The organism is Mycolicibacterium rutilum (assembly GCF_900108565.1).
In the GTDB taxonomy this organism is placed as follows: domain Bacteria; phylum Actinomycetota; class Actinomycetes; order Mycobacteriales; family Mycobacteriaceae; genus Mycobacterium; species Mycobacterium rutilum.
Genome location: NZ_LT629971.1, coordinates 2,662,855 through 2,776,261 on the forward strand (window position 1 = coordinate 2,662,855; position 113,407 = coordinate 2,776,261).

Annotated in this window: 111 protein-coding genes, 1 tRNA gene and 3 pseudogenes (1 of these 115 cut by a window edge); 63 read left to right on the forward strand and 52 right to left on the reverse strand. The window is 64.8% G+C overall.

The genetic code is table 11. The features are described 5' to 3' along the window. Positions 1-57 precede the first annotated feature (57 nt). From BLW81_RS29355 to BLW81_RS29360, 6 genes are all read left to right on the forward strand, one after another. Positions 58-333 carry a hypothetical protein gene (locus BLW81_RS29355; protein WP_157897686.1) on the forward strand — a complete coding sequence of 92 codons (276 nt, stop codon included), beginning with the start codon at positions 58-60 and terminating at the stop codon, positions 331-333. A gap of 95 nt (positions 334-428) precedes the next feature. Next, positions 429-2,321 (forward strand): RNase A-like domain-containing protein, encoded by a 1,893-nt coding sequence (locus BLW81_RS13015; RefSeq protein ID WP_235632252.1) that lies wholly within the window; start codon positions 429-431, stop codon positions 2,319-2,321. Then, a complete protein-coding gene (locus BLW81_RS13020) occupies positions 2,321-2,662 on the forward strand; it encodes a contact-dependent growth inhibition system immunity protein (protein WP_083407541.1) in 342 nt (113 codons plus the stop codon). The genes BLW81_RS13015 and BLW81_RS13020 overlap by 1 nt, the downstream gene beginning before the upstream one ends. A 28-nt stretch (positions 2,663-2,690) precedes the next feature. Beyond that, complete coding sequence (locus tag BLW81_RS13025; RefSeq protein ID WP_083407542.1) at positions 2,691-3,047, forward strand: contact-dependent growth inhibition system immunity protein; 357 nt, start codon at positions 2,691-2,693, stop codon at positions 3,045-3,047. Between the two features lie 33 nt (positions 3,048-3,080). Beyond that, positions 3,081-3,218 (forward strand): contact-dependent growth inhibition system immunity protein, encoded by a 138-nt coding sequence (locus BLW81_RS29955; protein WP_235632253.1) that lies wholly within the window; start codon positions 3,081-3,083, stop codon positions 3,216-3,218. 18 nt (positions 3,219-3,236) lie between these two features. Beyond that, a complete protein-coding gene (locus BLW81_RS29360) occupies positions 3,237-3,647 on the forward strand; it encodes a hypothetical protein (RefSeq protein WP_235632254.1) in 411 nt (136 codons plus the stop codon). A 334-nt stretch (positions 3,648-3,981) separates the two neighbouring features. Here BLW81_RS29360 and BLW81_RS13035 read toward each other — a convergent pair whose 3' ends face one another. The 6 genes from BLW81_RS13035 to BLW81_RS13060 all read right to left on the reverse strand — a co-directional run bounded on the left by BLW81_RS13035 (position 3,982) and on the right by BLW81_RS13060 (position 17,292). After that, a complete protein-coding gene (locus BLW81_RS13035) occupies positions 3,982-5,961 on the reverse strand; it encodes an ATP-binding protein (protein ID WP_083407543.1) in 1,980 nt (659 codons plus the stop codon). Between the two features lie 114 nt (positions 5,962-6,075). Continuing rightward, the gene (locus BLW81_RS13040; RefSeq protein ID WP_083407544.1) at positions 6,076-8,826 is read right to left on the reverse strand and encodes a class I SAM-dependent DNA methyltransferase; all 2,751 of its coding nucleotides are present in this window, start codon (positions 8,824-8,826) and stop codon (positions 6,076-6,078) included. Continuing rightward, on the reverse strand, positions 8,823-12,083 hold the full coding sequence (locus BLW81_RS13045; protein ID WP_197680368.1) for a DEAD/DEAH box helicase family protein: 3,261 nt from the start codon (positions 12,081-12,083) through the stop codon (positions 8,823-8,825). Before BLW81_RS13045 ends, BLW81_RS13040 begins: the two co-directional genes overlap by 4 nt. Positions 12,084-12,286: 203 nt before the next feature. Continuing rightward, positions 12,287-12,901 carry a hypothetical protein gene (locus BLW81_RS13050; RefSeq protein WP_083407545.1) on the reverse strand — a complete coding sequence of 205 codons (615 nt, stop codon included), beginning with the start codon at positions 12,899-12,901 and terminating at the stop codon, positions 12,287-12,289. Between the two features lie 302 nt (positions 12,902-13,203). Then, positions 13,204-16,326, reverse strand: coding sequence for an MMPL/RND family transporter (locus BLW81_RS13055; protein WP_011856887.1), 3,123 nt, complete (start codon positions 16,324-16,326; stop codon positions 13,204-13,206). 330 nt (positions 16,327-16,656) lie between these two features. Further along, entirely contained in the window at positions 16,657-17,292 is a 636-nt protein-coding gene (locus BLW81_RS13060) for a TetR/AcrR family transcriptional regulator (protein WP_011856886.1), read from the reverse strand. 104 nt (positions 17,293-17,396) lie between these two features. Here BLW81_RS13060 and BLW81_RS13065 point away from each other — a divergent pair, with 104 nt between their 5' ends. Further along, positions 17,397-18,266, forward strand: coding sequence for a metal-dependent hydrolase (locus BLW81_RS13065; protein ID WP_011856885.1), 870 nt, complete (start codon positions 17,397-17,399; stop codon positions 18,264-18,266). 133 nt (positions 18,267-18,399) lie between these two features. Here the strand turns inward: BLW81_RS13065 and BLW81_RS13070 are convergent, their stop codons facing one another. From BLW81_RS13070 to BLW81_RS13080, 4 genes are read right to left on the reverse strand one after another with little or no spacing between them, the layout of a single operon-like run. Further along, on the reverse strand, positions 18,400-19,290 hold the full coding sequence (locus tag BLW81_RS13070; RefSeq protein ID WP_011856884.1) for an alpha/beta fold hydrolase: 891 nt from the start codon (positions 19,288-19,290) through the stop codon (positions 18,400-18,402). Between the two features lie 58 nt (positions 19,291-19,348). Further along, entirely contained in the window at positions 19,349-19,801 is a 453-nt protein-coding gene (locus BLW81_RS13075; protein WP_011856883.1) for a PaaI family thioesterase, read from the reverse strand. After that, entirely contained in the window at positions 19,786-19,947 is a 162-nt protein-coding gene (locus BLW81_RS29365; protein ID WP_156442342.1) for a hypothetical protein, read from the reverse strand. The genes BLW81_RS13075 and BLW81_RS29365 overlap by 16 nt, the downstream gene beginning before the upstream one ends. A gap of 28 nt (positions 19,948-19,975) precedes the next feature. Continuing rightward, positions 19,976-21,172: a cytochrome P450 gene (locus BLW81_RS13080; RefSeq protein ID WP_011856882.1), complete on the reverse strand. Its 1,197-nt coding sequence runs from the start codon at positions 21,170-21,172 to the stop codon at positions 19,976-19,978. 73 nt (positions 21,173-21,245) lie between these two features. On the opposite strand from BLW81_RS13080, the gene BLW81_RS13085 reads away from it, so the two are divergent. Further along, positions 21,246-21,842: a TetR/AcrR family transcriptional regulator gene (locus tag BLW81_RS13085; protein WP_011856881.1), complete on the forward strand. Its 597-nt coding sequence runs from the start codon at positions 21,246-21,248 to the stop codon at positions 21,840-21,842. Next, positions 21,839-22,888 (forward strand): LLM class flavin-dependent oxidoreductase, encoded by a 1,050-nt coding sequence (locus BLW81_RS13090; protein ID WP_011856880.1) that lies wholly within the window; start codon positions 21,839-21,841, stop codon positions 22,886-22,888. The genes BLW81_RS13085 and BLW81_RS13090 overlap by 4 nt, the downstream gene beginning before the upstream one ends. A gap of 48 nt (positions 22,889-22,936) precedes the next feature. On the opposite strand, the gene BLW81_RS13095 is transcribed toward BLW81_RS13090, so the two are convergent. From BLW81_RS13095 to BLW81_RS13105, 3 genes are all read right to left on the reverse strand, one after another. After that, positions 22,937-23,401: a DUF6188 family protein gene (locus BLW81_RS13095; protein WP_173839616.1), complete on the reverse strand. Its 465-nt coding sequence runs from the start codon at positions 23,399-23,401 to the stop codon at positions 22,937-22,939. Positions 23,402-23,479: 78 nt separating this feature from the next. Next, positions 23,480-24,151: a TetR family transcriptional regulator gene (locus BLW81_RS13100; RefSeq protein WP_011856878.1), complete on the reverse strand. Its 672-nt coding sequence runs from the start codon at positions 24,149-24,151 to the stop codon at positions 23,480-23,482. After that, positions 24,148-24,660, reverse strand: a complete 513-nt coding sequence (locus tag BLW81_RS13105) for a PaaI family thioesterase (RefSeq protein WP_011856877.1) — start codon at positions 24,658-24,660, stop codon at positions 24,148-24,150. Before BLW81_RS13105 ends, BLW81_RS13100 begins: the two co-directional genes overlap by 4 nt. 102 nt (positions 24,661-24,762) lie before the next feature. Here BLW81_RS13105 and BLW81_RS13110 point away from each other — a divergent pair, with 102 nt between their 5' ends. Next, complete coding sequence (locus BLW81_RS13110) at positions 24,763-25,455, forward strand: TetR/AcrR family transcriptional regulator (RefSeq protein ID WP_011856876.1); 693 nt, start codon at positions 24,763-24,765, stop codon at positions 25,453-25,455. 349 nt (positions 25,456-25,804) lie between these two features. On the opposite strand, the gene BLW81_RS13115 is transcribed toward BLW81_RS13110, so the two are convergent. The 3 genes from BLW81_RS13115 to BLW81_RS13125 all read right to left on the reverse strand — a co-directional run bounded on the left by BLW81_RS13115 (position 25,805) and on the right by BLW81_RS13125 (position 28,717). After that, positions 25,805-27,139: a hypothetical protein gene (locus tag BLW81_RS13115; protein WP_011856875.1), complete on the reverse strand. Its 1,335-nt coding sequence runs from the start codon at positions 27,137-27,139 to the stop codon at positions 25,805-25,807. A gap of 128 nt (positions 27,140-27,267) precedes the next feature. Next, positions 27,268-27,600, reverse strand: coding sequence for a helix-turn-helix domain-containing protein (locus BLW81_RS13120; protein WP_024449211.1), 333 nt, complete (start codon positions 27,598-27,600; stop codon positions 27,268-27,270). Continuing rightward, on the reverse strand, positions 27,590-28,717 hold the full coding sequence (locus BLW81_RS13125) for a tyrosine-type recombinase/integrase (RefSeq protein WP_046363131.1): 1,128 nt from the start codon (positions 28,715-28,717) through the stop codon (positions 27,590-27,592). Before BLW81_RS13125 ends, BLW81_RS13120 begins: the two co-directional genes overlap by 11 nt. Before the next feature lie 397 nt (positions 28,718-29,114). Between BLW81_RS13125 and BLW81_RS13130 the strand changes: the two genes are divergently transcribed. The 3 genes from BLW81_RS13130 to ripC all read left to right on the forward strand — a co-directional run bounded on the left by BLW81_RS13130 (position 29,115) and on the right by ripC (position 32,154). Beyond that, positions 29,115-29,585 (forward strand): hypothetical protein, encoded by a 471-nt coding sequence (locus BLW81_RS13130; protein ID WP_073683298.1) that lies wholly within the window; start codon positions 29,115-29,117, stop codon positions 29,583-29,585. 324 nt (positions 29,586-29,909) lie between these two features. Then, positions 29,910-30,395 (forward strand): hypothetical protein, encoded by a 486-nt coding sequence (locus BLW81_RS13135; protein WP_235632255.1) that lies wholly within the window; start codon positions 29,910-29,912, stop codon positions 30,393-30,395. A gap of 667 nt (positions 30,396-31,062) precedes the next feature. Then, positions 31,063-32,154, forward strand: coding sequence for a peptidoglycan hydrolase RipC (gene ripC, locus BLW81_RS13140; protein WP_157897687.1), 1,092 nt, complete (start codon positions 31,063-31,065; stop codon positions 32,152-32,154). Positions 32,155-32,174: 20 nt separating this feature from the next. Here ripC and BLW81_RS13145 read toward each other — a convergent pair whose 3' ends face one another. Continuing rightward, positions 32,175-32,972, reverse strand: a complete 798-nt coding sequence (locus BLW81_RS13145; RefSeq protein WP_083407547.1) for an alpha/beta fold hydrolase — start codon at positions 32,970-32,972, stop codon at positions 32,175-32,177. A 54-nt stretch (positions 32,973-33,026) separates the two neighbouring features. Next, positions 33,027-33,872 carry a F510_1955 family glycosylhydrolase gene (locus tag BLW81_RS13150; RefSeq protein ID WP_083407548.1) on the reverse strand — a complete coding sequence of 282 codons (846 nt, stop codon included), beginning with the start codon at positions 33,870-33,872 and terminating at the stop codon, positions 33,027-33,029. A gap of 247 nt (positions 33,873-34,119) precedes the next feature. Here BLW81_RS13150 and BLW81_RS13155 point away from each other — a divergent pair, with 247 nt between their 5' ends. Beyond that, positions 34,120-34,815 carry a DUF305 domain-containing protein gene (locus BLW81_RS13155; protein WP_083410509.1) on the forward strand — a complete coding sequence of 232 codons (696 nt, stop codon included), beginning with the start codon at positions 34,120-34,122 and terminating at the stop codon, positions 34,813-34,815. 13 nt (positions 34,816-34,828) lie between these two features. Here BLW81_RS13155 and BLW81_RS13160 read toward each other — a convergent pair whose 3' ends face one another. Both BLW81_RS13160 and BLW81_RS13165 read right to left on the reverse strand, forming a co-directional pair. Further along, on the reverse strand, positions 34,829-36,016 hold the full coding sequence (locus BLW81_RS13160; RefSeq protein ID WP_083407549.1) for a sensor histidine kinase: 1,188 nt from the start codon (positions 36,014-36,016) through the stop codon (positions 34,829-34,831). After that, positions 36,013-36,759, reverse strand: coding sequence for a response regulator (locus BLW81_RS13165; RefSeq protein ID WP_083407550.1), 747 nt, complete (start codon positions 36,757-36,759; stop codon positions 36,013-36,015). Before BLW81_RS13165 ends, BLW81_RS13160 begins: the two co-directional genes overlap by 4 nt. Before the next feature lie 137 nt (positions 36,760-36,896). Here BLW81_RS13165 and BLW81_RS13170 point away from each other — a divergent pair, with 137 nt between their 5' ends. Next, the gene (locus tag BLW81_RS13170) at positions 36,897-37,151 is read left to right on the forward strand and encodes a hypothetical protein (RefSeq protein ID WP_235632256.1); all 255 of its coding nucleotides are present in this window, start codon (positions 36,897-36,899) and stop codon (positions 37,149-37,151) included. On the opposite strand, the gene ripA is transcribed toward BLW81_RS13170, so the two are convergent. After that, positions 37,129-38,544 carry an NlpC/P60 family peptidoglycan endopeptidase RipA gene (gene ripA / locus BLW81_RS13175; RefSeq protein WP_173839720.1) on the reverse strand — a complete coding sequence of 472 codons (1,416 nt, stop codon included), beginning with the start codon at positions 38,542-38,544 and terminating at the stop codon, positions 37,129-37,131. The two genes, BLW81_RS13170 and ripA, sit on opposite strands and share 23 nt — an antisense overlap. A gap of 325 nt (positions 38,545-38,869) precedes the next feature. Here ripA and BLW81_RS13180 point away from each other — a divergent pair, with 325 nt between their 5' ends. From BLW81_RS13180 to BLW81_RS13205, 6 genes are all read left to right on the forward strand, one after another. After that, on the forward strand, positions 38,870-39,232 hold the full coding sequence (locus BLW81_RS13180) for a BlaI/MecI/CopY family transcriptional regulator (RefSeq protein ID WP_083407553.1): 363 nt from the start codon (positions 38,870-38,872) through the stop codon (positions 39,230-39,232). Continuing rightward, positions 39,232-40,152 (forward strand): M56 family metallopeptidase, encoded by a 921-nt coding sequence (locus BLW81_RS13185; RefSeq protein ID WP_011856857.1) that lies wholly within the window; start codon positions 39,232-39,234, stop codon positions 40,150-40,152. Before BLW81_RS13180 ends, BLW81_RS13185 begins: the two co-directional genes overlap by 1 nt. Positions 40,153-40,485: 333 nt before the next feature. Then, positions 40,486-40,902, forward strand: coding sequence for a putative copper homeostasis (lipo)protein LpqS (lpqS, locus tag BLW81_RS13190; protein WP_083407554.1), 417 nt, complete (start codon positions 40,486-40,488; stop codon positions 40,900-40,902). Between the two features lie 102 nt (positions 40,903-41,004). Further along, a complete protein-coding gene (locus BLW81_RS13195; protein ID WP_083407555.1) occupies positions 41,005-42,123 on the forward strand; it encodes a PLP-dependent cysteine synthase family protein in 1,119 nt (372 codons plus the stop codon). Next, entirely contained in the window at positions 42,120-43,385 is a 1,266-nt protein-coding gene (locus BLW81_RS13200; RefSeq protein WP_011856854.1) for an MDR family MFS transporter, read from the forward strand. Before BLW81_RS13195 ends, BLW81_RS13200 begins: the two co-directional genes overlap by 4 nt. A gap of 242 nt (positions 43,386-43,627) precedes the next feature. Continuing rightward, positions 43,628-44,242, forward strand: coding sequence for a winged helix-turn-helix transcriptional regulator (locus BLW81_RS13205; protein ID WP_083410510.1), 615 nt, complete (start codon positions 43,628-43,630; stop codon positions 44,240-44,242). Positions 44,243-44,304: 62 nt separating this feature from the next. Here BLW81_RS13205 and ripB read toward each other — a convergent pair whose 3' ends face one another. Together ripB and BLW81_RS13215 are read right to left on the reverse strand one after the other, a co-directional pair. Continuing rightward, positions 44,305-45,051 carry an NlpC/P60 family peptidoglycan endopeptidase RipB gene (gene ripB / locus BLW81_RS13210; RefSeq protein ID WP_046361656.1) on the reverse strand — a complete coding sequence of 249 codons (747 nt, stop codon included), beginning with the start codon at positions 45,049-45,051 and terminating at the stop codon, positions 44,305-44,307. Positions 45,052-45,537: 486 nt separating this feature from the next. Then, a complete protein-coding gene (locus tag BLW81_RS13215) occupies positions 45,538-46,761 on the reverse strand; it encodes a L,D-transpeptidase (RefSeq protein ID WP_083407556.1) in 1,224 nt (407 codons plus the stop codon). Between the two features lie 530 nt (positions 46,762-47,291). Here BLW81_RS13215 and BLW81_RS13220 point away from each other — a divergent pair. Further along, entirely contained in the window at positions 47,292-48,065 is a 774-nt protein-coding gene (locus tag BLW81_RS13220) for a helix-turn-helix domain-containing protein (RefSeq protein ID WP_235632257.1), read from the forward strand. 48 nt (positions 48,066-48,113) lie between these two features. Further along, positions 48,114-49,076, forward strand: coding sequence for a sterol desaturase family protein (locus BLW81_RS13225; RefSeq protein WP_083410511.1), 963 nt, complete (start codon positions 48,114-48,116; stop codon positions 49,074-49,076). 14 nt (positions 49,077-49,090) lie between these two features. Here the strand turns inward: BLW81_RS13225 and BLW81_RS13230 are convergent, their stop codons facing one another. Together BLW81_RS13230 and BLW81_RS13235 are read right to left on the reverse strand one after the other, a co-directional pair. Beyond that, positions 49,091-49,360 carry a metal-sensitive transcriptional regulator gene (locus BLW81_RS13230; protein WP_083407558.1) on the reverse strand — a complete coding sequence of 90 codons (270 nt, stop codon included), beginning with the start codon at positions 49,358-49,360 and terminating at the stop codon, positions 49,091-49,093. A 75-nt stretch (positions 49,361-49,435) separates the two neighbouring features. Further along, positions 49,436-50,308 (reverse strand): sulfite exporter TauE/SafE family protein, encoded by an 873-nt coding sequence (locus BLW81_RS13235; protein WP_083410512.1) that lies wholly within the window; start codon positions 50,306-50,308, stop codon positions 49,436-49,438. A 244-nt stretch (positions 50,309-50,552) separates the two neighbouring features. Between BLW81_RS13235 and BLW81_RS13240 the strand changes: the two genes are divergently transcribed. Further along, complete coding sequence (locus tag BLW81_RS13240) at positions 50,553-51,932, forward strand: MBL fold metallo-hydrolase (protein ID WP_083407559.1); 1,380 nt, start codon at positions 50,553-50,555, stop codon at positions 51,930-51,932. Between the two features lie 102 nt (positions 51,933-52,034). On the opposite strand, the gene BLW81_RS13245 is transcribed toward BLW81_RS13240, so the two are convergent. The 3 genes from BLW81_RS13245 to BLW81_RS13255 all read right to left on the reverse strand — a co-directional run bounded on the left by BLW81_RS13245 (position 52,035) and on the right by BLW81_RS13255 (position 54,045). Next, a complete protein-coding gene (locus BLW81_RS13245; protein WP_235632258.1) occupies positions 52,035-52,682 on the reverse strand; it encodes a YHS domain-containing protein in 648 nt (215 codons plus the stop codon). A 115-nt stretch (positions 52,683-52,797) separates the two neighbouring features. Continuing rightward, the gene (locus BLW81_RS13250; protein WP_083407560.1) at positions 52,798-53,418 is read right to left on the reverse strand and encodes a methyltransferase family protein; all 621 of its coding nucleotides are present in this window, start codon (positions 53,416-53,418) and stop codon (positions 52,798-52,800) included. A gap of 6 nt (positions 53,419-53,424) precedes the next feature. Then, positions 53,425-54,045 (reverse strand): class I SAM-dependent methyltransferase, encoded by a 621-nt coding sequence (locus tag BLW81_RS13255; protein WP_083407561.1) that lies wholly within the window; start codon positions 54,043-54,045, stop codon positions 53,425-53,427. Positions 54,046-54,234: 189 nt separating this feature from the next. On the opposite strand from BLW81_RS13255, the gene BLW81_RS13260 reads away from it, so the two are divergent. The 4 genes from BLW81_RS13260 (at position 54,235) to BLW81_RS13275 (ending at position 57,919) form a co-directional block, all read left to right on the forward strand. Beyond that, positions 54,235-54,630 carry an ArsR/SmtB family transcription factor gene (locus tag BLW81_RS13260; RefSeq protein ID WP_083407562.1) on the forward strand — a complete coding sequence of 132 codons (396 nt, stop codon included), beginning with the start codon at positions 54,235-54,237 and terminating at the stop codon, positions 54,628-54,630. Beyond that, positions 54,627-56,594 (forward strand): heavy metal translocating P-type ATPase, encoded by a 1,968-nt coding sequence (locus tag BLW81_RS13265; protein WP_083407563.1) that lies wholly within the window; start codon positions 54,627-54,629, stop codon positions 56,592-56,594. Before BLW81_RS13260 ends, BLW81_RS13265 begins: the two co-directional genes overlap by 4 nt. A gap of 70 nt (positions 56,595-56,664) precedes the next feature. Continuing rightward, positions 56,665-57,264, forward strand: coding sequence for a cadmium resistance transporter (locus BLW81_RS13270; RefSeq protein ID WP_083407564.1), 600 nt, complete (start codon positions 56,665-56,667; stop codon positions 57,262-57,264). Between the two features lie 88 nt (positions 57,265-57,352). Then, the gene (locus BLW81_RS13275) at positions 57,353-57,919 is read left to right on the forward strand and encodes a TlpA family protein disulfide reductase (RefSeq protein WP_173839618.1); all 567 of its coding nucleotides are present in this window, start codon (positions 57,353-57,355) and stop codon (positions 57,917-57,919) included. A 670-nt stretch (positions 57,920-58,589) separates the two neighbouring features. Here BLW81_RS13275 and BLW81_RS13285 read toward each other — a convergent pair. Beyond that, complete coding sequence (locus BLW81_RS13285) at positions 58,590-59,369, reverse strand: alpha/beta fold hydrolase (protein ID WP_235632259.1); 780 nt, start codon at positions 59,367-59,369, stop codon at positions 58,590-58,592. Between the two features lie 201 nt (positions 59,370-59,570). Here BLW81_RS13285 and BLW81_RS13290 point away from each other — a divergent pair, with 201 nt between their 5' ends. From BLW81_RS13290 to BLW81_RS13320, 7 genes are all read left to right on the forward strand, one after another. Next, complete coding sequence (locus BLW81_RS13290; protein WP_083407568.1) at positions 59,571-59,783, forward strand: heavy-metal-associated domain-containing protein; 213 nt, start codon at positions 59,571-59,573, stop codon at positions 59,781-59,783. After that, positions 59,780-60,751, forward strand: coding sequence for a DUF8832 domain-containing protein (locus BLW81_RS13295; protein ID WP_083407569.1), 972 nt, complete (start codon positions 59,780-59,782; stop codon positions 60,749-60,751). The genes BLW81_RS13290 and BLW81_RS13295 overlap by 4 nt, the downstream gene beginning before the upstream one ends. 40 nt (positions 60,752-60,791) lie before the next feature. Beyond that, a complete protein-coding gene (locus BLW81_RS13300) occupies positions 60,792-63,077 on the forward strand; it encodes a heavy metal translocating P-type ATPase (RefSeq protein ID WP_083407570.1) in 2,286 nt (761 codons plus the stop codon). Positions 63,078-63,103: 26 nt separating this feature from the next. Further along, positions 63,104-63,382, forward strand: a complete 279-nt coding sequence (locus BLW81_RS13305) for a YHS domain-containing protein (RefSeq protein WP_083407571.1) — start codon at positions 63,104-63,106, stop codon at positions 63,380-63,382. 70 nt (positions 63,383-63,452) lie between these two features. Next, complete coding sequence (locus BLW81_RS13310) at positions 63,453-63,782, forward strand: metal-sensitive transcriptional regulator (protein WP_011856766.1); 330 nt, start codon at positions 63,453-63,455, stop codon at positions 63,780-63,782. A gap of 55 nt (positions 63,783-63,837) precedes the next feature. Further along, on the forward strand, positions 63,838-65,970 hold the full coding sequence (locus tag BLW81_RS13315) for a heavy metal translocating P-type ATPase (protein WP_083407572.1): 2,133 nt from the start codon (positions 63,838-63,840) through the stop codon (positions 65,968-65,970). 271 nt (positions 65,971-66,241) lie between these two features. Beyond that, positions 66,242-66,694 (forward strand): pyridoxamine 5'-phosphate oxidase family protein, encoded by a 453-nt coding sequence (locus tag BLW81_RS13320; protein ID WP_235632318.1) that lies wholly within the window; start codon positions 66,242-66,244, stop codon positions 66,692-66,694. A gap of 34 nt (positions 66,695-66,728) precedes the next feature. On the opposite strand, the gene BLW81_RS29960 is transcribed toward BLW81_RS13320, so the two are convergent. The 3 genes from BLW81_RS29960 to BLW81_RS13335 all read right to left on the reverse strand — a co-directional run bounded on the left by BLW81_RS29960 (position 66,729) and on the right by BLW81_RS13335 (position 71,354). Then, positions 66,729-67,613, reverse strand: coding sequence for a hypothetical protein (locus tag BLW81_RS29960; RefSeq protein ID WP_083407573.1), 885 nt, complete (start codon positions 67,611-67,613; stop codon positions 66,729-66,731). A gap of 205 nt (positions 67,614-67,818) precedes the next feature. Beyond that, a complete protein-coding gene (locus BLW81_RS13330) occupies positions 67,819-70,218 on the reverse strand; it encodes a S8 family peptidase (protein ID WP_235632260.1) in 2,400 nt (799 codons plus the stop codon). 173 nt (positions 70,219-70,391) lie between these two features. Then, entirely contained in the window at positions 70,392-71,354 is a 963-nt protein-coding gene (locus BLW81_RS13335) for an AAA family ATPase (RefSeq protein ID WP_083410513.1), read from the reverse strand. A 403-nt stretch (positions 71,355-71,757) separates the two neighbouring features. Here BLW81_RS13335 and BLW81_RS13340 point away from each other — a divergent pair, with 403 nt between their 5' ends. From BLW81_RS13340 to BLW81_RS13355, 3 genes are all read left to right on the forward strand, one after another. After that, on the forward strand, positions 71,758-72,675 hold the full coding sequence (locus BLW81_RS13340) for a class I SAM-dependent methyltransferase (protein ID WP_235632261.1): 918 nt from the start codon (positions 71,758-71,760) through the stop codon (positions 72,673-72,675). Between the two features lie 1,227 nt (positions 72,676-73,902). Then, entirely contained in the window at positions 73,903-74,298 is a 396-nt protein-coding gene (locus BLW81_RS13350) for a hypothetical protein (protein ID WP_235632262.1), read from the forward strand. Positions 74,299-74,300: 2 nt separating this feature from the next. Next, a complete protein-coding gene (locus BLW81_RS13355; protein WP_235632263.1) occupies positions 74,301-74,819 on the forward strand; it encodes a hypothetical protein in 519 nt (172 codons plus the stop codon). A 185-nt stretch (positions 74,820-75,004) separates the two neighbouring features. On the opposite strand, the gene BLW81_RS29965 is transcribed toward BLW81_RS13355, so the two are convergent. Then, positions 75,005-75,181: a hypothetical protein gene (locus BLW81_RS29965; RefSeq protein WP_185292653.1), complete on the reverse strand. Its 177-nt coding sequence runs from the start codon at positions 75,179-75,181 to the stop codon at positions 75,005-75,007. A gap of 1,053 nt (positions 75,182-76,234) precedes the next feature. On the opposite strand from BLW81_RS29965, the gene BLW81_RS29970 reads away from it, so the two are divergent. Both BLW81_RS29970 and BLW81_RS29370 read left to right on the forward strand, forming a co-directional pair. After that, a complete protein-coding gene (locus BLW81_RS29970; RefSeq protein WP_235632264.1) occupies positions 76,235-77,167 on the forward strand; it encodes an EspK C-terminal domain-containing protein in 933 nt (310 codons plus the stop codon). A gap of 898 nt (positions 77,168-78,065) precedes the next feature. Next, entirely contained in the window at positions 78,066-78,206 is a 141-nt protein-coding gene (locus tag BLW81_RS29370; protein WP_156448508.1) for a hypothetical protein, read from the forward strand. A 130-nt stretch (positions 78,207-78,336) separates the two neighbouring features. On the opposite strand, the gene BLW81_RS13370 is transcribed toward BLW81_RS29370, so the two are convergent. Both BLW81_RS13370 and BLW81_RS13375 read right to left on the reverse strand, forming a co-directional pair. Next, complete coding sequence (locus BLW81_RS13370) at positions 78,337-79,860, reverse strand: AICE element replication initiation protein (RefSeq protein WP_234880200.1); 1,524 nt, start codon at positions 79,858-79,860, stop codon at positions 78,337-78,339. A 187-nt stretch (positions 79,861-80,047) separates the two neighbouring features. After that, positions 80,048-80,245 (reverse strand): helix-turn-helix transcriptional regulator, encoded by a 198-nt coding sequence (locus BLW81_RS13375; RefSeq protein WP_011856752.1) that lies wholly within the window; start codon positions 80,243-80,245, stop codon positions 80,048-80,050. 202 nt (positions 80,246-80,447) lie between these two features. Here BLW81_RS13375 and BLW81_RS13380 point away from each other — a divergent pair, with 202 nt between their 5' ends. Both BLW81_RS13380 and BLW81_RS13385 read left to right on the forward strand, forming a co-directional pair. Further along, positions 80,448-81,659: a tyrosine-type recombinase/integrase gene (locus BLW81_RS13380; RefSeq protein WP_173839619.1), complete on the forward strand. Its 1,212-nt coding sequence runs from the start codon at positions 80,448-80,450 to the stop codon at positions 81,657-81,659. A gap of 20 nt (positions 81,660-81,679) precedes the next feature. After that, positions 81,680-81,753, forward strand: a tRNA-Leu gene (locus tag BLW81_RS13385). Between the two features lie 55 nt (positions 81,754-81,808). Here BLW81_RS13385 and BLW81_RS13390 read toward each other — a convergent pair. Further along, complete coding sequence (locus BLW81_RS13390; RefSeq protein ID WP_235632017.1) at positions 81,809-82,282, reverse strand: IS5 family transposase; 474 nt, start codon at positions 82,280-82,282, stop codon at positions 81,809-81,811. A 28-nt stretch (positions 82,283-82,310) separates the two neighbouring features. After that, positions 82,311-82,592, reverse strand: coding sequence for a transposase (locus BLW81_RS29705; RefSeq protein ID WP_197680370.1), 282 nt, complete (start codon positions 82,590-82,592; stop codon positions 82,311-82,313). A 149-nt stretch (positions 82,593-82,741) separates the two neighbouring features. Between BLW81_RS29705 and istA the strand changes: the two are divergent. Together istA and istB are read left to right on the forward strand one after the other, a co-directional pair. Then, a pseudogene (gene istA, locus BLW81_RS13395) lies at positions 82,742-84,353 on the forward strand (IS21 family transposase). 1 nt (position 84,354) lies between these two features. Next, positions 84,355-85,152, forward strand: coding sequence for an IS21-like element helper ATPase IstB (gene istB, locus BLW81_RS13400; protein WP_044482876.1), 798 nt, complete (start codon positions 84,355-84,357; stop codon positions 85,150-85,152). On the opposite strand, the gene BLW81_RS13405 is transcribed toward istB, so the two are convergent. Further along, the gene (locus tag BLW81_RS13405) at positions 85,146-85,346 is read right to left on the reverse strand and encodes a transposase (RefSeq protein ID WP_083407581.1); all 201 of its coding nucleotides are present in this window, start codon (positions 85,344-85,346) and stop codon (positions 85,146-85,148) included. The genes istB and BLW81_RS13405 overlap by 7 nt on opposite strands. 424 nt (positions 85,347-85,770) lie before the next feature. Here BLW81_RS13405 and BLW81_RS30225 point away from each other — a divergent pair, with 424 nt between their 5' ends. The 4 genes and pseudogenes from BLW81_RS30225 (at position 85,771) to fmdA (ending at position 87,842) form a co-directional block, all read left to right on the forward strand. Continuing rightward, the gene (locus BLW81_RS30225; protein WP_322788826.1) at positions 85,771-85,932 is read left to right on the forward strand and encodes a PNPOx family protein; all 162 of its coding nucleotides are present in this window, start codon (positions 85,771-85,773) and stop codon (positions 85,930-85,932) included. After that, a pseudogene (locus tag BLW81_RS30230) lies at positions 85,932-86,123 on the forward strand (nitroreductase family deazaflavin-dependent oxidoreductase); the annotation flags it as partial. The gene BLW81_RS30225 and the pseudogene BLW81_RS30230, both read left to right, overlap by 1 nt. Beyond that, complete coding sequence (locus BLW81_RS30235; RefSeq protein ID WP_322788833.1) at positions 86,029-86,241, forward strand: hypothetical protein; 213 nt, start codon at positions 86,029-86,031, stop codon at positions 86,239-86,241. The pseudogene BLW81_RS30230 and the gene BLW81_RS30235, both read left to right, overlap by 95 nt. Positions 86,242-86,588: 347 nt before the next feature. Further along, on the forward strand, positions 86,589-87,842 hold the full coding sequence (fmdA, locus tag BLW81_RS13420) for a formamidase (protein WP_083410515.1): 1,254 nt from the start codon (positions 86,589-86,591) through the stop codon (positions 87,840-87,842). A 7-nt stretch (positions 87,843-87,849) separates the two neighbouring features. Here fmdA and BLW81_RS13425 read toward each other — a convergent pair whose 3' ends face one another. Both BLW81_RS13425 and BLW81_RS13430 read right to left on the reverse strand, forming a co-directional pair. Continuing rightward, complete coding sequence (locus tag BLW81_RS13425; protein WP_083407583.1) at positions 87,850-88,452, reverse strand: TetR/AcrR family transcriptional regulator; 603 nt, start codon at positions 88,450-88,452, stop codon at positions 87,850-87,852. A 449-nt stretch (positions 88,453-88,901) separates the two neighbouring features. Then, positions 88,902-90,071 (reverse strand): SGNH/GDSL hydrolase family protein, encoded by a 1,170-nt coding sequence (locus BLW81_RS13430; RefSeq protein ID WP_235632265.1) that lies wholly within the window; start codon positions 90,069-90,071, stop codon positions 88,902-88,904. A gap of 112 nt (positions 90,072-90,183) precedes the next feature. Here BLW81_RS13430 and BLW81_RS13435 point away from each other — a divergent pair, with 112 nt between their 5' ends. After that, positions 90,184-90,855 (forward strand): hypothetical protein, encoded by a 672-nt coding sequence (locus BLW81_RS13435; RefSeq protein ID WP_083407585.1) that lies wholly within the window; start codon positions 90,184-90,186, stop codon positions 90,853-90,855. 1 nt (position 90,856) lies between these two features. Here BLW81_RS13435 and BLW81_RS13440 read toward each other — a convergent pair whose 3' ends face one another. Then, complete coding sequence (locus BLW81_RS13440) at positions 90,857-92,218, reverse strand: NAD(P)/FAD-dependent oxidoreductase (RefSeq protein WP_083410516.1); 1,362 nt, start codon at positions 92,216-92,218, stop codon at positions 90,857-90,859. A gap of 140 nt (positions 92,219-92,358) precedes the next feature. Between BLW81_RS13440 and BLW81_RS13445 the strand changes: the two genes are divergently transcribed. Continuing rightward, the gene (locus tag BLW81_RS13445) at positions 92,359-93,213 is read left to right on the forward strand and encodes a formate/nitrite transporter family protein (RefSeq protein WP_083407586.1); all 855 of its coding nucleotides are present in this window, start codon (positions 92,359-92,361) and stop codon (positions 93,211-93,213) included. Continuing rightward, a complete protein-coding gene (gene cynS / locus BLW81_RS13450; protein ID WP_083407587.1) occupies positions 93,210-93,659 on the forward strand; it encodes a cyanase in 450 nt (149 codons plus the stop codon). Before BLW81_RS13445 ends, cynS begins: the two co-directional genes overlap by 4 nt. Before the next feature lie 6 nt (positions 93,660-93,665). Here the strand turns inward: cynS and BLW81_RS13455 are convergent, their stop codons facing one another. Further along, positions 93,666-94,094 (reverse strand): PPOX class F420-dependent oxidoreductase, encoded by a 429-nt coding sequence (locus BLW81_RS13455; protein WP_083407588.1) that lies wholly within the window; start codon positions 94,092-94,094, stop codon positions 93,666-93,668. Positions 94,095-94,186: 92 nt separating this feature from the next. Between BLW81_RS13455 and BLW81_RS13460 the strand changes: the two are divergent. Next, a pseudogene (locus BLW81_RS13460) lies at positions 94,187-95,541 on the forward strand (acetamidase/formamidase family protein). 2 nt (positions 95,542-95,543) lie between these two features. Here BLW81_RS13460 and ehuA read toward each other — a convergent pair. From ehuA to ehuB, 4 genes are read right to left on the reverse strand one after another with little or no spacing between them, the layout of a single operon-like run. Further along, positions 95,544-96,308 (reverse strand): ectoine/hydroxyectoine ABC transporter ATP-binding protein EhuA, encoded by a 765-nt coding sequence (gene ehuA, locus BLW81_RS13465; protein WP_083407589.1) that lies wholly within the window; start codon positions 96,306-96,308, stop codon positions 95,544-95,546. 1 nt (position 96,309) lies between these two features. Further along, on the reverse strand, positions 96,310-96,975 hold the full coding sequence (ehuD, locus tag BLW81_RS13470; RefSeq protein WP_083410517.1) for an ectoine/hydroxyectoine ABC transporter permease subunit EhuD: 666 nt from the start codon (positions 96,973-96,975) through the stop codon (positions 96,310-96,312). After that, a complete protein-coding gene (gene ehuC, locus BLW81_RS13475) occupies positions 96,972-97,667 on the reverse strand; it encodes an ectoine/hydroxyectoine ABC transporter permease subunit EhuC (RefSeq protein WP_083407590.1) in 696 nt (231 codons plus the stop codon). The genes ehuD and ehuC overlap by 4 nt, the downstream gene beginning before the upstream one ends. A gap of 10 nt (positions 97,668-97,677) precedes the next feature. Then, entirely contained in the window at positions 97,678-98,577 is a 900-nt protein-coding gene (gene ehuB / locus BLW81_RS13480) for an ectoine/hydroxyectoine ABC transporter substrate-binding protein EhuB (protein ID WP_083407591.1), read from the reverse strand. 185 nt (positions 98,578-98,762) lie between these two features. Here ehuB and BLW81_RS13485 point away from each other — a divergent pair, with 185 nt between their 5' ends. Next, a complete protein-coding gene (locus tag BLW81_RS13485; protein ID WP_083407592.1) occupies positions 98,763-100,076 on the forward strand; it encodes a H(+)/Cl(-) exchange transporter ClcA in 1,314 nt (437 codons plus the stop codon). 2 nt (positions 100,077-100,078) lie between these two features. Here BLW81_RS13485 and BLW81_RS13490 read toward each other — a convergent pair whose 3' ends face one another. Genes BLW81_RS13490 through BLW81_RS13500 form a run of 3 tightly spaced genes read right to left on the reverse strand, consistent with a single transcriptional unit; the run spans position 100,079 to position 101,616 of the window. Continuing rightward, on the reverse strand, positions 100,079-100,609 hold the full coding sequence (locus BLW81_RS13490; RefSeq protein WP_235632266.1) for an SRPBCC family protein: 531 nt from the start codon (positions 100,607-100,609) through the stop codon (positions 100,079-100,081). After that, on the reverse strand, positions 100,602-100,913 hold the full coding sequence (locus tag BLW81_RS13495; RefSeq protein WP_083407593.1) for an ArsR/SmtB family transcription factor: 312 nt from the start codon (positions 100,911-100,913) through the stop codon (positions 100,602-100,604). The genes BLW81_RS13490 and BLW81_RS13495 overlap by 8 nt, the downstream gene beginning before the upstream one ends. Before the next feature lie 52 nt (positions 100,914-100,965). Next, positions 100,966-101,616, reverse strand: a complete 651-nt coding sequence (locus tag BLW81_RS13500) for a hypothetical protein (RefSeq protein WP_235632267.1) — start codon at positions 101,614-101,616, stop codon at positions 100,966-100,968. Between the two features lie 140 nt (positions 101,617-101,756). On the opposite strand from BLW81_RS13500, the gene BLW81_RS13505 reads away from it, so the two are divergent. Beyond that, positions 101,757-102,515, forward strand: coding sequence for a superoxide dismutase family protein (locus BLW81_RS13505; protein ID WP_173839620.1), 759 nt, complete (start codon positions 101,757-101,759; stop codon positions 102,513-102,515). Between the two features lie 2 nt (positions 102,516-102,517). Here BLW81_RS13505 and BLW81_RS13510 read toward each other — a convergent pair whose 3' ends face one another. Beyond that, positions 102,518-103,249: a M15 family metallopeptidase gene (locus BLW81_RS13510; RefSeq protein ID WP_235632268.1), complete on the reverse strand. Its 732-nt coding sequence runs from the start codon at positions 103,247-103,249 to the stop codon at positions 102,518-102,520. 947 nt (positions 103,250-104,196) lie between these two features. Between BLW81_RS13510 and BLW81_RS13515 the strand changes: the two genes are divergently transcribed. The 9 genes from BLW81_RS13515 (at position 104,197) to BLW81_RS13555 (ending at position 112,262) form a co-directional block, all read left to right on the forward strand. Then, the gene (locus tag BLW81_RS13515; RefSeq protein ID WP_157897689.1) at positions 104,197-106,284 is read left to right on the forward strand and encodes a hypothetical protein; all 2,088 of its coding nucleotides are present in this window, start codon (positions 104,197-104,199) and stop codon (positions 106,282-106,284) included. Positions 106,285-106,401: 117 nt separating this feature from the next. Then, positions 106,402-106,689, forward strand: a complete 288-nt coding sequence (locus BLW81_RS13520) for a DUF732 domain-containing protein (RefSeq protein ID WP_157897690.1) — start codon at positions 106,402-106,404, stop codon at positions 106,687-106,689. Positions 106,690-106,794: 105 nt separating this feature from the next. After that, on the forward strand, positions 106,795-107,781 hold the full coding sequence (locus BLW81_RS13525) for an esterase family protein (protein WP_083407597.1): 987 nt from the start codon (positions 106,795-106,797) through the stop codon (positions 107,779-107,781). Positions 107,782-107,828: 47 nt separating this feature from the next. Further along, complete coding sequence (locus BLW81_RS13530) at positions 107,829-108,539, forward strand: GAF and ANTAR domain-containing protein (protein WP_235632270.1); 711 nt, start codon at positions 107,829-107,831, stop codon at positions 108,537-108,539. Between the two features lie 200 nt (positions 108,540-108,739). After that, positions 108,740-109,375: a CHAP domain-containing protein gene (locus BLW81_RS13535; protein ID WP_157897691.1), complete on the forward strand. Its 636-nt coding sequence runs from the start codon at positions 108,740-108,742 to the stop codon at positions 109,373-109,375. Positions 109,376-109,505: 130 nt separating this feature from the next. Next, on the forward strand, positions 109,506-109,853 hold the full coding sequence (locus tag BLW81_RS13540; protein WP_083407598.1) for an STAS domain-containing protein: 348 nt from the start codon (positions 109,506-109,508) through the stop codon (positions 109,851-109,853). 32 nt (positions 109,854-109,885) lie between these two features. Beyond that, positions 109,886-110,335 (forward strand): ATP-binding protein, encoded by a 450-nt coding sequence (locus BLW81_RS13545; RefSeq protein WP_083407599.1) that lies wholly within the window; start codon positions 109,886-109,888, stop codon positions 110,333-110,335. A 178-nt stretch (positions 110,336-110,513) separates the two neighbouring features. Then, positions 110,514-110,834 carry an STAS domain-containing protein gene (locus tag BLW81_RS13550; protein WP_157897692.1) on the forward strand — a complete coding sequence of 107 codons (321 nt, stop codon included), beginning with the start codon at positions 110,514-110,516 and terminating at the stop codon, positions 110,832-110,834. A 375-nt stretch (positions 110,835-111,209) separates the two neighbouring features. Next, complete coding sequence (locus tag BLW81_RS13555) at positions 111,210-112,262, forward strand: MmpL3/TtfA transport complex stabilizer (protein WP_083407601.1); 1,053 nt, start codon at positions 111,210-111,212, stop codon at positions 112,260-112,262. Here the strand turns inward: BLW81_RS13555 and BLW81_RS13560 are convergent, their stop codons facing one another. Together BLW81_RS13560 and BLW81_RS13565 are read right to left on the reverse strand one after the other, a co-directional pair. After that, a complete protein-coding gene (locus BLW81_RS13560; protein WP_083407602.1) occupies positions 112,263-112,952 on the reverse strand; it encodes a response regulator in 690 nt (229 codons plus the stop codon). Next, positions 112,949-113,407: the end of a sensor histidine kinase gene (locus BLW81_RS13565; protein ID WP_083407603.1), read on the reverse strand. Its footprint extends 1,095 nt past the window's final position; 459 of the gene's 1,554 nt are visible here — the last part of the coding sequence; its start codon lies beyond the right edge, outside the window — the gene reads right to left on this strand; its stop codon occupies positions 112,949-112,951. The genes BLW81_RS13560 and BLW81_RS13565 overlap by 4 nt, the downstream gene beginning before the upstream one ends.

Consider the following 113,407-nt stretch of genomic DNA (forward strand, 5'->3'; position numbering starts at 1 on the left):
GCCGCCCGGGGAGCACCATCACCTGCCGTAATCTTGGATGGGTTACGAGGGGTTGACATGACAAAAGACTTGAGTGTGGATGCGAGCGGGTTGACTTCAGCCGCCGCTGACAGCGTCGCTCTTGCCGCCGAGGTGGTGGTCGGTGGCTTTGACGGTTCGGTGAGCGCTCGCCCGAGTGGGGCGGGAATCGCTGTCGTTGAAGCGGCGAGTGCAGCCGCGCGCAAGTGTGTCGCTGAGCGCATTGCTGGTCAGGCCGGTGATGTCGCAGCGGCAGGCGATCGCTATGACGCGACGGACGGGGGCAGTGCAGACGCGATCGCGGTAACCATGTGAGCCCTGCGGCCGCACCGATGGGTGTGCCCAGCAGGTCGGACGTCGAGGCCTGGGACAGTTCAGACCTCGATGCTGCCGCTACCCGCTGGCGGACGGTGGCAGGTGCACTGGAATCCGCATTCGAGCAGCACAGGCAGAACATCCTGAGTCCTGGCGGCACCACATGGGAAGGTGACGCCAAAGACGCCGCTCTTGACCGCGTAACTGCGGATACTTCGGTCGTGCGTCGGCAGGGTGATGCGCATCGTGAGGCTGCCGTGATCGCCACGCGCGGCAGCGAGGACATCCAGGCCGCACGCAGTCGAGTGCTCGAAGCCATCGCCGAAGCCGAACAGGACGACTTCTCCGTAGGCGACGACCTTTCTGTGACCGACAACCGTGCATACGACAAGGAGACTGCTGCCGCCCGCATGAGGGCTGCGACCGAGCACGCTGAATTCATTCGGTGGCGCGCTGAGCAGCTCGTCGCCGCCGATGCCCTTGTCGGGCGGCAGCTCGAAGCGAACGCTGCTGAACTGGAAGGAATTCGGTTCGAGGGTGATCGCGGCGGCGATGAGACCGGTCCGACGATCCGGCTCGTGGACAACAAGACTGAGGACTCGAGCTCTCAAGTCGAGTCGGATGAGCACAGGGAAGCGGGACCGCTGCCGAAGGAGTCTACGGGCAGCTGGCAGGACATGCTCACACCCGCGGGGGCCGCTGGAGAAGCTGAACGTACCGATGCAGCTGAATCGCCTTTGGAAGCGATGCTCGGCGAAGGTAAGACCACAGAGGAGAACCAACAGCCGTCCAGCCTGGACGAGGCGTTGACGGAAGTCGCAGGGAAACCCGTCGAGGCACCACCCACTGCGTTGGAGCGGATCCTCAATCAGCACGCCGGCAATGGCAAGGGCGAAGATCGCCGATATACGCAGCATCCGTTGGAGGGCCCCATCGTTGGCGCCGATCCGTCGGTGATCGGCGATCAGCAGGCCAGGGTGGACGCTGCACATGAGAGCGTGACGTCGGCCCAAGCCGCGCTCGACGATGCGTTGGCTCAGGCGACGGTCGGTGGTGCGGGTGCCGGCCCCACCCGAGACCAGCTCGACGCTCTAGGACAGGCGTTGTTCGATGCGCGCGGTGAGGTGACGAGTCAGACCGAGATCCTGGAGGACCTCAATGCGGCGGCCGGTGAAGTCGGTCAGGGCCGAGTGCCGATCCCCGCGCTCCCCGAAAACGCTGACGTACAAGCGTTCCCGCAGGAGCCGTCGGCCTTCGCCGAGGGTAGCCGCGCTCTAAGCGAAGGCAGTTTCGGGTTGATCCCCGATGTTGCCCACGACATCGACGTGTTCACCAACTGGAGTGAACACTCTGCTGAGGACCGCGTCGGAGCCGTGCTCGACGTGGCCGGTGCGGCGCCCATCCCTGGTGGCAAGTTCGTCACCGAGGGCCTCGAACATACTGTTGACGCGTTCAATGCCGGGCGCCACGTCGACGATGCCCTGGACGCCGGAAGTGCGGGGGCACATCATTTACCCGACGCGCCATCGGCTCCCGATGTTGACTACACGCCAGATGCCGCTGGGCCGCACGGTGGAGGCGGCGCCGACGCAAGTTCGGCCGAGCTTTTTGGATTCGAAGACGCCGGAGCGCTTTTACAGGGCAGCGAAGCGAATGGCGGACACCTCATCGAGCGTCACGTTGGACAAACGGTTGATGATCTCTCCGCCCGCCTGGATGACTACCCCGGTCTCCGCCAAGTGTCGACCTTCGGATCGGTCGACGAGGCTGCAAGAGCACTTAGTACCGCCCTGAACCACAATAAGGGGGTGTTCGATAACTGGATCGCGAACGGAGCCATGGGGAAAATCGAACTGGTCGCACCTTTTGAGGGCGGATCGGTCTTGGCGCGAGGATCTGACGGCCCAGTTCCGGGCTCTAGCGTGAAGATGGTTCTCAAATCCGACGGCTCCGGCGGATGGTACGTCCTGACAGGAATGGTCAATTAGTGAGCGAGCAAGTGGTGTCACCAGCCCTGCGCCATCTCTTCGGCGCGTACTTCCACGAGGACTGGGTTATGGAAGCCGCCGACTGGCAAGGGGTAATCGATAGTTACGTTCGAGATGAACAACCCCCCGCTGACCTGCTTCGGTCACTCGGCCAAGAAATCGATGACCTGAGCGCTGAAGGCGGCGAGGACAACATGGAACGACTCGTGACACGCACGTTGGGGGCCAACTATTACCCGCTACCGGAACTCACCTACACAGCGTGGCTCGGGCAGGTCGCTGCACGGCTGCGCCAGCATGCAGCAGCGATTGACGGTGGCGGTAACCCACCAACCGGATGAGAACGAGTCGATTGAGGTGGTGTGATACATGGCGTTAGTGTTGGAAAGCTTCAACGACGATTCCATCTCTCGCGAGCTGTACCAGTTTCTCGCTGCCAATTTTCATCAGGACTGGGACCTGGAAGCTGACGACTGGCAGGGAATCGTTGACAACTATATCGACGAAGATCCCACTCCCGGGCCCCTGCTGCTGTTGGCTGAGCAGATTGACGAGCTCCGTGGGTCTCGTCAAGAGCCGCAGCTGAACGAATTTCTCGTCCGTCAAGTCGGTGTGGACTACAGCCCAACACCGTTGTCCTACGGTGAATGGTTGAAGGAGATCGCTAATCGGCTCCGGCTGCGAATCACCCAGACCGGACCTGGGACTCCAACTCCGCAAGATTGATAATAAATCGGTCGGCGTCATACGGAGGTGGCCATGAACGAGGGCTCGATTTCGACTGAGTTAGCCCAATTCTTCGGCGCATACTTCCACCAGGATTGGGACCTGGAAGCTGACGACTGGCAAAGGATAGTCGACAATTTCGTTAACGCGGACCCTGTCGCCGGGCCTTGAGGATGTTGGCTCAAGCGATTGATGACGCGCGCCGCTCGTTCTGAATCAGATCTCTCGCAGTTCCTGTTACGCAAAATTGGTGTCTGCTTTGATCCGCGACCGGAGGTGACATTCAAGAAGTGGCTCGGGCAAATCGCCGTGCGGCTGCGCCAGCACGCCAACGAGATCGACGGTCATAATGCGGTGTCCGAATACACCCGATTAGCGAAGAACTGGGTCGAGGTGACCAAGCGGGTCGCTGCAGGTACTTGGGGTGGCATCGTATGCCCCAAGAATGCTGATGCCGATGTGTTGATTGAGGTCCGTGAACGAGGAAGTGGCACCGGAGATGCGCGGTTTGAGTACTGGATCCACTGCCCGGGATGCGGTGCTGAGATCTACTTCCACAGCAAGGTGCAATACAGTCCGACGCCGCACTCGTCTGGGTAGATCCGCCAAGTCGTAGTGGCTATCCGCCCGTAGATTGCTCAACGACGATTTGACCGGTGTGGCTGTTGCGCTGGGCAACGCGATCCACAGCACTGCGGCATCTGGAACGCAGGTGTGAGGCCCAAACGGCCTAAATTATGCTCGCAGCTGCAATGCCCCCATAGCCCAATTGGCAGAGGCAGCGGACTTAAAATCCTCTGAACTGGACGTTGGTTGCGTTTGCTGGCCGCGGTTGTGGCCGGAAGAGTCGTCTCTAACTGCGGTTATGCCGTTGGCTGCCTTGGCTGGTGTGGAGGCCGAATGAGAGTACTGCGGTATCCACTGCGGTATCGCATTAAGCCGATTGAGCCGCCTGGCCGGAGGATTCTTTGGCCTCTGCGGGCAGGAATTGTGAATACTTTTCGCGGAGGTATGCCAGGCCAGAATCGTGGGACGTCTCGTACTCCAGCGAGTTCTGCACGAACTTGAGTCGGTGCTCGGCGTCGGAGATCAGCTCGCTCCACTGCTTAACGACGATCCTGTAGGGGCTCTCCTGCACGACACCGAACGGCAGATGCGGTTGCCGCCGCTGTTCGTCGACGGTGCGCGTCGTCTCATTGCCAACAAGCCAGAAATCCCACTCAACGTTGGGCTGCGCGAACGCCTCGTCGTTCACGATGGCGCTGGCGTAGGAACGCAGTTGGCTCACGTCGTCGTCATCGAGCTTGTGTTTGGGACGTTTCAGTTCGACCACCAGATGCTCAAACGAGTCGGCGTTGGTCTGCAACCGTCGCCCGAGTACCAGGTCCGGTATCGCGTCGGCGCCGTCTTCTAGCCGCACTTCTTTGAGCTCGGCCAGTTCAACGTCCGTTCCCAGCTTCTTGAGGAATTTCTTCAACACTTTGGTTAGGCGTTCGTCATCCCCGGTCAGGCTCCACTCCTCCCCAAAGATCCAGGTTTCATGCGCCAGGATGCGATGTAGCTGCCGCCGCTCCAGCAACCGTCGCTTGATCTGGCGGTCGAAAAGGATCGTGTTGAGGCCGCTGAGAAACTCCATGCGGGTACCGATCGCGCGGCCGGTCTGAATCAGCTGCGTGAGGGTGGTGTGTTTCAGCAGTCGCGCGAGTTCATCGACACGCGACTTCGGCAGCCGAGCCAGATCCGACAGGATAGGTAAAAGGGCCTCGGGATCGGTTTCGAATGTCTCCTTGAGAAGCCGCAGTGCCATTGCCTTGGACTGCCCGCTTTTGCTTTCGTCGAGCGTCCGTGACGCGGCCAGGGCGACAACCTTGAAAGTGTCCCGCGTTGCCACCTCGACAGGAGTCTTGGGCTCCTTCTTGTAGGGCCACACACCCTCTTCGCGCCAACGTTGGATCGTGGCGGCCTCCCGGAGCCGCTGTCTTTCCGTGAGATGGTCGCGCAGCGCGTCCCGTGCGGCTGCGATTAGGCGACCTCGTGGTGTGTCGCTGTCGTCTTCCAGACCGACCGGGTCGCCGCTGGCGAAGCCATCCCATGTGAGATAAGCCGTGAACTCGGAGCCAGGTGCTTGGATTCGTGCCTCCACCTCGTCGATGACGCGAGCATCTGCGTCGCAGAGGAATATCGACCGCCGCACGTTCTGTAGGTTCCACTCGATGACTGTGAGGGTGGCTTCGCCTTCCCAGCTCTCAGGGTCACTCAGCGTGATGGCCTTGCGATGCACCTCAACTGACGCTGCGTCGACGTCCTCGCCGAGGAAGCGGATCTGGAAGTCCTTGTATCGCTCGAGGTGAAGCGCGAACTCGGTCAGAATTGCGTGCCGCAGGTCGTCCGGGGCGTCAAAGCTCGACACAGCCGCCGGCCCGAGCTGGTAGACGGTGACGACGGTCCCAGACTTGGTGACGACGTCGGGGTCCACATCGATCGCCTCGATGTCGAAGGTGTCGAGGGACGACCGGTTGCCAGTCACCTGTACGATCCCGAGTCCGCCCTCCACGCGCTCGGATATGGAGACCCAGCGAACCAGGTTGCCCAGCGCGAACGCGGCGTAACGGCCCCGCCCATGCCGGCCGTGGACTACTCGTTGACCGTTGCTGCTTCGAGTGCCCGGCATCAGCTTCCAACTGTCGCCGACACGCGAGAACGCGTGCTCTGCTCGCTCGCGGTTCATGCCGTTACCGTCATCCGTGACGAGGATGTGTTCGATCCCGCCCAAGTCGTTGTACTCGCAGGTCACTGTGACGTGGTGCGCGTCTTCGTCGAAGGCATTCCAGATGAGTTCGGTCAGCCCGGTGGACGGCTTCTTGACATAGCCCTCCAGGATGGACTGGCCTGCATGAACCTTGACCGTGGTCATGGATACATCGTTTCACGGGCGACCGACAGCGACGCGGCCTTCGGCTTCAACCTCAGCCGTGCCGTCCCTCCTCCACCATGGCGGCGGGACGACCTGACCGCCGACCTGGTGTCCTCAGCTCTTGTTCGCCTTCGCGATCATCGCTGCGTATTTCTTGAATAGAAGCTGCTGTCGGGCAGTTTCATCGATAGGGCCATCGACCGCGAAAATTGCGTCGATCACCTTGTCCAGCGCCTCGTGCGCAGCGGAGACGTCAGCTGGTGTCCGGTCGGGGTTGTAAAGGTCGGCCAGTGACATGCCAGGGTGGTTCTCGCGGCTGGCGATGATCTGCGCAGAGGCTTCTATGACCCTCTGACGCTGTTCAGCGGTGATAGCTGGAAACGGAAATGTGTTGTATACGAATGTGTTTGAAAATCGCAGATCAGACTTGATACGTCCACCAATGGCACGCATCCACGCAATGAACATTGAGGACGACAACACACCGAGGACGAAGCCATCAGGGTCGGGAGCCAGAAAGTTCGCGTCACTGCAGATGGTGTCGGGGGTGAGTCGGCGGGCCGTGAAGTACCGCCGCTGCTCTCCGACGTGCCGTGGGATCGCGAGATAGTCGACATCCGGGTGGCGGCGCTCGTCGAAGAGGTGCGGTGTTGCGGCCTTCTTCACCGTTGCGGCCTTCGAGCTCGCCTCGCGCATTTCCTTGACAGCTGCTACCCGCGCACGCAGCACAGGGCTCGCCTTGATGTCTGCCGCTGAAGCTTCTACCAGCCACAGGCACCAGCGAGACAGGTCATGAATGAGCTCGCGTGCACCGACGAACTTGCGGAGGTAGCGAGCCGCGATCGGATCGCTCGCGACGTCGTCGTGCTCGCCGGGGCCGACCACTAAATTACCGCCGTCAGTTGGCTTATTACCATAAACGACTGCCGGTAATGACGTGGCAATCGGGCTCGTCCGATTGCTGACAAGCACGGTGATCGCATCGCACAAGTAAGGATTTATGTTTCCGACCTCATGCCGCTCGGCTTGGCCCTTGCCGCCATCGGGGTATGTCCACAGCACCGGCTGCGGGACGTTGAGCTTGTCGAAACCCACGATGGACACATGAACGGCGGCACCTCCCGTCGCCTCCGTAACCCATTGGAACGAGCGGTGTGCGAACCGACACCGCCAGCCCGCTTCGAGGATCGGACGCCATAAGAATTCGACTGCTTCCCCCTGGCAGATCGAGTTCGTCGATACGAAAGCCCAGCGAGATGCGAAGGAGCCATAGAAGTCGATCGCCTTGGCATACCAGCACGTCACGTAGTCGAGATATCCGTTGTAGCGAGGGCCCCAAATCGCCTTTGTGTCCGCTGTCTGGGCCGCAGTCTTGGTGTATTGCCCGATGAACGGTGGGTTGCCGAGGATCACAACGTCGTCCGAGGGGGGGACGAGCGAGGCCCAGTCGGTGTGTAGAGCATTGGCGTGGATGATGGTCGGCGCGATTTCGATGGGCAGCCTGTCGGGAGCTTCGCCGAACTCTTCCGCCATCTGCTGGTTCGCCAGGTGGTCGACCAGCAACATCGCGGTCTCGGCGATCCGGGCGGGCCATTCCTCGATCTCGATGCCAAAGAAATGGTCGAGAGTGACCTTTATGTTCGCGGTGACATCGAGTGAGAGCTGAGCCCGTTGGACTTTCTTTCCCGCGGCGATCGCGTCCATGTCGAGGTCGCGGCGGCGTTTGAGTATGTCTAGTTCGAGCGCACGCAGTTCGCGATAGGCGACGATCAGGAAGTTGCCGCACCCGCAGGCTGGGTCTAGGAACCGAAGCTGTCCAAGGTCATTGTGCAGCTTGGTGAGTTGGCCCTTGTCGTTCCAAGCTCGTTCGAGGCGGTCGCGATACTCGTCGAGGAACAGGGGCTGGATGGTCTTGAGGATGTTCTCCTCGGTGGTGTAGTGCTCGCCCCCGTGACGCCTGGCTTCCTTGCTCTTGACCGTCTGGAACATGGACCCGAAGACCGCCGGCGAGATCACCGACCAGTTGAAGCTGCATGCTTCGAGCAGAGCACCGCGAAACTCGGCTGGAAGTGGGGGTAAGCGCAGCGATCCTTGGAAGAGTCCGCCGTTGATGTAGCGGAAGAACGTGAGCGGGTCGCCCGCAGCGACACTCCGGCGATTCTCCGGCGTGTCGAGCACGTCGAAGAGCTCGATGAGGTCGGTGTGTAGGGTCTCCGCGGTGGTCTGGTTGCGCAGATGATTCTCGAATAGTGCTGGCGGCCTCCACATGTCGGCATCGTCGCCGAAGAGCAGGAAGAGCAGCCGGGCGAGTAGCAGGGTCGCGTCGTGCTCACCAACGCCTGCGGATTCGAGGTGGGTGTACAGGGTTCCCATCAGCCGTGCGGCTGCGACCGAAGCGGTCTCGGCTTCACGGTCGAACGCGTCGCGCATTCGATCCAGAAGGCTCACAAGTGGGAGGTCTTCGTCGAAGTCGAGCTCTATGGCTCGAAGCCTATCGACTAGATGTGTGGTCCGGTCGCCGATATGGTATTGGTGGACAACGAGTTTGGCGTTCGTGGAACCGAGTTGCGCCCGGCGCGGCCAACGCCATTCCTGGCGATGTTTGTCGGTGAATATGACCAGCCGCTCCAGATTGTCCTTTCCGACAAGGACGTCTATCTGACGTTGAACCGGGCGCGGCGGCAGCACCGGGCAGTGCCAGATCCGCAGGCCCTTGTATCCGGCCACGTGGGTGAGTGTGTAGTTGGCGCCGTCGACGTCGAGGGTCAGCGGCGGTCGATCGGGATTGTCCCAGCCCAGCTCGTCGATGAACAGGGTGCGGAAGTCGCGGGTGTCGACGAGGTCGAGAAGGCGGTTGTCGGTCATTCGCGGATACCCATGCTGGAGACGATGCGAATTGGATCCTTGCCGCTGCGGGCGGTGACGGTGAGGTCACCGTCACGATGCAGTGCGGTGATGAGCGTGGCGAGTTCGTCGTCGCTTGCTCCGTTGCGGACGGCGCGCCGCAGTCGGTGCTCGGCGTCCTTGGCCAGCGGGTGCTGATAGAGATCATCGAGAGCAAGTGACGTGTCGGCGTTGTGGCTGTGCAGGGTCGCGCCCAGGCGGTTCCACAGTGTGCGGCGGACACCGCGCAGCCGCCCGGCGGCGGGCGTCGGGGTGGCCAGGGGGCCGCGGACGAGTGTCTCGATGAGGGTGTCGTGATTTCCGGCCGGTTCGAGGCCGGGTTCTTCTGGGCTCGCCTCGAAAGTCTTGAGTACTTCATGCCCAGTGAGCAATGAGGTGGTGCCGTCGTCGTTGGCACGACCGAACCCGTCGACCCCCGAGTCGGTGCGTACATAACAAACAGCCCCAGCGCCGCTGTCGGTCATTCGCTTATGCCGGGTCGCGGAGATCATGTCGGGTAGCCCCGCGATCTTGGCCGCGAGTTCGGGGTCTTCACCGGTCGCTTGAGTCCAGTGCTGGTAGGCGAGGCTAGACGCATCGACATCTTCACCGGAATCGCTGTCGTCGAGAGTTCCATTGTAGAGGTCGGCGATCGTCTGTGTCTCGCCGTCGGAGCCGAAGAACTGTTCGTCCGAGCCGAACGCCTCGGCGTTGGCCTGCAGGCGTGCGCTGATGCGGCGGCGTAGGTCAATCACGTTGTCCACCGACTCGTGGAAGAACGAGTACAGCAGGACGTTATCCGCTTTCTGCCCGACGCGGTCGACGCGCCCTGCGCGCTGGATGAGTCGGATGATTGCCCACGGGAGGTCGTAGTTGACGACGATGTGTGCGTCCTGCAGGTTCTGTCCCTCGCTGAGCACATCGGTCGCGATCAGGACCCGCAGCTCGTCCTCAGGCACTACGTCGGGTTCGTGACCGGGCAAGGTGTTCGATTGTGGGGAGAACCGCTGCGCGAGGCGGGTCGGATTCTCGCTGTCGCCGGTTGCGACGCCCACCTTCTCAGTACCCGCCGCCCGAAGGGCCGCTCCTATGTACTCAGCGGTGTCCTTGTATTCGGTGAACACCAGAACCTTCTCGGCCGGATGGTCGATCTGCAGCAGGTTGATTAGGGCCTGCAACTTGGAATCGGTCTCGGGCTGCCAGTCGCCGTACAGGGTGAGCAGGGCCCGAATCGCAGCGGTGTCCTCGGCTAGGGCCTCGCGTAGCGCCGGGGTAAACAGGTGTGAGCTGATCCAGGTCAGCCCGGCGGGTTTCGTTTCTTGCAACGTCGCGTAGCGTGCCTCCGCGCTGGCCGCAGTGTCTTCGTCGTTCTCGTTGTTCGGATCGTCGTCCTCACCGAACTGGTTCTCGGTGATCGTCCCGGCCGGGATTGCCAGCCCGTTGTCGATGGCGTAGAGAAACAGTTCGTTGCGGGCGACGTGCCGCTTCAACGAGAGGGTAAATGAGTGCCCGCAGGAAGAAAGCCTCTTGTAAAAGGTGGTGCGGACAAAGCCAGCTACGTGGCCCCGGCCGCGGGCCAGATTGTCGATGAACTCCTGTTCGGCCTCGGTCGGCGCCGCCGTTGGTGAGAGGTAGTTGCCGAGCTCGTACCGGGGCAACCGCAGCGCAGTGATAGCGTCCAAAGTTGCGTCTCCGGCCATTACTGCGGCGGGGTCGCTTTCGCCGAAGGAATGATCGACGGGCTTCGGTATGCGTTGCGGGAAACGGAATCTGCTGCCGTCAGCAAATTCGAGGTACTGCCCGTCGGCGTCGGTCTGGGCGAAGTTGTTCTTGATGAATGTCCGGGTGCGGCGCACCAAGTGCTCGCTCATTAAGCGCTTCCAGTCATCCGGGTCTTCGGATCGCCGGAACGCCGCCATCGTGGTCGTCTTGCCGTCCACCTTGTCGACGAGCCTCGGGTCGGTCGCAATCGCGTTGACCGGTGCGATGCCCAGGTCGTCATCGTCGTCGATGTAAAGGCCCAGCTGGTTGGCCACGTCCTGGAAGCGGATGTTGTATGGGGTAGCGGTGAGCAGAAGGGCTTTGCTGTCGTTGGCGTGGATGTAGTCCTGGATCGCCTTGTAGTCGCGACGGGCGTCGTTGCGAAGTGTATGGGATTCGTCGATGATCACCAGCTGGTACCGCCGCAAGGTCGGCAAGACCGCGTGAGCCATCGAGTAGGGCACCACGCGTCCGTGTAACTCGTACGCCTCGAAGTGCTCCTCCCACATCGACACGAGGTTCTTCGGACACACCACCAGAGGCATGAAGCCGTGCTCATCACGCAACATCAGTGCGACCGCGATCGCCGTCAGTGTTTTGCCGAGACCGACGACGTCGCCGAGCATCGTTCCGCTACGCGTCATGATCCGCCGGGCCAGGGTCTGCACCGCCGTGGCCTGGTAATCGAGCAGCTGCTCGCTGATCACGCTGGGAACGGAGTACTCGGCCAGCCCCTCGCGAACGTCACGGGACAGGTCGTAGCAGACTTTCAGGAACACCTCGTACGGCCGGCGGGGCTCGCGGCGAGCCCATGACTCGTCAAGGAGATCGAGGATGTCTGCGGTGACCGGCCGGCTGAATTTATCGGTCCACCGGTCCACGAACCACTGCGCGAGGGTCGCCGCCGCTGTGGTGTCGAGGACATCGACGTTGAGCTCATAGTTGACAGTGAGGCCGGGGCGGGTGAGATTCGAGGAGCCGACGAACCCGGTGATCGGATTATTGAGGTCCTCGCGGTGGCAGATGTAGGCCTTGCCGTGCAGCGGTCGACGGGTGAACACCTTGATCTCGACGGCTCCGGTGGCGAGCAGTTCGCGCAGCGATTGCAGGACCGCACGGTCCGCCGCGGTCGGAAGACCACGCATCAGCTGCAAGCGGAGTTGCTCGATCAGGACTGCCTTGCGTTCCCGCGCGGCGTTCGCGTCGGCATCGGACTCATCGGTGCCTTCCAGATCCGCTTGGAGCGCGTCGAGCGTTTCCTGCTGGACTCCGGCTGTCACCATGCCGATCAGGATCCGGACGATCGGCGGATCACCTGCGTTCCAGATTGCGGCCTTATCGCTGACAAGCTGGTCGAAGACAGCCCAGCCGCGCAAGTTGAAGTAGCCGACGGCGACGTCCATGGTGTTGGACACCTGGAGTGTCTTCTCCAGGTGCGAGCCGAGATCCTGCTTGATGTTGTCGAAGATCCGCGTCAACGCTGCGCCTGCTTCCTGCCTAGAGGTGAGAGCCCTTATTACAGCACCGCGCCGACTGTCTCCCTGCAAACGACGACGGTCTGCACCGCAACTCTCCGCCGACAATCAGCCGGAGGCCGAGGCTTCTCGGGCTGAGACCGACAAGATTTCCTGGACGGCCGCCGCACAGGCTGGTGCCTGCTCACCGCTTGTATTGTCCGCTTTCAGCGGGCTGCTTTAGCGCCGCTGATCCCATGCCGTTTGACTCGGCGGCGTTTCGCGGAGTCCCTGAATTCGAGATTCGCGAACGGGAGCGGAAGGTGAGGGTCGAGCGCGTTCTCCCTCGCCTTCGGCGTCAACGCTGACATGAACGTTTCCAGCATGCTGAGCTCGGCAGCCTTTACTTCGGTGCACTGCCCGAAGTGCACCCAGACCGTACTCAAGTCGCTGATGCACTTGAGGGGCCACCCTCCGGCGTGCGGAGACCTCGCGCCGAGGCGTGTCCGGTAGAACTGGCTCACACGATTCCGCAGGGATGTGCCAGCCAGCCCAACGTAGATCACTGGTTCGTCTGATAGCCACATCGACTTGAGCCGGTCGGACAGCGCTTCTGGCGAGGGTCGCTGCCCATCTAGCGTCAACTCCTTGCGGGTCTCCAGCAGCTGTTTGATCGCGGATGGGGCGATCTTCGCGTCGCCTGAAACCTGCCCGGCGGGGTCGCGGACTCTGGCCACGACGTAGACGCCTGGGTGCACGTTCGGCACGGCTGTCCGCCATTGAACAGCCCCGAGCCTTTGAACACCGGCGGCGGCGAACAGCGCGTCGACAGTCGATGCCACGATCGCACGGTATCGCGGTCCGCCTTTGCATTGGTCGTGCCCCTCGAACCGCGTTCCGCAGTTCTCTTGGCCCGCGCCTTCGAAATGCAGTCTGTGGCCGTGTTGCGAGCGTCGCCTGCGGCAGACGTCCGACGTTTTCGAGCCTCGCCATCCTCGCGGCACCGGCGGCCGGTCGGCAGCCGTTCCCGTTTTCGTCCGTCGATAAGCGGTCCGCTGTACCGGCGCAGGGGTCGTATTCATTCGGGGTGAATACGCCTTCACGCTGGTCGGCATGTAGCGCCGGGTATTGCTCTGTTCGCTTTTCACCTCTCCTGGACCAGCACGTGAGGTGCGTCCTTAATGCCTCCTGGGTTGGTCTGACCGGGTCGCGGGTTTGTTGCTTTGGTGGGCCACCAGCTGGCTTCGCGTAGGAGTGTGGCGATGGCGGGCACGGTGAGGGTGCGCACGAGGAAGGTGTCGAGCAGCAGCCCGAAGCCGATGATGAGGCCGGCTTGGATCATGATGGCGACTGAGCCGACCATGAGGCCGAACATGCTGGCGGCGAATATGAGGCCAGCGGAGGTGATGACGGCTCCGGTGTTTGCCACGGTGCGCAGGACGCCGACGCGGATGTTGGTTCCGGATTCTTCGCGGAGCCGTGAGACGAGCAGCATGTTGTAGTCGGCGCCGACGGCGACGAGGATGATGAACGCCAGCAGCGGTACGGGCCAGGCGATTTCGTGGCCCAGTCCCCATTGGAAGACTACGACGCCGATGCCGAGTGATGCGAGGTAGTTGAGCACGACGGTGCCTAGTAGGTAGAGCGGTGCTAGGAGTGCGCGCAGTAGTAGGACCAGGATGACGCCGACGATGATGATGGTGGCGATGGCTAGTTGTGCGAAGTCGGCCCAGAGGAGTCGTTGGATATCGGAGTTGACGGCGGGGAAGCCGGCTACGGACACGGTGGCGTCGGCGAGTGACGTGTTGGGTCGTGCGGTGTTGGCGGTGTCGGTGATGCGGCTGGCGAGGTCCATGGCTTCAACGCTGTATGGGTCGTGGCTGCTTTCGATCATGAACCGCGCTGTTTTGCCGTCCGGTGAGAGGAATTGTTCGGCGACGTCGGTGAATTGCCGGTTCTCGAATGCGTTGGCGGGCAGGTAGAAACCGCTCGAGGAGTCGGAGTCGGCCGCTGCGCGCGAGGAGTTCTGTAGTTGGGTGGCGATCTGGCTCATGCCGGACAGCATTTCGATGTTGCTGTCGGCGAGGGTGCGGACGCCGGTGGCGAGTGCTTGGGCGCCGGAGGCCAGCTGTCCGATTCCGTCCTGCAATCGGCGGAGATTTGTGGTCAGGTCGGCGGGGTCACCCAGGGCTCCGAATGCCTTGTCCAGTGAGGCGACTGCGTTCTGGACGTTGGCGAGGGTGCCACCAACGGTGGCATTGGTGGCGGGATCGTAGCGGTCCCCGAGGTCGGCGATTTGGTTGAAGAATCCGTTGTCGCGCAGAGTGACCAGGATCTGGACCTGGTTGCGGATTTGGGCGCATTGTGGGGTGGTGGCGCACCAGGGTGAGGTGTTGAGGGCGCCGACGAGTGGGTCGAGTTGAGTGATTGCGTTTTGGGCTTGGTTGGCCAGCGGTCGTAGTCCTGGGCCGGATTGGATGGCTTGGTCGACGGCGGGGGCAGTGGCGGAAAGTTGTTGCAGCAGCGGCCGGAATTGGTTGACCTGAGTTCCTGCGGATTGGGCTTGGGTGAGGATTCCGGCTAGTGGTGTGAAGGCGGTGCGCACGGTGCTGTCGAGTTGGGCGAGGCCGTCGGCGAGCTGGTCGGCGCCGTCGGTGAGTTTGGTGAGGTCGTCCTTGCGGGAGTTGCCCTCGGCGACGGCGCCGGCCATTTTGTCGCCGATCTGGCCGTTCTGCCAGGCCAGTTCTGCTTGGTCGAGGCGCTCTCCGGTGGGGCGGGTGACTCCGGAAACCTTGGTGACGCCGGGGATCTGGGAGACGCGGGAGGCCATCTCGTCAAGATCGGCCAGTCCTTTGCCGGTCCGCATGTCGGTCGGATTTTCCACGACGAGGAATTCGCTGATGACGACGTCTTTGCGGAAGTGGCGGTCCAGCAGGTGGTAGCCCAGGTTGCTGGCCGTGGTGTCTGGTTGGCCCTTGCGGTCGTCGTAGCTGATTTTGATGGTTGCTGCCGCTGCCGACAGGGCGAGCAAGATGACCAGGCTGACGATGAGTAGTGGCACGGGACGGCGGACCACGGCGACGGCGACGCTGTTCCAGTAGCGGCGGGTGCGATCGGGTTTGGGTTCACCGATGCCGCGTTTGGCGGCTAGCGACAGCACCGGTGGCAGCAGGGTTACGGTGGCCAGAAATCCGAACAGTACGGCGATGGCACACGCGGGGCCAAGGGCGGCGAAGACGCTGAGCCGCGCGAAGACCATGGCCAGGAACGCGAGTGCGACGGTGGCGGCGGAGGCGAGGATGACGCGCCCGATGCTGGCGGTGGCGTGGATGACGGCCTGATCGGCGGGTACTTGGGCGCGGCGCTGTTCGTGGTATCGGCTGATCAGAAATACGGTGTAGTCGGTTCCCGCGCCGAGCAGGATCGCAGTCATGAAGGCGACGGTGAACTGGGAGACGGGCATGCCCATCTCGCCGAGGGCGGACAGCACGCCGCGCCCGACTGCCAGGCTCAACCCGATTACTAGCAGCGGTAACAGCGCGGTGAACACCGACCGGTAGACGATCAGCAGGATCAGGGCGATCACGCCCGCGGTAGCGATTGAGATCAGCAGCAGGTCGTGCTCGGCGGATGCGATCATGTCGCTGAAGGTTGCCGGTGGTCCCGTCACTTGCACAGTCGTGGTCGAGCCGGTGAAGACCTCGGCGGCGATGTTGCGCACCGCGTTTACCGATTCGGCGGCCGTGGGGTCTCCGAGGGTGCCGGTGACACCTACGGGCAGGTACCAAGCTTTGCGGTCGGCGCTGACTGCCTGGGCTTCGGTAATCGGATCGGACAGTAGGTCCTGCACCAGCAGGACGTGGTTGCCTTCGCCCTGCAACCGGCGCACGAGTTCGCCGTAGCGCTGCCGTGCAGTCGGAGTCAAGCCATTGGGGTCTTCCATGGCGACGAACACCATGGTTTTTGAGCCTTCTTCGCCGAAAGCGGCGCTCATGCGGTCAACCGTCTGCAAGGACGGCGCATCGCGAGGGATGAGGTCCACCGACTGTTGGCGCACCACGGTTTCTAGCTGGGGGAACAGCAACGCGAGGACGACCGCGGCGCCTAGCCATACCCCGATGACCAGCGCTTTGTGTCGGAGGGTGAATCGGGCTAGCGCTGCCAACCGTTCGCTGTACTCGCGGGTTTCGGCCGGGTTGGGGGATCCGTTGTCCCGCTGGCCACGGCGCGTGGCCTGGCCTGGGGAATCTGCAGTGCCGTCGGTCACTGGGCCTCCACTAGTAGCGAATCGTAGCGATACTATCGGTATCGCTACGCTACCGCATGTAGTGCAAGTGGTGGCGGGGCCGTCGTCGCCAGGCCGCGCAAAGCGCGCGGCTGGCGAAGGGGCCGGCGACCGCTATCGAGTCGGGACCGGGCCGACGGTCGCAGTGGGCAGAGGAATGATCGAACACTCAGTGGGTTTCTGGAAGCCAGGGCTGACGCTGTAAGTCGACGACACTGGCCTTGGATGCCGTTCAGGGTCTTGCTGTTGCTGTTCTCGGACGTTGGTCGTCGGGCGCACGCACGGCCACATCGCGTAGCGGGGCCGCTAGCTCTAGGTTTGCGCTTCGGTTGTGGCCGACTGGCCCGTGTTCTGCAGCAGCACGTAATTGCCTAGGCTGCCCAGGAAACCTGCGCAGTGCTGAACGAGTTCATCTGTGGTGAATTCCAGTTCTCCGTCGAGTCGGCGGCGCAAGACTTCGAATAGCCCTCCCACGCCCAAGGTCGAAGCCAAATGGGCAACCCCCACGGCAGAGTCGGCGATGTCGAGGTGAAGTCTGGCTTCGCGCAAGACAAGGTCGGTGAAACCTGCCATTAGTTCGCTGCGTAGCTCTCGGAGCAGCGGCTCGGTTGCAGATTCCACGAACAGGATCCGACCCAGCCGCGGGTCGTTGTCGATCATGCCGACCAGCCTGCGGATTGGCGCGTACGCCAATACCTCCGGTGGCTCGCCGGCATCGGGGATCGCGTCGACTATCACCTCCTGGAAGGTGGCATAGAGCTGCTGGTAGACAGCCCGCAGGAGTGCGTCTCGGTCGGAGAAGTGCTGGTAGAAGTACCGTGACGTGACACCCGATTCAGCGCAGACGGCAGTCACAGTGGCGGCGGCAACGCCGCGCGTGCCGATCAACTCCGTTGCGGCCTCGATGAGACGGGTGCGCCGGTTCCGGTGACGCTCCTCGGCGGACATTCCGCTATACACCCGCGCCGAAACCACGTGGATAGCTTGCCATCTAATTCTGACAAGGCTTAGAGTCAGATTGACAGCGCGTCCTTGGCGAATGGGAGAACAACATGAGCGACGATTCGTCCACACGGCCCACCGCACGGGTCGTCCCGAAGCCCCGCCGTGTTCGATTCGATATGCCTGCTGGGACCAGTCGGCAGCACTTCGTTGATGGCGACTTGGTGATGAGCCACTTTGTGTCCACCTTGTCGGCCACGTTCCCCGAAGGCGAAGACTTCTTTATCCGGTCAGTCCGCGAGTACCGGGACCACATCAGCGACGCTGACCTCAAGGAGGCGGTCAAGGGGTTTATCGCACAAGAGGCCACCCACCGACACCAGCATCGGCTGCTCAACGATCGGCTTCAAGCAATGGGCTATCCCACCGAGGGGATCGATCGGCATGTCAAGAAGCTGGTTGGCCGACTTGAGAAGCGTTTTTCTCCCAAGATGCGCCTGGCTGTGACGGCCGCCCTCGAGCACTACACGGCGACATTCGCCGAGATCATTCTCACCAGCGACGAAGCTCAAGAACTGATCGGCGACACCGAAGTGCGGCCTATTCTGCTCTGGCACGCACTGGAAGAATGCGAGCATAAGGCCGTTGCTTTCGATGTCTACGAGACGGTCGGTGGAAGCGAACGCACCAGGGTCTGGGGGATGCGGATCGCCAGCCTCCTCTTGTTCAGCGAGTTGGTCATCCAGACCACCCGCTCTCTGGCTGGTGACCGTTCCGCCTACAACCCGGTGCGCTTGCTGCGCAGCCTTCGAGCCTTCCGTCATAACCCGCTATTCAGCCCAGCAGCAATTGCGCGCTTTCGCTCCTACACCCGCGCCGGATTTCATCCCGACGACTGGGACAGCGCAGAAATCCTCGAACGCTGGACCAAGGAACTCTTCGACGCCGATGGTGGCCAGCAAGTGCGTAGTGGCGTCTAGCTCGACCAGAGCCCGGCACAGTTCAAAGTCGGCCTTAACCGAAGAACACTTCATGGGCTCCGCTTCGCGCGCTGTGAAGTCAAGATCGGTTCTGACTACTGGCCGATCGATGGTGCTCGACCAACGTCGCGACCTACAGGAGGTTCCGGCCGAGGAACTCGGTGACGGCGCAGCCGAAGGCGTCGTTGTCGTCGCCGGCGATCATGTGTCCGGTGCCGGATACGTCGACGGTCTCGGCGTGGGGAACCAGTTGCTTGAACTCGTCGACGGTGGCTTGGGAGACCACGTCGGACAAGAGGCCCCTTACGAGAAGTGTTGGGGCATTGACCCGTCGGGCTCCGTCGATCAGCAGGTGGCTGATTGCGTCGAATTGCTCCGTTCCCGTGGTCGATTCGTCGCGGAGAAAGTCGAAGTTGGAGTGAATGAATGCCGGGTCCCACCGCCAGATCCAGCGGCCGTCGTGACGCTGCCGTAGCACCTTGCGCAGGCCGTCGACGTTGGCCGGGCGCGAGCGATGGGGGTTGTACGCGGCGATCACCTCTGCGGCGTCAGAGAGGGTGCTAAAGCCATCGGGATGTGCGGCCATGAACGTCACCACGCGACGGGCGCCCTGGAATTCAAGTCGCGGGGTGACGTCGACCAGGACGACCGCCGCCCACGACGCCCCGGATGTCAACAGATGCGTGCCGAGCACGGTCATGCCCCCAAGGGATGCACCTACGACCGCAGGGGCGGTATAGGCGCTGAAGTGCTCGCGCACGGCGAGAAGATCGGTCGCGAGTCGCTCGATGTCGTACCTGCCGGCTGGGTCCCAGTCGCTGTCGCCGTGACCGCGGGTGTCGTAGGCGACGACTGTGTATCCGCATGCGTGGAGGCGACGCGCTGAAGTGCTCCACGCGTGCCGGTTCTGGCCGCCGCCGTGCAGGAGCAGCACGACGGGACGGGCGTCATCGTGGCCGTAGCAGTCCGCAGCCAGGGCGATCCCGTCCTGGGTTCGGACCCGATGCTGCACGGCGGAGGTCATGACACCTTCCTGGCGAGATCGTCGTCCGCCCGAAGCGTGGGCCCGGCAGCAAGCGCCTTCATAGTGCGTTGCCCGCGGCGTTCACGATCGTGACCGTGCCCTGGGCTACGCAGACGGCTTTGTCGCCGTTGCTAATGTCGATGCGCGCCACTCCACTGCGCTTGCCCAGCGACACGATGTCGGTGACGGCGACACACACACCGGTGGACACGGGTCGCAGCAGGTTTAGCTTGAATTCGGTGGTGGCGACCCATGATCCGGCCGGAATGACGGGGTAGAACACGACTCCGAGACAGTGGTCGACCATCGCCGATAGACATCCGCCGTGCAGGGTGCCGAAGGGTGTGAGCAGTTCGGCACGGGTTTCCATCTCTGCCACCAGCCGACCGGCGGCGAGTTCGGTGTGCCGAAAGCTCAGAAACCTCGACAGTCCACCTGCTGTGTTCGGCGATCTGAGCAGCTGGTCGGCGATCTGCTCATCGAAGTGCGCGAATGTCACTGCCACCACCATGCCCCTTTCTCCTGTCCGGTCATGGGTCGATCACCGTTCGAGCCCGCGAATCGTTTGAGCATGTCGCCGAATGCGCCGAGGTCGCCGTGCGCGGCGGAGTGCTCGATATCGACGGCGATGAAGAACCTGGCCGCGCGGTGATGCACACGACGCGTCGTCGAGGAGGGGCACGGGCTAGACCGGTGTGGTCCAAGTGATGGGCAGCGATGTGTAGCCGCGGATCGGTCCGGACCGCAGCCGCCGCGCCGATTCAAGATCGACCTCCCAGTCGGGCACCTTGTCCAACAGAGCATCCAGAGCGATGCGGGCCTCCATCCGCGCCAGTGCCGCGCCCAGACAGAAGTGGATGCCGCGACCGAAGGCGACCTGGTGCTCACTGGTGCGCTCGATGTCGAACACGTCAGGATCGGGGAAGGCGCGCTCGTCGCGGTTGGCCGACCCGAACAGCAGCAGCACCTTCTCACCTTGACGCATGGTCGTGTCGTGCAGTGTGACGTCGCGGGTCAGGGTTCGTGAAAGTCCCTGTGCCGGTGAGTCGTAGCGCAGCAACTCCTCAACTGCCGGCCCCAATAGTGTTCGATCGGCGGCCAGGCGTCGGCGGGTCTGCCGATGCTGGGCCAGCACGACCGCGGAGTTCCCCAGCAGATTGGTGGTGGTCTCGTAGCCCGCGACGAGCAGCAGCGCGCAGAAGCCGAGGACTTCCTCGTCGGTCAGTCTGATCCCGTCGACTGTGGCGTTCGCCAACGCCGACATCATGTCCTCGCGGGGGGTTTGGCGGCGGTCGGCGAGGAAGTCGGTGAAGTAGGCGTAGATCGAGGTGGCGGCGGTCAGTGCGTCGGTGGTTTGTCCGTGGTTGACGTCGACCTGGACCAGTTGGCTCGACCACAATCGGAACTGATCACGATCGGTGGCGGGAATGCCCAGTAGATCGGCGATCACCGCGGCGGGCAGGATCGCGGCGAAGTCGGTCACGAAGTCCGCCGAACCAGAGCCCTCGTCGAGGCGCTCGAACAACTCCGCGGCCATCTGTGTGATGGCGCCCTGCAGCCCGGCCACCCGCCGGGGAGTGAACGCCCGGCTCACCAGGGCACGCAACTGGTCGTGGCGCGGAGGGTCCATCACGATCATCATCGGCAGGAACGAGCCGATGAAGTCCGATCCCGGTGGGGTGGGGAAGATGCCGTCCACCGAGGAGTACGTGCCGTGATCCAGTGCTGCGGCCTGGACGTCGGCGTGCCGGCTCAACACCCAGGTATGGGATTCCTCGGCGCGGTACACCGGAGCCGTGTCACGCAACGACCGATACGTCGGATAGGGGTCGTTGAGAATCGAGGCGTCGAACGGGTCGTAACGAATTTGCACCGAGACCACCAAGACCTCCGACCACCAAAGTAACGACGGTTTAGACTCGCAGTCTAAACCGGCCGAACGGGACAGGGGGGCAATGCGCAAGATTCCACGTCAGATCTCTGACCGGCTTCCCGCCGCGGCGGACTTGTTCGCCGAGAAGGGGCTCAACGACTCCAAGATCGAAGACGTCGCCGCGGTGACCGGTGTGCCGAAAGCGACGCTGTACTACTACTTCGCCGGTAAAGAGGACATCCTTGCTTTCCTGCTCGAAGACCTCCTCAAGGACATCTTCGATGCTGTGACCGCGATCGTGCACACCGGCGGCACCGGTGCCGAACGCCTCGAACTCGTGATCCGCGCACAACTGCGGGCAATGGCGCAGCGGCCAGCGGTATGCCGTGCACTCATCGGCGAATTGGGACGAGCGGCCCGCATGCCGGCTATCGCCGAGATGATCAATACCGCCTACCAACAACCCGTCGAAACCCTGCTCATCGAAGGGGCCCGCGACGGATCCCTCGTCGCTCAGCCCGATGCGCGATCGACGTCGATTGCGCTGTTCGGCGCGGTCACCATCAATGCACTCATGTACCTGGTCACCGATAACCACCTCGACGAGACGGTGGTCGCCAGCACCCTCAGCGCCGTCATGTTCGACGGGCTGCGCCCGCGCACAGGAGACCAGTCATGAGCACCTACGGCCTGTCGGTTCTCGGCGCGGATCTGAAGTCACTGGCCCAGACCGCCCAGGCCGCTGATGCGGCCGGGTTCGACGCCGTATGGGCCTCGGAGTTCTATTCTCGGTCCGGATCGATCTCCATGGCCGCGATGGCCAACAGCACCCAGAACTGTCGGATCGGTTCCTCCATTCTCTACGGCGTCGGCCGAAGCCCCCTGGTGCTGGCCACCGAGGCGCGCGACCTCGACGAACTCTCCAACGGACGACTGGTACTCGGCATCGGCAACGGCACCAAACGGATGATGGGCGACTGGCACGGCGTGCCCGACACCTCCGCACCCGCCCTGCGGATGGAAGAACTCGTGATGCTGCTGCGCCGGATATGGAACCTGCATGAAGGCCCGATCCATCACGAGGGCCGTTTCTACAGAATGAATCTCACCCCGACCGGCGACGTGGGACCCTCCAGCAGGCCGATCCCGATCGTCACTGCCGGTGTCCGGCCCCGGATGTGCGAGGCGGCCGGGCGGGTGGCCGACGGCCTAGCCGGACATCCGCTGTTCACAACCACCTACGTCGAAGAGGTCGTCCGGCCCGCTATCGCCAGGGGCGCCGCGCACACCGGCCGCGACCCCAATGACGTGGAAATCATTTCCATGGTGATGTGCGCCATCCACGACGACGCCGAGGTCGCCAGGCGCGAACTGGCGCAGCAGATTGCGTTCTACTCCTCGGTCAAATCCTACGAGACGGTACTCGATGTGAACGGCTTCGCCAGCGAAGGCCGAGCCATCCGGCAAGCATTCGCCCAGCGCGATTTCCCGGCGATGTTCGCCGCTGTGTCCGAGGAGATGATCGACGCCATGGGTGTCGCCGGGACGGCGCACGAGGTCCGTGAACAATTGAGACGGTACAACGGCGTCCTCGACCACATCATGCTGTATTCACCATCGGTCGGCATCACTGCCGAACGCGTGCAACAAAACCTCGACAGCATCATCCGGGAATGCTCGCCCGCCTCGATGTCGCCAGGGCGGTCCTGTCCACGTTCAACCTGATCCACGTATTGCCGCCCAAGTCGACCCGTCGCAGTGTCCGCGGCCGGATTAGTGGGTCTGCCGCGCCGACCCCGCCGATGATTGCCTGACGCTGTTGACGATGTTGGCGTCGTCGGTGTCGGGGAGGTCATGGCGGACCACGCGTACCCGTCCTTGAGGTAGACAGGCCATGTAGCCGTGGCGCATGCCATAGAGCTCCCACGCTGTCTGTTCAGCGTCGGGATCGACATCGATGCGATGTCCGCGCGAGAAGCTCAGGTGTAGCCCTCCATCGTCGCTGGACCAGGCCTGGGTGCACAGTGCGCCTGCGAGGTTCAGCAGCGGGCGTTCGTGGGTCGCGATCCTGAGGGGGTCAATACGCACCGTCTCGATGGGGTAGGTGCCGACGGCAGGAAGCGTCAATAGTAGGGGGCAGGAGATGACGATTTCGTTGTAATCATCGAAATCCAGAACCAGGCCGCCGTGCAGCGAGAGGCGTTGTACGACAAGGTTTTCGATCCATTGGGTGTACATGGCAGTCTCTTTTCGACGCATCGTTGAGCCGTATCCCCAAAGAGTACGCCAAGTATCGCTGCGATACCAGCAGTATCGTTACCGGTAGACGGCTGGCCTAGCAGCGCTGGTCACGACGCGCCTGGTGGCTCGGTCAATGCGGTCGCGGGTGTCGGCGGCTGTCGCGCGGTGGCCGCTGAAGGCCACGAGGTTGGCCAGCCAGATGTCGGAGATGATCCCAGCCACGTGCAGATCGGTAGGAGTGGGCTCGCCGCCCCTGAGCGTGCGGGCCAGCAGGATCTGGATCTCATCGGCCGCGCGGTCGAGTTCCGCGGCGGCGCGAGTATCTGCGACTGCGAAGGCCCGTGTCATGGCCGTCGTCAGCCATGGGTCGCGCTGCCAGCGGTCATGCAGATGTGCGGTGAGCCGTTCGAGCCGTTCCAGCGGTGTGCCCTCACCACTCGCCCAGTCCCCGGCCGAGTCGAGTCGACGGAACTCGCGCGTCAGCGCTGCCACCAGCAAGTGGGTTTTCGCCGGGAAATAGCGGTAAAGCGTGCCGACGGCGATGCCGACCCGCTCGGCAACTGTCCGCATCTGAACCGCCTCGTAACCACCCGCCGCGGCCACGACCAAAGCTGCATCAAGAATGGTCTCCCGGCGCCGTGCGGACGCGCGTGAACGCGACGCGTTAGCGGCTCGCTTCTCTGCAGCGACCGAGTTCGCTTCCGAAGGCGGGGTTTTCCCGTGGCTGCGCGCCTGAGGGACAGTCATGACGGCTCCGGGTCGAGGCCGCCGCGGCGCGAGAACTGCTCCAGAAGATCGCCGAAAGCGCTGACATCGCCGTGTGCGGCGAAGTGCTCAGGGCTGACGACAATGAACACTGCACTGGCGGTGAAGCGGGCGATCCCACCCTCACCCGTGCCTGTCGCCGTGACATGCAGCGCCCGCCCTTCACGAGAGACGATGTGGGCAGTAATCCGGTGGGTCTGATGCAGCGGCACCGGCCGCAAATATTCGACCGTCAGGGTGCGGGTCACCGCCGGGGTTCCGGCGATCCACAACGTGAAGCCCAGGACGTCATCACATGCCGCGGCCACTGCCCCGCCATGGGCCAGGCCCGGGGCCCCGATATGGCGCTCATCGAACGTCACATCGGTGTACACCGCGTCGCCGCTACGATGCACCACCAACCGCAGTCCGTGGGGGTTGTCCGGGCCGCAACCCATGCATGTCGTGGTGTGCGAGGGCAGCCGCTCGGGCGGCAACAGGCTTTCGGGCACCGTCACCCTCCAATACGATCGGTTTCGCTGCGCTACCGTTAGTACCACACTGCTAGACTGCCGTGACAGCATCGCGTGAAGATCGACCGCCGAGGTGAACGAGTGAGCGACAGTCAGGCAGTGCCCGTCCCTGACGACGACGTGGACCCTCGGCTCATCCGGTCACGCACCCGGCTGCTGGATGCTGCGGCAACGCTACTGAGCACCGGTGGGGTGGAAGCGGTCACTATCGATGCCGTCACCAAAGCATCCAAAGTGGCCCGAACCACGCTGTACCGCCACTTCCACAGTTCGTCGCATTTACTGGCAGCCACGTTCGAACGCCTACTTCCACAAGTGACCACTCCGGCACCGACCAGCGGACCCCTCCGTGAGCAGCTGATCGAATTGCTCAGCCGCCAAGCCGCCCTTTTCAACGACGCACCGCTGCATGTCACGACACTCGCGTGGCTCTCATTGGGGCCCACCGGCTCCAATGCCCAAGCGGAAGACCGCCACACATCCGGGGCGCTACGGACCCGAGTTGTCGATCAATATCGTCAACCATTTGACGCCGTACTCACCAGCCCAAAAGCTCAAGCCGAACTCAACGACTTCGACCAGGAACTGGCGCTTTGCCAACTCGTCGGACCACTCGCCTTCGCCCGAATGACCGGGCTTCGCACTATCACTCACAATGACTGCGCGAACATCGTCGATGACTTTCTCGCCGCCCACCGCAACACCGACAGCGACGCCATAAAATCGAACATCGCCACCAAGAAGACGGGCCGCCCGGCGCGCTCAGCTCGCTAGGCACAACGAAATCACAATGTCGAGCCGGCTGGTCTTCGGGCCCTTTTCGCCTCTCGCAAATCGCGTCGGTGATGGCATCGAAGGACCATTCGTCGCCATCATCGGCGAGGCCGTACGCTGGTTTCCGTTCCACAGCGAGGTGCGGAGACTCGCAGCAGGGTAGTGAGCTACCCGAAGTGCAGGTCACCCGCGGTTCGGCGTCTCAGACGCTTGAGGGCGCGCAACTGCTTGAACCCGTTTCTCGATTGCTTGACTTGTGGCGAGGAGGATTGACAAAGAACAACTTTGACGAGAGCAGGCGAATCGTGGCCTCGGCGGCATGGAGTGGTTACGACATCGCTGTTGCGAGTTAGCTCCGCCTTCGATGCGGCATTGATCTGCCGCGTTCGGTGACGTAATCGGTCCAGTCGCGGGCGGCGAGTTTGGCCCAGGCGGCTGCGTTCTTGGTGGTGATCGCGAGCAGTTCGGCCAGCACGGGTGCGGGCATGTCGCTGGCGAGCTGGAAGAGGGCGGCTTTGCGATGTTCGTAGGGTTTCACCCCGACCGCGACGAGCTGGGTGCGGATGTTCTCGGTGGACAGGTGGGTGCCGGGAAGTCGGCCGGGGAACAGCCAGCCCGTATGGGATGGGGTGTAGCGGCTTTCGCATTGCTGCTCCAGATGCTCGCGGATGAGGTCGTCGAGTAGGGGAGGCATTTGGATGGGGATGGCGGCGAAGACGACATGCACGGCGTGATCGTCGGAGATCGAGATTTGGCTTGATCGCAGGGCGACGATGCGCGAAAGAGGTTGGGCGAACAACAATGTGAGCAGTCCCGCGATGCGGGTTTTGCGGCGGATTGTGTCGTCGTGCAGCAGCCGCCCGACGGCGGCCCACCGCTGGGAATCCGAGACGGTTACCGAGGGAGGTGACCGTGGCGGATCGGTGACCCTCAGTGTGGTGTTGATGCGGGATTGGCGTAGCCAGACGAGGAAGGCGTACTCGGCAGTGAGCGGCCTCCGGTGGAGCGCCTGGTAGCGCTCCAGCATCTCCTGTGTCGCTGTCGCCGGAGTGGCGTCGTGGGTGTGCAGAAACGCCATGAACTGAATCGCCACGCGGACGCGACGACGGCAGGCATCGGTCATCGATCTCGTCAGCCGGTTCTCGTGGGAGGCCTTGCGCATCTGGCGCAGTACATGCCAATGCGCGAATCGGCGAACGATGGCGGCGTCTTCGGCCGGAAGCTCGGCTACAACGTCCTCGATCCAGGGCAGCATCCGTTCGACGCGGATGTCGATCGGGCCCAGAACGCCGACCGCGACCAGGAGGCTGCGCAAGTAATCGTGGGCTCGGTCCGAGGGAAGATCGCTGAAGGTGTCGTGGCTGATTTCACGCGTTCCGCAGGCCATGTCGCGAAGGAGCTGCGGGCCGGTACCGGGCTTCTTTCGCAGCCACCAGAGCACCGTCTGTGGGCGGTCGGCGTTGATCAGTTCGTCGAACACGGGCCGTAGTCGGTGATGAATCGTGCCGCTGATCGGGTCGGTGAGCAGCTCGGTGAGGCGCTCGCGTAGGAAGCAGCGGGCGCATCGGTAGAACCCGTAGGGGTGTTCTTCGCGGCCGCATTCGCTGCAGGTGAAGATCGATGCGACACCGGCGCAGGAGGCGCACACGATGGCATCGTCGAGCTGCCACGCCAGTGGCCGCACGGTCTCACACCGCGGGCATTTCTCGGGGTGATAGTGCCGTCTGCGACGGCATGCGACACAGATGCGACGCCCGTGCGTCAGTGGGGTTAGCCGGATGGTGCTTGCACACTCCCAGCAGGCCCGCTGAGTCACTGGTTGTCGTGGGGGCGGCGGATGGTGGCGCGGATGGGTCGCAGGTCGCCGATGCCGGGTCCGCTGTCGTTGACCGCGGGCGCCTCACGGACTTGTTCGGCGACGAGCTCGAGCAGGTCGTTGGGCGTGCACGACAAGATGTCGCAGAGGGCGGCGAGCAGGTCGAGATTGATGCGCTGCGGGGGCTTGGTCGCGATCCGGTGCACCATCTGTCGGGAGATCTCCACGCCACGCTCGTGCAGCGGTGCGACAAGGTCGGTGGTGGCGAACATTCCGTTCTGGGCCATCAGCTGACGCAGGTTCCACCGCAGCACGGTCCTAGTGCTCATCTCCGCCTTCACCTGTCGTCGTGGATGATCCGTAGACGCGGCGCAGCGCCGCCTGCAGTGTTTTGGTCTTGAAGTCGTCGGACACCGAGGTATAGATCGCGGTGGTCGAGGCATACGAGTGCCCCACCTGTTCGGTGACGAACCGCTCCGGATAACCGAACTCGATCAGATGGGTGACATAGGAGTGCCGCAGGCAGTGCAAGGTGAGCTCGGCAGGCAGTCCCGCTTGCACCCGTGCGACGGCGAATCGCCTATCCATGGTCTTGGTCGCCACGCGCCGTCGACGCTCGGTCAGCCAGAGCTCTTGACGGTTCCCGGGGCTGAGGAGTGGGCGGCCGTGGTCGACCCATTGGCGCAGTCCGTCGATCACCCAGTCGAACTCCGGAACGGCGAGCACGGTGCGACGCCTGGGAGAGCTGCCGCGACGTGATTTGGCGTAGCGAACGTGGACGGCGCCGAACGTGCCCCAGGCCGGCATCCGCGAGTTCGGACGCAGGTCGGCGAGATCGAGATAGCACAGCTCGCGGCGGCGTAAACCGAAGGCGTAGGCCGTCTTGATCATCTGTGCGTCGCGCAGCGCCGCGAACGCGCCTTTGTTCCTGGACCGAGCGAGAACATCGACGCGATCATCGAGGAAATCGAACAATGTTTCCAGTTCGTCGTAGGTGAACGGGCGACGCGCGGGCTTGCCCTCGTAGTCGACCAGATGCGCGGCGGTGTTGTAGTCGTGACAGACCTGCGATGGGATCCGTCCGAACCTGTTCTCGCATTGCGCGATCCAACCGTAGCGGCTATCGAGTAGGTAGTCGCAGAACATCCGCAACGACATGTGATAGCCGCGAATGGTCGACGGTGCTTTGCGTTCCGGGCCCGACATCAAAGCGGCCGTGAAGTCTTCGACATCGCCGGCAGTCCAGTCCCACGGAGGCGCCCCGGCGAACTCTGCGAACCGCCGCACCAACGCCAGCCGCGGCTCGATCGTGGCCTCAGCAGCGAGTAGCCGAGACGCCTGTTGACGACCCCACCCAGACAGCATCGCTTCGAAGACTGCGCTGGCCTCGTCCAGGTGAACCACGCCCGAGGCAAGAACCAAGTGCGCCGACCCCGGAACGCTCACAAGAGAACCTCCATCTATCGTCAACTTAGAGTTGTCAATGACAACCGCAAGTTACCACACCTGCGAGCGAAATCCGTCTACCAGGAGGAACACGAAAGTGGTTCAATGAAGCGCATCCGGCGCTGGTCCCATGCGCCAGATATACGCGTCAACTTCAGGTTGATTCGCGACCTTCCGACCCATAGTGCAAGAGGTGTGTGGTCTGTGGTGGGGCGACGGAAGGGGGTCATGGGGCAGGGAGCTGGGTGGGCGGTGCTCGGTGGTGAGTGACGCGGGCTGTGGGCGTGGTGAGGTGAGTGGTGGTAGACGGATGCGGTGAAGGCGAAAAAATTGGTGAGAGGCGAATGTGGCTGCGGTGGTGGTCCGCTCGCCGGTGGACCTTCTACTGTCGGCGACTATGACAGCAGCAACGTCCAAGGTGGAAGCCCGGCGCCGGGCACGCGAAGCGACCCGACGCGCCAACGAGGAACGCGCCGCGCGGGATAAGGCGAACATCGATGACGCCGCGGACTTTCTCGTCGCGGTCGGCAAGGTCGCCGAAGTCGAAAGTTGGAAGAGGGAGCGCCTGGCCCAGCTGCGCGCGCAGGTCGACGCAGAAGCGGCCAAGCGGGTGGCTGGCCATCGGGCCAAGGCCGGCGCGGCGGTCGCACGTATGCAGGGCCGTGGTGAGACGCTGACGACCATCGCCGCACGGACCGACGTCGGAATCGGGATCGTCCGCACCATGGCACGGCATGCTCCGAAATGCGAGAAGCGGACTGCCGGGAATGGTTCGCATGCACTAGGTCTGGAGGCATTGTCCGGCCCGACCGCTCAGGGGGTTGACCCCCACGCTGACCAGCCTCCGGCGGATGCAGCCTCGGCGTGACGCACTGCGCAACGGTGCAACGAGGCCGGTGGTGCACGACGATGTGCACGGCCGGGGTGCGTGGGTCGGCGGGTGCGTGGGCCATCATGGAGGTGCGCCGTTACGCCGGTCGGCCCGCTGACGCACACGCCGGTCGCGCCCCTGGTGCTGCGAACCGGCCTGTGCGTCCGACTACACCAGGTCTGCCCAGCGCGGTGGGGAGCGCTCGACGTGGCAGGGGCTGCGCAGCGGTAAAGGGGCACCCGGGAGCAGGGTTACGGCACCGGTGGAGCGGGCCGCGGTGGCCGCGCTGAATGTCAGTGCCGGCGGATAGGTTCAACGGCCATGAGAAGCGCGGGACAGCTTGTTGTTGATCAGCGTGTGCACGCTGCCGAGATCACGCGCTTTCACAGCCATGTCGTCTGCGGCCCAACGGCTTCGGATTGCGACATCTGGACCGGCGCGATCGGCGCCGATGGCTACGGTCAGCTCTACCTGACCCGCGAGCGTTCAGGATTGTGCGTTCGCCCGCACCGCTACGCGTTGGCGATCGTGTCCGGTGTAGTGGCCGCTGGGGTGCTCGGGCTCCACGAATGCGACAACCGTGTGCGTCAAGATCTCGGCGGCAACAAAACCCCATCAGCACGTCGGTCCGGCCCGCAGGGTGACAACATTGAGCGGATGGCGCGGATGCATCGCGGCGGCGGCCGATATGCGTTGCGACGCCTCGACGGTCGCGGTATTCGACGGGAACGGTCGGCGACGCTGCGGGAGGCGGTGCGCCATGGTGGGGACGCGGCGCTGCTCGGTGATCAGGCCACGCTGTGGTGACATACGTCAGGGCCCCCCTGGAGCCGGTGCGCGTGGGAGCGGGTGCGGCGAGCTGGATGGTCTGGCGCGCGGTGTCGCAGTGCCGAGCTGGAAGGGTGTGCGGCGGTGGTGTCGCGCGCGGGCGCTTAGCCGCGCTGCACGAGTACCGCGTCGCGTGACGTCGCACCGTGTTGGCGTCGAACAACACGAGCAGAGCAGAAACTCGGGCGGTGCGGGCCCGGCAGATGCGGTGCCGCCCGATCGTTTCGCCGTGCCGTGGCCGTTGAGATCGACGCGCGGCGTGTTGCTCAAGCGCGCAAGCTTGAAGAACTGACCGACGCGGGGGGCAGAAAGCCTGAGGTAAGCAAGAGTGGCCTTGCCGCGCTGCACGGTGCCGGCGAGGAGGTCGGGGTGCGATCGCATTGTTCTGCGCGCTGGTAGCACCTGCCGCCGTGTCCTCCTCATCGCCCTGTATCGGGTGCCACGCCGTGCTATTCGGGGATGCCGGGCGGTTCGCTTCGAGTGGCGAGGACACGGGACACCGGATTTCAGGGCCCGTTCCGGCCTCAGTGGATGGACCGGTTGTTTCGCAAGGCCCGGCTGGACAGCGGCTGCCTGGCCTCGTAACCTAACCGTGACCTACGTATCTAGTACGTACTTGCTTACTTTGCCGAAGGTTTTCGCTGTTGTGAATTCATCTGTGCTGGCGGTCCTGCCGCGCGCGTTGGGTAGACGGTTCGTCTGCATTTTGGTGGCTTTCGGCGTTGTTGCTGCGCTTTTGGCAACCGATGTGCGCGCTGATCCGGCGGCTGATGCGCTTGCCGAACTGACTGAATTGTCGCGTCTGGCGGAGCAGACCACCGAGCAGATTCACACGGCGCAGATCGACCTTGACGAGAAGCTCGCAGCGCAGCAGGTTGCGGAGAAGGGGGCGGTTTCGGATCGCATGGCCGCGGATGCAGCGGCGGCCGATCTGGTGAGGTATCAGGCTGCTGTCGACAGGTTGGCCGCGGCTGCCTACGTGGGGGGGCGCACGGATACCTTGGCGGCGGCGTTGACGGCGACGTCTCCTCAGGATTTGATCGATCAGCTGGCAGTCCAGAAGACGGTTGCGTCGGAGCTGACTGTGCAGATGGCTGCGTTCCGGTCGGCCAGTGCGCGGGCCGCGGCAACTGCGGAGGGGTCTGCGAAGTCGGCAGCCCAAGCACGGAGTGCGGCCGATGAGGCGGCGGCAGTGCGGACCGACCTGGAGGCCAAACAGCGTCGGATGGCGGAGCAGATTGCTGCTGTGCAGGCCCGCTACGACGCTTTGACGCCTGATCAGCGAGCGATTCTGGCTGACCCTGGCCCCGCGCCGCCTCCTTTGCCGTCGACTCCGCCGGTGAGCGATCCGAGCATCGTTGCTATGCCGGGCCCGGCGGGCGGGGCCTCCTTGGGGAACGGTGTTGCGGTGGTCCAGGCGGCGCTGACACGGGTGGGGTCGCCTTATACGTGGGGAGCCACCGGTCCGGATGCGTTCGACTGCTCTGGGCTGATTAAGTGGGCGTTTCTGCAGAACGGCAAGTCGTTGCCTCGGTCGAGTCAGGCGCTTGCGCAGGGCGGGCAGCCGGTGGCGCTTTCAGAGGTTCGGCCCGGCGACATCGTGACCTTCTATGCTGACGTGTCTCACGCGGGGATTTACATCGGCGACGGGTTGATGGTGCACGCGTCGACGTACGGAACGCCGGTGAAAGTGGCGCCGATCTCGTCGGCACCGATTCACAACGTGCGGCGGTACTAGGCCGCCGCCGCGGCGCTGCGTCAATCGTTGAAGAAACGGCTGGTGATTTCCGTCCACTTGCGGATCTCGTCGATGGTGTGAGCGACGTGCAGCGTCGAGTCGGGGATCAGCTCAGCGAGGCGCTCGGCGGTGGAGATGGGATGCAAGGGGTCGGTGTCCCAGGCCAGCACCAAAGTGGGCTGGCGAATGGAGGTCAGCCGATTGGGGTCGGGTAGATCGGAGGAGCCGACTCCGCGCAGCGCGGCGGAGACCACATCGTCGTCGACGCCGGGTTCGAATTTGCCGTGCCGGTAGTTGGCGAAGATCGGCAGTGGGGGAGCTTCGGCCCATTGTTGTCGCCAAGCGGTTGTTCCAATGGAGTCGATGAGGTCGGCGGTGTCGAAGTACCACTGGCGCAGTTGATCGGGCCCTGTTTCCCAGGCGACGGGAGGGATCACCAGTGCCAGCCGCCTGAATCGGCGAGGAGCGTTGAGGGCGGCGTGCAGTGCTGCAGCGGCTCCGAGCGAGGATCCGGCGAAATCGATGGGTTCATCGAGGCCGGCCGCGTCCAGGACGCGCAGGAGATCGTTGGCTGCCTGCTCGAAGCGATAGTCCTCGGGTTCTGGTCGGCCCCGTGATGCGCCGTGTCCGCGTTGGTCGTAGGTGATCAGACGGCGGCCCTCGGCGATAGTGTCGATGTCGAAGATGCCCAGGCCGCGCACGATCTGCCGGCTCATGAGCACGCCGTGCCCATAGCCGACTGGCACCGTGTTGGGTGGGCCGCTGAGCTGGTAGGCGATGGTGGCGCCATCGGTGATGAGAAGGTGGTCATCCGGCATTGCGGCTCCTCAGATGCGTTGGTGCGGTATTCCGTGGGGTTTCGGGCCAGCCGTCTATTCGACAGCGGTGAGGACGTTGACGGTCGCGCCGTTGTCGGTGGAGGTGTAGATGGCGGTATCTGTGGCGATGTAGACCTGACCGTTGCCCGCGGCGAGCAGGGCCTGGGGTTTGTTGTTGAGCGAGTGGCCCGGCTGCCAGGTCTGCCCGTCGTCGGCGCTGGTGTACAGCCGTCCTTCGAGGTCGGCGCCGAGCAGGGGACCGCGGTCGGGCCAGCTGATGAACAGCAGTGCCGGCGCACCGGTGACTGCGCTGAACGTCCTCGCCCCGTCGGTGCTTCGGAGCAGCCCTTGGCGTGCTGTCGCGAGGATCTCATCCGGGGCATCCGGTGATATTGCGAGGTCGACGGCGGGGACTTCTGCGCGCTGTTGCCAGGACCGCTGATCAAAACTAACCATTACGGTGCCGGATTGGCTGTCGTGACCGTAGACCCGTCCGTGGCGGTACTTGAGTGCGTGGAAGTCGGCGCTACCGTGCAATGACAGAGGTTCCCAGGACTGGCCGGCGTCGCTGCTTTTGATCAGGCCGAGGTGGGGCGGTTGTTGGCGATCGGCGGGGTCGGGGTGGCCGCTGGCCAGGAATTCGTCGGGGCCGGCGACGGTGAAGCCCATGAAGTCCTGCGAGAGCTCACCGACTCGTTGGGGCGCCTGATCTTGCTCAACGGTGTAGAGGCCGTAATGAGTTGCGACGTAGAGCTTGTCGTCAGATGGGTTGATGCCGAGGCCGTGGATGTGCACCATGCCCGGCGCGACGGCGGGTGGCGGGCTTTCGGGGGCGTTCGACGAACAGGCCGCGGCCAGAGCCCCGGTCAGGGCGATGGCGAAAAGGTTGCGGATCAGCACACGGACACCTTCCGGTCACGAGATCTACGTAGTTCAATAGTAGGTGGGCAGTGCGTGGCTACTGCGTGAGGTGGCTGCGCCTCGGGTGGCGCCGACCGCGGGTGACAGACCGGGGGAGGTGTCTTCATCAAATCTTCATCGGATCACGAACCGACCCATACTCGGATTGCTGAGGCTGGGGTGCGGCGGCGCAAGGCTTGCCGTGTGGACGCATGGTGTCACGAAGATGTTCGAGGAAGGATGTGCGATGCAGCACAAGCGTTTTGGATTCGGGCTTGCGGCGCTTGCGGCGTCGGCCCTGTTTGTCAGCGGCTGTTCGAATGCAACGAACGAGTCTCAGTCATCGGCGTCGAGCACCACCTCGGCAGCAGCGTCGGCGTCGGCTTCGCCCAGTGCTGCGAGCAGTGACGCTGCCCATAACGATGCTGATGTGACGTTCGCGCAGGGCATGATCCCTCATCATCAGCAGGCGATCGAGATGAGCGACATGCTGCTCGGCAAGCAGGGAGTTGATCCTGAAGTAGTGTCACTCGCCAACGAGATCAAGAACGCTCAGGGTCCTGAGATTGAACAGATGCAGGGCTGGCTGCGGGACTGGGGAGTGTCCTCGTCGACGACGGCCCCCAGCACCGCCGCAATGCCCGGTCATGACATGCCTGGCCATCAAATGCCCAGCGGAGACATGGGTGATATGCCGGGTATGGGCGGCGGCGGTATGGGCATGATGTCGGAAGCCGATATGGCTGCACTGCAGAACGCGCAGGGCGCTGAGGCTAGCCGACTCTTTTTGACCCAGATGATCGAGCATCACAAGGGCGCGATCATGATGGCGCAGCAGGAAGTTGACAACGGCCAGTTCCCGGCGGCGGTCGAGATGGCGCGCAATATCGTGTCTTCTCAGCAAGCAGAGATCGACACGATGCAGGGAATGTTGGACAAGTAGCGCGGAGAGGGCACTAGTCAGGGACGCGTTGAGCAGCCGTGGCAGGGTGGTGTTCGCTGCGTATCGGGGTGATGGGCAGGGCGATGGTGAATGTTGCGCCGGCGCCGGGTCCAGCACTGGCTACCGAGATGGATCCGCCGTGGGCTTCGATGAGCGCTTTGGCTATGGCGAGCCCGATACCGGCGCCGCCATGCTCGCGGTCGCGGGCGGTGTCTGCCCGGTAGAACCGTTCGAACACTCGGGTGACGTGCTCGGCGGTGATCCCTTCTCCGGTGTCGGCGACAGCGATTTTTACCTGGTCGCCGTCACGAAGACAGTGAAGGTGTACCGACCCGCCGGGCGGTGTGTGCCGTAGCGCATTCTCCAGCAGGTTCCCCAACACTTGAGACAGTCGTTGTTCGTCGGCCCAAAGCGGCGGTAGCGGTTGCGGGAGGTGTACGCGCAGTCCGACCCCCTTGGTGTCATAGCGTTCTTGTGCTGCTGCGACGCACTGGCGGGTTAGGCGGTTCACGTCGAGGGAGGCGTAGGACATAGACATCGCACTTTCCTCGGCCTTCGCCAGCGCGGCGACGTCATCGGAGAATCGCACCAGCCGACGGGTTTGGTCGCGCAGCATGGCTGCTGTCTGGGGTGTCAGGGAGCGCACGCCGTCTTCGAGTGCCTCGATGTAGGCCTCGAGTACTGCCACGGGTGTGCGGATCTCGTGCGCGAGGTCTCCGAACAGTTGCTGGCGTGTCGAATCGACGGCTTGAAGCCGGGAGGCCATTTGGTTGAATGCGGTTGCGAGGGCGTCGAAGTCATCGCCGAGGCGCGGCGGTGACACGCGGATGTCGTAGTTCCCTTCAGCGACATCGGTGGCCGCGGCGGCGACTTCGGTGATGGACCGTTGGAGGCGTCGACTGACGTAGAAGCTGACCGCGAGGGCGGCCAGTGCTGACACCGCTAGGGCGCCTCCGATGGAGATCACCGTTGCGTAGCCGTAGGCCTCTTCGGCGTGGACTTCTTCCAGGGAGTCCATCGGGACACCGGCACGGTGGAGGTGTTCGCGGAACAGCGGTGGGCCGACCACGGCAGCGACCACCGCGGTCGTCGCCGCTCCGGCCGCCAGCACGATGGCTTGGGCCGCCAGGAGTCGCAGGCCGATACCGGGACGGCCCGGCCGTCGACGCCGGCGAGGGGTCGACGTAGGTGGGGGAGTCACTGTCCGGTTCCCATCCGGTATCCGACACCTCGAACCGTGGCGATGTAGCGGGGGCGTGCGGCGTCGTCGCCGAGTTTGCGTCGTAAGTGTCCGATGTGGACGTCGACGAGGTGTTCGTTGCCGACCCAGGGTTCGTCGCGGATTATTTCGAGAAGTTGTCGACGGCTCAGCACGATTCCTGGCCGCGCGGACAGGGCTTCGAGAATGTCGAATTCGGTGCGGGTCAACAGGATTAGTTCGTCGTCGATATGTACCTCGCGGGCGGCGACGTTGATGCTCAGTGCGCCGAAGCGGCGCGGCGGGGCTGTCTGTCGTTCGGCGGGTGCGGCGGCTGTTTGCAGGATGCGGGGTCGCCGCAGCATGGCGCGGATGCGCGCGACCAGCTCGCGGGGACTGAAGGGTTTGGTGATGTAGTCGTCGGCGCCGACGGTGAGGCCGAGCACGGTATCCAGTTCGGTGTCACGGGCGGTGAGCATGACGACGTAGGCGTCGGAGAAGGTCCGCAATTGCCGGCAGACCTCGAGTCCGTCGATGCCGGGTAGGCCGAGGTCAAGGATGACGACATCGGGATCCAGGTCGCGTGCGACGGCGATTGCGTCGACACCGTTGCCGGCGACGACGGCTTCGAACTGCTCGCGTTCGAGATAGCTGGCCACTACTTCGGCCAGGGGGAGTTCGTCGTCGACGACCAGCGCGCGGTATCCCTTCGCGCTCTCAGGCGCGCCCAGGTGGTGGTGCTGCATGTCCCATATGGTGCCTGCTGGTGCGCCCGTAACCAGGTATGGCTGACCGGGCGGCTGGATCTTCAGCAGATCTTCACACGACTCATACCGTTTTCCTCCTGCGGTGGGGTGAGGCTCACTGCGGAGGAGGGCCTGACATGCGTTGGCTGATGGACGTGTGCCCGAACAGTCTCGGGTGGCAAGCGTGGCTGATCCTGTGTGCCGTGGTCGTGGTGCTGTGGGCGGCTGCGATCGCCGGCGCGACGGCGCTATTTAACGCCTCTCGCTGGCCGCGTCGTTCGGGGCGGCCTGACGTGCCTGAGGAGGCCGATTCGCAGCGGCCGCACCGCGGCGCACTGACCGGTCTACCTGCGCGGCATCGCGGCGATGTCAATATTCGATCAAGCGGGTGACGTAGGGCGTCATGCCGGAGGTGCGTACGGGCGAGATTTTGACGACCGACCCGGTGTAGGGGGCTTCGATCATCATGCCGTCGCCCAGATACATCGCTTCGTGCTGGCTGGCGTTGGGGCCGTAAAAGATGAGGTCACCGCGTCGCATCTGTGACGAGGGGATCTTGCGGCCTGCGTTGTATTGCGATCCGGAGTAGTGGTCGAGTTTGATGCCGACGCCGGCGAAGGCATACAGCATCAGGCCCGAACAGTCGAAACCCACGGTGTTGGCGCCCTGGTCGATGCCTCGTGACGGGCCGTTGGCGTTGCCGCCGCCCCAGGAGTAGGGCACGCCCAGTTGTGACATGGCGCGGCGAATCACGAATTCTGAGGCCTGGCGGCCGTAGAGGCGGGGGATGCGTCCGTTGGTGATGCCGGGATCTGCGGCGGCGGTGACTGGAGACAGAATGCCGAGTTTGGTGAGGAACTTGCGGCCCATGTCGGCCGTCAGCTGCGCCGAGGTCGCCATGATCTTGAGGACGGCATTGATGATGGCCACCGGGTCGCCGGCCAGGTTAGCGCTGGGCACCATCGGCAGCGTGGTGTCCCACAGGCCCCCCTTGGTGGCGCCCCCCGGCGACGTGGTGCCGCGGTCCCAGGGAGCGCCGGATGCCGGCCCAGTGCCGGGTTGCGCGGCACTGGGCGCGGCGGCTGTCGCCGCCACCGGTCGGGCGGCTTCCAGTCGTGCTTGAGCGGAGTCGCGTTCGGTAGCGAGCCGTTCGACCTCGCGTTGCTGTGCGGTAAACGTCTGCTGGGCGTCCCGGAGTGCGGCTACCGCGTCGTCTTGCCGGCGTTGGGCGTCCGCGGCGGCGCTCTCGGCGCGCGCCCGCGCTGCCGTCGCAGCAGAAAGCTTGTTGGCCTGATCGGTCTGCCGACGCAGGAGGTCGTCGCGGACCCGCTGAAAGCTGATGGTGAGGGTCTGCTGGGTCGAGGCCCCGGCCAGGATCTCCTCGGGACTTTGTGCCAGCGGCAACGCACCCGACGGCCCGTTCGTATAGGTCGACGCGGCGAAGCGGTCAAAGCGCTGTTGCGCGGCCTCGATCGCGTGTTGGCTGTCGGTAAGGGCTTGGTCGCTGGCAACAACGTCGCGTCGGGCCTGCGCGAGGGTGTCGCGAGCGGCCGCGGCCTCGACCAGGGCACGGTTGACGCCCTCTTGCTTGATCTGGATGTCGCTACCGACGTCGGCCATCCGCTGGTTCGCTTCGGCGAAGGCCGCAACCAATGAGGGAACGTCGTCGCGGTCGGGGCTGCCGTCATGCCCGGCAACAGCGGTACCCGGGGCGCTGAGCACTAGTGCCGGCATTAATGCGCAGAGACTCAGGAAAGAAGTGAGGCGCCGCATCGATCTCCTCAGCTGGGGTGAGCGTTGTCGAGCCGCGCACCTAAGCCGAACGGCACTCGCGGCATTCCTACTACCGAGCTAAGTACGTAGCACAATAGTACGTAGACGGAACGTACATCACTTTGGTATCAGGAGGAACGTCTGTCACAGTCTCGGGTCGGTTACAACCGTGCGTCACGGGCGCTAGTTTCGCGCGCCGCGGCCGGTAGTGCAGATGCTCGCCCTATGCGGTCGAGGTGAGGCGTATCGCGGCTTTTCCCAGCTCGGCAGCTACATTGGGGGCTGAAGAGCTCGGGGCGCGAGGAGGCCAGCTCGTCGCGGAGAGCGGGAGGCGCAAATGGAACAGCGAGGATTCGGCGACCTCGAAGCGGTGGTCATGGATTGCGTGTGGGATTACGCCGAGCCTGTCACGGTGCGTGAGGTTTTCGACGAGATCTCTCAACGGCGCCAGATCGCTTACACCACCGTGATGTCGACGATGGACAACCTGTACCGCAAGCGCTGGTTGCAACGTCAGCGCGATGGGAAAGCGTACGTGTATCAGGCGTCCATGAGCCGCGAGGAGCGTTCCGCGCGTTTGATGAAGGCCGCGTTCGACGCCGGCGGGGATACCGATGCGGTGCTGGCGTTCTTTGTTGAGCAGATGAACGCCGAGCAGTCCGCTCGTTTGAAGGCGGCTCTGCGCAAGGGGCGTCGGTGATGACCGCCGCGCTGTGGCTGCTCCTCTATGGCAGCGCGCTGGCCTGGTGGGCGCCACCGGTCCTGAGGCGGATGACCCGTCACGGCATCAGCCCCCATATGGGAGTGGCCGCCTGGCTGGCCACCGTCGCCGCGACGCTGACGGCGTGGCTCGTCGCGCTGATCATGGTCATCGGCGCAACGACGGACAGTATTCGTACGGGCGCGGTCGTGACGCTGTGCCTGGAGCTGTTTGGCTTCTCCGAGCACACCCCCATGGCCGGACGAATCGGTTCTGTTGTTCTCATCGCGGTAGGAACCCTGACGTCAGGGTTCGTCGTAATGCGGATCGGTCGCTGCTTGTCGCGGCTGCGGGCGCGAAGTCACGAGCACGCGCGTGCCGCGCGGATCGTCGGCCGACCCACCGACCATCCCAATGTGGTGGTCGTGGAGGCCGACCGGCCTGCTGCCTACTGCGTGGTCGGACGCCCGAACGCCATCATCGTCACCTCCGCGGCGATGAAGTCGTTGAATCGATCACAGCTCAAAGCGGTTCTGGCGCATGAAAACGCGCACATCTCGGGGCGCCACCACCACATCCTCATGGCCCTCCGCGCTTTGGGGGGCACACTGCCGCGGCTTCCGCTTTTCGCGACGGCTCCTCATCGTGTGGGTGAACTGCTGGAGATGTGCGCTGACGACACCGCCGTGCGCCGCGTCGGCACGCATCCGCTGTTGGCTGGATTATCTGCTCTGGCCGGAGAACACCCGCCTGCGCGGGAAGGCCTCGCCGCGGCGGGAACAGCGGTCATCGCGCGAGCGCAGCGCCTGCTCACCCCCACACGCCGGCACGTGCGATGGCGCCACCGCATCTGCCTGACAGCCGCGATCACCGCCATGCTCGCCACACCCGCTCTCATCCAGGTGCTCTGCCACCACTAGCGCCTCAACGCCGGCCGCACGTTGCGCAGGTGGAGCCAATGCGCGTAGGCCGCCAGCAAAGGAAACACCGCTTGGCGCGCGGGCCGATAGAGAGCAAATTATCTACGTAGTAAAACCGTAGATGATCTGCGGTGCAAGCAGCGCTCCGATCTATTGCATCTCCTTCGCGGAACCTCCAAAAGGGCGTTTTCGCAAGGGCATCGGGCGAATTCGATCGTGCGACGGAACGGCCGGTTGGCTCGGCGCAACGGCGGTCGCGCTCTGATCACAACCCGGCATCGGCTCAGGGGCCGAGCCGGAATTCGCCGATCCGCTGCTACAGTCGGCAACATCGTGAAGTATTTCGACGCGAACTCTGGGCAACGCCGCCGCGCCATCGTCGCGGCGTTGATCGCGTTCTGGACCGTCATCGTCGGAGCCGAGTGGGCACTGCCCGGCGTGAATGCGGCACCTGCGCACGGACCGCACACCCTGGCCGCCAGTGCGGTCGGCGCGCCGATGTCTGTCGAGCTCGACCACCCCCACGTCTCCCAACCCGACGCCGAGTGCACGCCCGACACCCTGGCCGAAGCGATCCTGCCGCGGGGAACGGTTTCCCTGATCGCGCTCGCGCTGGGCCTCGTCGTGGCTGTACTTCCGCTGCTGTGGTGCCAGGCGGCGAAGGCGCCTATCCGCGGTCCACCACGGAACGCCCGCGCCCTGCGCACCGGCCGCGACGTGCTCGCCCACCTGTGTATCGCGCGCCGCTGATCGGCTAGCGTCAGGCCCCGTCGTCTTCGACGGTGGCCGGTGACCGCTCCCTGCCGTCAGTCGCCGCGCTTCGTCGCGGCCTCACAGAAGCGACATTCATCGATGAATCCTGCCCTGCCAATCCGTCATGCACGCACTTCCCACACCCGATCGGCGCAGCCACAACGCGGCCGCAACGAGCGGCCGGCCACCATGGTCGGCCAGACCCCTGTCTTGAGAATCACCGCACCGTTCACGTCAGAAGAGCGGGGTTTTTGGGCCAAACTCGAAGGCTTCAACCCGGGAGGAATGAAAGACCGACCCGCGCTACACATGGTCGAACGCGCCCGCTCCCGCGGGGCACTTACCCCCGGCGCCCGCATCGTCGAATCCACTAGCGGGACACTAGGATTGGGTCTCGCACTAGCTGGAACGGTCTACGGGCACCCCGTCACCTTGGTCACCGACCCCGGGATGGAGCCGATCATTCAGAATATGCTCGCCGCGTTCGGCGCCGACATCGAATTGGTCACTGAACCGCACCCACAGGGAGGCTGGCAGCAGGCTCGCCGTGACCGCGTGCAGAAGATCTTGGCCACCGACCCGCGCGCCTGGCATCCCGATCAATACAGCAACCCCGATAACGTCGAGGCCTACCGCGGGCTCGCGTTGGAACTGAACGAACAACTCGGCGCCGTTGATGTCCTGGTGTGCTCGGTGGGCACCGGAGGCCACTCGGCCGGCGTCGCACGCGTCCTCCGAGAATTTAACCCGCAGCTGCGGCTGATCGGCGTCGACACGGTGGGCTCGACGATCTTCGGCCAGCCCGCGGCTTCTCGGCTCATGCGAGGCCTGGGATCGAGCATCTATCCCGGCAACGTCGACTACCAAGCGTTCAACGAAGTGCATTGGGTTGCCCCCGCGGAGTCGGTGTGGGCATGCCGCACCCTGGCGGCCACCCACTACGCCAGTGGCGGCTGGAGCGTCGGTGCGGTCGCCCTGGTTGCAGGCTGGGTCGCACGCAATAGCCCTGCCGGAGCCACGGTCGCAGCGATCTTCCCGGACGGTCCGCAACGCTACTTCGACACCATCTACAACGACGACTACTGCCGCGCCCACGGCCTGCTCGACGCAGCGCTCCCACGGCATCCCGCCACCATTGAGGACCCGATGACCCAGACAGTCACGGCGTGGACGCGATGCACCACCGTTGTCGACCCCACCGAGGTGCAGCCACGATGACCCTGCTGTCAGCTTTCCGCAGCTTTGGTTGGCCGAGTCGGATGCTGATGATCAACCAGTTCGGCATCAACCTGGGCTTTTACATGCTCATGCCTTACCTGGCCGGCTACCTCGCCGGCCCGTTGGGGCTGGCCGCGTGGGCCATCGGCCTGGTGCTGGGTGTACGTAACTTCTCCCAGCAAGGCATGTTTCTCATCGGCGGCACTCTGGCAGACCGGCTGGGCTACAAACCGCTCATCGTCTGCGGATGTGTCCTCCGGACAGCAGGATTCGGCCTGCTCGTCTTCGCTGAATCGCTGCCGGCGGTTCTGATCGCCTCGGCAGCAACCGGCTTCGCCGGCGCCCTGTTCAATCCTGCGGTGCGCGCCTATCTGGCGGCCGATGCGGGCCCACGGCGCGTGGAAGCCTTCGCGGTGTTCAACGTGTTCTATCAGGCGGGCATTCTGGCCGGACCCCTTGTCGGGCTGGCCTTGATGTTCGTCGATTTCCGAATGACAGCTGCCGCCGCAGCGGTCGTGTTCGCAGCGCTGACCGTGGCCCAACTCTTAGCATTGCCCCACCGCGCCGCGGGGACACCTGATGAGAAGACATCGGTGCTGCAGGACTGGCGAACAGTAGCGGCCAACCGTTCCTTTCTGCTCTTCGCGGCGGCCATGATCGGGTCGTATGTTTTGTCATTCCAGGTCTATCTGGCATTGCCGCTTCAGGCGCGAGACCTGTTTCCGCGCAACGATTCCGTTGTCACCGCCATGATCTTCGTGGTCTCGGGTCTGGTTGCCGTCCTCGGCCAGATGCGGATCACACGATGGTTCGCCCACCGCTGGGGCGCCGGCCGCTCCCTGGTGATCGGCATGCTGATCCTCGCGGCGTCGTTTTTGCCGCTGATCGTGCTGCCCGATGACACCAGGGCAGGCAGAGTCGCCGCCGCGACCGCGCTACTCGTCGCCACGGCGGTGCTGGCGGTCGGGTCGGCGGCCGTCTTCCCGTTCGAGATGGACACCGTCGTCTCGTTGGCCAACAACCGTCTCATCGGAACGCACTACGGCTTCTACAACACCATCGTCGGAGTCGGCATTCTTGTCGGCAATCTGGCCACCGGCTCGCTGATGCAGGCCGCCCGAGATCTCGGGCAACCCTGGCTGCTGTGGGTCCTGCTGTCGGCAATCGGGCTGGCCTCCGCAGCCGCCTTGTTCCGGCTGGACCGACGCGGCCGACTTCAACCCGAACAGCTGACATCCTCTGGCGCGCAAACCCCCCGCTGAACACCCGAAGACGCGAACATGTCCGACACCCGATATCGCCATCTACGTAGTAACTACGTAGATGGCGATATGCTGGTTCCAGCATCCGCGCAGACGCCGTCACGCCCTGAATGGCCCACGCTGGCAAGGAGACTGCCACGACCATCGAGCCGCACCCCGCTTCGGGCAGCGTTGCCTCTCCGGCGATAGCCGCTGGGCGCATTCGCGTTCTGCTGGTTGAACCTCGGCGCATCTACGCCGACATGTTGGCCCGCACCCTGCGCGCCGAAGAGTTCGCCGTCGACGTCGCACGCTCAGATGCTGCAGCGCTCACCGCGGTGCGCGGCGATGACCCCGACGTGGTGGTGGTGTGCCTGGGATCATCCGCGCACGGCGCCGTCGTCCTTGACCGTGTTCGCCAGGCCGCCCAGTGCGGCGTCGTCGCGCTCGCCGACACAGAGATGGCGCCACTGATATCGCGCGTCGGAGTGGCTCCCATCGGCTCCCGCGACAGACTCAGCACGCGAATACGGCAGACACTCAGGCATTCTCACCAGCGCAGCGAGGAAGGCGGCGCGCAGCGACGCCACGTCGACGATCTGGTGATCGACGTGGCGGTCCGGCGGGTCTATCAGCGCGGCAACGTCATATCGCTGACTCGAACGGAGTTCGCGATCCTTCGGGTTTTGTCCGATGATCCAGGGGAGCCCGTGACGTGCCGACGACTTCAGGAAGTCCTCTGGGGGGCAGCGCAGCCCGGCGGGCGGTCAGCACTGGGCGTGCACATCGGCAATCTTCGTCGCAAGCTCGGTGACGCCCCGTCTTGTCCGCGCTATGTCCGGACGGTCCGCGGCGTCGGCTACTGTCTGGCCGGCTGAACCGTTACCCGGTGCGGACCAGGCTTTTGGTGGGAGGAAGCTGTTGGCGGAAGCGTTCGGGGTCAGGTCTCGATAATCCGTATGACGTAGGGTGTCATCCCGGCGGTACGCACCGGTGAAATCTTGATGGGAACGCCGGTTTGTTGCGCTTCGATCATTTTTCCGCCGCCGAGGTAGATCGCTTCGTGTTGGCTTCCGCCGGGCCCCCAGAACAGGAGGTCACCGCGTTTAGCTTGCGCGGGGGGTACCTTGCGGCCAGCGTTGTACTGGTCGCCGGACCATCGCGGCAACAGTACTCCGACGCCGGCGAAGGCGAATCGTGTCAGTCCTGAGCAGTCGAAACCGACGGTGCCTGCGCCTTGGTCGACACCGCGACTAGGGCCGGTGAGGCTGCCCCCTCCCCAGGAGTAGGGAACGCCGATCTGTGTTCCTGCCCTGCGGATAACGTATTCGATCGCCTGGGCACCGTAGAGACGGTTGCCGCGGACGCTCGTTTGGGGGCTTGCCGCGGGACTGACGAGTCCGAGACTGCTCAGGAAGCTACGTCCCAAGTCCATCGCAGTCTGGGTGGCAACGGCCGTCGCCTGCAGGGACGCGTTGGCGATGGCAACCGGATCGCCGGGCGCTCCCGCACTCGGGATCTTGGGCAGGAGTGGATCCCACGGACCGCCTGTCGGCTCGGCGGAGGCTGCTGGCGTGCACGCCAAAAGTACCGTCGCGACGACGGCAACGATCACCCCAGTCAGGCGAAAGCCGACCGCAGATACGCGGCCTTCCTCCGGGCGGACGCATCGGGCCATCGGTTCCATATGGCGTTCTTTCTTTCGGCTGTCGGAGCGCCGGTGATTGGTTTCGCCAAGAAAGGCGAAGCCGAGCGTTCCGTACTGTGCAGCAACGATGTACGTAGCGAATACGTAGATCAGCCTAACTCACATATGCCTCATCAGTAACACCAGCAACAGAATTACAGTGCTGGAATTTCGGCGGCTGGAATTGCTAATGGTGTTTTGCGAATGGGTGTTTGACAGTGTCGGTCGTCGATGGCGGGACTACGAAATAGCAGGTGGTCCGGACATGTGAAAACGCCTTTACCTGAGGACGGCAAACCAAAGGTGTCGTAGCGGAAAGGGCTGCGCCACCTGCGCTGCGTGGGCCCCGCGGCGCGCGATGCTTGGGTGACGCTCGGCAGTTCGCAACCCGGTTCGGTGATGCGAAACGTCCTGCTGACACGCATAACTGGTGCCACGAGGTGACTGGGAGGCGGCGGTTGTGAGTCTCCGCTTCTGCTCTGAGTTTCAGAGGTTGGCGTTGCCGGCTTTCCACTGATCCCAAGGGATGTTCCAGTCACCTAAACCGTCTGTCCCCGACAGCGTGGGGCCGGTGGTGTTGATGACCTCAACGATGTCGCCGCGTCGGGTGTTGTCGTAGAACCAACGGGCGTTGGCCGGATTGACGTTAAGGCATCCGTGGCTGACATTGGCGATGCCTTGGCTGCCCACCGACCACGGTGCAGAGTGCACGTAGATCCCGCTGTAGGACATCTGGGTCGCCCACTCCACCTCGGTGCGGTATCCGTCAGGAGAGTTGACCGGAACTCCGTAGGTGGACGAATCCATTACCAGAAACGAGTAGCGATCTCCGATGATGTAGGCGCCGTTATCGGTCGGGGTCTTGGCTTTGCCCATGGAGATGGGCATGGTCTTGACGATCTGACCATTGCGCCGCACAGTCATCGTTTTGGTGGCGTCATCGGCGGTGGCGATGACCTCGTCACCGATGGTGAACCGGGTAGTGACGTCATCCTGACCGAACAGCCCGTCACCGAAGTTGACGCCGTAGGCGTTGACCGCCACCTCTACTTTTGTTCCCGGTTTCCAGTATTCGGCTGGGCGCCAACGTACTTCGCGATTGTTGAGCCAGTAGAAGGCTCCCTCGACCGGGGGGGTGGTGGTCACGTTGATCGCTTGCTGCGCCGCAATCCGGTCGGTGATGTTTTCATCGAAGCGGATCGCGATGGGTTGGCCCACGCCAACCGTTTCCCCGTCGTTGGGCAGGACGTAGGGCATCGTTAAGTTGTCGGGCGAGTGGGTTTCGAAGGTCGCTGTCGTAGTGGTCGCGCCGCCCAGTCCAAGGGCCTGGGCATGCAGGGTGTACTGCTTGTTGTAGCCCAGCGGTTCGGCAGACGACCAGGACACGCCATCGGGGCTGAGCTGTCCGTCGACGAGTTCGCCGGCTTCGTTGGTCAACGAGACTTGGCCGAGAACGCCGTCACCGGCGGACACGGTAACGGGGGAGTCCACCGCGACACCGATCGCTCCGTCGGTCACCGACGCCTGCAGTTTGGGGACTAGCAGGTCGGCGAACGGGGTGCCTTTATCAGTGATGACCTCGGGCTGGGGCGCGGCGGCCGGCGACGAGCTGCAAGCGGCCGCGATCAGCAGCACCGCCATCGCCAGGACGGCCGTCCGCAGCCACTGCGCCGTGGCTCGAAACATGGGTAGGCGGCCTGTCTGCGGCATGTATGAGATTCTCCGAATCGGTTTGTTGTGACCGGCTAACGGGCTGAGCACCGCGGTGTGCGCGCCGCACCGGCCGGACGCGGGCGACGGTGGACCGTTCACGACGTGAAGTCTTCTCGTCAGTCGTTTGGCTTTCCTAGTCCTTCTATGAAGATTCGATAAAGCCCGACTGGGTGAGCTTCACCGGCTTGGTCGATGGCACGTCTTCGCGCTCGTGGGGCGCCAGGGCGCGCAGTCGTCCCAAGCAGTAAGCGTCCGATCGTAGCGACGGAGCGGTCTTTTGGTTCGCCGTGAACACTGCGCGGGCTCTTCGGTCAGCCGTGCCTACGTCTGGATGCTGGCTACAGGCAGGCCCCAGCCGATGAGAGCGAGGAGATTGGGGACCATGAGCGCTAGGGGTGAGGCAAGCCACCAGCCGCGCGGAGAAGATGGGTTTGCGCACCCACCCAAACAGGCGCGCGGTGACCAGTGCAGCGCGTTCCGGGGAGGCAGCACCAGCCAACGATCGATGCCAAACGCTATCATCGCTTGTGGCGAACGATAGTCCTGGCGGCGATGCCGCTGCCGCGTTGCGCTGGGGCGGGGCGGCGCTGCTGCGGCCGGGGGTGTTGGCCTTCACCGGATCGATCGGCCCCACTGATATCCACGCGCATCACGCCGTTCAGATCATCAACGCGACTACGGCCTTGACTGTGCTCGACGAGCACGCCGACCGGCATCGGGGCACGAAGGTCGTCGTGCCCGCCGACGCACCACACCGGATCGAGGTCGGCGCCCAGGAGGGCACGGTGGTGTTCCTGGAGCCGGAATCCGCGCCGGGACACGCCGCACACTCCCGTGCCGTGCGGTCCGGGTGGACCGTCACCCCGGTGCTGAGTTCGACCCGTCGACGGGCGCTGGCCGCGGTGGTGGACGAGCTGATCGCGCACCTGGCGCCCGCCACCGCCGACAATGCGATCGCGGTACAGCATCCCGCCGTCAGCGAGGCGTTGAGGCTGCTGCCTGACCTGGTGGCTGCAGGACCGGTCAGCGGCACGGAACTCGCGGGTTTGGTTCACCTTTCGGCGAGCCGATTGACGCATCTGTTCACCGAGCAGGTCGGCATACCGCTGCGGCGTTATGTGTTGTGGTCGCGTTTGCGGGCAGCGATCGTCCGGGTTCAGGCCGGGGATGATCTGACCGGCGCGGCGCACGGGGCGGGGTTCGCCGATAGCGCTCACCTGACCCGTACCACCCGCGAAATGTTCGGCCTGCCGCCCTCGGTGCTCAGCCGGCACGTGTCCTGGGATCTCGACAGCGGGTAGCCGAATCATTCAAGCCTCATCACGGTGGTGGCCGCGACGATCGAGGGCATGGGTACGACTTCTTCTCCGACATCGACGAGGGTGATCACTGCGGTCCAGGCGGTGGCCCGCTACGGCTACGTCCCGTTCCTGCTGATCGGCCTCAACGGCGCGGGCATCGCCGTGGCCGCCGCCGGCGCCCCGAAGTACTGGCTGCTGATCATTCTGGCGGCCGCGATCGCGACGGCGTTCCTGGTGGAGCGGATCATCCCGTATGACCCGCAGTGGAACCACGACCGCGCCGATACCACCCGCGACCGCATCCACGTCGCGGTCAACGAAACCCTGATCCTGGCCAGCGTCGCCGCCATCCCGCTGCTGGCCGCGATCGTCCCCGCGCCCCAGTTGTGGCCGCACAGCTGGTCATTCGTCGCACAAGTCCTCGCCGCGATCCTGGTCGCCGATTTCGGCATTACCGTGGTGCATTTGGCCAGCCACAAAATCGGGTTGCTGTGGCGCTTCCACGCGGTGCACCACAGCATCACCCGCTTCTACGGCCTCAACGGCCTGATGAAACACCCCCTGCACCAAACCGTCGAGATGGCCGCCGGGGTGGCACCGCTCATCCTGATCGGGCTGCCCGTCGACGTGGCCTCAGCGCTGGCCCTGGCGGTGGCGATACAGCTGCTGCTGCAGCACTCCAACGCCGACTACCGCATCGGCCCCGCCAAATACGTCCTGGCCCTCAACGAAGGACACCGCTTCCACCACCTCAAATGGGCCGGCATCGGTGACGTCAACTTCGGGCTGTTCACCCTGGTGTGGGACCACCTGATGCGTACCTTCTCGTATGACCCCGCCCGCCGCTTCGACTCCACCCAGCTCGGCATGGCCGCCAAACCCGACTATCCCACCGGATACCTTGCCCAACTGCTCTACCCGTTCACCGGTTCCGGCGGCTGCCACCTCGGATCGGCCCAATCTGACCCCCACCGTGGTTCGGCAAGCAGCACTAGAGGATCGGTGACGTAAGTGGACTTGGGAGGTCAGGCGAGTGCCAAGAAGAGTTTCTCGAGTTCGGCTTCGGTCATCGGCTTTGCGCTCTCACCGCCGTCAGCGGTGATGCATTCGCGCAGGCCGGTCGCGACGATCTTGAATCCGGCCCGGTCGAGGGCCCGCGAGACGGCGGCGAGTTGGGTAACCACGTCTTTGCAGTCGCGTCCCTGTTCGATCATCGAAATCACGCCGGCGAGCTGTCCTTGAGCGCGCCGCAGCCGATTTAGTACTGCGGCGATGCTGTCTTCGTCGCCCACCATTGTGGATTCCTTTCCTGCGGTTTCACCGGGTTCAACAGTACCCGCGGGGGTATGCTTCCCGCGCGCTTACAGCGGTCACCGCGCCGCAGCCGGCTTCATGTGAGCGCGGATGGTCCGACGCAGCGGGCAGTACCTGGTGCAGCTGCAGGTGACATAGACGGCTGCGCCGATGGTGGTCAGGCCTAACGACGCGGCACCGACCACAGGGGTTGTCTCATGCGCGAGGATCACCGCTGCCATCAGCAAGACGAACCAGCCGAACAGCTTGCGCAGCGCTTCGGGTTCGACCCTGCCGGTTAGCCGTCCGCCGATCAGACCGCCCACCACTGCGGCGGCCGTGACCATCGCTGCCAGGCTCCAGTCGATCTGTACGCCGGTCAGGTGTCCGGCTACACCGGCCAACGATTGCATCGCGATCACCACTAACGAGGTACCGACCGCGGCGGGCATCGGAAGTCCGGCCAGCAGGACCAGCGCAGGTCCCAGCAGGAAGCCGCCACCCGCGCCGACGAGTCCGCTCAACGCACCGCCGACGCCACCGAGCACGGCCACCTTGGCCACCTGCACCTGCCGGGCCTCGTCGCCGGAAGTTGTCTTGCGATCGCGCAGCATCGCGATCCCGGAGGCGATCATGATCACTGCGAAGGTGACTAGCAGCACCGTTTCGGGGATGACGCCGGCCAGTAGGCCGCCGCAGAAAGCCCCGGCCATGGCCGCTGCGCCGAATGGTAGAGCGACGCGCCACCGCACGCGCCCGGCACGCATATGAGTGACGACGCCGACCATGCTGCTGACGGCGACGACCAGAAGCGAACTTGCGATCGCCTCCTTGACGTCCAGTCCTGCGACGTAGGTCAGCAGCGGGACGCTCAGGATCGAGCCACCCCCGCCCATTAGTCCCAGCGAGACTCCCACGACTACAGCAAGGACGACGGTCAGGGCCGTCATGTCGGCGACCTCGCAGCGAAACCGCACATCGCAGTGTTCGACACCGTCATGTCGTCCTCCCAGTTGACGTCGTAGCCGCCCCCTTGCCGTGCGATACCACCGGGGGTATGTTGGTACTCATATTACACATACCCCTCCGGGTATACGCAACCTCCGAAAAAGAATACCCCCTCGGGTATCATTGCTTAATGCGTGAGGGTCCCGAGTTGAGGCAGAAGAGCCCCAACGTAGAGAAGGAAAGACGATGATTCTGGAGCAGTACTACATCGAGTGCCTGTCGCACGCGTCGTACCTGATTGGCGACGAAACCACCGGGCGCGCAGTGGTTGTCGACCCGCGCCGCGACATCACCGAATACCTCGACGACGCCGCCAAGCACGGATTGACGATCGAAGGCGTCATTAACACCCACTTTCACGCGGACTTCGTCTCGGGCCACCTGGAGCTGGTGGAGGCCACCGGCGGGTGGATCGGCTTCGGCGCGGCCGCCCACACCGACTACCCGATCCGCCGGTTGTCTGACGGGCAGCACCTCTCGCTCGGCGAGGTCGATCTGGAGATCCTCTCGACCCCGGGGCACACCTGGGAATCGATCAGCGTCCTGGTGCGTGAACGTTCCGGCGTCGAGCCCGTCGCGGTGCTGACCGGTGACGCATTGTTCATCGGCGATGTGGGCCGTCCGGACCTGGCCAATCTGGGTGACGGCTCGACTGCCGACCTAGCTCGGGCGATGTATTACAGCATCCACCACAAGCTGCTGGCGCTGCCCGACAACATCACGGTGATGCCCGCCCATGGCGCGGGTTCGTCGTGCGGAAAAAACCTCTCGGCCGAGCTGACCTCGACGATCGGCGAGCAACGCCGCACCAACCCGTCGGTGCAGCCGATGACCGAGGCCGATTTCGTCGAGCTGATCACCCGCGGCCAGCCCGCGGCACCCGCGTACTTCTCAATGGACGCGGCGATGAACAAGCGGGTTCACCCACTGCTGGATCAGCACCGCAGGATTCCCCCAGTGACCGCGGCTCAGCTACGGGCCGGTCTGCAGGGCGGCGTTCGGGTGGTGGATGCCCGGTCGGTTGATGACTTCGCGGCCGGCCATCTCCGCGGATCGGTTAACGTCGGCTTCGACGGCCGCTTCGCAGAAACCGGCGGCATGGTCGCTGAGGTGGGCGCAAACATTGCGCTGATCACCTATCCCGGTGACGAGCAGACCGCGGCCATGCGGCTGGCCCGCATCGGCTCGGACAACGTGATCGGCTATCTCACCGTCGGCACTGACGGTGCCTTCCCGGTTGAGCTGACCGATCTCGTTCTACCGGCGCCACGGGTCAGCGTCGCTGAGCTCGACCGGCTGCGAGCCGAGTATGCGGTCACCGTGATCGACATCCGCAATCCCGGCGAACGCGACGTCGGCACGATTCCCGGCGCGGTGCACATCCCACTGGCCCAGCTGCGCACCCAGTGCGCAGAAATCCCTAGGGGCAAGCCGATCGTGGTGCATTGCGCAGGCGGCTGGCGCTCCAGCGTGGCCGCCTCAATGATGCGGGCCGACGGATTCGCCAACGTTAGTGATCTGATCGGCGGTTACACCGCATGGAAGCAGGCTCAGGACGCTGTGTGAAAGCCAGCAGCGCCGATTCGATTTGAGACTCGCCCCGCTGGTGAGCCCGATCTCTCAGTCCTGAGTGATTCCGTGCGGGTGGCGAGTGCTGATTGTTTTAGCCTACGCGTATTGCGTTGGTGCGGCGGCGAATCGTTGAGCACACTGCGGTGAGCAGAACCACCAGTCATGACCGGCGTGACGCAGAGAGCTGGCCGCCGTGGCAGGGTCGACGCGCACCCGGCACACCGGGTCGGTGGGATAGCGGGCCGCCGCCAGGCCCACCGCGTAGACCTCTATCGGTGTCGCAATGTTGCGAAGTTGCTTGACTCCTAATGGCTCCAGCGAGAGGCCGCGCTGCGCGTAGGCCCGGCGAACTTTTTCGGTGACCACAGCCTGCCCGGCTCCGGCCAGCGCTGTGAGGCGCGCCGCCACATTCACGCCGTGCCCGAAGTAGTCCATGTCGCGCTGGACCGCACTGCCGTGGTGAATGCCGGCCCGCAGCGCAAGAAATCCGTCCTCCTCGGCGGCGCGGTCAGCGAGTCGCAGGATGGTCGCCACCATCGGCTCGGTCTCGCTGGCTCGTAGCATGACCGCATCACCCATCGTCTTGACGATGGTGACGCTCGGTCCGAGCGACTCGCGGGCCACGGCAAGCAGACGGCCCGCCAGACTGGCGGCTTGTTCATCCCCGCACATTTCCGTCAGGACACTGAATCCGGACAGGTCAACGAACGCGAACGTCGCTTGAACACTGTCACATTCGGTCACTTTGATCGTCCTCTCATTGGCGGCGACGTTGGTCTGTGGGGCGGGGCCGCAGGTCCGCGATCCCGGCGCGGCGACTTACGCCGCGGATACGCCCGTTTTGCCCCATCAGTTAGCTTCAGTGTTGGTGTTCGGGTTGTAGGCGTCCGAGCCCGGGCAGAAAGCGACCCACGCGGGAGGCGTAGTCGGTGTAGGCCACGCCGTGGACCCGGCGCAGGTAGGGCTCTTCGGCCAAGCGCACCTGTGCTTGTATGCCGATCACAGAGGCCATTAGGCCGGCGATCGCCACCGCGTTGGGCACCATGAGCGCCAAGCCGAGGAACGTGACAGTTGCGGCGGCGAAGATCGGATTGCGAACAACTCGGAAGGCGCCGGTGGTGACCAGAGTCGTGCGTTCTGCCTCGCCGATCCCGGTCCGCCAGGACGCGCCCATCGCCATTTGAGCGGCGAAGCCCAAGAGCATGCCCAGCACCGCTGCCGCGACACCGACCGCGCGCAGCACCGAATGATCCAGGAATGCCAGCGGCGACATACCGGCTAGGTCGGCGACGGGTGCGGCGACGCCCACTGTCAGCCAGCCGAGGTCGGTTCCGGCCAGCGCCCACCACTCCAGTGATCCATCCGGGCGCAAGGTGCGCCGCGTGCCGATCTCGCCGGTGCGGCGCCGCTGAATGACCGCACGCAAGGCGCCCATCACCAGCATCATGGCGGCGAACAGCGCCAGCCCAGCAACTGCCATCACCGCTCAACCCCCGATGGGAACCGGCTTGGCCGCAACGCCGAGCAGGTAGTCACCCTGGACTCGGGTGAGCGATCCCAGCACCACCAGGCCGTAGTGGGCCAGTTCATCGAGGAACTGTTCGGCGCTGAATCGGTCGCCGGTGGGGTGATCGAACAGCCGCCGGTAGGTGGAGCGCGCCAGCGCGTGGGAGGTGACTTCCTCGAAGTAGAACCGACCGCCCGGTGTCAGAACCCTGCCGACTTCGGTGATCGCTTCACGCCAGTCCGGGATATGGTGCACGATCCCGAAGTCGAAGACCGCGCCGTAGCTGTCGTCGTCGACATCCAGTGCGGTGCGCAAGTCGGTCGCGCTGCCCTGGGCCAGCCGAACCCGATCCCCGTAGCGGGCCAGGCGCCGGGCGGCGCGGCCGATCATCACCGGGTCCAGATCCACCGCGTCCACGGTGGCCGCCCCGAACCGTTCCAAGATCAGCTGCGAGCCGTACCCGGACCCACACCCGATCTCCAATACTCGTGTGCCGGGCAACAGGCGGCCGCCAATCCGCAACAGCGCCGGCACCTCATAGACGCGTTGCAGCCAGCGCCGCGGCGGCGAATTCACCAGCCAGGTCTCGGCTCGGTTCATCAACACTGCGCATACCATCTTTCTTTGTCGACAACGGCGTTGAGGTATTCCGTCGCTTGGTTCGCTAACTGCATTGTCTGAGCGCTTTGGTGGCCCGAGGTCGTGCCGTCCCGACCCCCCAAGTAAACGCCTGACAGCGCTATCACCATGATTTGACGATTAATGGTGTCGAAACGCTATCATCGCTCTATGGCGATGACAACGGCGAGATCCTCAATGCAGCCGTCCGCGGACCTCACACCGGCGGTAGCGCTGTTTCACAGCCTGTCCGACCCGACACGACTTGCGATTCTGGAGCGACTCGCTGAAGGCGAAGCGCGTGTGGTCGACCTGACCGGCTTGCTGGGGGCGGCGCAGTCCACCGTGTCGGCGCATTTGGCGTGCCTACGCGAGTGCGGCCTGGTGACCGGCCGTCCCGAAGGCCGTCAGGTGTTCTACTCGCTGACTCGACCAGAGCTGATGGATCTGATGACCGCGGCCGAGACGTTGTTGGCTGCCACCGGCAACCAGGTGGCGCTGTGCCCGACCTACGGGACCCGCGGCCGCACCGACGCGACGACGGATGCGCAGGAGACCCGCCGATGAGCGATGCATGCGGCTGCGGCAACGAAGAACCCCGCGGCGCCAACGAGCAGGACCGCGTGCCCGAGCGGCTCTGGCAGATCAAAGAACTGCAGTTCGCCGCCCTCTCGGGAGTGTTGCTGCTGGCAGCGGTGACCGCCGGGTTCCTCGACGCCGCCGAGCCGGTAGTCCTGGCGCTGGAAGCGGTGGCGCTGCTGGCCGGCGCCTACACCTTTGTGCCGTCCACCCTGAAGCGGCTGGCGACGGGAAAAATCGGGGTGGGCACGCTGATGACCATCGCCGCGGTAGGCGCGGTGATCCTCGGCGAGGTCGGTGAGGCCGCCATGCTGGCCTTCCTGTTCTCCATCAGCGAGGGACTGGAGGAGTACTCGCTGGCCCGCACCCGCCGCGGACTGCGCGCGCTATTGTCGCTGGTCCCCGACGAGGCGACCGTGCTGCGTGACGGCGCCGAAAAGACCGTCGCGCCGTCGGATTTGCAGATCGGTGACCGGATGCTGGTCAAGCCCGGTGAGCGTGTCGCGACCGACGGCATCATCCGCCACGGCCGCACCGCGCTGGATGTCTCGGCCATCACCGGCGAGTCAGTTCCCGTGGAGGTCGGGCCCGGTGATGAGGTGTTCGCCGGGTCGATCAACGGCACCGGGGCACTCGAGGTGGAGGTCAGCACCACCGCCGAGGACAACTCACTGGCCCGCATCGTGCGCATCGTGGAGGCCGAGCAGTCCCGCAAGGGCGCCTCCCAACGCCTGGCCGATCGCATCGCCAAACCCCTAGTGCCCGGGATCATGATCGTCGCGGCGCTGATCGCGGGGATCGGCAGCCTGCTCGGGGACTCGGCCACCTGGATCGAGCGGGCCCTGGTCGTGCTGGTCGCCGCCTCACCGTGCGCCCTGGCGATCTCGGTACCTGTCACCGTCGTGGCCGCCATCGGCGCCGCCAGCAAGCTCGGCGCATTGGTCAAGGGCGGTGCGGCACTGGAAGGGCTGGGCAAGATCCGCGGCGTCGCCCTGGACAAGACCGGCACACTCACCGCGAACCGGCCCGCCGTCATCGATGTGGCCACCACCGACGGCGCCACCCGCGCCCAGGTGCTCGCTGTGGCGGCCGCCTTGGAAGCGCGCAGCGAGCACCCGCTGGCCGCGGCGATCCTCGCCGCCGTCGATAACGTCATCCCGGCCACCGACGTCGAGGCCGTCACCGGCGCCGGGCTCACCGGCCACCGCGACGGGCACCGCATCCGCCTGGGCCGCCCCGGCTGGCTAGACCCCGGGCCGCTCGCCGGTGACGTCGCCCGCATGCAGCGGACCGGGGCCACCGCGGTCCTCGTCGAAGACAACGGCGAAGTGATCGGCGCCATCGCCGTGCGCGACGAGCTGCGGCCTGAGGCCGCCGAGGTGGTCGCCCGGCTGCGCCGCGACGGCTATCACGTGGCGATGCTCACCGGCGACAACCAGGCCACCGCCGCGGCGCTAGCCCGCGATGTCGGGATCGAGGACGTGCACGCCGAGCTGCGCCCCGAGGACAAGGCGCGGCTGATCGAACAGCTCCGGGCTCAGCGCCCCACCGCGATGGTCGGTGATGGCGTCAACGACGCCCCCGCGCTGGCCACCGCCGACGTGGGGATCGCGATGGGCGCGATGGGCACCGACGTGGCCATCGAAACCGCCGACGTGGCGTTGATGGGCGAAGACCTGCGCCACCTTCCCCAAGCGTTCAGCCACGCCCGGCGGGCGCGGCGGATCATGCTGCAAAACGTCGGCCTGTCCCTGGGCCTGATCACCGTGTTGATGCCGCTGGCCCTGTTCGGGGTGCTCGGGCTGGCCGCCGTAGTGCTCGTCCATGAACTCGCCGAGATCGTGGTCATCGCCAACGGTGTGCGGGCCGGACGCAGCACACCGCTGGCCGCCGCGCCGGCCGATCCGGCAGCCAGCCCCACTCGCGCGGCGCCGGTCGGCGCGCCATCGTGATCGCCCACCACACCGGCGTGGTCGCGCCTCGGCAGGCCAGCGTCACCGCACGCAACACCAGGCCAGGCCGGTGATCGTGTCGTCGGTCCTGCCCGCCATCGGCCTGTTCATCGCCACAAACATCGACGACATCATCGTGCTCTCGCTGTTCTTCGCCCGCGGCGCGGGACAACGCGGCACCACGGCCCGGATCACCGCAGGCCAATACCTCGGATTTGCGGGGATTCTGGGCGCGGCGGTGCTGGTGACACTGGGCGCCGGAGCGTTCCTTCCCCCAGAGGTCATCCCGTACTTCGGGCTCATACCCCTGGCCCTGGGACTGTGGGCGGCCTGGGAAGCCTGGCGTGGCAACGATGACGATGACGACGACGCCAAGGTGGCCGGCAAAAACGTCGGTATCTTAACCGTCGCAGCAGTCACCTTCGCCAACGGCGGGGACAACATCGGGGTCTACGTTCCGGTCTTCTTAAGCGTGGGACCTGCGGCCGTGGTGGCCTACTGCAGCGTCTTCCTCGCCCTCGTCGCGGTCCTCGTCCTCGCCGCCCGATTCGTCGCCACCCGCCGCCCGATCGCCGAAGTCCTCGAACGCTGGGAACACGTCCTGTTCCCGATCGTCTTGGTCGGCCTGGGCATCTTCATCCTGGTCAGCGGCCTCGCCTTTGAAAACTAGGCAGCTAGGAACACCGGCGGTGCAATCGGCGACAACGTGGTCATCGAAAGGAATTTTCGTGCCGAGCCTCAGGGGATGTACCGCCGTCATGGCAGCCGTTGTCGTCGCCGCAGCCTCGGTCACCGGCTGCACCACCGGCGAAGATGCCGTCGCCCAAGGCGGCACCTTCGACTTCGTCTCACCCGGCGGCCAAACCGCGATCTTCTACGACCCACCCTCGACACGGGGCACGATCGGCGATCTCAGCGGACCCGACCTGTTCACCGACGAGCCGATCCAGCTGTCCGATTTCACCGGCAAGGTCGTCGTCATCAACGTGTGGGGCTCCTGGTGTGCGCCCTGCCGCACCGAAACACCGGAACTGGAAACGGTGTACACCGAGTACCGCGATCGGGGCGTGCAATTCCTCGGCATCGACGTCCGCGACAACCGGGACACCGCACGCGATTTCGTCACCGACCGCAACGTGCAATATCCCTCCATCTTCGACCCCTCACTGCGCAGCCTGATCACCCTGGGACGTAACTATCCGACCAGCGTGGTGCCCACCACGATGGTCCTGGACCGCCAGCACAGGGTCGCGGCGGTGTACCTGATGGCACTACTGGCCGAAGATTTACGGCCGCTACTCGACCGGCTCACCACCGAGCCCTGACACCTCCACAGGGGATACCAGCCTGGCGTCTCCGGTCGCCGTGGCGGCGCTCATCTACTGGTGACGGCTGCGGCAAAAGATCGTCGGGAATGGGCATCGGCGTCATCAACCCTGCCGTGACGCGGCCGGTGTCGCCGACGGGAAAGCCGGTGGTATCGCCGCCAGCCGGAGTACTCGCCACGAGGCGGTGCTCACGATCGCTAGTGGGCGTGATTGCTGCGTTCCCAGCAAGGACGCCCCGGGGGCACGGTCCGATACTGGCAACGAACTCCGCGATAGATCGACATCACCGCTCGACTAACACCGATCTGCAGCGACGAGGTTACTTGCGCGCGCTATCGACGCCCTGACTTATTGCGATTACAAGAGAATCGCGATCAACAATGGGACCGACGTTATGTTCTGATACCCCCCAGGGGTAGCTTGGGGTTGTACCCGCGCGGGTAACCCCTCGACTGGAAAGGGCGAACGCATGAAGGCGCAAGAGAGATTCCGGCGGCTTCTAATAAGTTCAACCACGCGGTCGATCGTCAAGTGCATCGCTCGATGCACGTTTATTGAGGTCATCGGCGGGCGCCAACCTATCAAGGCCGATAAGAGAGTGTCCTGCTGCGGCTGATGGGCTCCGGGCCAGTCGCGCCACCTCGGTTCTCCCTTATGGGCTATGCCATTAGTGCCGATCGCCTTCAGCGTCTGCGCCAGACGCGGCGGCAAGAAACCCTCTGATCGTTGGGCCGAAAGCGTGTGCCATGTCCTCAGCGTCGAGGAATTGGCGGGACATCGAAACTTCGGCCAGTACCCCTCGTGGAAGGACGTCGGCGAGGCTGTGTGCCAAGCACTCGGGGTGACGGGTGTCGTCGCCGGCGATGACGAGTGTCGGAGTGTCGATGCGCCGGAGGTCATCGAGCGTTGCAAAGGCGCGGTCATGGCCGATTGCCGCTGCGGCCGCCGCACTGTTGGCGTCAGTGCGCGGAATAGCCTCAGCGACCAGGTTGGCGATCAGCGGCTGAAGATCAGGAATGAACAATTCCCAGGCGGCCTGCAGACCGCGGGAACGGGCACGCTCGGCGAAACGATCCATCAGATCGGTGTCTGCGGCTTTGTCCGCATCGTCCTCTATCGCTTCAGCACTGATGACCACCGCCGACCGGGCGATACGGGGGTGCTGGAGGCGCGTCCGCAAAACGATAGTGCCGCCCAGTCCGGCGCCGACAAGGTGGGCGCGGGTGTCATCGAGCGCGTGCATGATCGCAATGACGTCGCTGACGTACTGATCCCATCGGTGCAACGTCGGGTCGGGACAACGCGATGCTCCGTATCCTCGAATGTCAGGCAACGCAACGCGATACCGGCCAGCGAGCCGGTCAGCAAGCGGTCGCATGCTGTAGTGATCCGGACCCCCACCATGAAGCATGATGATCAGTTCGCCGCGGCCGACGACCTCCCCCATGAGGGGCCAGCCATCATCTCCGACGTGTAACGCGCGCACCACCAACTGATTCCTCCGTCGTTCCGGGATAGCGCTACGCGCGTCGACACCACACCAGCGGCCCCGGAAAGTAGCCCTTGAAGCATACCCCCAAGGGGTATATGCTCTCTTACGTATACCCGGTAGGGGTATCTACACCCGTCGAGGATAAGGAGATCGGTGATGAGCACGAGCACGTACGCCGTCGCAGGGATGACTTGCGGACATTGCGAGCTCTCGGTGCGCGAAGAGGTCAGCGAGGTCGCCGGAGTTGAAGACGTCGAAGTTAGCGCCAAGACCGGCATCCTGATCGTGACGTCGAGCCGTCCCGTCGACGACGCGCAGATCCTCAACGCCGTCGACGAGGCCGGCTACTCGGCGGTGCGTGTCGCATGAACGCCGCGGGGCGATTGACAGCGTTTGGTGCAGGACTGGCAGTGGCGTTCACGGCTGCATACGTCACCGCCGCAGCGGTCGTCCCTGATACCACGGCGACAATTGCCCAGGCCCAAACTTCCGATGCTGCAGCGGATCACAGCGCGCCGCTGACCGAGCAGACGTCGCCAGTCGTTCCCTTCGCCGATCCGCCGGGGTTGTCGTTGGCCGAAGGCGGATATGTCCTGAGCCCGGTGCGGTCCCCCAGCGCACCCGACGATCGTGGAACGTTGAGCTTCACCATCGTCGACCCGGGCGGCACGCCGCTGCTGGACTACGCGACCGTGCACGACAAGCAGCTGCACCTCATCGTGGTCCGTTCCGACGGCCAGCACTTCGCCCATGTGCACCCATGGCTGGACGCGGCCACCGGCACGTGGTCAACGCCGTGGACGTGGAACGCCGCCGGCACCTACCGCGTGTTCACCGACTTCCAACCCGCAGGGGCGGGCAGCGCCAAACTCACCCTCACCCGAACCGTGCAGGTGGCCGGTGTGTTCGTCCCGGCGGTGCCGAGTGCCACACGCACCGTGGATGAAATCGCCGGATACACCGTGAAACTCGACGGTGCACTCACCGCGGGCGTCTCCCGCCAACTCACCGCGACAGTCACGCGCGACGGCCGGCCGGTGATGACCATGCAGCCCTACCTGGGGGCTTACGGCCATCTCGTTGCCTTGCGTGAGGGAGACCTGGCGTATCTGCATGTGCACCCTGAGGGGGCCGAGCCGGTACCGGGCGGCACCGGTGGGCCTGCGGTGTCGTTCGCGGCGACCGCACCCACTGCCGGGCGCTACCTGCTCTACCTCGACTTCAAAGTCCAGGACACCGTGCACACCGCCAGCTTCGTCGTCGACGCCGCACCCGGTGGCGCCAACGAGCCCGCGCCAGAGCCGTCGCGTGACGCCGGCCATGCCGGCGGGCACTGAGCTATCCCGTCCGAATCAGAAACTGAAAGGCAGTGGCTTCATGACGACATCGACACCGGTGTCTGGCTCGAGTGTGGAACTCCGCATCGGGGGAATGACCTGCGCCTCCTGCGCCAACCGCATCGAGCGCAAGCTCAACAAGCTCGACGGCGTGGCCGCGACAGTCAATTACGCGACGGAAAAGGCCACCGTCACGGTGCCTGACGGATACGATCCGGCGCTGCTGATCGCCGAGGTGGAGAAGACGGGCTACACCGCCGCGCTCCCGACACCGGGCACGCCGATGCCCTCCGACACATCCGGTGACACCCCGCACGCCGTGGACACCCCCGACCCCGAACTGGCGTCGCTGCGGCACCGCCTGAGGGCCTCGGCCGTCCTGACGGTGCCGGTCGTCGCGATGGCGATGATCCCGGCGCTGCAGTTCACGTACTGGCAGTGGGCGTCGCTCACGCTGGCGGCCCCCGTCGTCGTGTGGGCAGCCTGGCCATTCCACCGGGCCGCCTGGGCCAATCTGCGCCACGGCACCGCGACCATGGACACCCTCATTTCCCTGGGCACCGTATCGGCATTCCTATGGTCGCTGTATGCGCTGTTTCTGGGCAGCGCCGGCACCCCAGGTATGAAGCATCCCTTCGTATTCACCCTGGCACCGTCGCACGGCTCCGCCAACATCTACCTCGAAGTCGCCGCCGGCGTAACCACGTTCATCCTGGCCGGACGCTACTTCGAGAAGCGGTCCAAACGGCAGGCCGGAGCGGCACTACGAGCCCTGCTCGACCTGGGCGCCAAAGACGTATCCGTCCTGCGCGACGGGGCGGAAACGAAGATCGCCATCGAAGAACTCGTGGTTGGCGACGAGTTCATAGTCCGTCCGGGGGAGAAGATCGCCACCGACGGCGTGGTGGTGTCCGGTTCCTCGGCTGTCGACGCCTCGATGCTGACCGGCGAAGCGGTACCCGTGGAAGTCGCTGCCGGAGACACCGTGGTCGGTGCCACCGTCAACGCCGGCGGCCGCCTGCTGGTGCGGGCCACTCGCGTCGGCTCGGACACCCAGTTGGCCCAGATGGCCCAGCTGGTCGAACGCGCCCAGACCGGCAAGGCCGAAGTGCAACGCCTGGCCGATCGCATTTCCGGCGTCTTCGTACCGATCGTCATCGCGATCGCGCTGATCACCCTCGGCGCCTGGCTGGGCGCGGGATTCTCAGTCGCCGCCGCGTTCACCGCAGCGGTCGCGGTCCTCGTCATCGCCTGCCCCTGCGCCCTCGGGCTGGCCACGCCCACCGCCCTGCTCGTGGGCACCGGTCGCGGCGCACAAATCGGCGTGCTGATCAAAGGTCCCGAGGTGCTCGAATCCACTCGCAAGGTTGACACCGTGGTGCTGGATAAGACCGGAACCGTCACCACCGGCAAAATGACGCTGGTCGATGTCATTACAACGCCGGAAACCGAACGCGCGGAGTTGCTTCGACTGGCCGGCGCCCTGGAGAACGCCTCCGAGCACCCCATTGCCCAAGCCGTCGCCGCCGCGGCGGCCGAGGAACTCCACGCCTTGCCCGTTCCGCAGGACTTCGCGAATGTCGAAGGTAAAGGCGTCCACGGCATCGTGGATGGACACGCCGTCGTCGTTGGGCGCGAATCACTTCTGGCCGACTGGGCGCAACACCTCAGCCCAGATCTGTCCCACGCCAAGACCCGCGCGCAGGCCCAGGGAAAGACGGTGGTAGCGGTCGGGTGGGACGGGCAGGCGCGCGGTGTACTCGTCATCGCTGACACCGTGAAACCGACAAGCGCACAGGCAATCTCGCAGATGCGCGACATAGGGCTGACCCCCGTGTTGCTCACCGGCGACAACGAAGCCGTCGCTCGGCAGATCGCCGCCGAAGTCGGCATCGACGACGTCATCGCCGAAGTCATGCCCGAAGGCAAGGTTGACGTCATCGCCCGCCTCCAAGCCGAAGGCAAGACGGTCGCCATGGTCGGCGACGGAGTCAACGACGCGCCCGCCCTCGCCCAAGCCGACCTCGGTCTGGCGATGGGCACCGGCACCGACGTCGCCATCGAGGCCTCCGACATCACCCTGGTGCGCGGTGATCTGCGCAGCGCCATTGACGCGATCAGGCTGTCCCGCGAAACACTGTCGACGATCAAAACCAACCTGTTCTGGGCGTTCGCCTACAACGTCGCAGCGATCCCCGTCGCAGCACTGGGCATGCTCAATCCGATGCTGGCCGGAGCCGCAATGGCATTCTCCAGCGTCTTCGTGGTGGGCAACAGCCTGCGCCTGCGCCGCTTCACAACCACTTCCGCCGACACCACCAGTTAAATCACCGCCATCTGTGAGGAGAACCAATGTCCGACATTCAGAACTCCACGTCCGGCTGCTGCTGCAGCGGCACAGCCGACAAAATCGATACCTCAGCCATCGACCCTACGGTAAGAAACCTGCTTGACCTCGGATCGCAGAACGAGACCACCTGCCCTGTAATGCCCGGCACGCCGGTGAACAAGACGGTCGCCGAAGCGGCGGGACTATTCCGTGACTACCGCGGTCGGCGTTACTGGTTCTGCTGCAAGGGATGCGGACCACGGTTCGACCGGGACCCCGACAAGTATGCCGCCGTCGCATGACCGCGACCCTCGTCGCGCACTCCTCGCCGGACACCCGAAGTTAGTCACCACCACGCACAAGGAAAGCGTCATGACCCACGCCGACAACACCAGGCACTGCCCATCAACAGGCACCACCCACCACGGCTACATCACCGATAAAGACAAATACCTCAAGCGGTTGAAGCGCATCGAAGGCCAAGCCCGCGGCATCAGCAGAATGATCGAAGAGGAGCGATACTGCATCGACATCCTGACCCAAACAGACGCGCTCACCAAAGCCCTCCAAGGCGTCGCGCTGGCACTGCTTGACGACCATCTTCGCCACTGCGTCCGTGACGCCGCCGCCACCGGCGGACCGGCCGCTGACGCCAAACTCACAGAAGCCTCTGAAGCCATCGCCCGCTTGGTGCGTTCCTAACACCCACATCATCAATGCGCGTCGACTGAAACGCGAAGTCCCCTAAGGAAAGAACATGACAAACCGCGATGATCACGGCGTAGCAACATCCCACCCCGACAGGCAGGCCCACCACCAATTCCCCAGCGGACACCCTGACACCCACCCACACGGTGAACACCACGGTCATGAGAATCACACCGGCCACACCGGCCATAGTGGCCACGGCGGTGACCACGTGGCTCAATTCCGCAAACTCTTCTGGATCAACCTGATCATCGCCATACCGGTCGTCGCGTTCTCAACCATGTTCGCGATGCTGCTCGGTTACGACGTCCCCGACTTCCCCGGCGCACGCTGGATCGCGCCGCTGCTCGGGACAGTGATGTACGTCGTCGGTGGCCGCCCCTTCCTCACCGGTGCGCTGAACGAGATCCGTTCCCGCAAACCAGGAATGATGCTCCTGATCGGGTTAGCGATCACCGTCGCCTTTTTCGCGTCCTGGGGCGCGAGCTTGGGCCTGCTCCACCACGAGCTGGAGTTCTGGTGGGAACTCGCACTTCTCATCGTCATCATGCTGCTCGGTCACTGGGTAGAAATGCGCTCGCTGGCCCAGACCACCTCAGCGCTGGACTCACTGGCCGCACTACTTCCCGACGAAGCCGAGAAGATCGACGGCGACCGCACCGTCACCGTCTCGCCGGCCGACCTGAACGTCGGCGATGTCGTTGTAGTGCGACCCGGCGGCAGCATCCCTGCCGACGGCAAGATCGTCGATGGACGCGCCGACATGGACGAGTCCATGGTGACCGGCGAATCCCGGCCCGTTACCCGCGGCGTCGGGGATCCCGTCACAGCCGGCACCGTCGCCACCGATTCCGGGCTTCGGGTCGAGATCACCGCCACCGGCGACGACACCGCCCTAGCAGGAATCCAACGCCTGGTCACCGAAGCGCAGAATTCGTCCTCGCGTGCCCAGCGCCTCGCTGACAAGGCCGCCGGCTGGCTGTTCTGGTTTGCCCTGATCACCGCCGCGATCACCGCGGCGGCATGGACGATCGTCGGCGACCCCGATGCCTCGGTGGTGCGAGCGATCACCGTGCTGGTCATCGCTTGCCCTCATGCGCTGGGCCTGGCGATACCACTGGTCGTGTCCATCGCCACCGAACGCGCCGCCAGAGGCGGCGTCTTGATCAAAGACCGGCTGGCCCTGGAAGGTATGCGCACTGTCGACGCCGTGCTGTTCGACAAGACCGGCACCCTGACCAAAGGCGAACCCACCGTCACCGCCGTCGAGGCGTCCGGAGACGACGACGGCGACACCGTGCTCGCGCTCGCCGCAGCCGCCGAGACCGACAGTGAACACCCCCTGGCGCGGGCCATCGTGAAAGCCGCCGAGGATCGGGGCTTAACCGTACCGCGCGCCAACGGCTTCTCATCCTCTCCTGCCGTCGGTGTGACCGCAACGGTCGACGGGCACGAAATCCGAGTAGGCGGCCCCCGACTCCTCGAAGAAGTCGGCGCCCAGGAGGTTCCCGCGGCCACCGCGTGGCGCGACGAAGGCGCCATCATTCTGCACGTCATCCGCGACGGAAAGGTGCTCGGCGGCCTGCGCTTGGCCGACGAGATCCGCCCCGAATCCCGCGAAGCCGTCGATGCGCTTCACAAGCTCGGCGTGCACGTCGTCATGATCACCGGCGACGCCGAAGCCGTCGCCAATAGTGTCGGCCATGAACTGGGCATCGACCGGGTGTTCGCGGGGGTGCGCCCCGAAGACAAGGCGTCGAAAGTTGCTGCCCTGCAACACGAGGGCAAGAAGGTTGCCATGGTCGGCGATGGAGTCAACGATGCCCCCGCCTTGGCGCAGGCCGATGTCGGTATCGCCATCGGTGCCGGCACTGACGTCGCCATTGCTTCCGCCGGTGTCATCCTGGCCAGTTCCGACCCCCGCTCGGTGCTGTCGGTCATCGAGCTGTCCCGCGCCAGCTACCGCAAGATGAAACAGAATCTCTGGTGGGGCGCCGGGTACAACCTCATCTCAGTGCCCCTGGCTGCTGGCGTGCTGGCACCCATCGGCATCGTGCTGCCCATGTCGGTCGGCGCCATCCTCATGTCACTGTCAACGATCGTCGTCGCGCTCAACGCGCAACTTCTGCGCCGCCTCGATTTGGCGCCCGAGGCGAGCACCCGTGCCGTTCTCAACCGTTAGGAGACGGCCCGCCATGTGGAGCATCCGGCGACCATGTGAAGTTCGAATCGCCGCTCCCAACCAAGTGGAGCTTCGCACGAAGATGAGCGAATGCAGTCGCCGGTCGAAGTTCTCGGTTATCCGTCGACCGCCGGTACCTTCGGATGCGCCGTAGACGGCGTGTAGCTGATCGACAAGCCGCCCAGTCGGAGCCGGGAAGCGGAGCAAGGAGCGCCAGTGACCGACCTCGCCACTGTCGAAAATTCGATTCGACGACGGTCGTTCGGCAACCCTGTCGACGCTCGATAGCAGCGGCAACCCCCACGCAACGGCCGTCACGTACGCAGCGGCCGGTGAAGGCACAAACCTGACGTTGTACATCACGACCCGGACTACGAACATCAAGGTGAGAAACATTCGACGACGACCACAGGTAGCCTTCGTCATTCCCGTGCCGCACCGCTTTCTCCCCATGATGCCGCCGGCAGCTATCCAATTCGCGGGGTCGGCCGAAATACTGAACCACGAAAACGCCGACGCGCGAGGGGCATTCCATGCGGACTGGTTCCTCCGTCGCATTCTCGTCGCCGAGGAGCGCATCGTCTCTCAGAGTGCTGAGCTGTGCTTCATCGCGGTCCGGCCGAGGCGATGGTTATCCACCTACGGCATCGGAATGTCGGCCCTCGACATCCTGCGTCATCCGGGCGACGCCATCGGGCGGGCAGACCTGACGGGCGGAAACTAGCCGTCAGGCCGTGGATTGGCCACTCAGGCGTAGGTCAATGCACATGGTCGTGGTCTTGGTGGTCGTCTAGCGGCGTCGCTGCCGGAAGCGGCTCGCTGATGGGCACGGGCGTAGCCTGCTCAGGCGCGCCGCCAGAGCCAGCGCCAGGCGCAGGAGCTTCGACTGGGCGCACGGCAGGCGGGGGAGACGTCGGCTCCGGATCGTGATTGTCATGGTCGTCGACGTGTTCTGCACTGGTTCCGTGACCATCGGAGGCGGGCTCCCCAGCGGGCGCTGCAGGGGATGGTTCAGGATGGCTGTGATGGTCGTCAGTCTGCCCTGCACCAGGTCCGTGGTGATGAGCCCCTGCTTCAGCGCCGGCTGGGGCGTGGTGGCCGTGCCGTAGACCAGAGGCAGCGCCCACTGTGGACGCCAACGTGACGATCCCAATCGCGCCCAGGAGCACCATGGCACTGCCGAAGGCGGGCACCGGTTCTCCTTGAAGGCCGCGGTGCCAGACCCAGCCAGCGCCCATGACGACATAGATCTGAAGCAGCAACGCGCATAGGTCCGCGGCTTGGATCAGTTCGGCTTGACCGGCGTGGGGCCCGAGCGGCGCTCCCGCGGTTCTCGACACGGACCAAAGCGCAATAACGGCAAGGTTGACCATGATGCCAAGGGCCAGCACCGGGGTGGTGGTACGGGTGAGTACTAGCCGCGCCCACAACAGTTGGAACAGCGCGATGCCAGCGAAAAACAGGCCCGCTGGCATCCATTCCTGCCAGTGGGCGGGAACGACGGCGAAATGGATGACAGAAGCGCCTAGTGAGGCGAGCGCGGCAAGCCGAGCCGCTAACCGGCTGTCGGTCTTCTTCGCTGTCCTAGGCGCCACCGAACCAGGATGACAGCGCCACCCTCGACACTGGCGGCATGAGGCCACATCTCAATACGAACGAGATTCATTCGTCATCAACTACTGCCGCCCTACGTAGATGGCTCGATGCGACCCTTGGTCTGCGCGTCTCAACCCTCGCCGTTCGGCGATAACCAACACCGGCTTCTCTTGAGACCTCGCCGATGCGGCAGTAGCGCACGTCGCTGTTCGCGTCCGGAAACGGCTCAGATTGTCGCCGGGACTACGCGTGTCACTGTGTCCTGGTGCGCAGTCGTATTTGCAGTTGTTGACGAACGTCCTGGTGGATATCAGCACGAATGGTTGGGGCAACTTCAAGTGTCGCCGCCAGTCCGTAGCGAATTGGTGCCGCCAGGCGTCCTACGTCGACGCGACAGTCGACGTTGATCTCCAGCGCATCGCTGGCAGTGAACACGACGGCCCGCTGACCTTCAAGAATCTCGTGTTGAACCGTACCGTTGCGGGACACGCGCGCTTCAGCTTCCAGGCGCTCGACTCCCAGTGGCTGACGCGGCGGCTCGAAAGATAAACGGGCCATACGATGTCGGCGCGTCGCTGTGTTGACCGGGGAAAGCCAGGCCAGGGTTATCGTCAGCCGTCGCCAGTCGGTCGTCGCAGCCAGGCTGGCCGGCAGAGGCAGTGCAAATGTCTGGCGTTGGTCGGCTGTGATGGACCCGGCGCCGAGGAGGAGAACTCTGTTGGTCGCGGCTGTGACGATCCGTTCGGCGTCGATGGCGCCGTAGCCAAGTAGCTGAGAGATGTCACGACGGTTGAGATCGGCGCCGCCGCCTATGGTGCGGGTCAGCCCCTCGCGTATGGCGCCCCAGGATGCGGCGTGAACAAGCAAAGCCTTGGCAAGCACAGGATGGTATTCGGCGGTGGCGAACGGTGGTTCGCCGTCGGCGGACTGTAGGGCTTCAAGCACATCGAAGATGTGGTCGGCGGTGCGCGTCGCGAGGGCGGTGGCATTGCTGGTTCCGTGCAGATAGGCCGTTCCGTTGAGCGCGCCGCCGTGTCCGGGTGCGGCGACGCGCATACCGGGGCCGGTGATCGTTGTTTCCGCCGGATACAAGGTCGTGGTTCCTTCGGCCGAAGGCGGACGCTGGTGCAGACTTCGACCGCCGGGCAGCAGTATCTCCGGTTTTACCGAGTTGCGGTGGCCGAAACCCACGGGACTGTAGAGCGCGGGCATTCCCGCGTCGGCGCTGTCGAGCACCGTGTCGCTGGTTGGGGTGGTCGCGGCGTCTGCATGCAGGGCTCCCACGGAGATGACGTTCACCGCCTCAGCGGGGGAGAGGAGTCGTCGACGGCGCGCCTGCGCGTACATGGCGGTGCCCACCGCGCGCCGTAGTTCGGATACATCGAGCAGCGCTGCTGCGGGGATGTCGGCATCAATGGGATGGTTGCCCGCGCTGACCAGGATCAGCACGTTGTACGTGTGGGCGAGCCAATCCAACAATTTCGCTAGGGGGCTGATTCGGCGTACGAACATCTGGATGGGGTCGCCGATGGACAAGTTGACGATTCTCACGCTGAGAGCCGCAGGATCGTGTTGGCCGTGTCGCTCGAACAGGCGTCGAAAGGCTTCGTGGATGAGGTCGACTAATAGCCGGTCCCTCAGCACGGTTTCGCCTTGGCCACTGAATGGGTGTGGCTGCATGATCGGCCGCACGTACACGCGGCGCTGTGTTGATTCGCCGGGAGCGTTGAGGTCGCCGTGGCAAATCAGCGACGCCATGGCGGTGCCGTGCTGCATCTGTGATGCGGTATAGGACGCAGCGATCTGGTCAGGATCGTCGATGATCAGACGTTCGGAGAGGACGATGTGACCGGCCATCGGCAGGCCATCGAGCAGGGCGATCCGTGGACGTCGGTCGACGGGCTTCACCGAAAACACCTCGGGCTCAACAGGTTCGTCGGAGGGCGCTGCTGACGGAAAGGTCATCGGCCGTGCCGGGGACACATACATGATGGTGTCGGTAGTCAACAGTGCGATCGCGTCGGGCCCGCGATCAAGGACCGCTTCGACCTGACTGTAGGGGATATCAGCGAGAATGGCGTGATAGCCGATGCCGGTGAGTGTCGATTGAGTGATGACTTGGCCGCCGGCTGCGGTGATGAGTTCCCGCACAGTCGTTTCGGCAACCGCCCGGCGGGCGGCATCGCGGCGGAACCACAGCTCGACTTCGACGCGGGCCGTGGTAGCTGACTGTCCCACGACGGCGACGTCTTCGCGCCAGCGCTCCAGCAGACCGGTCTCACGGACCCGATCTTGGGGTCCCCAGCGCCTCACCTCGCGCAACAGCGAAAAGACCTCGCGTAAGGGCGCTAACCCGAAAGGCATTGCTGCATCGCGGTTCTCCTGCCATCGCGCGAAGAGGGTGAGGAGCTCAACGACGGCCTGGCTGTTCGACATCACAACATAGAAACTGTCGGTCACGGCATCGTCGCTCGGTTCGCCATCGCGTACGGCGTGGAAGTCGTCGTCGGCTGCGAACTCGTCGCCATCAACTTCGAGGAGGAACTCCAGGCCGGGCACACGGGCTGCGGCTCGCGCGAACTCGGCTACGGGTGCGGCGAGGTCGAAGACCACCACAAGCTCGGGATCGGCTTCACTGGTGTCACCGTCCACGTCGACGCGCCCAGCCTGCAGAGCCTCTTGGAGAGCGGCGAACTGTGGTGCTAGCCGCTGCCCTTGCCGGGCCGGTTCCGGTCCGGCGATGCGAGTTCCAGGAAAGCGGGGCGCGCCGGTAGGTATAGGCCCGGTCACCGGGGCGCCGAACGACAGCGGTGGACGCGGAGAGGTCACATCTCCCTTATGGCGTTGCGCTGCTTGAGCCGTTCGCGCACCACATCCTCGACACGGCCATCGGGTAGCGACAACACATAGCGCCGCATGACATCCAGCGCGAACTCCTCAATGTCGGCGTAGCTGGCGCCCGCAAGCTTGTCGGCGAGGGTGCGCGGCGCCATACCGAGGTTCCCGCCGAGCCGCATACGCAGCTGCTCGAGAAAAACCGTGGCCTGTATGCGCGACGGGGGAGGCAGTGTTAACCGCACCTGAAAGCGGCGCCACGCCGCGCGGTCGAGCAGTTCGCCATGGTTGGTCGCGCAGACGGCGACGACGTGGGAGGGCAAGCGATCGATCTGTAGGAGCAACGTCGAAACGACGCGCTTGATTTCGCCGGTTTCGTGCGCGTCGGAGCGCTCCTTTGCGATGGTGTCGAACTCGTCGAAAAAGAGCACGCAGCGCCGAGTCCTTGCGAACTCGAAAACGTGATCGATTCGACTCGTTGTCTCTCCAAGAAAGCTAGATACAACTCCCTCGTAACGCACGGCGTAGAACGGCACCATCAACTCCGCTGCCAACGCTTCTGCAAGCGAGGTTTTACCGTTACCAGGCGGACCTTCCAAAAGGATGCGGTTACGCGGTTCCAGGCCGTGGCTGCGGAGAAGCTCGCTACGGTGATGCTCCTCGATGATCTCGGTCACCGCCGCCGTGACGGCAGGCGCCAGATGCACCTCTGACAATCGCCGCTTAGGCACAATTTCGGTGACCAGATCAGCGACCTGGCGGGCGGTGTCATCACGGGCGAGCAGGCTGCGAGCACCGGCAGTGGTGATCAATTCAGACAGACGATCAGCCACAAGATGGTGCTGATTATTGCGCTCCTCGGCGATGATCGCCTCCACCAGCATGCGAAAGCGGGCGACGTCGCCACGCTGCTGCGCCTCGACCAGATCAATCACCAGGTCAGACCTCGCCATGGCCCCCTCCTTGCACAATGCCGCTCGCTCGATCATTGCAGATGCGCGCACCACCGCGGGTTCAGCGCCGCACAATGTGGTGCCCTCTAGCAGCGCCAAGAGCCTCCAGATAGCTGTCCGAGGATTCCTTGCCCGCTCAGCCACCGGCCCCGCGCTGGCTGGCCCACAAGCTGCCCGGAGGTGTCACTGGAGGCGCAGTGGTGTGCCGCTAGCGATCGTCGGCGCCCGGTTGCCTAGCTGACTGGTGTGGACGCGACACCCGTTCCAATCGGCGGGATGATCATCGAGTCCTAGAGTGCGGCGACTGGTGCGGGGTCGCTCCGGCGTCGAAGGCGGCCACGTCCAGGGAAGGCCGGTTACTGTCAGCCCAACCGGAAACAAGTCCTTGACCGGAGGTATCGACGTGGCAGTGCGAGGCGAGCGAATCCTGGCAGCAGCGCTGGCAGCAGCGGGAAGGCGGCGATTCCGGAACCGGATCGCCGGGCAAGCCGCCCGCTACTGGTCGGCGCCCACAGGATCGGCCTGGGAAGCGAACTCACACTGGCGCAACGGAATCGGTGATCAAGCCTGGCTGGAGGTCGGTGACGACCACTGGAAGATCTATGAAACCTTCGCCCGAGCCCTTAATTCGCCCAGCCCGAACAAAGTGATGGAGTGGGGCGCCGGCGGCGGGGCCAACGCCGTGGCTTTCGCCCCCCATGCGCAGCGGTTCATCGCCGCCGACATCTCCCAAGAAAACCTCGACGAATGCGTCCGACAAGTCCGCGCGACGTGCACGACACCCGTCGAGACACGGCGCATCGACCTCGCCTGCCCCGAACAAGCCACCGTCGGATTGGCGGGCAGCTGCGATGTCTTCCTGTGTCTATACGTGATCGAGCTAACGACGGGCGCGAACGCGGTACGGGCCATCCTTAAAATCGCCCGCACCGTGTTGGCCCCCGGAGGCATGGCGCTGGTCCAAATCAAGTACCACACCAGCGATCGTCGGACCCGCGGCTTCGCCGGGACAGCCTACGACCGAAACCTCGCATCGACCACCACCTTCACCATCGAAGAGTTTTGGAACCTGGCGGCAGAGTGCGGCCTCACCCCACGGCTAATCACCTTGGTGCCGGAAAACCGTCTCGACAGCCGCTACGCCTACTACGCCCTCACAAATCCAGCCGCCGTGCAACCCGCGCCGCCTGACGAGCATCTGCTCGACGTCAAGTACACAGAGTTCGCCGCCACGTTCAACGCTGACGTCGCCGACGCAGAGAGGCGCGCGGCGCGCGGCAACTACAGCCGCCGTGAGGGCGAAACAACCGTCGACGACTGACGGTTAATCGGCTTGCCGCTGACTGGTGTATTAACCGACTCTCCCTGCGTAGACGGCGCGGTGGCATCGTAGGCAGTTCGGAGATTCCGAGCAGCCAGCCCTAGTTGCTCGCGAATGTGGCTGTGGTGGTGGACGATAGCGCGCGGCCCGTCCTACGTTTGCGTCTATGAGCGGAAGTGAGAAGTTGCGGGCGCGCAAGCGTGCGGTGGAAGCGCAGCGCAGGGCGAACGAGAAACGCGCGAGCCTTGAACGCGCCAATGTAGACGATGCCGCCTCGGTTCGTGTGCTGCTCCAGCGGCTGGGCGCCGTTGACGCTTGGGAGAGTGTGCGCCTCGATCAAGTGAATGAAAACGTGCGCACGGACGCAGCCCGCAAGCGTGTGAGTCATTTCGTCAACCTGCAAACGGTTACTGGGCGGATGAGGGACCGCGGTCAGACGATCGCGTCGATCGCTACTCTCGCTGAGGTCGAGGTTCGCGACCTCCAAAATGTCCTTCGCAGAGCGCGTGCTGACGAGGGCAGCGCGCAGCGTGCAACGGAGTCTCGAAACGCCGCGGCCCTCCGCGCAAACGGCGCAAGTCTGGGGAGCCATAGCGCAGTTGGCGTTGACCATCATCAACCGATCGCAGCGGACAACTACCCGACATCAGATCCGAACCGGTGCGTCCGTTGCGACGCGGTCATGCTAGATCCCGAAGTCACTTCCCGGCGGGGGCGTCCGCGTCGCTATTGCTCTGACACGTGCCGCAGAGACGCCTCGGCCGCGCGTACAGCAGCACAGCGGCACGGAGAACCGATTCGCATCGTCGAGGTTCCTCGTGCTGCCGTCCGAAGTGCATCGGGTACACAGCAACACGGTGCCACCGCTCCGGTAATTCGTTCCGCATGCGACGCGGTAGAATTCGCGCTCCGAAACGCGGATGCCATGAAGATATTATTGTCGAGTGTGGCTGAGCGGGCACGGCGTAAAGAGTTGGACCGCAGCACATTTGAGGCCGCCCGAGAACTCGCCAAAGTGGTCTATCCAAATAGGAATTAACGCGTACCCTGGCTCGGCGCTACCCCGTCAGATGCGACGCATGTCGTGTTCCGCCTTCACTTGATGGGGCATTGCTGGCCATGCAAACAGGCGGCGGCATCAATCCCAGCGTGACTGATCCTGACATATGAGAGTTCGGCTGGAATCAAACGTTCTGGACATGACGCGGCTGCCAGTGTCCTGTTTGCTTGAAATTGCAGATCAGCCCACTGAACTGGGAGTATCTGCTAAACGAATGTGTGCTCAGCTGTGGCGAAGTGTCTGTGCGAAGCGGTACTTTATGGGTCATGGAGCGTCTAGATCTGCAGCCGGCCACCGCGCGGGGCGGAATTGCGGCAGCTGGCGTGGCCGGTTCAGACGCCGCGTCTGTCGAACCGGCCGGTCCAATCGCTAGCGGCAGTCTGTCCATCATCGACGCCGCAGCCGGCCTCGCAGACTTCACTTCTGTCGCTGCCCAGCAGGGTCACGCGGCGGGGCTCCTTCTGCGGGTTGAAGCATTAAGCACTGCAGCGGCCGCAGCAGTGAATTCCCTTGTTGTCGTTGATGAACTGAACGCGACACAGCTTCGATCCGTGGTGGAGTGACTGTGAGCAAGCTGGCGTTCTACCTCGCGGTCGTTAGCACCGTCGTTGCCATCATGTCACTCGCTGTGAGTCTCAAGATCTTCCCAAGTGGGCAGTCTGAACACGCGACAAGGCCGTCGACCTCGTCCACGTCTGCTGCGGAGCCCTCAGAAAAACACGACGCAGCAATTGAGGCGTGTGTTGGCCTGAGGAACTTCAAGAGCGGTGTTGGGATTGCGCGTGGCGCCTTCATCGATCGCGTCGACCGGGCCAATGACTGGGAGTCATCACAAAGCCTGGGGGTGCAGGGCTACTACTTCAGCGCGGTGGGTGCGGAGTTGAACTATATGGCCACCCGGCTAGGTCCAGGCGTACCACGAGAAGTTATTGATGCGCTCGCTGATGTCCGGCGGTCGATCGTGGGTGTGGTCGACGCAGATTTGCGCCGTGAACCCGCATCCGTTTCCAACGACATGGTTGATCAGTACTCGAGTGCCCTGCGGGCCGCTGAAAGTGCCTGCGAAGAAACGGGGGCCGGCTAATGGCCGCTTCACCACCCGCTCGTAGCTATTCACGCTTCATCGTGGCGCCCGATGTATGGCCGGTCACCCGCGAGCAATCTGAAGGACGGGCTGCTGCTCAACGTCGTCTGGCGATGGCGACTGCGGCTGCAGTAGATGCTCACCGGGTCGCCTTGCACGGCTTGCAGGTTGTCGGTGTGGCGCAGTCAAATGGTTTCGAAGCAATGCACGCTGCCTACAGGCGTATTCAGGTTCGGGCCGACGATAAGGCCGACGCGGATAAGGCTGCCGCTGATTTGATGCAGAGTGTTGCGGCGATCCAGATGAGTGCTGAGCTGATGATTGACACGATTGATGCTGAGGCACATCAACAACTGGTACACGTGCCGAGCAGAAGTCCCACCGCTATCAACATCATCACCAGTGCTGCTGCGCGGGCGCGAGGAATCGCAGTAGGGGCCGCCGATGAGATCCGCGCTCTAACTGTGCAATTCGTCCAGGGATTTACGCCTCTGCCGGAGGGACCCCCGAATGGCGGTCCGTTTAGTACCGCCGATGACGATCGGTCGACCGATAAGCGATCCGACGAATCGCCTGAGCGTCCACCCGAGGCAGCAGTGGAGACCGGCGATACGCAGCCTCGTCTTTCGGTGCCAGACCCGTCTGATGCCGAATCCAGGTCTGGTAACACTGCGCCGCGGGTCAGCACCGGGCCTACCCCTGGTCCTTCATCGCTGTCACCGCACCCCCCGGCGCAGAGCTCCAGTCCTGCGTCCGTAGCCGCGGTTGGTGACATCGGAAGCAGTGGGGTAGGCCTCGCCGGACCAGGACGTTCCTCATCCATAGGCTTGTTGGCCGCGTTGGGAAGTTCAGCATCTCCGCTATCGGGATCGGGCACTGGAGGAATGTCGCAGTCGGGTTTGGTACGACCGGCAGTATCTGCATCGCCGTCTCCTGCTGTCGCGCTGCAAGGGCTCATGCCTGCAAGTGGTCCTGCGCCGCTGTCATCGGTCACCGGCGCTCAGACGACTAGCTTTCCTGCTGTCGTAGCCACTGCGACGCCGGCGCAGCCGGCGGCATCTCCGAGTGGAATCTGGCATCCGTTAATAGGAGCGACCACGGGTGCCGTGCCAGCGTCTATTGCCGGGCCGCAGGTAGTGTCGAGTACTAATCCCTATCCAGCGGTTTCAGCACCCTTGCTGCCCCCGGGGCCGCTGGGTCCGCCGCCTTCAGTTCCGGCCGCAATTCCACCGGCCGCCGGTGCTGTCCCATTGATTGGCGGCGCTCACACCTCAATGGCGCCTGCCGCCGCATCGGTCGCGACGGCAGCGTTGACAACTCCCGCCGCGACGCTGCCGTCCCGGGTAGCGGCCGCGGCGGCCCGGGACTTGGAACGGCGGCGCAACGAGTCGAGTGATCTACAGACGGTTAAATGGTTGGCGTGGGAACTGTTGTACGCCACCGAATCCTGCCGAACCTTCGCACTGTGGGCCGTCGGCCTGATGTATTCAGCGGCTGGCGATCGGCATGTTGTGGCGCTGACACATCACGGTGCGGGTTACGTCCCCGCGGGGATTGTGGTCCCTAAGGGCGTGCGGATGCTCTGGTCTGACCAAGCTATTGGAGAGGGCTTTCGTAGCCGATGGATCGGAAATCTCGATCCGGCTGCGACACTGATCGCCTTCGCAGAAGTCAAGGCCGCGGAGCCGGCTGGCTGGCGCTTAGCCGCTGCAGCGACCACCTGGTCGGACGTAACAGCGCTCATGACTGCCGCGCAACGCTGGGGCACTGAATGGGCCACCTGCTCCGGTATGTCCATGCCCGCCTCAATCGGAAAACGTGACGCTATCGCCACCGCGAATACTCCGCACCGATTGGAGCGGGAGTACCCCGACCTTTTCGAGCGTGTAGCGCAACTTCGTGCCAGAGGGCTTACCCAGCGAGCCGCCAAACTGGTCACGGAAGCAATCGTTTCCGACGCGCGCCTTGCGATCGTCGCCGACGGTGGCCCCCGAATTCCGCCGAACTTCGACTCGGTATGGCCGGCTGCAGCTGACGGCAGAGTAGACGCTTCGGACCGCGCCCGTTTCGCCGAAGCGGTTCAGCAGCAATGGTTCAGCATCGGAATGGTGCAGCCGGGTTGGGAAGATGAACGCACTGACACCGTCTGTGCAGAGTACAGGGGGCAATGGCTTATTTGCCGGGCGCTTGAGGTGGTCCTGGGGTGGATAGCTGACGACAACTGCGGGGCAATGCAGGCGGACCTGCCGCTGGAAGACATGATCTACGCCGCAGCACATGCCTACCTCGACAGTCGGGGAACCGGCTGGATCACTGCAATTTTCGACGCTGCAGGCGGTTCATCCTGATAATGGATTCGCTCCCTCAGGAGGTAGATGGTGAAGCTTGGCGCGCCGAGCTCGCGCGGCAGCATACGTATCTGGCGAACGTCGTCGATCAAGCATGTGCCTGGACGCGCGAGTTCCACGTGCAAACTGGGGTTGAGCTGTGCGGCAACTACACCCCACTAAAGAGTTATCCCCTGCTGGACTACGCGAACAGGCTGAGACAGCTCAGCTCAGCACTAAAAAGAGTGTGCGCAATTGCTTCGCTACAGCCTCCGCCGCCGACCTGGGACCGCACGACCCTGCATGCGCCCCCGGCTATAGCGGTGCCCGGGCGAGACCCAGATTGGCGACGGGCCGATTACTCGGAAGGCGGTCGGTACCTGCTGATGCTTCAGCCCACTTCGCCACCCGGATACCCGGCTACCGCTCGTGAACAGTGGAGCGCTGCCCTTCGCCTTGCGAGCCCAAGCATCATCGAACGCGAAATCGGTGTGCCGCAACTAGTTGCCTACGGTTGGATGGCTCGATCGGAGTTCGACAAAGCATATCGGGTGGTGCACAGAGCGTTTCTCGACAGTGCGGCCGCCACGTTTGGTCGTGCGTGGGCTACCGGATCTTCCGAGGATGGAACTCGTTCAATGACCGTGCTGGTGAGTTGGATGAAGGCACTGACCGACCATGGGTGCTCCTTGGGTGATTGTGAATCCGTGCTTCGCGACATCGAGGTCGTAGACCCGCAAGCTGTCGCGGATTGCAGAGCAGTCCAGGAAGTTTGGTGCCCTCCCACGCCCTGACCTGCTCCGCCGGCTGATACAAGACCGACGCAAATGCCAGAGTGGCGCCTGCGGCAGTCTTTGGCCTCACGGTGCTTCACTGCTCTCGGGCATGTAACCGGTGACCTCATACTCTTGGACCAATCGTGAAGATCATTGCAATGCAGGACCTCCTAGAGAACTTCGACGAAGTGCTCCTGAGCGTCGAACGAGGGGATTCATTCGAAATCCGGGCGGAGGATGGTCACGCCATCGCCCTGCTGCTGCCGATTCAGGATGAGCTCTAGGACCCAGCCACCCCACCGAGGCGAGCTGCCACATGTCGACGCTTCGCCGGTGTTGACGCATCATCAGACCGGATGAAATGGTATGCGATCAACTATCTGGGGACCAGATTCCCTGCACCACAGCGCACGGTCAAGACGCTGCCGCCGTGCGACCCTCGCCAGCCTTCGCGTCGGCATTCAAAACTTTCTGCTGACTCCGGTCGAAGTTCGCGTTCTCGCTGATCTGCGTAAGCGAGAGACGCGAGGGTTGCGAGGCTCGCTGAGCCACAACATCTTTGTACGGCGGATAGATTGTCCACAGCAGTACGTTCCTGCGGTTGCGCGCGCCATCATCTTCGATCACCCATCCGAGGTTGCGTAGAGCGGGTGCGTGCCTACGCAGCAGCCCAGAAACGTCGCGACCGTTCTTCGGCCAGTCCCTCGGTCGTTGCCAGTCGTCGTTGACCGGTGTGAGCAGCATCAGCAAATCACTGCCGGATTGACCAACAGCAGGTTCTAATGTCCGCGAGCGAAGCTGTTCGATAAACGGGTCGACGGACAAACTGTCCTCAGACAACTGATTGGCGCGCGACATGTACCGGCGTACGCCATTAGTCGACAAGATCTCGTCCACGGCCGCCAGCGTGCGACAGAAGTCCGCCATCCTGGGCGAGTCCTCAACTGTGATGGTCTCCAACCGATGGTGAACGGAGGCAGCCAAGTCAAGTAGTCCGCCAAAAATACCTGGTAGAGCTGTTTCCCACCGCTGTCGCATCTCGGCCTCTGACTGTCGCATTCTGGGGTCGATGCGTCGCAGCTCGACGATCGCTAGCCGCTCTGCCAGATCGGGTCGGATGGCGCCGACGTCGATTCCGTTGATAATCACGCATCGACGAAACTTGATGACAGCCAGATCGGCATCGGTATATAGAGACCGTTTCACCATGGCGTCGCCTGTCGCAGCGCGGCATAACGAGTCCGACAGCCACGGCGGGATGGCCGACAGGTTGTCCAGAGCAACGACCCACGATCCAGAAGCGGCAACCGCCCATGAGTCCGCGTCCCGCGGCGCCTGACGAAAGGGGGCGGGCGAAGGATCGATGAGTTCGACCAAGCTCCGTGTCGATGTCGTTTTAGCGCTACCTTGCTCGCCAAACAGGGCTAGTACCGGATGCGGGACGTCGCACTGAACCAAAGCAGCTACTAGGAACGCGAGAAGAACTGGGCGGTCCTCAACGGCGACATTGACGAACTCCCAGAGCTTCGTCACATCCCCGCGGGGGCTTGGTGCCGGCATCGCCCCCGTCAGCTTCGTATTTCGGAGGAACCGCACCGGCGCAGTGGGAGCCATCGACCACCTTCCGTCGCAGACTTTGATTACTTGACCGTTTGGATCTCCAGTGTCGATGTAGATCGTCCCGTGGTGGTCGGCAACGCGTAGGTTCAACTTGTCGGGTGCCTGCGTGGCCGCCAGACCTTCCAAAATCAGTGTGGCGTCGGTAAGTGCTTGGCCCCCGGCGACCGCACCGGTCTCGGTGAAGTAGCGAGCGGCGAGATCTGCCCGTAGGCCAGCCCTCCCACCACGCAGGAGTATCGCGAGGTGGGGTCGACTGCGTTCGGCGCCAAATGGTTCGCCGTCCTTGGAGACTCCGAGAACATAGCGTTCCCGGGCCATATCGACTAAGCGTGCCGCGACTGACTTCTTGTCCCCCTCCCCCCTGCCGCTCAAGGGATTTCCTGCCCGTGGTGCTGTCGATTATCGGCATGCTGCGCTATTCTCATGAGGAACTTCCGTGTGGCGTGATCGGGTGGTTCGAACGAAGGCCTCGGCTAGTCCCCGAGGTCTTTTTCGTGCGCAGGCACTAAGCGGCGTCGCCGCCTCCGCGGCGGGTTGCGCTCTCTCGCTCCGATATCCAGCGCAATACCTCGGCCCTCCGATAAACGACTCGGCGTCCCAAGGTGAAACTCGCCGGCCCAATATTCGAATGCCGCCAGTACCTCAGCGTCCCCATCGGAACTCCAGTGATGTCCGAAACTTCCTTCGCTCCTAACAAATCCATCAAATTACTCCTCAGCTGTGGTCGGTTCGCCTGAGCCAACAGTGACTGGTGACTTGACGGTCTGTCCACGACCACAGCCACATTCGCTTGAAGAAAAGCCTTTCAATGACTCGGGGGTCGTGACGTCTTCGGCGGGCTCATAGTCCGGCCTCCGGACAACGAAGCGGATGAGGGGAGCGGAGTGCTGCGGTACTTTCAGCGTATGACGACTCGGAACGAGCGAGCGGGAATTGACGACCGCTGGCACAAACGAGTCAAGGCGCCGGACGGCGCGATGCGCACTGAGCGGTCTGCGGTATATGGCAAGGTGTCGCGATGGCGTGTCAGGTGGGTTGACGCCAGTGGAGCCGAGCGCACCAAGAGTTTCCAGCGTAAGCCGGATGCGCAGGCCTACCTAAATGGGCTGACCGCCGATGTGCAGCGCGGCGAGTACGTCGATCCGCGGAAGAGTGCGGAGACTTTCGGATCGGTGGCCGAGCAGTGGTTCGCCACCAAACAGCACCGCAAGCCGAAAACCGTTGCCGGATATCGCTCGTTGCTCGACACTGTGGTGCTGCCGAAGTGGGAAAGTGTTCAGCTGAAAAGGATTGACTATGAATCATATTCAACGTGGCTAGGGGCGCTGTCAGTCGACGGCGGGCAACGCGGAACCGGCCTGTCGGCAAGTCGGATCACCCAAGCTCATCAGCTGGTGGGCGCTGTCCTTAAGTACGCCCAACGGACTGGGAAGGTGGCGAAGAACGTCGCGTTCGAGATCAAGCGGGACGAAGATCTTCCCGAGCAGGGCGAGCGTGAGCGGCGCTACCTGACCCATGCCGAGCTGCTAATGCTGGCGAAGGCTGCTGATCGGTTCGAGACGCTGACGCTCGTTCTCGGGTACTGCGGACTGAGGTTTGGCGAAGCCGTTGCGTTGCGCCGCCGGCATGTGGGGGATCGGATGCTGACGGTGCGCTCGTCCGCAACAGCCGTAACCGGTAAGGGCATCGTGGAGTCGACGACTAAGACGAAGCGAGATCGTCACGTGCCTGTGCCCGAACCGGTTTGGAAAAAGCTCAAGGCCGAGCTGCCCGCCGACCCCAACGCGCTGGTCTTTCCCAGCCGAAAGGGCGGGTTCCTTCCACTCGGCGAATACCGCTGGGCGTTCGACAACGCGTGTGCTGATATCGGCATCGACGGGCTGGTACCGCACGGGCTGAGACACACCACGGCGTCACTGGCGATCAGTGCAGGCGCTAACGTCAAGGTCGTGCAGAGACTGCTTGGGCACGCGACCGCCGCGATGACGCTCGACCGCTACGGCCATCTTCTCAATGACGACTTGAGCGGTGTGGCGGACGCCCTGGGGAAGGCTATCGATAGCACTGCGGTATCACTGCGGTATTCAGAGCATCGTGACGAGGCGGAAAGGGCCTAAATTACCCTCTAAACTGCAAAGCCCCCATAGCCCAATTGGCAGAGGCAGCGGACTTAAAATCCGCACAGTGTCGGTTCGAGTCCGACTGGGGGCACTCAACGGCTTGGTAGGTAGATTCTTCTCTGGCTCGCTCCTGCGAACACGGGCCGCTAGGGCGTGTCTGATAAATGCGGTAGCCAGAGTGTGATGGCCCGTAGGACTGCTGCGCCCCGGTAGACGATGGCGAGTTTGTCGTAGCGGGTGGCCAGACCACGCCACTGCTTGGTGACGCTGAATCCTCGTTCAACAACGTTGCGGCCCTTGTAGTCCTCGGCGTCGAATGCTGGCGGTCGGCCGCCGTGGGTGCCCCGACGTTTACGGTGGCCGATCTGATCGGACGGTTCGGGAATGACGGCAACGATCCCTCGTCGGCGCAGCCGCTGCCGGGTCGCTCGGCTGGAATAGGCCTTATCTCCGCGCAGGCGATCGGGCCGGGTGCGGGGCCGCCCAGGCCCGCAGCGCTCAACTTTGAGGTGGGCGAGCAAATGCTCCAGGACCGGTCCGTCGCCTGCCTGGCCGGCGCTCACGAGCACCACCAACGGTCGGCCGTGCCCGTCGACGAGGTGATGGATCTTGCTGGTCAACCCGCCGCGCGAGCGACCAATGCCGTGGTCAGGCGGCTCGCTCGCCAGATTTGTGTAATTCGACCCAGCCCCCTGTGTCACGGGTGATGTTCGTGGCATGTTGGTGAGCGCGGGCGATCGTGGAATCCACCGACACCGCCCAGTCGATGATCCCGGCCTCGTCGGCGGCGGCCAGCAACCGAGCCAGCACCATGTCCCAGGTGCCCTCGGCGCTCAGCCGTCGGTGCCAGGTCCAGATCGTCTGCCACGGTCCGAATACCTCGGGCACGTCTCGCCAGGCGATCCCGCACCGGTATCTGTCGTCTGCCATGAGGATGGGACCAGTGTGACCTGATTTTTGCCAGGGTGATGGGACCACCTGGATTGCCAGTTATGGGACCACCGGCGCGTCGCGTCGGTGGTCTTTTCATTTGTTCGTTCGATCGCCGTGACGGCTCAAGGTCACGGAGGTCGGCGGGCATGGCTTTTCGGGAGGTCAGTGTGAATGAGATCAGGGAAGTGCTGCGGGTGTGGCTGGGGGTGGTGGGACTGCCGGCGCCGGGGTACCGCAGCATTGCCGCGCATTGCGGCCTGGACCGCAAGACGGTGCGCCGCTACGTCGAGGCCGCCCAGGCGGCGGGTTTGCGTCGCGACGACGACGTCAGCGCGGTCGATGATGCGTTGATCGGGATGGTTGCCGAGGCGGTGCGTCCGGTGCGCCCCGATGGCCACGGGGCGGCGTGGGAGCAGCTGGTGGGCTTCGAAGATCAGATCACCGCCTGGGTGGCCGGCACCGGTGAGCATCGGCCGTTGACGGTCACGAAGATCCACACCCTGTTGGCCCGGCAGGGGTGTGTGGTGCCGTATCGGACGTTGCACCGATTCGCCAGCCAGCGTTGCGGTTTCGGCCGCAAAGACCTCACGGTGCGGGTCGCTGATGGCGATCCCGGAGTGGAGTGCCAGGTCGACTTCGGCTACCTGGGGATGCTCACCGACGCTGCTGACGGGCGCCGCCGCAAGGTGCACGCGCTGATCTTCACCGCGGTGTACTCCCGGCACATGTTCGTGTGGTTGTCGTACTCGCAGACCCTGGCCGCGGTGATCGCAGGCTGCGAGGCGGCCTGGGAGTTCTTCGGCGGGGTGTTCGCCGTGCTGATCCCCGACAATCTCAAGCCGGTGATCGCCGACGCGGACGCGGTCAACCCGCAGTTCAGCCAGGGCTGGCTGGATTACGCCGGGCATAGCGGGTTTCTGACCGACCCCGCCAGGGTGGCCTCGCCGAAAGACAAGCCACGGGTGGAACGCGCCGTGCAGTACGTGCGGCGAAACTTCTGGGACGGAGAAACATTCACCAGTCTGCAGCAGGCGCAGGACGCCGCCACAGCGTGGTGTCGTGACACTGCGGGCACCCGCACCCACGGCACCACCTGCGCACGCCCGCTGGAGGTGTTCACCGACGAAGAGCAGCCCCGGCTGTTGGCGGTGCCGCAGGTCTATGACGTGCCGGTGTTCAAGAGGGTCAAGGTCCACCGCGACTTCCACGCCGAGGTCGCCAAGGCCCTGTATTCGCTGCCCGAATGCTGGATCGGTCAGTACCTGGACGTGCGCGCCGACACCGAGCTGGTGAAGTTCTATCGCCGCGGCGTGCTGGTCAAGGTCCATCCCCGCCAACCGGCCGGTGGGCGCAGCACCGACCCCCGCTGATCTGCCCGAACACAAGACCGGCTACGCGCTGCGTGATGTGGCGGCGTTGATCGCCACCTGCGCCTCCCACGGCCCCAACGTCGGGATCTACGCCGAACGCATCCTCGATGACCGGCTGCCCTGGACGAAGATGCGTACCGTCTACCGGCTGCTGGGTCTGGTGCGCCGCTACGGCGCCGACCGGGTCGAACAGGCCTGTTCATTGTCGCTGGATCTCGATGTCGTCTCGGTGAACAAGATCGCCTCCATGCTGGAGCGCGCCACCGAGACCAGCTCCCCGGCCCTGCCGAAAGCGGTCGGTCACACCGCGACCCGCTTCGCCCGTGATCCTTCCGAATTCAACTCCACCCCAACATCATTGACCATCTTTTCCGAGGAGAACCGCTGACATGACTACCACCGCCCGTGGAGCTACCGACCCGATCGGCGCTGATCTGCTCCGACTGCTCAAAGCCCTCAAGCTCGGTGCACTGGCTGACACCCTGCCCGAACGCGCCGCCTTGGCCCGACAACACAAACTCAGCCACATCGGCTTCCTGGAAACACTGCTGGCTGACGAGGTCTCCCGACGCGAATCCCGCTCCGCGGCACTACGAGCGGCCAAAGCCGGACTCGATCCGAGCATGCGGTTTGACACCTGGACCGCCCACGACGACCTGCGCTATGACCGCACCCTGCTCGGTGATCTCACCTCGCTACGGTTCCTCGATGCCGGCCAGTCCGCGATCGTCCTCGGGCCCGTCGGCGTCGGCAAGACCCATCTGGCAACAGCATTGGGCCACATGGCTATTCGCCGCCGCCACACCGTCGTTTTCGGCCGCGCCGACAAACTGTTCACCCGGCTACGCGCCGCCCGCCTGGACCACACCGTCGACGCAGAGATCCGCCGACTGGCCGCCGTCGACGTTCTGATCATCGACGACTTCGCGCTACGCCCCCTCGACGCCACCGAAACCAGCGACTTCTACGAAATCGTCGTCGAGCGCCACCGCGCCAAGACCACCATCATGACGTCGAACCGCGAGCCCGCCGAATGGCTGACCATGACCGCCGACACCCTGCTGGCCCAATCAGCCATCGACCGACTGACCTCCGCCGCGCACACCCTGGTCATCGAAGGACCGTCCTACCGCCAACGAACCCGCCCTCAGCTTGACCCAGACCCCGCCGACAAGCATCCTCAATAACGCGCCACGGTGGTCCCATCCCCCTGGCAATCAGGTGGTCCCATCACCCTGGCAAGCGACAGGTATCGATAAATGATCCCCTCGACCATCGAGCGGGCATCCCGAAAAGGCCTGCCCTTCTTACCTGTTCGGACAGGTAGAAGGTCTTCGATCAATGACCATTGAGCATCGGTGAGCAGCTGAAACCGCGACATGCCCTAAGTCTCAACCGAAACACCCGAAACATTTGTCAGACACGCCCTAGCCGATAGGCGTTACATCAGCAATCACGTAAGTCAGATCAGTCACGCTCCAGCCATCAGCCTTCGTCGCCGCAGTGGTTGCCTGTGTTGATCGTCCGCTACAAGCCGGTGGCCAAAATGCTTCGGTGTTACGCCGAGTACCGAGGTACGAAGCAAGTCCGGCCACTCGGAATACGTTAATGGTCAACGGTGGTCGACACTAACCAGTCATCTCTTGCCGATTCGTTAGAGCCGCCGAACCGTCGCTGCCGAAGCCTCCCATGGATCCACCGTCGCCCCCCGTTGCCGCGGTTGACCCCATCACCGCCGCTCAGGAAGACCATTTGCAGTCGAGCCCCCCGGGGAACATCTAGACCGGTCAGACCTTGCGTCATCCGTGATCGAGCAACTGGAACTGAACCCCACCGACTGGGTTCGCGAGCGAACCGAACGGATTCTGGAGCAGGGCGACACCGCCGGCGTCGAGGTTTCCGACCGTCCAGTCGTCCTGTTCACCACTGTCGGCGCCAAGAGCGGTAGAAGCGGTACGTGCCCTTGATGCGCGTCGAGGAGAACGGCCGCTACGCCATGTTTGCGTCCAAGGCGGGATCCCAAGGATCCGACCTGGTACCACAATGTCAAAGCGAACCCGACAGTGACTGTTCGGGACGGCGACAAGGTGGTAACCATGACCGCCCGCGGGTGCACGGCACCGAGCGCGAGCACTGGTGGAAGCTGGCCGTCGAGGCCCACCCGCCGTACGCGGTATACCAGACCAGGACCGATCAGGTCATTTCGGCCTTCGTCATCGAGTAGAGCGCAGCGGCTTACGGTCGTGGCAGCTTGCGGTGCAGTGGATTCGTGCTGACCGGTGCGGGCGGCCGCTTTCGCTGGGGAATGCGGTCGACCACCGCCGGAGTGTCGGCGGTCGCCCGCGTGGTGTCTTGTAACCGCATGGCGGAGCTTGCGCCGGAGCCGAGCGCCGGTGCGCCGATCATCCGGCGGGCCGGTTGGCCGCACTGCACACACGCCGCGGTATCGGGCGGCGACGAAATCGGATGCTGCTCGGTGAAATCGGGGCAGCCCTGCGCGCATCGGAACTTATACAAGGGCACGCATATCACCATAAGTCCATAGCGATCCCGAGCGCGCCCGCTGTGACAGGGCTACGTTGAAATGACAGCCCGTTCCGACCGCCCAGTCATGGAGGACGACGTGCCCGAACTCCTTTTCCCGCTCGACTCTGCCAAAAAATTCACCGAGCAGCAGATCGTCGGTCACAACCGGTGGCATCCCGACATTCCCGCCGCAGTCACGGTCAAACCGGGCGACAGTTTCCGCGCGCATTGTCGCGAATGGTTCGACGGAGCGATCCACAACGACGATTCGGCCGAGGACATCCTCAACGCACCGCTCAAGAGCGTGCACTGTCTGTCGGGCCCATTCGCGGTCGAGGGCGCCGAGCCCGGTGACCTGCTGATCGTCGACATCCTCGACGTCGGGCCTATTCCGCAGGAGGACTCGGGACCGCTGGCCGGCCAGGGCTGGGGCTACACCGGCATCTTCGCCAAGCGCAACGGTGGCGGATTTCTGACCGACCAGTTCCCCGACGCCTACAAGGCGATCTGGGACTTCTCCGGTCAGACGGCGACCTCTCGGCACGTGCCCGGTGTCGGGTACACCGGCATCGTCCACCCGGGTTTGATGGGTACCGCGCCGTCGGCCGATCTGCTGTCGAAATGGAATCGCCGGGAGGCGGCCTTGATTGCCACCGATCCGGATCGCGTTCCACCGCTTGCACTTCCGCCCGAACCGCAGGATGCCGTCCTCGGTTCGCTGACCGGCGATGACTTCGCTCGGGTGGCCGCCGAAGCTGCGCGCACCGCTCCGCCCCGGGAGAACGGCGGCAACCAGGACATCAAGAACCTGACCAAGGGAACGCGGGTGTTCTATCCGGTGTTCGTGCCGGGTGCCAACCTGTCGTTCGGGGATCTGCACTTCTCGCAGGGCGACGGCGAAATCACCTTCTGCGGGGCCATCGAGATGGGCGGCTTCCTGGATCTGCACGTCGATCTGATCAAGGGTGGTATGGAGACCTACGGGGTCACCGAGAACGCGATCTTCCTGCCCGGCAACACCGCGCCGCAGTACTCTGAGTGGATCGCTTTCTCCGGCACCTCGGTCACCCTCGACGGCGAACAGAAGTACCTGGACTCCGATCTGGCCTATCAGCGAGCCTGTTTGCACGCCATCGACTACCTGACCAAGTTCGGGTACAGCCCCGAACAGGCCTACCTGCTGCTGGGCTCCGCCCCCATCGAAGGCCGGCTCTCCGGGGTCGTCGACATCCCGAATTCCTGTGCCACGGTGTACATTCCGACAGCGATCTTCGACTTCCCGATCGCGCCGTCGGCATCGGGTCCTTATCAGATCGACCCGGGAATGGGTGCACCACACGCCAGCTTTTGACCCGGCGTCACCGCGGCCGGCGGCGCCGAGACTTCGTCCGCGGCAGCAACTCCGTGGCGATCCGGCGCGCGGCGGCCATGGCATCGCGGCTGTCGTCGAGGCCGTGATGCACGATCGCGCCCTCGGCCAGGAGAAACAGGTGCTCCGCGATATCCCGGGCTTCCGCAGCGTCGTCAACATCCTCGGCGACCAATTCCGCCAACCGTTCGCGGACGGCCTGCTTGTGCTCGCGGATGACGGCGTAGGCGGCATGGTCTCGGGGTAGCTCGGCGGCGGCGTTGACGAACGCGCAGCCCCGGCTGACCATCGTGGAGTCGTCGAGGTAGGCGTCGAACACCACCAGCGCCCTCGGCGGATCGGCTTCGTCGATGCGCCGTTCGAACCGCTCCCACCACACCTGATGCCGCCGGCGCAGGTACGCCGCCACCAGCGTGTCCTTCGAGCCGAACCGGTCATACAGCGTCCGCTTCGTCACGCCCGACTCCGCCGCGATGGTGTCGACTCCGACGGCGTGAATGCCGTCGCGGTAGAACAACCGCGTCGCCACCTCGAGGATGCGTCGCGCGCCGGGCGTCATCCGGGGTTCATCGTCGACAACAGCCCGTGCCATACCGACACCTCCTTGACTTCACAGACCAGTGTAGTAGCGTCGGACGTGAACTTCACAGACCTGTGAGATTTCGGAGGGCGAGCATGTACCACTGGATCCGGACAATTGCCAAGGCGGCGCACGACTTCGCCCGCGGCATCGACACCGCGCACGCGATCCGCCACGGTGTGGAGATCCCAGCGCGACCTCCGTCTGTGCGACCTGCGAGGGTGTCGTCGCAACAAGCGAAATCCCCCCAGTCAACTCGGCTTTCGTCGGGACCGGTCAATGCCTTCGGGGACGCGGAGCGCGCGCACGCACGCCTCAATTCACGACTCTTGGCTCAGATCGAGGAGATCGCACGCGGTCGGGCTCGCATCGGTTACCCGGAGTAGCTCTCCGGATAAGCGAACGCCTACCGCTTTTCTGCGTTCGGTGGCGTAGTGCGCTTTGCGCGGCGGCCCACGTTTCTAGGCCTGCCGCGGACAGCGTCCAGCCGGTCCCGTATCGGGCGACGCGCAGAGCGTCTGCAGCGTCGTCTCGGCGAACCGCTGCCCGATCAGGCGGTGTGTCGGCGCGTCCGGGTGCAGTTGGTCCGGCAACGGATGGGTCTGTGCGTCGGCCGGGCCGTACAGCGACAGGCCGTCGACGTAGGAGATCGCCGGGTCGGTGTCGCGTCTGCGCGCGACGATCGCCGCCAGTTGCTCGCGGATGTAAGTCAGCGTCAAGCGACCGAGACCGCCGGGCTTCGTCGTCTCGGCTGGATCGCCCGTCGCGACGAAGCGCACCGTCCCCGCCTTCAACGCCTCGACATCGAAAGCTCCCGGCCCTGGCGTGGTTTCGTGGATCGGGCAGTACAGCGGGCCGATCACCACCAGCGGGACATCCGGGTGCCCGTCGCGGATGGTGTCGAGGAATCCGTGCACGGCGGGTCCAAATGCTCGCTGCCGGAACAGGTCCGCATTGACGAGGTTGATACCGATCTTCACGCTCACGACGTCGGCGGGCCGATCACGAATGGCGCGGGCCACGAACGGGTCGAGCAGCGCGCTGCCAGAAAAGCCGAGGTTCACGAGATCAGCACCCGCCAGCCCGGCCGCGATCGCCGGCCACGTCGTACTCGGGCTTGCGGCGTTCGACCCCTGGCTGATCGAACTCCCGTAGTGCACCCAGCGTTTCCCGGTCATCGGCGTGGCGCTCAACGCCGCGTCGGTGCGCAGGCCGACCACCTCGGCGCGCTCGTAGTGCGGCAACCAGATCTCGACGTCTTTCTCGACCGCAGCCAACCCGTCGAAGCGGACCGCCGCAACCGGCCCCGGCTCTCTCGCCGTCGCACCGGTTGCCGGATCGACCCGCACCACATCACCTCCGCTGGTCGCCACCTGCCCGGCCAGCCGGCCGTCGATGACCAGGTCGACGACGCCGGCGGGTCGCTCCGGAACACCGGTCAGCACGACCCGCGTCCGATGCACGTCCAACTCGATCACCGTCGCCGCCGTCCGGAAGCTGAAGCGCACCCCGGCCGGTTGGGATTCCGCCCCGAGCAACTGTGGGTCGTCGCACTGATCGCGGGCGCGTCGCGGCAACCGGTGCGGCAACCATCCGCGATCGGTGCGTTCGAGTTCGGCGAAGCCGCGCACTAACCCGACTTCGATTCGATGCTCGATCAGTTCGATACCTCGTTCGTCCGTTGACCAGTGACGGAGTCGGGCACACTGGCGAGATGAAATTCCAGGTTATCCGGCCCTCGTCATGAGCGTCACGACCGTACTGACCACCACGCTCGTGCCGTTCGCTTCGGTGGTGTCCACGGCGACCGTGGCCATCTGGACCAAGCGCTTGGACGCGAAGACCAAGCAAGAGGAGCGGATGCATGCGCTGGTCCTCGACTACGAGAAGCGAGCGGGCGAGGACAAGAAGGCCGTATTGAAGAGCCTGATCTCGGCGACCCTCCACATCAGGCGGGGCGCGGAATGCCGGGCCGGGACCGAAACGGCGGAAAACACTGTGGCACAACGACGTGTTGATGCCCTCAGGGAGTTGTACGAGTTCCGCGGCCGCATGGGCCTCGACGACGGAATCGCCGAGCTGATGATCTATGCCGCGGCGCCCGTGCGCGAGCTCACTGACTTGCTGCTCGACGAATGGGACCGCCAATTCCGCGACCACGGCTACTCGTTGAGTCAGCTCGACGCCTGCAAGCGGCAACTGGTCAAGACCGCCGCCGACGCCCCACTGGACGATCTGGCGATCCTCAGCGGTGAGGAGAAGTGGTGCGCGCTCAAAGAGGAGGAGTTGCAGTGGCTCAAGCGGCTCGGCGACGCGTCAGACCTCGATGTCGACGCGCTGGTGGACCTGTGTAACCAGGTGCTGAAGGCCGCCCACACGGATCTGCGCGGCGGCTACGGTCTCGCGACCGAGTAGGTCACGAACGCGACGGCCGGTTCTCCCGCGGCGCAGGTTCGGGCAGGTCCCATGTCGAGTACGTGTACCGCTGCTCCGGACGGTCGGCCGCACCGAGCATGAACGCCCGGTGGTACCGGCCCGAACGCGCGATCGACGCCAACCACGTTGTGACCGTGCTGATCCGGTTGCTCACCCCGGTGAGGAACGCGATGTGGATCAGCCCCCACGCCAGCCACCCGAGATACCCCGAGACCCGGACCGGGCCCACCTGGAGCAGCGCGTTGCCATGGCTGATGTAGGCCGCTGACCCGAGATCGCGATAGCGGTACGGACGGCGCGGTCGCCCCGCGAGATCGCGGCGGATGCATGCGGCCGCGTGCAGTCCGCCCTGCATGGCGTTTTCCGCGACACCGGGCAGCTTGTCCCGGCCGACGAGATCACCGATGACGAACACCTCGGGATGTCCGGCGACGGTCAGATCCGGCTCCACCTGGATGCGGCCCGCACGGTCGCTCTGCGCGCCGAGAACTTCGGCGACGTGCCGCGCGAACGGGACGGCTTCCACCCCGGCCGTCCACAGCACGGTCCGCACCCCGAACTCCTGCGCGGCGCCGTCCTTCTTCGCGGTGACCGTGACACCGTCGCGACGCACATCGGTGACGTGCACGCCGAAATGCATCTCGACGCCGAGCTCTGCCAATGTCTGACCGGCTTTCGCCGACAGGTCCGGCGCGAAACTCTTCAGCACGCGGTCGCCGCCGTCGAAGAGCAGCACCCGCGCCTCTTCGGGCTGGATGCTGTGGAATTCGTGCGCCAGCGTCCTGGTCGCCATCTCCCGGATCTGGCCGGCCAATTCCACGCCGGTCGGGCCGCCGCCGGCGACCGCGAAGGTCAGCCAACTCGTCCGCTCCGGCCCGGGCGGCAGCGTCTCGGCGATCTCGAACGCGGTGAAGATCCGCTGCCTGATCTCGAGTGCGTCGTCGAGCGTCTTCATCCCCGGCGCCCAGTGCGCGAATTCCTCGTGGCCCAGATAGGACTGCCGCATGCCCGCCGCCACGACGAGCACGTCGTAGTCGACGACGAACGTGGTCTCGTCCGGTCGCAACGCGGTGACGGTGCGCGCGGACGGGTCCAGTTCGATCGCCTCGCCCAGCAGCGTCCGGACGTTGGAGTAGCGCGCGAACTCCTCGCGCAGCGGGCGGCTGATGTGCCCGATGCTGAGCTTGCCGGTCGCGCACTGGTACAGCAGCGGCTGGAACAGGTGCCCGGCGGCACGGTCGAGCAGCGTGACGTCGACATCGGTCTTGGCCAGCCGGCGAGCGCAGAACAAGCCGCCGAATCCACCGCCGATGATCAGGACCTTGGGTCGTTGCGGGCTCATCACCACCACGGTAACCCGACCTCACCCGCGCCGACCCGACGCTGTGCGGAGTCGGCAACACGGACGCATACGAGAGGTTGTCGATCCGCAACGTAGGTGCGAAACGGTCGACGGGAACTGTCCATCGGAAGGGTTTCCCAATGTCCTACGTCAGTCCGTCCGACTTCGTCGGCAAGATGATCGACGCCGGTGAGTCGAAGGCGCACATGTCCACGCGCGACACGCTGATCCGGGCCTACATGGCCGGCGCGATCCTGGCGATCGCCGCGGCCTTCGCCGTCACGATCACCGTGCAGACCGGCAACGCGCTCGTCGGCGCCGTGCTGTTCCCCGTCGGCTTCTGCCTGCTCTACCTGCTCGGCTTCGACCTGCTCACCGGCGTGTTCACCCTGGTCCCGCTCGCCCTGCTGGACAAGCGCCGCGGCGTCACCGTGCGCACGATGCTGCGCAACTGGGGCTGGGTGTTCCTCGGGAACTTCGCGGGCGCCCTCACGGTCGCGTTCATGATGGCGATCGTCTTCACCTACGGCTTCAGCGTCGACCCGAACGAAGTGGGCCAGCGCCTCGGCGAGATCGGGCACAGCCGCACCGTCGGCTACGCCGAGCACGGCGCCGCCGGAATGCTCACGCTGTTCATCCGCGGTGTGCTGTGCAACTGGATGGTGTCGACCGGGGTGGTCGCCGCGATGATGTCCACCAACGTGTCCGGCAAGGTGATCGCGATGTGGATGCCGATCATGCTGTTCTTCTACATGGGCTTCGAGCATTCGGTGGTCAACATGTTCCTGTTCCCCTCCGGGCTCATGCTCGGCGGTGACTTCTCCATCGCCGACTACTTCATCTGGAACGAAATCCCGACGGTGCTCGGCAATCTCGTCGGCGGTATCACGTTCGTCGGCCTCACGCTGTTCGCCACCCACGCCCGCACCGGCGCGCCCAGGTTCGACCTGGCCGCCGTCGGCGGCCCCCTCGACGCGGAGAAGGTCAGCGCATGACACCGATCATGCCGAAGGCCGACGCCGCCGAACTCGTTGTGGCAGCGCGGATCCGCAAGAAGCTCAGCTGGTCCGACATCGCTGCCGAGATCGACGCGCCACTGGTGTGGTGCGTGGCTGCACTGCTCGGGCAGCACCCGATGTCGGCGGCGCAGGCCGAACGGGTCTGCGCCCTGCTCGATCTCGATGCGGCCGTGGGGGAAAGCCTGCAGCTGCAGCCGGCCCGCGGTATCGACCCGGCGATGCTGTCCGATCCGACGATCTACCGGTTCCAGGAGGCGCTGGCCGTCTACGGGCCGGCGATCAAAGAACTCATCCACGAGGAGTTCGGCGACGGCATCATGAGCGCGATCAACTTCAACGTCGACATCCGACGCCGCCAGGACCCCGACGGGGACCGCGTCGTCGTCACGTTCGACGGGAAGTTTCTCGACTACCGCTGGTAGCGCTGCTCAGACGTTGCGGATGTCGGCGACCAACTCGTGTGGCTCGATATCGGGAGTGTCGACACCAAAACTGATGATCCGCTTCGGCGTGATGCGGATGATCGCCAGATCCATGTCCGCGTGCGCCTCGTCACCGACGGCAGGGGCGTCGAGGCGCGCCTGCTCGGCGGTGCCGCGGATCTCCAGGCACCGCACCCGCCATGGGTCGCGCGACGTGACATCGTCGACGACGAACGCGACCTTGTCGTTCTTGGCGATGTTGCGATACTTCTGGCTCTTCGACATGCGGTAGCCCGGGATGTCGATGGTGCCGAGTTCCTCGTTGTAGGAGAACCCGACCGGACTGTTCTGCGGTGTGCCGTCAGGTTGAATGGTGGCCAGCCTGCCCAGCACGGACTCCCGCAGGTACGCGATCTCATGCGCTTTGAATGTCATGCCCGCACGGTAGGACCTCAACATAAGTTGATGTCGACGTCGTAAACCCAACGGCAACATGGCTGCAACAACACCTGGGTAGTTTTCGGCCGGTGACTGATTCATTTGCGCGCGCCGCCGCCGAAGTCATCAGCAAGGGGATCGGTCGACGCGACTTCGTCCGCGCCGTCGCGGCGGTGAGCGCCGGTGCGGGCATCGCGAGCGTCGCCGCCGCCTGCGCGACCGAGGACACCGCCCAGGCCACGGGCGCCACCACCGAGGGCTTTCAGACCTGCAACCCGGTCAGGGCGACATCTCAGGCGACCACTACCTGCAGTCGGTTCCCGACCAGGTGCTGTGGGGTTACGTCCCGACCGTGCACGCCACGCCCGTCATGCAGATGCGGTCCGGGCAGACCGTCACGGTCGATACCGTTTCGCACGAGGGCATCCTCGAGGACCAGGGCCGCAATCCCGTCGAGTACTTCGGGGCCAAGGGCGTCGGCGAAGGCGATGTGCTGCAGGACGCCATCGCGGTGGCCGCCGATTACCAGCGCACGCCACGCAACTTCGACAAAGACGGTCCGCATGTGGTGACCGGCCCGATCTTCGTCGAAGGCGCCCAACCGGGCGATGTCCTCAAAATCGAGACGCTGCAGGCTGTTCCACGCGTGCCCTACGGCGTGGTCTCCAGCCGCCACGGCAAGGGCGCGCTCGCGCTGAAGCCCGACGGCACTGCGCCCGCCGGCATCACCATCGAGGAGGTGATGCCACCCGTCGCCACCGACGGACGGCCGAAGAAAGACCCCATGCAGTACGGCAACGTCTCGACCTTCACCGCCGTCGAGGACGGCCACGGCGTCATGTCCTACGGCGACGCGCGGGTGCGGTTTCCGCTGTCGCCGTTCATGGGCATGATGGGCGTCGCGTTCTCGCAGGACCGCGATCTCACTGCGCCCACCGCGAATTCGATCCCGCCGACGTTGGGCGGCGGCAACATCGACATCCGGTTGCTCGGTGAGGGGTCCACGCTGTATCTGCCGGTCTTCGCCGAGGGCGCCCTGTTCTACGTCGGCGACCCGCACATGGCGATGGGCGACGGCGAGGTCGCGCTGACCGCGATGGAGGGCTCGCTGCGCGGCACCTACCGGCTGACCGTGTGCAAGCCCGGATCCGGTGACGCCCCGTCGGTGGCCTACAGCTATCCGTTCGCCGAGACCGCCGACTCCTGGGTGCCGATCGGCCTGTCCGATCCTGACGGCTCGATCGGTGGCCAGGACAGCGACCTCGGCGTCGCCATGCGGCGGGCGGTGATCAACGCGCTGGACTTCCTCGAAACCGACCAGGGCATGGACCGCGCGACGGCGTATGCCTACCTGTCGGCCGCCTCCAACTTCACCGTCTCGCAGGTCGTCGACCGCACCGTCGGGGTGCACGGCGAGATCGTCAAGTCGCACTTCGCGGTCTGATCCTAACTGCGCTCCAGCACCGCGTGGAGGAACTCGCGGGTGCGCTCGTGCTCGGGTGCACTGAAGATCTTCTCGGGCCGTCCGTCCTCGATCACCGTGCCGCCGTCGAGCATCATCACGCGGTCCGACACGTTTTTGGCGAAGTTCATCTCGTGGGTCACGCACAGGAACGTGATGTCGGTGGTAGCCGCGATGTCCTTCAGCAGCGCGAGCACGCCGGCCACCAGTTCCGGATCGAGCGCCGAGGTGACTTCGTCGAGCAGCAGCACGTCGGGCCTCATGGCCAGCGCACGCGCGATCGCGACCCGCTGCTGCTGGCCGCCTGACAGCTGGGACGGACGGGCGTCGGCCTTGTCGGCGAGCCCCACCATCTCCAGCAGCTCGTCGGCACGGCGGTCGGCTTCGTCGCGGGAGAGCCCGAGGGAGCGGATCGGCGCCTCGGTGATGTTCTGCCGTACCCGCATATTGGGGAAGAGGTTGAACTGCTGGAACACCATGCCGATCCGTTTACGCAGGCGCCGCTGGTGTTTCTCGTCGGCGGGTAGCTCGCGGCCCCGCTGCGTCATATGGCTGAGGCATTCCCCGCCGACGTAGATCCGTCCGTCGCTGACCTGCTCCAGGGTCATCAACAAGCGAAGTATCGTGGTTTTCCCGCACCCGCTCGGCCCGATCAGCGTGACGAATTCCCCTGCAGAGACTGCGAAATCGAGGCCGTCGAGAACCACATCATCGTCAAACCGCTTGACGACGTCGTGGAACCTGATCATCTCAGCGGGCGTATCGGACATGTCGCTCCATCCATCGGACGAGTAGGGAGGCGGCGTAGCTCAGTACGAGGAACAGCACGCCGGCGATGGTTATCGGCTCGATGTAGCGGAAAGCCCGTGAGCCGAGTTGGTTGGCCACGCCGACGATGTCGAGGACGCCGATCATCAGGAGCAGCGGGGTCTCCTTCAGCATGGAGATCGTGTAGTTCCCGAGGGCGGGCAGCACGCGTGGCACAGCCTGCGGAAGGATCACGGCCGTCCAGGTCCGTACACGGGGAAGGTTCAGCGCGACGGCGGCATCCCACTGACCGCGCGGCACCGCCTCGATTCCGGCGCGGTAGACCTCGGCCGTGTAGGTGGCGTAGTGCAGCCCCAGAGCGATGACCCCGGTCGTCAGCGGGTCGAAGCGCACCCCGAAATCCGGGAGAACGAAGAACAAGAAGAAGATCTGCACCAAAAGCGGTGTGCTGCGGACGAACTCGATAATACCCCAGGTGACGGAGCGGACCAGCCGGATCGGCGATCGGCGAAGCAGCATCAGCACCAGACCCAGGGCGTAGGCCAGCAGCGAGCCGAGCACCGTGGCCACCAGCGTGATCCGCAGTCCGTTGACCGCGATGTCGGGGAACACATCCCAGGCGTACTGCCAATCCCACACCACGCTCAGCGGACCTCGCGTCTTCTCAGACCGTGGGGTTCGCGGCCGACCAGCGCAGCCGCCCACCGTTCCAGCAATCGCATCAACACGGTGATCAGCGCGGCCAGCGCCAAATAGAACAGCAACACGATCGTCCAGATGGTGGCCGCCTCGGAGATGAACCGGTCGATGAGCACCTCGCGGGCCTGATACGTCATCTCGTGCACAGTGATGATCGTCAGCAGCGAACTGCCCTTGAGCAATTGGATGAACAGGTTGTTGAACGGCGGCACCATCTCCACGAGTGCCTGCGGCAGGATCACCCGCGCCATCCGCTGTCGGGGAGTCAGGTTCAGCGCGATGGCGGCGTCATACTGCGCCCGCGGCACGGCCTGCACCGCGCCCCTGACGGTCTCGGCGCCGTACGCGCCGAAGTTCAACCCCAGCACCGCGATACCGGCCGCCAACGGAACGATCTGATAGCCGACGAGGACGGGAAGCACGAAATAGATCCACATCAGCTGGACGACCTCGGACGTGCCGCGCCAGATCTCGACGTAGATCCGCGCGAGGAAACGCACCACCCGCCACCGGGACAGCATCGCCAACCCGGCCACGAACGACAGCACCGTGGCGATCACGATTCCGCCGACCGTCGCCTCGACCGTCAGCAGCAGGCCGGCGGCGATCGTCTCGACGAACAGCCCGACATTGTCGAACACCGGCTCGTCCTCAGCCGGCGTCGGCCTCGCACAGCTGCTCAGTGGTCACGTCATCCGGCGGCACATTGTCCGCCGTGAAGCCGAATGGCTCGACGATGCGCAACCAGTCGCCGTTGTCGTGCAGATTCTCCAATGCCGTGTTGAACTCCTCGACCAGTTCGTCGTCGCCCTTGCGGAACACGAAGCCGCCGGCCTGGATCTGTTCCTTACCGTCGATGACCGGCACGAATCCCTTGGTGACCTCCAGGGGAACTCCCGGGTTGTCGGCGACCATGCGGCGCAACGAGATATCGGTGAGCGCGCCGGCGTACGCCCGGCCGTCGCGCAGCGCCTGCAGCATTTCCGGCTGCCCCTGGTAGGGCTGGATGAGGTTGGCCGGGATCCCCATCGACTGGGCGACGGCCTCTTCGACCGTTCCCGACAGCACCGCCAGCGGGAGCCCTCTCGCCTTGATGTCATCGAGGTTGTTCACCTGCTGCGGATTGCCCGCGGGCACGAGCAAAGCGGTGGGGGTGACGTAGTCGACGGCCGAAAACTGGGCGTTCGCACACCGATTCGGCAGGATCGCCATCCCGGCGGCCACCATGTCGTACTGGCCGGCATTGAGGGCGGGGATGAGCTGGCTGAACTCGACCTGAGTGGCGTCCACGTTGTCGATGCCCATGGCCGCGAAGACCGCCTTGGCCACCTCGGGCGCCTCGCCGGTGACCTCGCCGTTCTCGGTGTAGCCGTAGGGCACCTCGCCGGCGATCCCGATCTTCACAGTGCCCGCGTCGCGGAGGCGCTGCAGGGTTCCGCCCTCGCCCCCGTCGGGTACTCGTGAGCACGCTGCGAATGTCGCCACGGCGAGCACGAGTACCGCCGCCGTCGCTCCGAACCTGGTGATTTTCCGTCGTATCGAGGTGGCCATGACCCAACCCTTTTCGTATCCACTGATTCACGTAGGTGACAACTTCGGTCCTCTGAACGTATGTGCAACCGCGCACCGCGTCAAAGGTGGGGTGACACTCGGCGTTCCCGGCGGATGAACCCGGCCGATCTGTGAGATCGTGACTCGCGACGGCCGCAGGAGGTGCGGCCCGACCGATCCGCACCATGACGAAGCCGACGACAGAGCCGCCACCCGAGCCCCTGCGGGGCACCGTGCTGCTGTGCGTGACCGCGATGGCGGCGGGCGTGGCGATCGGTTTCGTCGGCGGCGCCTTCCGCTGGTGTCTGGAGAAGGCGGACCTGCTGCGCGTCGACTTCGTCGACTGGACGCACCGGCTCGCCGGGCCCGGCTGGCTGCTCCCGATCGTCGCGGCCGCCGCCGGCGCCACACTGGCCGCCCTCGTCGTGCGCTGGATGCCGCTGGCCGCCGGAAGCGGGATCCAACACGTCGAGGCGGTGTACAAGGGGCACGCCGCGCCGCCGCAGTTGCGGCTGCTGCCGGCGAAGTTCGTCGGGGGAGTGCTGTCGATCGGGTCCGGGCTGGTGCTCGGTCGTGAAGGACCGACCGTGCACATGGGTGCGGCGATCGGCGCGGAGGCGGCGCGCCGCGCACGTGTGGCCGATGGCGAGGCGCGGATGCTGCAGTCCGCGTTGGGCGGCGCCGGTCTCGCGGTGGCGTTCAACGCGCCGATCGGTGGCGCGCTGTTCTCGCTCGAGGAAGTGACGAAGTCCTTCCGGCTGCAGACCGTGCTGACCACCGTCCTGGCCACCGCGACCGCCGTCGGCTGCTCGCGGCTCGTCGTCGGGGATCAACCGGATTTCCTACTGGGAGCGGTGGATTCACCGTCGCTGTCGTGGCTTCCGGTGTTCGTCGTGTTCGGGTTGCTGACCGGCGTCGTCGGCGTGCTCTACAACCGCGTCGTCCTCGGGTTCCTCGACAACATCGGCAAACTGCGACGGATCCCGACCGTCCTCAAGGCGACCGTGATCGGCGCCGTCATCGGTCTCGTGGCCTTCGTCGACCCCCTCGCGGTGGGCGGCGGCGACACCCTGACCCAGCTGATCCTGGGCGGCGACAGCCTGGTCCTGCCCGTGGTGGCCGGCCTTCTCGTGATGCGCTTCCTCGCCGGGCCACTGTCCTATTCGGCGGCGGTGCCGGGTGGTCTGTTCGCCCCGCTGCTGGCCGTCGGCACGCTGTGGGGAGTGCTGTTCGTCGGCGGGTTCGACGCCATCTGGCCGGGCGACGTCTCGTCGCTGGCGGTGCCGATGGCGCTCGTCGGGATGGCCGCGTTCTTCGCGGCGACCGTGCGGGCGCCGATCACCGCGATCGTGCTCGTCATCGAGATGACCGCGACGACATCGGTTGCCGTGCCGATGCTGGCGGGCGTCGCCGCCGCGGTCCTCGTCGCCGAGCTGCTCCGGTCACCGCCGATCTACGACAGCCTCCGTGAGCGGATGCCCGCCGAGCCGATGGCCTGAGCTCACGACAGCAGCTTCTCGAGCTTGTCGAGCTGTGCCTTGTAGCCCCACTTCATGCCGAACGCGGCCATCTTGGCCTTCGCGCCGATGTTGGTGATCGTGATGTGCAACTGGACGTGGGTCTGGCCGTCGCGCTCGGTGAGCGTGATGTCGTTGACGTGCTCGATCGTCGACCCCTCTTCCTCGCCCTCGGTCCACGACCGGGCGTCATACGTCAGCCGCGCACGGTCGTCGATCTGGGTGAACGTGCCCGCCATCGGCCAGCGCGTGCCCTGGTACTTGCCCATCTCCTCGCCGGCCTCCATGACGATGTAGATCCGGCCGCCGATGCTCAGGTCGACCTCGCACTCCGGGACGAACGTCTTCTCCGGGCCCCACCACTGCCGCAGCATGTCCGGTTCCGTCCATGCCCGCCACACCGTTTCGATCGGGGCGCGGTACGTGCGCTCGAGGTCGAGGTTCTTCGTCTTCTTGAACAACTGCAAAATCATGGTGTCGTCACTTTCGTGGTCGGTGGGGCTGCGATCACTCATCGATGGAATCGAGAAATTCGCCGAGCGAGTCCAGACGGGCCTCCCACAGCTGCGCGAAGGACTCGGCCCACCGGCCGATCTCCTCGAACGGCGCAGCCTCGAGGTGGTAGATCCGCTGCCTGGCGATGGCTTCGCCGGCGACGATCCCCGAATCACCCAGCACGCGAAGGTGTTTGCTCACCTGTGGTTGACGGATCTCGAGTCTCTCGGAGATCTCACCCACGGAAAGCGGTCCCGCGCGCAGCAATTCGACGATCCTCAGGCGACTCGGCTCGGCGAGAGCGCCGAAGGTCGTCGGCTGCATGCCGCCAAGCTACGTCCCACGACATATTCCTGTCAAGGAATATGTCGTGGGCTCAGTCCCGGGACCGCCCCAGCCGCCACTTGGTCTTCTTCGGCGCCTGATAGGCGTCGTGGGTCCAGGCATCCCACATCAGCTCGTTCTCCGCCTGCACCGGGCTGTTGGTGACCGTCCAGCCGAGCCGTTCGGCTTCGGTTGCGCACCAACGGATCAGCGATCCGTCGGCGCCGATCTCCTCGGCGAGGATGACCCGCTCGTCGGTCCCGAGCCGGTCGCTGAACGCCTGCATCGTGTTCTTGAGCCGGAAGTAGGGCACCGCACCGTCGAACTGTCTGCACAGTTCCAGCAGCTCTTTGCGCGCCCGGTCGAGGAAGGTCACCGGCTCGGGCAAGTCGGGGACGGGGGCTTCCTGCCGAGGAGCCTCCGTGTCAGCCGCCGTGTCTTCCCCGGCCAACTCGCGGTACCTGACCCGCAGCTCCTCGAGTTCGGCCACCGCGGCCAGCGCCGTCTCCCGCCACCACACGGCGTGGTACTCGACCAGCTTCACCTCGCAGTCGGGGCAGACGTCCGGGGGTTCGGCGTCGAGGACCGTGGGGGCCTCGAGCATCGCCCCGCACAACGCGTGGTCCTGACGATGGTTCAGGTAGTCCTGGTGGTGCACCACCGCGGCCGAAGCCTGCTGCAGGTAGCTGTGGGGTGGTTCCACACCAGCAAAAGTAGTCCAACAGCGTTGACTGAGCTGTCAGTTTTTGCAAACGATCGGAGTCTCAAAGCAATTCGGCGTCCTCCGGGAGGCGTCTGCGGCGGGACGGTTTGTCCGCACAGAACCGGGGGTAGGACCACGGCATGAACAGGCATGTCACCGTCGCCATCGCCGCACTCGCCGTCGTCGCGGGCGGCTGCGCCAACGAATCCTCCGACACCGGGTCGACGACCACTTCCGGGCCCGAGTCCGGCGCACAGAAGCTGACCACGCAACTCAAGACCGCCGACGGCACCGCGGTCGCCAACGCCACGATCGACTTCACCGACGGATACGCCACGGTGACTGTCGAGACCACCGGCACCGGCGCCCTGTCGCCGGGGTTCCACGGCCTGCACCTTCACTCTTTCGGGCGGTGCGAGCCCTCCGGCGACTTCAGCTCGGCCGGAGAACATTTCCAGGCCCCCGGCCAGACGAGCATGCCGGCCAGCGGCGACCTGCCTCCGCTGCTGGTGCGCTCCGACGGGGCCGGACGGCTGGTCGCCACCTCGGATGCGTTCACCGAGGAGCAGCTCACCGGCCCGGACGGGTCGTCGATCATCCTGCACGAGGGCGCCGATATGCCCGGTGCCACCGAGGGCGCCGACACGCGCATCGCATGCGGCGTGATCAGCCCCGTGAGCACCAGCACCTCGGTGTCGACGTCCACGTCCACGTCCGTCGTCACCACGACGGCCGTCGCACCCCCGCCGCCCGCGACGGTCACCGAGACGTCTCCGGTCGCGCCGACGACCACCACGGTCAGCCCGCCGACGGAGACCAGCACCGTCACCGAGACGACCGTGACGACGACCGCCGTCCCGAGCCCGACGTCGGAGCTGCCGCCGGCTCCCAACGGCTGACCTCAGCCCGGCAGCGGCGCCACCGGGAAGTCGAAGTACGTCTCGGGGTAGGTCTCGGGCTTGAAGGTGAAGTGCCACCACTCCAGCTCGTAGTTCTGCAGGCCCTGACGTTCCAGGCCGTCCTTGAGCAGCAGCCGGTTCTTGAGCTGCTCGCCCTGGACCCGGGGATCGAGCGTGTGCGCGAGCGTGTCGAAGCAGTCGTAGCCGGTGCCCATGTCGATCGAGTTGTCTCCGAATCGCTGTGACGCGGGCGCGGCGCAGTCCACCAGCGGCTGGCCGGGCACGTACGGCGGCGTCGCCGCGGCCGGAAGTTCGACCAGCGTCAGGTCGACCGTGCTCCCGCGGCTGTGCCCGGACTGCTCGGCGATATAGCCGTCCTCGAACAGCCGCGACTTGTCGACGCGGGGATAGAACTCCGCCTTCATGCGCTGATCGGCCAGATCGGACGCCCAGCCCACGAATTCGTCGACGGCGCGCTGCGGCCGGTAGCAGTCGTAGACCTTCAACGAGTAACCGTCGGCGAGGAACTCCTGCTGCGCGCGGCGCAGCGCGTCTGCCGCCGGACGGGTGAGCAGGCACATGGGTGCGTCGTAACCGACCACCGGATCCCCGGTGAAGTTGTGGGGCGTCGCGTACCGGATCTCCATCAGGATCGTCGGGTCGACGTCGCCGAGAGATACGAAGTCGACGGGCGCCGACGGGTCCGGCGGGGCCGCCGCGACCGGTGCAGCCATGGCCGTTTCGATGGCCGTCGCGACCACAAATCCGACAACCATTCCTGTTATCCGCAGGAGTCTTCTCGGCATTCCGTTATTTGAACACTTGGCGGCGAGGGTCGCACCCGACAAATTTGACAAAAAGGGGTCATCCGGGCCGCGCCAGGAGCACGCAAAAGTGCGGCGGCCGGGAACACGCCCCGGACGGCCGATCGAGTTTGCTCAGACACGGGAACTTCAGCCTCCGGTTCCAATGCAGCAACCGCAGTCAAGCCGCAATCCGCCGCTTCCGAGCGACGAAGCGATACCCCCGTCAGGTACGGCTCAAACCCACCTCAAGGGAACTATTCCGACAAACCGGCGATCGGTCATCGGACAAATGAGGCTCGCCGCGAGACAACCGCGCAACTGCCTCGGCGCGGAGTGTCGGCTTGTCTCGGCGAAGCGGTCGGCGCCGGCGCGCCCAGCGCCCACAGGCGCCCGAACCCAGGCGCGACGAGGACGCCCGTGGCGCACGTCACCAGCGAATTTCATGTCGGTCCGAGTGGGAACGTGGTGGTGTGAAACCCGTGGGCAACGGACCGCTGATCCGGTGACCTCCGCAGACCCGCCGGGGCAGCGAACCGCCCGGGCCGTCGACGGGCAGGAAATTCGAGGGGGCGGTCGATACGGTCACTTTGGTCACACAAAGGCGCGAAAACAGCGGTGGTAGCAAAACAATGCGGTTTGCGATTGCGGGTCGTTCCTTTGTCCGATTTGTCACCCGGCCGGAACGGGCCGCGCCGCCGGATGTCGCACCTTTTGTACCGATTTGTCAGTTTCAGCTAACTCTGCACATCACGGCCGCAGAACGGGGGTCGATTACGCGCTAGACAATTTGCGATGCATGAATGGCAATGCATTTCCCTTGTATCGACCACGTGATAAATTCTTTGCTGTCTCAACAGCCCTATGAGGGGGATCACATGCATCTCGCAATTCGTCCATATGTGACCACCGGCATAGCGATCGCAGGAGCAAGCCTTATAACGGTGGCTCCGGTGAGCGTGGTCCCTACCGCCTCACCCCTGCAGAACGTCGCGCCGAAATCGGTCACCAATCAGCCAGTAGCGCTCACCAGCCTGAGTGAGGCGCTCAACTACTACGCCGGCCAGCTGGGGCAGCTCGGTCAGTTCGCGATCGGCGGCGCCGGCGATCTCACCCAGTTCGCGATCGGCGGCACCGGTGATCTCGTGCAGTTCGGCATCGGCGGCGCCGGTGACCTCACCCAGTTCGCGATCGGCGGGGTCGGAGACCTCACGGAGTTCGGCCTCGGGGCCGTCGGCGACGCGATCCAGGGTGCGCTCGGAAACTTCACCGGCAGCATGAACCGCACCGCTGCGTCCGCGAGCCTCGTCGGTCCGCAGGCGCAGTTGGTGGATCCGGGCGATGCGGGTGATCTGGTTCAGTTCCTGTTGGGGGAGTTGGGTCAGGCGGTTCAGTTCGGTATCGGCGGTGCCGGTGACTTCACCGAATTTGTGCTCGGCGGTGTCGGCGATCTGACGCAGTTCGGGCTCGGCGAGTTGGGTAACGGTGCCGAGTTCGTGTTGGGTGAGACCGGCCAGTTGGTGCAGGCGCTGCTGAATCTGATCGTCGGGTTCAATCCGTTGGCTGCGTCGGCGCCAGAGGCGTTGGCGGCCAGTGCACTTGCGCCGCAGGCGCAGTTGGTGGATCCCGGCGATGCGGGTGATCTGGTTCAGTTCCTGTTGGGGGAGTTGGGTCAGGCGGTTCAGTTCGGTATCGGCGGTGCCGGTGACTTCACCGAGTTCGTGCTCGGCGGTGTCGGCGATCTGACGCAGTTCGGGCTCGGCGAGTTGGGTAACGGTGCCGAGTTCGTGTTGGGTGAGACCGGCCAGTTGGTGCAGGCGCTGCTGAATCTGATCGTCGGGTTCAATCCGTTGGCTGCGTCGGCGCCAGAGGCGTTGGCGGCCAGCGCACTTGCGCCGCAGGCGCAGTTGGTGGATCCCGGCGATGCGGGTGATCTGGTTCAGTTCCTGTTGGGGGAGTTGGGTCAGGCGGTTCAGTTCGGTATCGGCGGTGCCGGTGACTTCACCGAGTTCGTGCTCGGCGGTGTCGGCGATCTGACGCAGTTCGGGCTCGGCGAACTGGGCGAGGCCACCGAGTTCGCGCTCGGCGAGACCGGCCAGCTGGTGCAGGCGATCCTCAACGCGATCGTCGGCTTCAGCCCGCTCGCGGCCCCGTCGACGCCAGAGACGTTGGCGGCCAGTGCACTTGCGCCGCAGGCGCAGCTCGCCGAACCGGCCGACGCCATCCAGTTCGCGCTGGGATCGCTCGGCCAGGCCGGCCGGTTCGTCATCGGCGGCACCGGCGACCTGGTGCAGTTCGGCATCGGTGGCACCGGCCAGGTCGTGCAGTTCGCGCTCGGCGGCACCGGCGATCTCGTGCAGTTCGGCCTCAAGGGTGTCGGCGACACCACCGAGGCCGTGCTCGGCGCGATCGGCAATGCCATCCAGGGCGCGCTCACGCCGCCGACGACCGGAAGTGTCGGCACCTTGGACGTGTCGGTCGACGAGGCGTCGGAGGTGCCGAACTCGGTGCGTGCATCCCTGTCGAGCGGTGCGGCGACGAGCGAGGTGCAGGCCTCGCCGAGCGCCAGTCGGGCGGCAGCCGCGACCACCGCGACGGACGGCGCGCAGGGATCCGGTTCGTCGAGCACCGACGGCAACACCGACGGGGCATCCGCTGGTGCGGGCGGCGACGACTCGTCCGGCTCGGGCGAGGCCAAGCCGGCCAAGAAGCCGACCAACAAGAAGAAGAAGGCCGACACCAAGAAGGCCGATGACACCGATGACTCGACCGGCAGCGGTTCGAACAGCACCGGCTCCAACAGCGGCAGCAGCTCGAACAGCGGCGGCTCGACCACCGGTGGTTCCACCGCCGGCGGCTCGACCACCGGTGGCTCCAACGACGGGGGCTCCAACGGCGGCTCCGGCGGCGGCAGCGGCTCGGGTGGCGGTTCGGACTCCGGCTCCGGTGGCGGTGACTCCGAGTAACTGAGCACGCGAATCGGCCCCTTCCACAAGGAAGGGGCCGATTTTGCGTTGGCGTCAGAACCGGTAGGTTATGTGAATGGCCATTCACATATGAGGGCCGTCCACGCTTCAACGGAGGTGAACCTGTTGCGTTACCTGTTCAGCACGCTGGTGGTCGCGGGTGCCGCGCTGGCGTTGGCTGCCCCGGCGGTCGCTGACGAGGCTGATTTCGTCCGCAAGATGCACGATCAGCTGGTGTTCCTGACCCCTGACGAGATCCTCGCGGCCGGCTACCGGGTCTGCGCGGCGGCGCGCAGCGGGGTGCCGGCGTCGGACTCCGTGGTGACGGTGAGTGACGAACTCGGCATCTCCGTGCCCTCCGCCGGCGACCTCGTCAGCCTCGCGGTGGTCGAACTCGGCTGCTGAACGGTTCGACAAGCTTTCATAACGAGCTGATCAAGCGGCGCGCGCCCCGCGTTGGGAGCCCGCGGTCGCTGCTAACTTGCCCAGGCGTAAGTGACGGCGCGACAGATGGGTGTGGCTGCGATCGTGAAGGGTTCGCTCGGCAGGTTCTGCGGTGTGCTGGTGGCGGCTCTGCTTCCACTGCTCGTGGGGCTGACAGTCCAAATGCCAACGGCCGCAGCGTATTCGCGCGACGGTCTACCTGTCGAACTCCTCGACGTGCCGTCGCCGTCGATGGGCCGCAACATCCGCGTGCAGTTCCAGGGCGGCGGACCACACTCGGTGTATCTGCTCGACGGGCTCCGCGCACAGGAGGACGCCAGCGGCTGGGACATCAACACCTCGGCGTTCGAATGGTTCTATCAGTCCGGCGTTTCGGTGGTCATGCCCGTCGGCGGGCAGTCGAGCTTCTACACCGACTGGTATCAGCCGGCGACCGGCAGCGCGGGCACCGTCACCTACAAATGGGAGACCTTCCTGACCCAGGAACTGCCCGCGTGGCTGGCCGCCAACCGCGGACAGTCGCCCACCGGCAACGCGGTCGTCGGGCTGTCCATGTCGGGCAGCGCCGCGCTCACCCTGGCCACCTGGCACCCGCTGCAATTCATCTTCGCCGCCTCGCTGTCGGGCTACCTCAACCCGTCAAATGGCTTGTGGCCCACGTTGATCGGGTTCTCGATGAAGGACGCAGGCGGCTACAGCGCGACCAACATGTGGGGACCGACGTCGGATCCCGCGTGGCGCCGCAACGACCCGATGGTCAACATCAACGCGCTGGTCGCCAACAACACCGCACTGTGGATCTACTGCGGCAACGGAGCAGTCTCCGAACTCGACGACGGCGCGAACTTCGGCGCGCAGTACAGCGCCCAGTTCCTCGAGAACATCACGCTGTCAACGAACAAGGAGTTCCAGCGGAAGTATCTGGCGGCCGGTGGCCGCAACGCCGTGTTCAACTTCCCGACCGACGGCACCCACAGCTGGGGCTACTGGGGATCTCAACTGCAGGCGATGAAACCCGACCTGCTGCGCATCCTCGGAGCTGCGCGGCCCTGACCGGGGGCGGCCTACCATGGCCACCAAGCCGATTGTTGGGGTGAGCAATGAGCGGAGCACGGGACCGGGGTCTGCACGACGAGATCGCACTGCTGGCGCGGAGCCTGAACAGCCAGAAGAGCGCCGACATGGACGTCGACAACCTCTTCTCGGAAGTCACCGACACGACGGTGCGAATTTTGCCCAATGTCCAGCACGCCGCGATCTCGCTCGTCGCGCCGAAGACTCGGCGGGTGCGGTCGGTGGCCGCAACCGGCCCGGTACCCAAGAACCTCGACCAGCTGCAGGAAGATTTACGCCAGGGGCCGTGCCTGGAGTCCATCCAGGAACAGATCACGGTGCGCATCGACGATTACGCAACGGAGGACCGCTGGCCGGAGTTCATCCGCGCGGCCACCGCGGCGACACCTGTGCGCTCGAGTCTGTCCATCCAGCTCTACACCCATGAAGCCGAGATCGGCGCGATGAACCTCTACTCCGAGCACCCCAGCACGTTTACGCCGCATCTGACCGAACTGGCGCTGGCGATCGCGGCACACGCGGCGATCGGCGTCGCGACCGCGCGCAGCGCCGATCAGTTCCGCACCGCGCTGGCCTCCCGCGACATCATCGGACAGGCCAAAGGCATGATCATGGAACGGTTCAACGTCGACGCCCACGCCGCGTTTCAACTCCTGATCCGCCTGTCGCAGGAGCGCAACACCCCGCTGCATTTGGTGGCCGAGCAACTGGTCCGCCGCGACCATCCGGTCGACTGACCGCCGGCGCACGCAAACCTCTCAAACTGGCCGCCGGCACGGGCGGGCGGATCGCTAGCAAATCGCAACGCGGGATTTATGGTTCCGAAACCAAACCCTGAGAGAGTTCCGCTGTGCGCCCGATCATGGTCCTCGCAGCGTTGACGGCTGTCTCTGCGCTGATAGCGGCCCCAATCGCCCACGCGCAGCCGCGGTCGGTCATGGTTAACACCGGGGCGGGCGAGCTCAATGTCCGATCGGCCCCTTCGGCAAACAGTCAGAAGATCGGGTCGATCGCCGACAACAGCCGCGTCGTGATCGTCTGCCATTCCCGCGGCGACGAGTTCTCCGGAGGCCCGTACCGGTTGACGACAAACATCTGGAACCGCCTCGACACCGGCGGCTACGTGACCGACGCGATGCTCGTCACCGGCTCCAACGACCCCGTCGTACCGCGGTGCGACGCTGCGAGCGCGCCCGCGCGGGCCACGGGCCGAACATCGGCCAAGAACCCCGAGGAGCCCGGCAGTCCCGCCTGGGCGGCACTGGCCAAGTGGCATCAGGTCTCGCCGAAGAAGCTTTATCCGGCGCTCAGCGGGCCACCCCGGGAGTGGGCGGCGTCGGCGCGGGTGTCGGGCTGGACGGTGCTCACCCGCCCCGAACCCCGGTCGATCGTGGTGTTCGCGCCCGGCGCGGACGGCGCAGGACACGTCGCCTGGGTCGACACCACCGCCACGCGCGGCGGCGGTCAGTTCATCGGCATCACCGAGGCGCACAAGACGGGCGACGGGCTGATCGTCTGGTCCAGCAGAGAAGTCAGGCATGAGCCGGGCATGTCCTACATTTTGCTGCCATGACCGGCGCATTCGTATCCCCGCCGATGCACCGGCACAGCGGGGTCGGATACCCTGTTGCGCGGGTTCAGACTGCAGCCTCTCGTGATCGGCCTTGACCGCTATACGGTGGTTGCCAAACAAGAGGTGAAGCTTGGACGGACAACTTTGCACCGAGTCCTGGGTGGATCGGGTGGCGGTCGTGGCCGCCTCCGGCGATCTCGACATGCTGACGGCGCCCCAGTTGCGGGACGCCGTGGCCGCGGCCCTGGCGAAAGATCCGGCGGGTCTGATCGTCGACCTGACGAAGGTGGAGTTCCTCGGATCCGCCGGCATGCAGGTGCTGATGGAGACGCACAACCAGACCGACGGCACCGAGGTGCGATTCGCCGTCGTCGCCGAGGGGCCGGCGACCAGCCGGCCGTTGAAGATCACCGGGATCGCCGACGTCATCGGGTTATTTTCGTCACTCGACGCCGCGCTCGAGAATCTGTCTGCGTGAGCGCGAGACCGACGGGGTAATCAGACGGCATCATGAACGCTCCCACGGAACTCGGTTTCTCATCCAACGGCCGCGCCGACGCGCAGACCGTGGCTGAGTTCCGTAATGCCTTCGCTCAGTGGCTACGTGAGAATTTCGCGCTCGATCCCGAGCGATTCAACGACGTGCTGCTCGCGGTCAACGAGGCGCTCACCAACTCCGCGGAGTTCGCGTACGTCGGCCGCGCCGACGGCGGCACGATGTCGGTGACCGCGCGCTACAACGCCGAGGATCGGCGGCTGGTGACCACCGTCGCCGACCAGGGGGCCTGGCTGCACAAGGAGCCCGACGGCACCCCCAACACCCGCGGCCGCGGCATCGAACTGATGCGGGCGCTGTCCGATCGCGCCACCATCGACCGCACCCCGACCGGCACCCAGGTCCGGCTCGAATTCGACGGTTGCCCCCTTCTCTCGCAGGAGCCGTTCGCTACTTCGGCCTAGGCCGTGTTTGCCTCGCGCGCAGTATGGGTAAAGGCGCTTTGCTGAGTCCGAAATCCCAGGTCTGCTCCGCAGGAAGCGAGCGCTCATGTCCGTTGCGGCGATTTCCCGCCCCTCCCCGGCTCCTGGACGGCGCCTGACAGTGACCTGCGGCGCGTGGGCCGGGCCCAGCGCACGGCACGTGACGGTCTTCGCCGACGGTGAGATCGACGCGGCCAACGCCAAAGAGTTCGCGGTCGCGGTATGCGATGCCGTGGCAGGAGCGGAACGCGTCACCCTCGACCTGTCCGGTCTCGAGTTCATCGCGATCGACGGCGTGGCCGCACTGCACGCGATCAACGCCCACCTGACCCGCGCAGGGGTGCCGTGGTGCGTGCTGCCCGGACCGGCGGCGTCGCGGGTGCTGGGAATCTGCGACCGCGAACACGTGATCCCGCTGCTGCAACCCGCTCCCTCGGCCCGCCGCGGCGAAACTGTGCTGCGGCTGGTTCAGTCCAACTGACGCGCATGTGACGATCGAGACGGAAGTTGTCGGTTTGCTGACGTGTCGCGTTGTGATCTACCGCTCACTTTGATCCGAAAAGCTAAGAAACCGTTATCGCCGAACGTCTCACAGTAAGTGCGAAGGGTGTTGCGAGACAAGCGTTGTCACTGCTCAGCACGGTGCTTCCGATTGCTGATTCGGGATAACAATCGGGTAACGAATAGTTTTCTAAGCAGTGTCTGAGAGGTTTCTGCGGCATCCCGGCGCAGTCCGTTTTCGTCGCGACGGCTTGTCGTCTTTCGTCGCTAGACTCGGTCGGGATCGCGCCGCCGAGGCGCGAAATGACTTGAACTCGAGGGCCGGTGCACGCCATGCCGGCGGAGGTACCGAACCATGGTTGATCTTTTCACGCGCCCAGGCGCGAGCAAGAAGCACGCCGACGACCACCGCGCGGATCCGAGCGCGATGACGCTGGGCGCCTCAGACGTGCGCCGTGGCGCCGTCGGCGACATCGCCGTCACCGCCACCGGCCGGACGCTCACCACCCATCCCGGTGACGACAGCGTCGCGGTGCTCAACGCGCGCACGCTGGCCGTCGAGGCGATCATCGCGGTGCACGGAGAGCCGTTCGCGGTGGCCGTCCACGACGACCGCGCGTACGTCAGCACCTCGTCATGGACGCACAAGGACGAGGTGACGGTCATCGACACCACCTCGAAGACCGTGATCGCGTCCTACCCGCTGGCCGAGAACGTGACGGCGCTGGCGGTCAGCCCGGACGGCAAGCGGGTCTACGCGGGCCGGACCGGCGACGGCCACATCGACGTCGCGGTCATCGACATCCCCGCCGACCGGGTGGGCACCATCGACGTGGCCACCGGCGCGGGCATCGGCATCGACGCGCTGGCCGTCGACCCGGACGGTGAACGCCTCTATGTCGCGACCACCGACGCCCGCGGCAGCGCGGTCGTCGTCGTCGACATCGAGACGGCCCGCGTCGCGCATGCGGTGCGGATCGGCTCGCCGATCCGCGACATCGCGATCGCCGACGACACGGCGTTCGTGCTCAGCTCCGACCGCGCCCGCGGCGGTGTGCTGCACGTGATCGAACTCGCGACGGGTCGGGTCACCGGCGTCGTCGAGCTGGGCGGCGCGCCGACGCAACTGGCCGTCGGTGCCGACAAGTCCCGGGCTTACGTCGTCGACTACGACCGCGTTGTCGTGGTGTGCACGCTGACGCTGCAGGTCATCAACGACATCACGGTCAGCGCCCGGCCGTCGTGCGTGGCGGTGGATTCGCACAATGGCCGGTTGTATGTCGCCGATTACGACGGCCACGTGTCCGCGTTCGCCGTCGAGACGACGATGCCGCTGCTGTACTCGCAGTTCATGGCGACCGACCCGATCGTCGCCGACTACCGCGAGTTGGAGCCGGTGCACGCGTAGTCAGCGCCACTGGTAGCGGGTCTTGGGCCTGCCGGCCTTGCCGTAGTCGGTGTGGCGGGTGACGACGCCGTCGTCGGCGAGCCGCTCGAGGTACCGCCACGCGGTCACCCGCGACACCGCGACCTGTTTGGCGACGTCGTCGGCGGTCACCCCGTCCTCGGAATCCCGTACGGCACGGGCGATCTCGTCGTTGGTACCCGGTGCCGCACCCTTGGGGGTGGTCGCCCTGGCCGGGTTGATCCGCAGTTCGGCGAGCGCGCGGTCCACCTCGGCCTGGCTGGCGGCCTGGGTTCCTGCGGGCAGAGCCTCGCGGTAGCGTCGGTACGCCTCGAGGCGGTCGCGGAACGCCGCGAATGTGAACGGTTTGAGCAGATACGCCAACGCGCCGTGACCCACGGCCGCGCGCACCATCTCCAGGTCCCGCTCGGATGTGATCGCGATGATGTCGGGCGTCGGCAGCAGGCTCGAGAGCGCGTTGGCCAGCGATATGCCGTCGGCGTCGGGCAGGCCGATGTCGAGCAAAACGAGGTCGATCGGGTTATCGGTGGCCGCCGCTCCCGACGCGTGCCGCATGGCGTCGCGCGCGGTGTGGGCCACCGCGCTGACCGAAAAGCCGGACAGCCGACCGAGATACGTGCGGTGCGCCTCGGCGATCAACGGTTCGTCCTCGACGATCAGCACGGTGATCACGACGCCTCCCGCACGGTCACCGTCACCACCGAACCGTAGGTCACGTCGGTGCTCAACGTGCCGCCGTGCCGGTTCACCACCTGCGCGACGAGCGCCAGCCCGAGCCCGTGGCGGTCGGGATCGCCCTTCGTCGAATAGCCCCGCTGCGTGGCCTTGGCGAAGGTGTCGGGGTCCATGCCCGGCCCGCTGTCGGCCACCCGCAGCGTCAGGGTGCCGTCGTGCATCTGCACGGTGACCTCGACCCACGGATCGTCGCGGTCGCACGCGTCCATCGCGTTGTCGATCAGGTTGCCCAGCACCGTGACCATCTCCGAGCCGGTCAGCGGGACCCGGTCGCTGTCGGACGGCAGCCGGGTGTCCTCGGTGACGGTCAGCTCGATGCCGCGTTCGTCGGCCTGGGCGCTCTTGCCGAGCAGCAGCGCGACCAGCGCCGGCTCGCCGACGGCGGCGGACAG

What these genes read in the sequence shown, in the direction of transcription:
- ehuA (WP_083407589.1), bottom strand. Translation starts at nt 96,308, where the DNA reads ATGATCAGGTTCCACGACGTCGTCAAGCGGTTTGACGATGATGTGGTT.
- BLW81_RS13445 (WP_083407586.1), top strand. Translation starts at nt 92,359, where the DNA reads ATGTCCTACGTCAGTCCGTCCGACTTCGTCGGCAAGATGATCGACGCC.
- BLW81_RS13120 (WP_024449211.1), bottom strand. Translation starts at nt 27,600, where the DNA reads ATGAGCACTAGGACCGTGCTGCGGTGGAACCTGCGTCAGCTGATGGCC.
- BLW81_RS13180 (WP_083407553.1), top strand. Translation starts at nt 38,870, where the DNA reads ATGGAACAGCGAGGATTCGGCGACCTCGAAGCGGTGGTCATGGATTGC.
- BLW81_RS13285 (WP_235632259.1), bottom strand. Translation starts at nt 59,369, where the DNA reads ATGGGGGAGGTCGTCGGCCGCGGCGAACTGATCATCATGCTTCATGGT.
- BLW81_RS13235 (WP_083410512.1), bottom strand. Translation starts at nt 50,308, where the DNA reads ATGACGGCCCTGACCGTCGTCCTTGCTGTAGTCGTGGGAGTCTCGCTG.
- BLW81_RS13495 (WP_083407593.1), bottom strand. Translation starts at nt 100,913, where the DNA reads ATGCAGCCGACGACCTTCGGCGCTCTCGCCGAGCCGAGTCGCCTGAGG.
- BLW81_RS13535 (WP_157897691.1), top strand. Translation starts at nt 108,740, where the DNA reads ATGGTTAACACCGGGGCGGGCGAGCTCAATGTCCGATCGGCCCCTTCG.
- BLW81_RS13035 (WP_083407543.1), bottom strand. Translation starts at nt 5,961, where the DNA reads ATGACCACGGTCAAGGTTCATGCAGGCCAGTCCATCCTGGAGGGCTAT.
- BLW81_RS13455 (WP_083407588.1), bottom strand. Translation starts at nt 94,094, where the DNA reads ATGACATTCAAAGCGCATGAGATCGCGTACCTGCGGGAGTCCGTGCTG.
- BLW81_RS13255 (WP_083407561.1), bottom strand. Translation starts at nt 54,045, where the DNA reads ATGAACCGAGCCGAGACCTGGCTGGTGAATTCGCCGCCGCGGCGCTGG.
- BLW81_RS13145 (WP_083407547.1), bottom strand. Translation starts at nt 32,972, where the DNA reads ATGCCGGATGACCACCTTCTCATCACCGATGGCGCCACCATCGCCTAC.
- BLW81_RS13260 (WP_083407562.1), top strand. Translation starts at nt 54,235, where the DNA reads ATGGCGATGACAACGGCGAGATCCTCAATGCAGCCGTCCGCGGACCTC.
- BLW81_RS13295 (WP_083407569.1), top strand. Translation starts at nt 59,780, where the DNA reads ATGAACGCCGCGGGGCGATTGACAGCGTTTGGTGCAGGACTGGCAGTG.
- BLW81_RS13085 (WP_011856881.1), top strand. Translation starts at nt 21,246, where the DNA reads ATGCGCAAGATTCCACGTCAGATCTCTGACCGGCTTCCCGCCGCGGCG.
- BLW81_RS29705 (WP_197680370.1), bottom strand. Translation starts at nt 82,592, where the DNA reads ATGGCAGACGACAGATACCGGTGCGGGATCGCCTGGCGAGACGTGCCC.
- BLW81_RS13075 (WP_011856883.1), bottom strand. Translation starts at nt 19,801, where the DNA reads ATGGTGGTGGCAGTGACATTCGCGCACTTCGATGAGCAGATCGCCGAC.
- BLW81_RS13375 (WP_011856752.1), bottom strand. Translation starts at nt 80,245, where the DNA reads ATGGATTTGTTAGGAGCGAAGGAAGTTTCGGACATCACTGGAGTTCCG.
- BLW81_RS29955 (WP_235632253.1), top strand. Translation starts at nt 3,081, where the DNA reads ATGAACGAGGGCTCGATTTCGACTGAGTTAGCCCAATTCTTCGGCGCA.
- BLW81_RS13525 (WP_083407597.1), top strand. Translation starts at nt 106,795, where the DNA reads ATGGGTGTGGCTGCGATCGTGAAGGGTTCGCTCGGCAGGTTCTGCGGT.
- BLW81_RS13170 (WP_235632256.1), top strand. Translation starts at nt 36,897, where the DNA reads ATGCGTTGGCTGATGGACGTGTGCCCGAACAGTCTCGGGTGGCAAGCG.
- BLW81_RS13240 (WP_083407559.1), top strand. Translation starts at nt 50,553, where the DNA reads ATGATTCTGGAGCAGTACTACATCGAGTGCCTGTCGCACGCGTCGTAC.
- BLW81_RS13265 (WP_083407563.1), top strand. Translation starts at nt 54,627, where the DNA reads ATGAGCGATGCATGCGGCTGCGGCAACGAAGAACCCCGCGGCGCCAAC.
- BLW81_RS13555 (WP_083407601.1), top strand. Translation starts at nt 111,210, where the DNA reads ATGGTTGATCTTTTCACGCGCCCAGGCGCGAGCAAGAAGCACGCCGAC.
- BLW81_RS13090 (WP_011856880.1), top strand. Translation starts at nt 21,839, where the DNA reads ATGAGCACCTACGGCCTGTCGGTTCTCGGCGCGGATCTGAAGTCACTG.
- BLW81_RS13155 (WP_083410509.1), top strand. Translation starts at nt 34,120, where the DNA reads ATGCAGCACAAGCGTTTTGGATTCGGGCTTGCGGCGCTTGCGGCGTCG.
- BLW81_RS13290 (WP_083407568.1), top strand. Translation starts at nt 59,571, where the DNA reads ATGAGCACGAGCACGTACGCCGTCGCAGGGATGACTTGCGGACATTGC.
- BLW81_RS13225 (WP_083410511.1), top strand. Translation starts at nt 48,114, where the DNA reads ATGGGTACGACTTCTTCTCCGACATCGACGAGGGTGATCACTGCGGTC.
- BLW81_RS13250 (WP_083407560.1), bottom strand. Translation starts at nt 53,418, where the DNA reads ATGGCAGTTGCTGGGCTGGCGCTGTTCGCCGCCATGATGCTGGTGATG.
- BLW81_RS13060 (WP_011856886.1), bottom strand. Translation starts at nt 17,292, where the DNA reads ATGTCCGCCGAGGAGCGTCACCGGAACCGGCGCACCCGTCTCATCGAG.
- BLW81_RS29355 (WP_157897686.1), top strand. Translation starts at nt 58, where the DNA reads ATGACAAAAGACTTGAGTGTGGATGCGAGCGGGTTGACTTCAGCCGCC.
- BLW81_RS13435 (WP_083407585.1), top strand. Translation starts at nt 90,184, where the DNA reads ATGAGCGTCACGACCGTACTGACCACCACGCTCGTGCCGTTCGCTTCG.
- cynS (WP_083407587.1), top strand. Translation starts at nt 93,210, where the DNA reads ATGACACCGATCATGCCGAAGGCCGACGCCGCCGAACTCGTTGTGGCA.
- BLW81_RS13165 (WP_083407550.1), bottom strand. Translation starts at nt 36,759, where the DNA reads ATGCAGCACCACCACCTGGGCGCGCCTGAGAGCGCGAAGGGATACCGC.
- BLW81_RS13300 (WP_083407570.1), top strand. Translation starts at nt 60,792, where the DNA reads ATGACGACATCGACACCGGTGTCTGGCTCGAGTGTGGAACTCCGCATC.
- BLW81_RS13095 (WP_173839616.1), bottom strand. Translation starts at nt 23,401, where the DNA reads ATGTACACCCAATGGATCGAAAACCTTGTCGTACAACGCCTCTCGCTG.
- BLW81_RS13305 (WP_083407571.1), top strand. Translation starts at nt 63,104, where the DNA reads ATGTCCGACATTCAGAACTCCACGTCCGGCTGCTGCTGCAGCGGCACA.
- BLW81_RS13505 (WP_173839620.1), top strand. Translation starts at nt 101,757, where the DNA reads ATGAACAGGCATGTCACCGTCGCCATCGCCGCACTCGCCGTCGTCGCG.
- BLW81_RS13200 (WP_011856854.1), top strand. Translation starts at nt 42,120, where the DNA reads ATGACCCTGCTGTCAGCTTTCCGCAGCTTTGGTTGGCCGAGTCGGATG.
- BLW81_RS13425 (WP_083407583.1), bottom strand. Translation starts at nt 88,452, where the DNA reads ATGGCACGGGCTGTTGTCGACGATGAACCCCGGATGACGCCCGGCGCG.
- BLW81_RS13490 (WP_235632266.1), bottom strand. Translation starts at nt 100,609, where the DNA reads ATGAGTGATCGCAGCCCCACCGACCACGAAAGTGACGACACCATGATT.
- ripB (WP_046361656.1), bottom strand. Translation starts at nt 45,051, where the DNA reads ATGGAACCGATGGCCCGATGCGTCCGCCCGGAGGAAGGCCGCGTATCT.
- BLW81_RS13370 (WP_234880200.1), bottom strand. Translation starts at nt 79,860, where the DNA reads ATGGCCCGGGAACGCTATGTTCTCGGAGTCTCCAAGGACGGCGAACCA.
- BLW81_RS13275 (WP_173839618.1), top strand. Translation starts at nt 57,353, where the DNA reads ATGGCAGCCGTTGTCGTCGCCGCAGCCTCGGTCACCGGCTGCACCACC.
- BLW81_RS13515 (WP_157897689.1), top strand. Translation starts at nt 104,197, where the DNA reads ATGCATCTCGCAATTCGTCCATATGTGACCACCGGCATAGCGATCGCA.
- BLW81_RS13440 (WP_083410516.1), bottom strand. Translation starts at nt 92,218, where the DNA reads ATGAGCCCGCAACGACCCAAGGTCCTGATCATCGGCGGTGGATTCGGC.
- BLW81_RS13135 (WP_235632255.1), top strand. Translation starts at nt 29,910, where the DNA reads ATGAGAAGCGCGGGACAGCTTGTTGTTGATCAGCGTGTGCACGCTGCC.
- BLW81_RS13230 (WP_083407558.1), bottom strand. Translation starts at nt 49,360, where the DNA reads ATGGTGGGCGACGAAGACAGCATCGCCGCAGTACTAAATCGGCTGCGG.
- ehuB (WP_083407591.1), bottom strand. Translation starts at nt 98,577, where the DNA reads ATGGCCACCTCGATACGACGGAAAATCACCAGGTTCGGAGCGACGGCG.
- BLW81_RS13405 (WP_083407581.1), bottom strand. Translation starts at nt 85,346, where the DNA reads ATGTCGCGGTTTCAGCTGCTCACCGATGCTCAATGGTCATTGATCGAA.
- BLW81_RS13215 (WP_083407556.1), bottom strand. Translation starts at nt 46,761, where the DNA reads ATGCCGCAGACAGGCCGCCTACCCATGTTTCGAGCCACGGCGCAGTGG.
- BLW81_RS13040 (WP_083407544.1), bottom strand. Translation starts at nt 8,826, where the DNA reads ATGACCGACAACCGCCTTCTCGACCTCGTCGACACCCGCGACTTCCGC.
- BLW81_RS13315 (WP_083407572.1), top strand. Translation starts at nt 63,838, where the DNA reads ATGACAAACCGCGATGATCACGGCGTAGCAACATCCCACCCCGACAGG.
- BLW81_RS13205 (WP_083410510.1), top strand. Translation starts at nt 43,628, where the DNA reads ATGTTGGCCCGCACCCTGCGCGCCGAAGAGTTCGCCGTCGACGTCGCA.
- istB (WP_044482876.1), top strand. Translation starts at nt 84,355, where the DNA reads ATGACTACCACCGCCCGTGGAGCTACCGACCCGATCGGCGCTGATCTG.
- BLW81_RS13380 (WP_173839619.1), top strand. Translation starts at nt 80,448, where the DNA reads ATGACGACTCGGAACGAGCGAGCGGGAATTGACGACCGCTGGCACAAA.
- BLW81_RS13310 (WP_011856766.1), top strand. Translation starts at nt 63,453, where the DNA reads ATGACCCACGCCGACAACACCAGGCACTGCCCATCAACAGGCACCACC.
- BLW81_RS13070 (WP_011856884.1), bottom strand. Translation starts at nt 19,290, where the DNA reads ATGACCTCCGCCGTGCAGCATCGGGTCCGAACCCAGGACGGGATCGCC.
- BLW81_RS13100 (WP_011856878.1), bottom strand. Translation starts at nt 24,151, where the DNA reads ATGACTGTCCCTCAGGCGCGCAGCCACGGGAAAACCCCGCCTTCGGAA.
- BLW81_RS13025 (WP_083407542.1), top strand. Translation starts at nt 2,691, where the DNA reads ATGGCGTTAGTGTTGGAAAGCTTCAACGACGATTCCATCTCTCGCGAG.
- BLW81_RS13195 (WP_083407555.1), top strand. Translation starts at nt 41,005, where the DNA reads ATGAATCCTGCCCTGCCAATCCGTCATGCACGCACTTCCCACACCCGA.
- BLW81_RS13335 (WP_083410513.1), bottom strand. Translation starts at nt 71,354, where the DNA reads ATGGCGAGGTCTGACCTGGTGATTGATCTGGTCGAGGCGCAGCAGCGT.
- BLW81_RS13530 (WP_235632270.1), top strand. Translation starts at nt 107,829, where the DNA reads ATGAGCGGAGCACGGGACCGGGGTCTGCACGACGAGATCGCACTGCTG.
- BLW81_RS13065 (WP_011856885.1), top strand. Translation starts at nt 17,397, where the DNA reads ATGAGCGACGATTCGTCCACACGGCCCACCGCACGGGTCGTCCCGAAG.
- BLW81_RS13185 (WP_011856857.1), top strand. Translation starts at nt 39,232, where the DNA reads ATGACCGCCGCGCTGTGGCTGCTCCTCTATGGCAGCGCGCTGGCCTGG.
- BLW81_RS13485 (WP_083407592.1), top strand. Translation starts at nt 98,763, where the DNA reads ATGACGAAGCCGACGACAGAGCCGCCACCCGAGCCCCTGCGGGGCACC.
- BLW81_RS13130 (WP_073683298.1), top strand. Translation starts at nt 29,115, where the DNA reads ATGACAGCAGCAACGTCCAAGGTGGAAGCCCGGCGCCGGGCACGCGAA.
- BLW81_RS13545 (WP_083407599.1), top strand. Translation starts at nt 109,886, where the DNA reads ATGAACGCTCCCACGGAACTCGGTTTCTCATCCAACGGCCGCGCCGAC.
- BLW81_RS13510 (WP_235632268.1), bottom strand. Translation starts at nt 103,249, where the DNA reads ATGGCTGCACCGGTCGCGGCGGCCCCGCCGGACCCGTCGGCGCCCGTC.